This is a genomic window from Mycobacterium sp. IEC1808 (assembly GCF_002101935.1).
GTDB lineage: Bacteria > Actinomycetota > Actinomycetes > Mycobacteriales > Mycobacteriaceae > Mycobacterium.
Genome location: NZ_LQPV01000022.1, coordinates 56,851 through 170,735 on the forward strand (window position 1 = coordinate 56,851; position 113,885 = coordinate 170,735).

The 113,885-nt window shown below is 68.5% G+C and carries 103 protein-coding genes and 7 pseudogenes (1 of these 110 running past the window's edge); 51 read left to right on the forward strand and 59 right to left on the reverse strand.

The window, feature by feature from the left end; genetic code table 11:
* Positions 1-129 carry the 5' end (the start) of a DUF5666 domain-containing protein gene (locus tag AWB92_RS14185; RefSeq protein ID WP_241523454.1) on the reverse strand. It extends 504 nt beyond the left edge of the window, so 129 of the gene's 633 nt are visible here — the first part of the coding sequence; it begins with the start codon at positions 127-129; the stop codon falls past the left edge of the window.
* Between AWB92_RS14185 and AWB92_RS30530 the strand changes: the two genes are divergently transcribed.
* Positions 113-289, forward strand: a complete 177-nt coding sequence (locus AWB92_RS30530; protein ID WP_241523455.1) for a hypothetical protein — start codon at positions 113-115, stop codon at positions 287-289. The genes AWB92_RS14185 and AWB92_RS30530 overlap by 17 nt on opposite strands.
* Positions 290-341: 52 nt before the next feature.
* On the opposite strand, the gene AWB92_RS14190 is transcribed toward AWB92_RS30530, so the two are convergent.
* Complete coding sequence (locus AWB92_RS14190; protein ID WP_085186505.1) at positions 342-2,171, reverse strand: acyl-CoA dehydrogenase; 1,830 nt, start codon at positions 2,169-2,171, stop codon at positions 342-344.
* A 77-nt stretch (positions 2,172-2,248) separates the two neighbouring features.
* On the reverse strand, positions 2,249-3,328 hold the full coding sequence (locus tag AWB92_RS31060) for a PE family protein (RefSeq protein WP_085186507.1): 1,080 nt from the start codon (positions 3,326-3,328) through the stop codon (positions 2,249-2,251).
* 176 nt (positions 3,329-3,504) lie between these two features.
* Between AWB92_RS31060 and trxA (AWB92_RS14200) the strand changes: the two genes are divergently transcribed.
* On the forward strand, positions 3,505-3,894 hold the full coding sequence (trxA, locus tag AWB92_RS14200; RefSeq protein ID WP_346962953.1) for a thioredoxin: 390 nt from the start codon (positions 3,505-3,507) through the stop codon (positions 3,892-3,894).
* Here the strand turns inward: trxA (AWB92_RS14200) and AWB92_RS14205 are convergent.
* On the reverse strand, positions 3,891-5,333 hold the full coding sequence (locus AWB92_RS14205) for a condensation domain-containing protein (protein ID WP_085186511.1): 1,443 nt from the start codon (positions 5,331-5,333) through the stop codon (positions 3,891-3,893). The genes trxA (AWB92_RS14200) and AWB92_RS14205 overlap by 4 nt on opposite strands.
* 340 nt (positions 5,334-5,673) lie before the next feature.
* On the opposite strand from AWB92_RS14205, the gene AWB92_RS14210 reads away from it, so the two are divergent.
* The 4 genes and pseudogenes from AWB92_RS14210 to AWB92_RS14225 all read left to right on the forward strand — a co-directional run bounded on the left by AWB92_RS14210 (position 5,674) and on the right by AWB92_RS14225 (position 9,169).
* On the forward strand, positions 5,674-6,387 hold the full coding sequence (locus tag AWB92_RS14210; RefSeq protein WP_085186513.1) for a GAP family protein: 714 nt from the start codon (positions 5,674-5,676) through the stop codon (positions 6,385-6,387).
* A 24-nt stretch (positions 6,388-6,411) separates the two neighbouring features.
* The gene (locus AWB92_RS14215; protein ID WP_085186515.1) at positions 6,412-7,221 is read left to right on the forward strand and encodes an enoyl-CoA hydratase; all 810 of its coding nucleotides are present in this window, start codon (positions 6,412-6,414) and stop codon (positions 7,219-7,221) included.
* A gap of 21 nt (positions 7,222-7,242) precedes the next feature.
* A pseudogene (locus AWB92_RS14220) lies at positions 7,243-8,870 on the forward strand (ABC-F family ATP-binding cassette domain-containing protein).
* Positions 8,871-8,962: 92 nt separating this feature from the next.
* A complete protein-coding gene (locus AWB92_RS14225; RefSeq protein ID WP_085186517.1) occupies positions 8,963-9,169 on the forward strand; it encodes a helix-turn-helix domain-containing protein in 207 nt (68 codons plus the stop codon).
* A 38-nt stretch (positions 9,170-9,207) separates the two neighbouring features.
* On the opposite strand, the gene AWB92_RS14230 is transcribed toward AWB92_RS14225, so the two are convergent.
* Together AWB92_RS14230 and acnA (AWB92_RS14235) are read right to left on the reverse strand one after the other, a co-directional pair.
* A complete protein-coding gene (locus AWB92_RS14230) occupies positions 9,208-9,789 on the reverse strand; it encodes a TetR/AcrR family transcriptional regulator (RefSeq protein WP_068108368.1) in 582 nt (193 codons plus the stop codon).
* Positions 9,790-9,801: 12 nt separating this feature from the next.
* Positions 9,802-12,612 (reverse strand): aconitate hydratase AcnA, encoded by a 2,811-nt coding sequence (gene acnA, locus AWB92_RS14235; RefSeq protein ID WP_085186519.1) that lies wholly within the window; start codon positions 12,610-12,612, stop codon positions 9,802-9,804.
* A gap of 153 nt (positions 12,613-12,765) precedes the next feature.
* On the opposite strand from acnA (AWB92_RS14235), the gene AWB92_RS14240 reads away from it, so the two are divergent.
* The 9 genes and pseudogenes from AWB92_RS14240 to AWB92_RS14280 all read left to right on the forward strand — a co-directional run.
* Positions 12,766-13,305 carry a DUF6676 family protein gene (locus tag AWB92_RS14240; protein WP_085186521.1) on the forward strand — a complete coding sequence of 180 codons (540 nt, stop codon included), beginning with the start codon at positions 12,766-12,768 and terminating at the stop codon, positions 13,303-13,305.
* A 250-nt stretch (positions 13,306-13,555) separates the two neighbouring features.
* Positions 13,556-14,989 carry an NlpC/P60 family peptidoglycan endopeptidase RipA gene (gene ripA / locus AWB92_RS14245; RefSeq protein WP_085186523.1) on the forward strand — a complete coding sequence of 478 codons (1,434 nt, stop codon included), beginning with the start codon at positions 13,556-13,558 and terminating at the stop codon, positions 14,987-14,989.
* Between the two features lie 24 nt (positions 14,990-15,013).
* Positions 15,014-15,748: an NlpC/P60 family peptidoglycan endopeptidase RipB gene (ripB, locus tag AWB92_RS14250; RefSeq protein WP_085186525.1), complete on the forward strand. Its 735-nt coding sequence runs from the start codon at positions 15,014-15,016 to the stop codon at positions 15,746-15,748.
* Positions 15,749-15,869: 121 nt separating this feature from the next.
* A complete protein-coding gene (locus AWB92_RS14255) occupies positions 15,870-17,000 on the forward strand; it encodes a MoxR family ATPase (protein ID WP_067160734.1) in 1,131 nt (376 codons plus the stop codon).
* Positions 16,997-17,947, forward strand: a complete 951-nt coding sequence (locus tag AWB92_RS14260; protein ID WP_068127098.1) for a DUF58 domain-containing protein — start codon at positions 16,997-16,999, stop codon at positions 17,945-17,947. The genes AWB92_RS14255 and AWB92_RS14260 overlap by 4 nt, the downstream gene beginning before the upstream one ends.
* Positions 17,944-18,951 (forward strand): VWA domain-containing protein, encoded by a 1,008-nt coding sequence (locus AWB92_RS14265; RefSeq protein WP_085186527.1) that lies wholly within the window; start codon positions 17,944-17,946, stop codon positions 18,949-18,951. The genes AWB92_RS14260 and AWB92_RS14265 overlap by 4 nt, the downstream gene beginning before the upstream one ends.
* A 121-nt stretch (positions 18,952-19,072) precedes the next feature.
* The gene (gene fabG1 / locus AWB92_RS14270; RefSeq protein WP_085186529.1) at positions 19,073-19,837 is read left to right on the forward strand and encodes a 3-oxoacyl-ACP reductase FabG1; all 765 of its coding nucleotides are present in this window, start codon (positions 19,073-19,075) and stop codon (positions 19,835-19,837) included.
* Positions 19,838-19,871: 34 nt separating this feature from the next.
* Positions 19,872-20,681, forward strand: coding sequence for an NADH-dependent enoyl-ACP reductase InhA (gene inhA / locus AWB92_RS14275; RefSeq protein WP_068103250.1), 810 nt, complete (start codon positions 19,872-19,874; stop codon positions 20,679-20,681).
* Between the two features lie 6 nt (positions 20,682-20,687).
* Positions 20,688-21,717 (forward strand): annotated as a pseudogene (locus tag AWB92_RS14280) (ferrochelatase); the annotation flags it as partial.
* On the opposite strand, the gene AWB92_RS14285 reads toward AWB92_RS14280, so the two are convergent.
* Positions 21,689-22,609: a hypothetical protein gene (locus AWB92_RS14285; protein ID WP_085186533.1), complete on the reverse strand. Its 921-nt coding sequence runs from the start codon at positions 22,607-22,609 to the stop codon at positions 21,689-21,691. The pseudogene AWB92_RS14280 and the gene AWB92_RS14285 sit on opposite strands and share 29 nt — an antisense overlap.
* Positions 22,610-22,666: 57 nt before the next feature.
* Here AWB92_RS14285 and AWB92_RS14290 point away from each other — a divergent pair, with 57 nt between their 5' ends.
* From AWB92_RS14290 to AWB92_RS14315, 6 genes are all read left to right on the forward strand, one after another.
* Complete coding sequence (locus AWB92_RS14290) at positions 22,667-23,101, forward strand: NfeD family protein (protein ID WP_085186535.1); 435 nt, start codon at positions 22,667-22,669, stop codon at positions 23,099-23,101.
* A gap of 28 nt (positions 23,102-23,129) precedes the next feature.
* A complete protein-coding gene (locus AWB92_RS14295; RefSeq protein WP_085186538.1) occupies positions 23,130-24,272 on the forward strand; it encodes an SPFH domain-containing protein in 1,143 nt (380 codons plus the stop codon).
* Positions 24,273-24,282: 10 nt separating this feature from the next.
* On the forward strand, positions 24,283-24,639 hold the full coding sequence (locus tag AWB92_RS14300; protein ID WP_068103239.1) for a DoxX family protein: 357 nt from the start codon (positions 24,283-24,285) through the stop codon (positions 24,637-24,639).
* Positions 24,640-24,734: 95 nt separating this feature from the next.
* Positions 24,735-26,096, forward strand: coding sequence for an MFS transporter (locus AWB92_RS14305; protein ID WP_085186540.1), 1,362 nt, complete (start codon positions 24,735-24,737; stop codon positions 26,094-26,096).
* Between the two features lie 101 nt (positions 26,097-26,197).
* Positions 26,198-26,905, forward strand: a complete 708-nt coding sequence (locus tag AWB92_RS14310; RefSeq protein ID WP_085186542.1) for a response regulator transcription factor — start codon at positions 26,198-26,200, stop codon at positions 26,903-26,905.
* Positions 26,905-28,386, forward strand: a complete 1,482-nt coding sequence (locus tag AWB92_RS14315) for a HAMP domain-containing sensor histidine kinase (protein WP_085186544.1) — start codon at positions 26,905-26,907, stop codon at positions 28,384-28,386. The genes AWB92_RS14310 and AWB92_RS14315 overlap by 1 nt, the downstream gene beginning before the upstream one ends.
* Before the next feature lie 262 nt (positions 28,387-28,648).
* On the opposite strand, the gene AWB92_RS14320 is transcribed toward AWB92_RS14315, so the two are convergent.
* From AWB92_RS14320 to AWB92_RS14345, 6 genes are all read right to left on the reverse strand, one after another.
* A complete protein-coding gene (locus AWB92_RS14320) occupies positions 28,649-30,130 on the reverse strand; it encodes a HAMP domain-containing sensor histidine kinase (RefSeq protein WP_085186544.1) in 1,482 nt (493 codons plus the stop codon).
* Positions 30,130-30,837: a response regulator transcription factor gene (locus AWB92_RS14325; protein ID WP_085186542.1), complete on the reverse strand. Its 708-nt coding sequence runs from the start codon at positions 30,835-30,837 to the stop codon at positions 30,130-30,132. Before AWB92_RS14325 ends, AWB92_RS14320 begins: the two co-directional genes overlap by 1 nt.
* A gap of 101 nt (positions 30,838-30,938) precedes the next feature.
* The gene (locus AWB92_RS14330; RefSeq protein ID WP_085186540.1) at positions 30,939-32,300 is read right to left on the reverse strand and encodes an MFS transporter; all 1,362 of its coding nucleotides are present in this window, start codon (positions 32,298-32,300) and stop codon (positions 30,939-30,941) included.
* A gap of 95 nt (positions 32,301-32,395) precedes the next feature.
* A complete protein-coding gene (locus tag AWB92_RS14335; protein ID WP_068103239.1) occupies positions 32,396-32,752 on the reverse strand; it encodes a DoxX family protein in 357 nt (118 codons plus the stop codon).
* 10 nt (positions 32,753-32,762) lie between these two features.
* Positions 32,763-33,905, reverse strand: a complete 1,143-nt coding sequence (locus AWB92_RS14340; RefSeq protein ID WP_085186538.1) for an SPFH domain-containing protein — start codon at positions 33,903-33,905, stop codon at positions 32,763-32,765.
* Positions 33,906-33,933: 28 nt separating this feature from the next.
* Entirely contained in the window at positions 33,934-34,368 is a 435-nt protein-coding gene (locus tag AWB92_RS14345; RefSeq protein ID WP_085186535.1) for an NfeD family protein, read from the reverse strand.
* 57 nt (positions 34,369-34,425) lie between these two features.
* On the opposite strand from AWB92_RS14345, the gene AWB92_RS14350 reads away from it, so the two are divergent.
* Positions 34,426-35,346: a hypothetical protein gene (locus AWB92_RS14350; protein ID WP_085186533.1), complete on the forward strand. Its 921-nt coding sequence runs from the start codon at positions 34,426-34,428 to the stop codon at positions 35,344-35,346.
* Here AWB92_RS14350 and AWB92_RS14355 read toward each other — a convergent pair.
* From AWB92_RS14355 to AWB92_RS14395, 9 genes and pseudogenes are all read right to left on the reverse strand, one after another.
* Positions 35,318-36,347 (reverse strand): annotated as a pseudogene (locus AWB92_RS14355) (ferrochelatase); the annotation flags it as partial. The gene AWB92_RS14350 and the pseudogene AWB92_RS14355 overlap by 29 nt on opposite strands.
* 6 nt (positions 36,348-36,353) lie before the next feature.
* Complete coding sequence (gene inhA / locus AWB92_RS14360) at positions 36,354-37,163, reverse strand: NADH-dependent enoyl-ACP reductase InhA (protein ID WP_068103250.1); 810 nt, start codon at positions 37,161-37,163, stop codon at positions 36,354-36,356.
* A gap of 34 nt (positions 37,164-37,197) precedes the next feature.
* Entirely contained in the window at positions 37,198-37,962 is a 765-nt protein-coding gene (gene fabG1, locus AWB92_RS14365) for a 3-oxoacyl-ACP reductase FabG1 (protein ID WP_085186529.1), read from the reverse strand.
* Between the two features lie 121 nt (positions 37,963-38,083).
* Positions 38,084-39,091: a VWA domain-containing protein gene (locus AWB92_RS14370; RefSeq protein ID WP_085186527.1), complete on the reverse strand. Its 1,008-nt coding sequence runs from the start codon at positions 39,089-39,091 to the stop codon at positions 38,084-38,086.
* Positions 39,088-40,038: a DUF58 domain-containing protein gene (locus AWB92_RS14375; protein WP_068127098.1), complete on the reverse strand. Its 951-nt coding sequence runs from the start codon at positions 40,036-40,038 to the stop codon at positions 39,088-39,090. The genes AWB92_RS14370 and AWB92_RS14375 overlap by 4 nt, the downstream gene beginning before the upstream one ends.
* Positions 40,035-41,165 carry a MoxR family ATPase gene (locus AWB92_RS14380; protein ID WP_067160734.1) on the reverse strand — a complete coding sequence of 377 codons (1,131 nt, stop codon included), beginning with the start codon at positions 41,163-41,165 and terminating at the stop codon, positions 40,035-40,037. Before AWB92_RS14380 ends, AWB92_RS14375 begins: the two co-directional genes overlap by 4 nt.
* Before the next feature lie 121 nt (positions 41,166-41,286).
* A complete protein-coding gene (ripB, locus tag AWB92_RS14385) occupies positions 41,287-42,021 on the reverse strand; it encodes an NlpC/P60 family peptidoglycan endopeptidase RipB (RefSeq protein ID WP_085186525.1) in 735 nt (244 codons plus the stop codon).
* Positions 42,022-42,045: 24 nt separating this feature from the next.
* Positions 42,046-43,479, reverse strand: a complete 1,434-nt coding sequence (gene ripA, locus AWB92_RS14390) for an NlpC/P60 family peptidoglycan endopeptidase RipA (protein ID WP_085186523.1) — start codon at positions 43,477-43,479, stop codon at positions 42,046-42,048.
* A gap of 250 nt (positions 43,480-43,729) precedes the next feature.
* Positions 43,730-44,269 (reverse strand): DUF6676 family protein, encoded by a 540-nt coding sequence (locus tag AWB92_RS14395; RefSeq protein WP_085186521.1) that lies wholly within the window; start codon positions 44,267-44,269, stop codon positions 43,730-43,732.
* A 153-nt stretch (positions 44,270-44,422) separates the two neighbouring features.
* Between AWB92_RS14395 and acnA (AWB92_RS14400) the strand changes: the two genes are divergently transcribed.
* Both acnA (AWB92_RS14400) and AWB92_RS14405 read left to right on the forward strand, forming a co-directional pair.
* A complete protein-coding gene (gene acnA, locus AWB92_RS14400) occupies positions 44,423-47,233 on the forward strand; it encodes an aconitate hydratase AcnA (RefSeq protein WP_085186519.1) in 2,811 nt (936 codons plus the stop codon).
* A gap of 12 nt (positions 47,234-47,245) precedes the next feature.
* Entirely contained in the window at positions 47,246-47,827 is a 582-nt protein-coding gene (locus tag AWB92_RS14405; RefSeq protein WP_068108368.1) for a TetR/AcrR family transcriptional regulator, read from the forward strand.
* 38 nt (positions 47,828-47,865) lie between these two features.
* Here AWB92_RS14405 and AWB92_RS14410 read toward each other — a convergent pair whose 3' ends face one another.
* The 4 genes from AWB92_RS14410 to AWB92_RS14425 all read right to left on the reverse strand — a co-directional run bounded on the left by AWB92_RS14410 (position 47,866) and on the right by AWB92_RS14425 (position 51,362).
* Positions 47,866-48,072, reverse strand: a complete 207-nt coding sequence (locus tag AWB92_RS14410; protein ID WP_085186517.1) for a helix-turn-helix domain-containing protein — start codon at positions 48,070-48,072, stop codon at positions 47,866-47,868.
* Positions 48,073-48,164: 92 nt separating this feature from the next.
* Positions 48,165-49,793 carry an ABC-F family ATP-binding cassette domain-containing protein gene (locus tag AWB92_RS14415; protein ID WP_068180502.1) on the reverse strand — a complete coding sequence of 543 codons (1,629 nt, stop codon included), beginning with the start codon at positions 49,791-49,793 and terminating at the stop codon, positions 48,165-48,167.
* 21 nt (positions 49,794-49,814) lie between these two features.
* Positions 49,815-50,624: an enoyl-CoA hydratase gene (locus tag AWB92_RS14420; RefSeq protein ID WP_085186515.1), complete on the reverse strand. Its 810-nt coding sequence runs from the start codon at positions 50,622-50,624 to the stop codon at positions 49,815-49,817.
* Between the two features lie 24 nt (positions 50,625-50,648).
* The gene (locus tag AWB92_RS14425) at positions 50,649-51,362 is read right to left on the reverse strand and encodes a GAP family protein (RefSeq protein ID WP_085186513.1); all 714 of its coding nucleotides are present in this window, start codon (positions 51,360-51,362) and stop codon (positions 50,649-50,651) included.
* A gap of 340 nt (positions 51,363-51,702) precedes the next feature.
* On the opposite strand from AWB92_RS14425, the gene AWB92_RS14430 reads away from it, so the two are divergent.
* The gene (locus AWB92_RS14430; protein WP_085186511.1) at positions 51,703-53,145 is read left to right on the forward strand and encodes a condensation domain-containing protein; all 1,443 of its coding nucleotides are present in this window, start codon (positions 51,703-51,705) and stop codon (positions 53,143-53,145) included.
* Here the strand turns inward: AWB92_RS14430 and trxA (AWB92_RS14435) are convergent.
* Positions 53,142-53,531, reverse strand: a complete 390-nt coding sequence (gene trxA, locus AWB92_RS14435; protein ID WP_346962953.1) for a thioredoxin — start codon at positions 53,529-53,531, stop codon at positions 53,142-53,144. The genes AWB92_RS14430 and trxA (AWB92_RS14435) overlap by 4 nt on opposite strands.
* Before the next feature lie 176 nt (positions 53,532-53,707).
* Here trxA (AWB92_RS14435) and AWB92_RS31065 point away from each other — a divergent pair, with 176 nt between their 5' ends.
* Positions 53,708-54,787: a PE family protein gene (locus AWB92_RS31065; protein ID WP_085186507.1), complete on the forward strand. Its 1,080-nt coding sequence runs from the start codon at positions 53,708-53,710 to the stop codon at positions 54,785-54,787.
* 77 nt (positions 54,788-54,864) lie between these two features.
* Positions 54,865-56,694, forward strand: a complete 1,830-nt coding sequence (locus tag AWB92_RS14445; RefSeq protein ID WP_085186505.1) for an acyl-CoA dehydrogenase — start codon at positions 54,865-54,867, stop codon at positions 56,692-56,694.
* A 52-nt stretch (positions 56,695-56,746) separates the two neighbouring features.
* Here the strand turns inward: AWB92_RS14445 and AWB92_RS30545 are convergent, their stop codons facing one another.
* Positions 56,747-56,923, reverse strand: a complete 177-nt coding sequence (locus AWB92_RS30545) for a hypothetical protein (protein ID WP_241523455.1) — start codon at positions 56,921-56,923, stop codon at positions 56,747-56,749.
* Between AWB92_RS30545 and AWB92_RS14450 the strand changes: the two genes are divergently transcribed.
* The gene (locus tag AWB92_RS14450) at positions 56,907-57,539 is read left to right on the forward strand and encodes a DUF5666 domain-containing protein (protein WP_241523454.1); all 633 of its coding nucleotides are present in this window, start codon (positions 56,907-56,909) and stop codon (positions 57,537-57,539) included. The genes AWB92_RS30545 and AWB92_RS14450 overlap by 17 nt on opposite strands.
* Positions 57,540-57,617: 78 nt before the next feature.
* A complete protein-coding gene (locus AWB92_RS14455) occupies positions 57,618-58,364 on the forward strand; it encodes a DUF5666 domain-containing protein (protein WP_085186503.1) in 747 nt (248 codons plus the stop codon).
* Here AWB92_RS14455 and AWB92_RS14460 read toward each other — a convergent pair.
* Entirely contained in the window at positions 58,361-59,515 is a 1,155-nt protein-coding gene (locus AWB92_RS14460; protein WP_085186501.1) for an alpha/beta fold hydrolase, read from the reverse strand. The genes AWB92_RS14455 and AWB92_RS14460 overlap by 4 nt on opposite strands.
* A gap of 87 nt (positions 59,516-59,602) precedes the next feature.
* Between AWB92_RS14460 and AWB92_RS14465 the strand changes: the two genes are divergently transcribed.
* Positions 59,603-60,178 (forward strand): TetR/AcrR family transcriptional regulator, encoded by a 576-nt coding sequence (locus AWB92_RS14465; protein ID WP_085186499.1) that lies wholly within the window; start codon positions 59,603-59,605, stop codon positions 60,176-60,178.
* Here the strand turns inward: AWB92_RS14465 and AWB92_RS14470 are convergent.
* The 7 genes and pseudogenes from AWB92_RS14470 to AWB92_RS14500 all read right to left on the reverse strand — a co-directional run bounded on the left by AWB92_RS14470 (position 60,168) and on the right by AWB92_RS14500 (position 66,382).
* Positions 60,168-60,515 (reverse strand): metal-sulfur cluster assembly factor, encoded by a 348-nt coding sequence (locus AWB92_RS14470; protein WP_066929521.1) that lies wholly within the window; start codon positions 60,513-60,515, stop codon positions 60,168-60,170. The genes AWB92_RS14465 and AWB92_RS14470 overlap by 11 nt on opposite strands.
* Positions 60,496-60,979 (reverse strand): annotated as a pseudogene (gene sufU, locus AWB92_RS14475) (Fe-S cluster assembly sulfur transfer protein SufU); the annotation flags it as partial. The gene AWB92_RS14470 and the pseudogene sufU, both read right to left, overlap by 20 nt.
* Positions 60,976-62,211: a cysteine desulfurase gene (locus tag AWB92_RS14480; RefSeq protein ID WP_085186495.1), complete on the reverse strand. Its 1,236-nt coding sequence runs from the start codon at positions 62,209-62,211 to the stop codon at positions 60,976-60,978. The gene AWB92_RS14480 and the pseudogene sufU, both read right to left, overlap by 4 nt.
* 1 nt (position 62,212) lies before the next feature.
* Positions 62,213-62,995, reverse strand: coding sequence for a Fe-S cluster assembly ATPase SufC (gene sufC, locus AWB92_RS14485; protein WP_085186493.1), 783 nt, complete (start codon positions 62,993-62,995; stop codon positions 62,213-62,215).
* Positions 62,992-64,149: a Fe-S cluster assembly protein SufD gene (sufD, locus tag AWB92_RS14490; RefSeq protein WP_085186482.1), complete on the reverse strand. Its 1,158-nt coding sequence runs from the start codon at positions 64,147-64,149 to the stop codon at positions 62,992-62,994. The genes sufC and sufD overlap by 4 nt, the downstream gene beginning before the upstream one ends.
* On the reverse strand, positions 64,146-65,594 hold the full coding sequence (sufB, locus tag AWB92_RS14495; RefSeq protein WP_085186479.1) for a Fe-S cluster assembly protein SufB: 1,449 nt from the start codon (positions 65,592-65,594) through the stop codon (positions 64,146-64,148). The genes sufD and sufB overlap by 4 nt, the downstream gene beginning before the upstream one ends.
* Positions 65,591-66,382 (reverse strand): metalloregulator ArsR/SmtB family transcription factor, encoded by a 792-nt coding sequence (locus AWB92_RS14500; protein ID WP_085186477.1) that lies wholly within the window; start codon positions 66,380-66,382, stop codon positions 65,591-65,593. The genes sufB and AWB92_RS14500 overlap by 4 nt, the downstream gene beginning before the upstream one ends.
* A 56-nt stretch (positions 66,383-66,438) precedes the next feature.
* Here AWB92_RS14500 and mptB point away from each other — a divergent pair, with 56 nt between their 5' ends.
* The 4 genes from mptB to AWB92_RS14520 all read left to right on the forward strand — a co-directional run bounded on the left by mptB (position 66,439) and on the right by AWB92_RS14520 (position 70,961).
* On the forward strand, positions 66,439-68,139 hold the full coding sequence (mptB, locus tag AWB92_RS14505) for a polyprenol phosphomannose-dependent alpha 1,6 mannosyltransferase MptB (RefSeq protein WP_085186475.1): 1,701 nt from the start codon (positions 66,439-66,441) through the stop codon (positions 68,137-68,139).
* Positions 68,136-69,089: an ABC transporter ATP-binding protein gene (locus AWB92_RS14510; RefSeq protein WP_142282095.1), complete on the forward strand. Its 954-nt coding sequence runs from the start codon at positions 68,136-68,138 to the stop codon at positions 69,087-69,089. Before mptB ends, AWB92_RS14510 begins: the two co-directional genes overlap by 4 nt.
* 77 nt (positions 69,090-69,166) lie before the next feature.
* On the forward strand, positions 69,167-69,877 hold the full coding sequence (locus AWB92_RS14515) for an ABC transporter permease (RefSeq protein WP_231981933.1): 711 nt from the start codon (positions 69,167-69,169) through the stop codon (positions 69,875-69,877).
* Positions 69,878-70,031: 154 nt separating this feature from the next.
* On the forward strand, positions 70,032-70,961 hold the full coding sequence (locus tag AWB92_RS14520) for a heme A synthase (RefSeq protein ID WP_241523457.1): 930 nt from the start codon (positions 70,032-70,034) through the stop codon (positions 70,959-70,961).
* On the opposite strand, the gene AWB92_RS14525 is transcribed toward AWB92_RS14520, so the two are convergent.
* Positions 70,920-71,552 (reverse strand): hypothetical protein, encoded by a 633-nt coding sequence (locus AWB92_RS14525; protein WP_085186471.1) that lies wholly within the window; start codon positions 71,550-71,552, stop codon positions 70,920-70,922. The two genes, AWB92_RS14520 and AWB92_RS14525, sit on opposite strands and share 42 nt — an antisense overlap.
* Before the next feature lie 19 nt (positions 71,553-71,571).
* On the opposite strand from AWB92_RS14525, the gene AWB92_RS14530 reads away from it, so the two are divergent.
* Both AWB92_RS14530 and AWB92_RS14535 read left to right on the forward strand, forming a co-directional pair.
* Positions 71,572-72,546, forward strand: coding sequence for a quinone oxidoreductase (locus AWB92_RS14530; RefSeq protein WP_085186469.1), 975 nt, complete (start codon positions 71,572-71,574; stop codon positions 72,544-72,546).
* A 302-nt stretch (positions 72,547-72,848) separates the two neighbouring features.
* Positions 72,849-73,854, forward strand: a pseudogene (locus AWB92_RS14535) (IS30 family transposase).
* Positions 73,855-73,868: 14 nt separating this feature from the next.
* Here the strand turns inward: AWB92_RS14535 and AWB92_RS14540 are convergent.
* On the reverse strand, positions 73,869-74,210 hold the full coding sequence (locus AWB92_RS14540; protein ID WP_241523456.1) for a DUF3024 domain-containing protein: 342 nt from the start codon (positions 74,208-74,210) through the stop codon (positions 73,869-73,871).
* Between the two features lie 87 nt (positions 74,211-74,297).
* Positions 74,298-75,227 carry a heme o synthase gene (locus tag AWB92_RS14545; protein WP_068100659.1) on the reverse strand — a complete coding sequence of 310 codons (930 nt, stop codon included), beginning with the start codon at positions 75,225-75,227 and terminating at the stop codon, positions 74,298-74,300.
* A gap of 253 nt (positions 75,228-75,480) precedes the next feature.
* Here AWB92_RS14545 and tkt point away from each other — a divergent pair, with 253 nt between their 5' ends.
* The 7 genes from tkt to AWB92_RS14580 all read left to right on the forward strand — a co-directional run bounded on the left by tkt (position 75,481) and on the right by AWB92_RS14580 (position 83,772).
* The gene (tkt, locus tag AWB92_RS14550) at positions 75,481-77,571 is read left to right on the forward strand and encodes a transketolase (RefSeq protein ID WP_085186467.1); all 2,091 of its coding nucleotides are present in this window, start codon (positions 75,481-75,483) and stop codon (positions 77,569-77,571) included.
* A 15-nt stretch (positions 77,572-77,586) separates the two neighbouring features.
* Positions 77,587-78,708, forward strand: a complete 1,122-nt coding sequence (gene tal / locus AWB92_RS14555) for a transaldolase (RefSeq protein WP_085186465.1) — start codon at positions 77,587-77,589, stop codon at positions 78,706-78,708.
* Positions 78,705-80,267, forward strand: a complete 1,563-nt coding sequence (gene zwf, locus AWB92_RS14560; protein WP_085186463.1) for a glucose-6-phosphate dehydrogenase — start codon at positions 78,705-78,707, stop codon at positions 80,265-80,267. The genes tal and zwf overlap by 4 nt, the downstream gene beginning before the upstream one ends.
* Before the next feature lie 58 nt (positions 80,268-80,325).
* Positions 80,326-81,237, forward strand: coding sequence for a glucose-6-phosphate dehydrogenase assembly protein OpcA (opcA, locus tag AWB92_RS14565; protein WP_085186461.1), 912 nt, complete (start codon positions 80,326-80,328; stop codon positions 81,235-81,237).
* Entirely contained in the window at positions 81,234-81,977 is a 744-nt protein-coding gene (gene pgl / locus AWB92_RS14570; protein WP_085186459.1) for a 6-phosphogluconolactonase, read from the forward strand. Before opcA ends, pgl begins: the two co-directional genes overlap by 4 nt.
* A 73-nt stretch (positions 81,978-82,050) precedes the next feature.
* Entirely contained in the window at positions 82,051-82,449 is a 399-nt protein-coding gene (locus tag AWB92_RS14575) for an ATPase (protein WP_085186457.1), read from the forward strand.
* 21 nt (positions 82,450-82,470) lie between these two features.
* Positions 82,471-83,772, forward strand: a complete 1,302-nt coding sequence (locus AWB92_RS14580) for a cytochrome P450 (protein WP_241523452.1) — start codon at positions 82,471-82,473, stop codon at positions 83,770-83,772.
* An 87-nt stretch (positions 83,773-83,859) separates the two neighbouring features.
* On the opposite strand, the gene AWB92_RS14585 is transcribed toward AWB92_RS14580, so the two are convergent.
* The 6 genes from AWB92_RS14585 to gap all read right to left on the reverse strand — a co-directional run bounded on the left by AWB92_RS14585 (position 83,860) and on the right by gap (position 90,930).
* The gene (locus tag AWB92_RS14585) at positions 83,860-84,648 is read right to left on the reverse strand and encodes a DUF1206 domain-containing protein (RefSeq protein ID WP_085186453.1); all 789 of its coding nucleotides are present in this window, start codon (positions 84,646-84,648) and stop codon (positions 83,860-83,862) included.
* A gap of 16 nt (positions 84,649-84,664) precedes the next feature.
* On the reverse strand, positions 84,665-87,472 hold the full coding sequence (ppc, locus tag AWB92_RS14590) for a phosphoenolpyruvate carboxylase (RefSeq protein WP_085186451.1): 2,808 nt from the start codon (positions 87,470-87,472) through the stop codon (positions 84,665-84,667).
* Between the two features lie 153 nt (positions 87,473-87,625).
* On the reverse strand, positions 87,626-87,859 hold the full coding sequence (secG, locus tag AWB92_RS30180; RefSeq protein ID WP_066929551.1) for a preprotein translocase subunit SecG: 234 nt from the start codon (positions 87,857-87,859) through the stop codon (positions 87,626-87,628).
* A gap of 30 nt (positions 87,860-87,889) precedes the next feature.
* Positions 87,890-88,675 (reverse strand): triose-phosphate isomerase, encoded by a 786-nt coding sequence (gene tpiA, locus AWB92_RS14600; protein WP_085186449.1) that lies wholly within the window; start codon positions 88,673-88,675, stop codon positions 87,890-87,892.
* Positions 88,672-89,907: a phosphoglycerate kinase gene (locus AWB92_RS14605; RefSeq protein WP_085186447.1), complete on the reverse strand. Its 1,236-nt coding sequence runs from the start codon at positions 89,905-89,907 to the stop codon at positions 88,672-88,674. Before AWB92_RS14605 ends, tpiA begins: the two co-directional genes overlap by 4 nt.
* A gap of 3 nt (positions 89,908-89,910) precedes the next feature.
* Positions 89,911-90,930 carry a type I glyceraldehyde-3-phosphate dehydrogenase gene (gap, locus tag AWB92_RS14610; protein ID WP_085186445.1) on the reverse strand — a complete coding sequence of 340 codons (1,020 nt, stop codon included), beginning with the start codon at positions 90,928-90,930 and terminating at the stop codon, positions 89,911-89,913.
* Positions 90,931-91,198: 268 nt separating this feature from the next.
* Here gap and AWB92_RS14615 point away from each other — a divergent pair, with 268 nt between their 5' ends.
* A complete protein-coding gene (locus AWB92_RS14615; RefSeq protein WP_085186443.1) occupies positions 91,199-91,945 on the forward strand; it encodes a beta-xylosidase in 747 nt (248 codons plus the stop codon).
* 67 nt (positions 91,946-92,012) lie between these two features.
* On the opposite strand, the gene AWB92_RS14620 is transcribed toward AWB92_RS14615, so the two are convergent.
* From AWB92_RS14620 to AWB92_RS14630, 3 genes are all read right to left on the reverse strand, one after another.
* Positions 92,013-92,873 (reverse strand): L,D-transpeptidase, encoded by an 861-nt coding sequence (locus tag AWB92_RS14620; RefSeq protein WP_085186441.1) that lies wholly within the window; start codon positions 92,871-92,873, stop codon positions 92,013-92,015.
* A 102-nt stretch (positions 92,874-92,975) separates the two neighbouring features.
* On the reverse strand, positions 92,976-94,703 hold the full coding sequence (locus AWB92_RS14625; RefSeq protein WP_085186439.1) for a DUF3556 domain-containing protein: 1,728 nt from the start codon (positions 94,701-94,703) through the stop codon (positions 92,976-92,978).
* A gap of 143 nt (positions 94,704-94,846) precedes the next feature.
* Positions 94,847-95,266: a hypothetical protein gene (locus AWB92_RS14630; protein WP_085186437.1), complete on the reverse strand. Its 420-nt coding sequence runs from the start codon at positions 95,264-95,266 to the stop codon at positions 94,847-94,849.
* Positions 95,267-95,525: 259 nt separating this feature from the next.
* Here AWB92_RS14630 and AWB92_RS14635 point away from each other — a divergent pair, with 259 nt between their 5' ends.
* Genes AWB92_RS14635 through AWB92_RS14645 form a run of 3 tightly spaced genes read left to right on the forward strand, consistent with a single transcriptional unit; the run spans position 95,526 to position 99,157 of the window.
* On the forward strand, positions 95,526-96,266 hold the full coding sequence (locus AWB92_RS14635; protein WP_142282097.1) for a 1-acyl-sn-glycerol-3-phosphate acyltransferase: 741 nt from the start codon (positions 95,526-95,528) through the stop codon (positions 96,264-96,266).
* Between the two features lie 3 nt (positions 96,267-96,269).
* Positions 96,270-97,889, forward strand: a complete 1,620-nt coding sequence (gene fadD12 / locus AWB92_RS14640; protein WP_085186434.1) for an acyl-CoA ligase FadD12 — start codon at positions 96,270-96,272, stop codon at positions 97,887-97,889.
* On the forward strand, positions 97,889-99,157 hold the full coding sequence (locus tag AWB92_RS14645) for an alpha/beta hydrolase (RefSeq protein WP_085186432.1): 1,269 nt from the start codon (positions 97,889-97,891) through the stop codon (positions 99,155-99,157). The genes fadD12 and AWB92_RS14645 overlap by 1 nt, the downstream gene beginning before the upstream one ends.
* A 28-nt stretch (positions 99,158-99,185) precedes the next feature.
* Here the strand turns inward: AWB92_RS14645 and AWB92_RS14650 are convergent, their stop codons facing one another.
* The 5 genes from AWB92_RS14650 to uvrC are packed head-to-tail and all read right to left on the reverse strand — an operon-like array spanning position 99,186 to position 105,436.
* Positions 99,186-100,574 carry a wax ester/triacylglycerol synthase family O-acyltransferase gene (locus AWB92_RS14650; RefSeq protein ID WP_085186551.1) on the reverse strand — a complete coding sequence of 463 codons (1,389 nt, stop codon included), beginning with the start codon at positions 100,572-100,574 and terminating at the stop codon, positions 99,186-99,188.
* A gap of 50 nt (positions 100,575-100,624) precedes the next feature.
* Positions 100,625-101,602, reverse strand: coding sequence for a DNA-binding protein WhiA (gene whiA, locus AWB92_RS14655; RefSeq protein ID WP_068100736.1), 978 nt, complete (start codon positions 101,600-101,602; stop codon positions 100,625-100,627).
* A complete protein-coding gene (locus AWB92_RS14660) occupies positions 101,599-102,624 on the reverse strand; it encodes a YvcK family protein (protein WP_068126439.1) in 1,026 nt (341 codons plus the stop codon). The genes whiA and AWB92_RS14660 overlap by 4 nt, the downstream gene beginning before the upstream one ends.
* Complete coding sequence (gene rapZ, locus AWB92_RS14665; RefSeq protein ID WP_068188613.1) at positions 102,621-103,496, reverse strand: RNase adapter RapZ; 876 nt, start codon at positions 103,494-103,496, stop codon at positions 102,621-102,623. Before rapZ ends, AWB92_RS14660 begins: the two co-directional genes overlap by 4 nt.
* Positions 103,493-105,436 (reverse strand): excinuclease ABC subunit UvrC, encoded by a 1,944-nt coding sequence (gene uvrC, locus AWB92_RS14670; protein ID WP_085186430.1) that lies wholly within the window; start codon positions 105,434-105,436, stop codon positions 103,493-103,495. Before uvrC ends, rapZ begins: the two co-directional genes overlap by 4 nt.
* A gap of 1,172 nt (positions 105,437-106,608) precedes the next feature.
* On the opposite strand from uvrC, the pseudogene AWB92_RS30550 reads away from it, so the two are divergent.
* Positions 106,609-106,762: pseudogene (locus AWB92_RS30550) on the forward strand (enoyl-CoA hydratase); the annotation flags it as partial.
* 73 nt (positions 106,763-106,835) lie between these two features.
* Here AWB92_RS30550 and AWB92_RS14680 read toward each other — a convergent pair.
* From AWB92_RS14680 to AWB92_RS14695, 4 genes are read right to left on the reverse strand one after another with little or no spacing between them, the layout of a single operon-like run.
* Positions 106,836-107,468, reverse strand: coding sequence for a hypothetical protein (locus tag AWB92_RS14680; protein WP_085186549.1), 633 nt, complete (start codon positions 107,466-107,468; stop codon positions 106,836-106,838).
* A gap of 54 nt (positions 107,469-107,522) precedes the next feature.
* Positions 107,523-107,933: a PH domain-containing protein gene (locus tag AWB92_RS14685; RefSeq protein WP_085186429.1), complete on the reverse strand. Its 411-nt coding sequence runs from the start codon at positions 107,931-107,933 to the stop codon at positions 107,523-107,525.
* A 50-nt stretch (positions 107,934-107,983) separates the two neighbouring features.
* The gene (gene ribH, locus AWB92_RS14690; protein ID WP_068126446.1) at positions 107,984-108,466 is read right to left on the reverse strand and encodes a 6,7-dimethyl-8-ribityllumazine synthase; all 483 of its coding nucleotides are present in this window, start codon (positions 108,464-108,466) and stop codon (positions 107,984-107,986) included.
* Entirely contained in the window at positions 108,463-109,740 is a 1,278-nt protein-coding gene (locus AWB92_RS14695; RefSeq protein WP_068100611.1) for a bifunctional 3,4-dihydroxy-2-butanone-4-phosphate synthase/GTP cyclohydrolase II, read from the reverse strand. The genes ribH and AWB92_RS14695 overlap by 4 nt, the downstream gene beginning before the upstream one ends.
* Positions 109,741-109,932: 192 nt before the next feature.
* Here AWB92_RS14695 and AWB92_RS14700 point away from each other — a divergent pair, with 192 nt between their 5' ends.
* A complete protein-coding gene (locus AWB92_RS14700; protein WP_085186428.1) occupies positions 109,933-110,304 on the forward strand; it encodes a hypothetical protein in 372 nt (123 codons plus the stop codon).
* Positions 110,305-110,364: 60 nt separating this feature from the next.
* Here AWB92_RS14700 and AWB92_RS14705 read toward each other — a convergent pair whose 3' ends face one another.
* Positions 110,365-110,970 (reverse strand): riboflavin synthase, encoded by a 606-nt coding sequence (locus tag AWB92_RS14705; protein ID WP_085186427.1) that lies wholly within the window; start codon positions 110,968-110,970, stop codon positions 110,365-110,367.
* Between the two features lie 84 nt (positions 110,971-111,054).
* On the opposite strand from AWB92_RS14705, the gene AWB92_RS14710 reads away from it, so the two are divergent.
* A complete protein-coding gene (locus AWB92_RS14710) occupies positions 111,055-111,762 on the forward strand; it encodes an LppX_LprAFG lipoprotein (RefSeq protein ID WP_068100604.1) in 708 nt (235 codons plus the stop codon).
* A complete protein-coding gene (locus AWB92_RS14715; RefSeq protein ID WP_085186426.1) occupies positions 111,759-113,327 on the forward strand; it encodes an MFS transporter in 1,569 nt (522 codons plus the stop codon). Before AWB92_RS14710 ends, AWB92_RS14715 begins: the two co-directional genes overlap by 4 nt.
* Here the strand turns inward: AWB92_RS14715 and AWB92_RS14720 are convergent.
* A pseudogene (locus tag AWB92_RS14720) lies at positions 113,324-113,803 on the reverse strand (IS481 family transposase); the annotation flags it as partial. The gene AWB92_RS14715 and the pseudogene AWB92_RS14720 sit on opposite strands and share 4 nt — an antisense overlap.
* Between the last annotated feature and the right edge of the window lie 82 nt (positions 113,804-113,885).

Sequence of the window (113,885 nt, forward strand, 5' to 3'; positions counted from 1 at the left end):
GAAGTTGATGGCGGCGTTGCTGTTGTCTTCTTTCGTGACCTGGATCGAGTTGCCCGCGACCGACGCGATCAGCCCGCTCACCTTGGCCTCGCCCTGGGGCGGTGCCTGCGAGGTGGCGGTCGAGGTCACCGTCGACGTGGAGGTGGATGTCGACGTCGGAGCCGATTGGTTCGACGAACCGCAGGCGGCGACGGACAGCGCGGCGGCCCCCGTGACGGCGAGGATGGCGAAGCGGGTGAGTCGAGGAGCGGGACAGCTTGCTGATATCAACGTTTTCCCCCATTCGTGAGTTGGACCACGAAAAGGTGTACCCGCTCGAGCTGTGCCGGAACTGTGAAGCGTCAGAACGCGTCTTCGGAGACCCGCATGATGTCGTCGTCGATCGATTCGAGGACCCTGCGCTGCGCGGTCAGCCTGGGCAGCATGTTCTTGGCGAAGAACTTCGCCGTCGCGATCTTGCCCTGATAGAAGCTCTTGTCGCTCGCGGAGGGCGCGTCGGCCAGCGCGGCGTGAGCGATGCCGGCCTGCACCAGCAACCGCCAGCCGATGAGCAGGTCGCCGACCGCGAGCAGGTAACGCACCGATCCCAGCCCCACCTTGTAAATCTCGGTCGGGTGCTGCGTGGCCGACATCAGGTAGCCGGTCAGCGCGCCCGTCATCGCGGTGACCTCGTCCAGCGCGGTCTGCAGCAACTCGGCCATCGGTTTCAGGTCGCCGTCGCAGACGTCGATGGTGTTGCTGATCTGCGCCACCACGAACTGCAAGGCCGCGCCGTGGTCGCGAACGATCTTGCGGAAGAAGAAGTCGAGCGCCTGGATCGCGGTGGTGCCCTCGTAGAGCGAATCGATCTTGGAGTCGCGGATGTACTGCTCGAGCGGGTAGTCGACCAGGAAGCCCGAGCCCCCCAGCGTCTGCAGTGATTCGGTCAGAACCTCATAGGCCCGCTCCGAGCTCACCCCCTTGACGATCGGCAGCAGCAGGTCGTCGATGCGGTGCGCCATGTCGGCGTCGGCACCCGAAACCCGTTGCGCCACATCGGGATCCTGATGCGCGGCGGCATACAGGTAAAGCGCCCGCAGCCCCTCGGCGTACGCCTTCTGGGTCATCAGGCTGCGACGCACGTCGGGGTGGTGGATGATCGTGACACGCGGCGCGGTCTTGTCGGTCATCTGGGTGAGGTCGGCTCCTTGCACGCGCTCCTTGGCAAACGCCAGCGCGTTCAGGTAGCCCGTGGACAGGGTGCCCGCGGCCTTCACCCCGATCGTCATGCGGGCCTGCTCGATCACGGTGAACATCTGTGCGATCCCATTGTGCACGTCGCCGACCAGGTAGCCGACGGCGGGCACGTCGCCGTCGCCGAAGGTCAACTCGCACGTCGGCGAGGACTTGATGCCCATCTTGTGTTCCAGCCCGGTGACGAAAACGCCGTTGCGGGAACCGAGTTCGAACGTTTCGGGGTCGAACAGATACTTCGGCACATAGAACAGGCTCAATCCCTTGGTGCCCGGGCCGGCGCCCTCCGGCCGGGCCAGCACGAGGTGGAAGATGTTCTCGGCCGTCTCGCCCACGTCGCCGCCGGAAATGAACCGCTTGACGCCCTCGATGTGCCAGGTGCCGTCGGGTTGTTGGATGGCCTTGGCGCGGCCCGCCCCGACGTCGGATCCGGCGTCGGGCTCGGTGAGCACCATGGTGGCCTGCCAACCGCGCTCCACACCCATTGCCGCCCAACGCTTTTGCTCTTCGTTGCCCTCGACGAAAAGCGCCTGGGCCATGAAGTAGCCCAGGCAGAAGAAGTTCGCCGAGGGGTTAGCGCAGATAATCATCTCGTTGACCGCCCACACCAGCGGCGCCGGCGCCGACATGCCGCCGATCTCCTCGTCCAGGTTCAGCCGCCACCATTCGGCGTCCTTGATCGCCTGGACCGTCTTGGCCAGCTCGTCCGGCACGCTGATCGAGTGTGTGGCCGGGTCGAACACCGGCGGGTTGCGGTCGGCGGCCGCGAACGACTCCGCAACCGGACCCTCCGCCAGGCGAGCGGCCTCGGCCAGGATCGTTCGGACGGTGTCTTCGTCGAGGTCGCTGTAGCTCCCGGTGCCGAGCACAGTGCCCAGTTCGAGAACCTCGAATAAGTTGAACTCGAGATCGCGGACGTTAGCGATGTAGTGTCCCAACGCGATTCCCTCCCGCCCGATAGGTCAGCGCCAAGTCTGTCGGACGCGGGAAAACGTACGCAACCGTAAGTAGGCCGCTAACCGGGCGCGCCGTTCATGCCGAACAGGAGCCCGCGCTGGCCGCCGGTGCCATTCGGAGTGCCGCCGTTGCCACCGTTGCCGATCAAAATGGCGTTGCCGCCGTTGCCGCCATTGAGAATGGCATTGCCGCCGGCCCCGCCGTTGCCGATCAGCCCGGCCTGGCCACCGGGTCCGCCGATGCCGCCCATCGGGGCGGCTCCGCCTGCACCGCCGTTGCCGACGAAAACCCCACCAGGGCCGCCGGCACCCGCCTGGCCGGCATTGAATTCGACCCCTCCGGTGCCGCCGTTCCCGAATAGGAAGGCCCTGCCGCCGTTGCCGGCGCCGCCGAGGGAGCTGCCGCCCCCATCGCCGCCGTTTCCGTACAGAAGTCCGCCGTTGCCGCCAGCCCCGCCGGCCCCCATGCCGTTGGGGCTGGTGCCGCCTGTGCCGCCTGCTCCGAATAACAAAGCGGAACCTCCGAGGCCGCCTGAGCCACCGCCGCCCCCGCTGTTGCCCCCGGCGCCACCGCCGCCGAAAAACAGCCCGCCGGTGCCGCCGGCGCCGCCGTTCGCTCCCAGCCCGCCCACACCGCCGGCTCCGCCGAAACCGAACAGGCCCGCATCTCCACCCCGGCCACCGCCCTGGCCGACGTTGCCATCCGCGCCACGCCCGCCGTTGCCGAACAGGATTCCGCCGGCCTCGCCGTTCGCGCCGGGCGTCGCGCCGTTGTTCCCGTTGCCGATCAGGGGGCGGCCGAGTAGCAGCCGGGTCGGCTCGTTGATGAGGTCGAACAGCGGCTTGAGGGGGTTGGTGCCGGCGGCTTCGGTGGCGGCGTACGCTGCCGCGCCGCCGAGCAGGTTTTGCACGAATTGGTCGTGAAACGCCGCGATCTCGGCGCTGAGCGCCTGATAGCTCTGGCCGTGCGCGTCGAACACCGCGGCGATCGCGGCGGACACCTCATCGGCCGCGGCGGCGGGCACCGAGGTCGTCTGGGCCGCCACTGCGGAATTGACCTCGTTAATTGCCGAACCAATCCGGGCGAGATTCCCGGCTGCCCCTGACACCAACTCCGTATCCGCGACCAGAAATGACATCCCGCACCTCCCGGTGATGCGTCAGCGACTGCAGAATCCTATCGCGTATTCAGCAGCTGTGGAGTACGAAGTTATTTGCTGTCGTCGGGTGGATTTGATGGCTCAGGCAGACGACTCGCGTCGCATTTCGGGCCCGCGGCTTGGATTGCTGCCCAGGTGAGAGCAAACGCGGGAACATCACGTCAGTTACCAACGTTAAGCGCACTGTGACTACACGCGATCTCACTGCTGAGCAGTTCAACGAGACCATCGAGGGCAACGACATCGTGCTGGTCGACTTCTGGGCCTCCTGGTGCGGCCCATGCCGCCAGTTCGCCCCGACGTTCCAGGCGTCCTCGGAGAAGCATCCCGACATCGTCTACGCCAAGGTGGACACCGAGGCCGAGCAACAGCTCGCGGCGGCCGCCCAGATCCGGTCCATCCCGACGCTGATGGCCTTCAAGAAGGGCAAGCTGCTGTTCAACCAGGCCGGCGCACTACCGGCATCGGCCCTCGAGGACCTGGTCCAGCAAATCAAGGCCTTCGACATCGAGGCGGCCGAGGCCGCCCAGTCCGAGCAGGCCTAAACCAGTTGCCGCTGCAGCGCGGCGACGTCCCACAGCGGCGCCCCGCCGCGGCCTTCGGCGACGCGGAGGTAAATCGACTTCAGCGTCTCGAGGTAACGCGTAACCGACTCGCGGGCGACCGGGTTGTCGGGGAAAAACACCATGGCATGCGTTTCCTTTTCATACCGATTGACGCGCAAGTCGAATCGAGCCGGGACCCCGCCGTCGTGATGGATCTTGATGTTCGAACCGCCCCATTCCGACTTCACGATGGTGGACAGGGGAGGGCTGCTGGCATCGAGGTGGAACAGCAACGGAACGCGCCCCTGCGGCATCCGCAGCCACGGCGCAAGTTCCAGCACGCGAGAGAACGGCACGTTCGCCAGGGCCTTGCCCGAATCGAACGACTGCTGCGCGGCGCGCACGGCGGCACCGAACGATGACGAGCCGACGGGGATGGTGATCGGGACGAAGCCGGTGAACCAACCGATCGTCAGGAACTCGTCCCGAGAGCTCCGGGTATCGCACGCGACAAGACCGTAATACGTTTCAGCGCCGGTCAATTCGTATTGCGCGAGGGCCGCGGAGGCGAACACGCCGCCGCTGAAACGGCCGCCCGCTGCTATGCACGCGTCTTCGAAATCGGCCGTCTGCTGTTCGTCCATCAGCCGGACGAACATCAGGTCGCAGGCCCCCGACCCGTCACCCAGCGACACCGGGCATTCCGGCAGGGTGCCGTCATTCTGTTCGAAGAAGTCCACCCAGGCCTGCACCTGCGGGGAATCCAGCGTCAGGGCCGAGGTGTATTCGTGTTGCTGGACACAGTATTTCTCGTAGCTGCCCGCGGCCGGAAGCGCCGGCGGCGCGCCGCCGGCCAGCAGCGAGGTATACATCAGATACAGCTCCATGCGGATCGCGCCGAGAAACTGCGCGTCGATGTAGAGATGGTCGATGCTGAAGCAGAAAGTGAAGTGATCCGCGCGCTGGATTACCGCAAAGCGGAAGCAATCCCATTCCAGCGGGCTCGGGGTGGCCACGATGTGCTCGCGAAATTCCTCCGGCGTCATGTCGTCGTGCTTGACCGGAACGCATTGGATATCGGCCGGATTGCGAACCGTGTGGCGCAAAATCCGGTCACCGTCGGCAAACTCGAACCAGCTGTGATACGTGTCATGCCGGCGAAGATGCGTGTTGATGACGTAGGTCAGGACCCGGATGTCGCAGCGGCCGGCCATGTCCCAGCTGCCGATGCACAGCCTCGACATGTCGACCCCGCGGGCGGCATGGTCAACGAAATTGCGCAGGTGGCGGGCTTGTTGGTGGCTGGCCGGGACGGCGCTGATCGGGGCTTGCCGGACCTTGTTGAGCGAGGCCGGCGAAGGATGCCAGCACACGACCGCCCCCGGGTCTGGCAACCAGTCATGGATTGCCCCGAACGCCTCTTCGCCTGGGATGAACACATTCCCTCCCTAGTCTGCTTCATCGCCTGGACACAGCGGATTCATAGCTCTACCATTGCTTTGCCGAACGGCGTTCCTACCTCCACTGGCCGGATCCGGTTGCGGGACAGCACATTTGAGCGCCAGTGCCCCGCTTTTGTCGCCCGCGCAAGACATCTCAACGGGCCGTAGCTGACACGCGCCCAATGGTGGCTAAAGATAGCAGACCAAACCAAGCGCCGTGGGGCGTTTCGACGACATTTAACGTACGGTCGCGTACCGAAACCCGACCCGCGGGCCCGCGGCGCAATCGCGCCGAAGTACGAACGCGACCCTGCCCGTTCCCGGTAGAGTCGCGCCCATGTGGGGCACGGTGCTGGCATTGGCACTGGTCGCGGGGGTAGACCCGGGACGACTCGGCGTCGCCCTCTTGCTATGTTCGCGGCGACGGCCCGTGCTCCATCTTGTTGCACTCTGGCTGGGCGGGCTGGCGGTCGGCGTGGCCCTGGCCCTGGGCGCGCTCGTCGGGTTGCACGACGTCGTGCTCGGGGTGATGGATCGGGTGGAGGTCGCCACGTCGAGTTCCACAGCGGGGCGGATTCAGGTCGCGATGGGCGTGCTCGCGCTGGTGATCGCCGCGTCGATCGCGATCGGTGGTTCGGTGCGCCGCCCGGTGGCGGTGCCCGCCGGCGCCCCGCTTCACCAGGCCGAACCCACGGCGTTCTCGCGGATCTCGGCGCGCGCCCTGCAGGCGCTGCAGGCCGGCCCGCCCTGGATCACCTTCCTCGTCGGGGTGGGGTTGACGACCGACTTCCGCTACCTGGCCGCGCTCACCGTCATCCTGGCCTCCGGGGCCGCCCTGGGCACCCAAATTAGCGCCGCCGCGGCGTACACGCTGGTGGGCCTGGCGTTTGCTGAAATCCCGCTGGTCTGCCATTTGGCGGCGCCGGCCCGGACCGGTGCGACGATGTCGCGCGTGCACGACTGGGTGCAGGCCCGTAGGCGGGCGGTCCTCGGGATCGTGGTGGCGGTCCTGGGCGTTTTCCTGATGACGACCGGCCTGGGCCACGTCTGACCCAGCACGCGTTACCTTTCACGGGTGAGCCTGGTACTGGTAGAGCAACCGCGGCCCGGAGTCGCGCTGATAACCCTCAATCGGCCCGAACGGATGAACTCCATGGCCTTCGACGTCATGGTGCCGCTGAAAGAGGCCCTCGAGAAGGTCACCTACGACAATTCCGTGCGCGTCGTGGTGCTGACCGGAGCGGGCCGAGGGTTCTCCGCGGGCGCCGATCACAAGTCCGCGGGCACCGTGCCGCACGTCGCCGGGCTGACCCGCCCGACGTACGCGCTGCGGTCGATGGAGCTGCTCGACGACGTGATCCTGGGGCTGCGGCGGTTGCACCAACCGGTGATCGCCGCGGTCAACGGCCCCGCCATCGGCGGCGGCCTGTGCCTGGCCCTGGCCGCCGACATCCGGGTCGCCTCGACCAGCGCCTACTTCCGGGCTGCGGGCATCAACAACGGCCTGACCGCCAGCGAACTGGGGCTGTCCTACCTGCTGCCCAGGGCCATCGGGTCGTCGCGCGCGTTCGAGATCATGCTGACCGGCCGCGACATCAGCGCCGAGGAGGCCGAGCGCATCGGGCTGGTGTCCTGCCAGGTGCCCGACGCCCAGCTGCTGGACACCTGCTACGCGATCGCCGCGCGGATCGCAGCGTTCTCGCGCCCGGGAATCGAGTTGACCAAGCGCACGCTGTGGAGTGGACTCGACGCCGGTAGCCTGGAGGGGCACATGCAAGCCGAAGGCCTAGGACAGCTCTTCGTCCGCCTGCTCACCGCCAACTTCGAGGAAGCGGTTGCCGCGCGCGCGGAGAAGCGGCCGCCGGTTTTCACCGACGACAAATAGCCAGCACACGAGGGAGCGGATGTGATCACGGCCACGGACCTCGAGGTCCGCGCTGGAGCGCGCATCTTGCTCTCACCCGACGGCCCGGACCTGCGCGTGCAGCCCGGCGACCGCATCGGGCTGGTGGGTCGCAACGGGGCGGGCAAGACGACGACTCTGCGCATCCTGGCGGGCGAGAGCCAGCCCTACGCCGGATCGGTGGCCCAGATCGGCGAAATCGGTTATCTCCCACAGGATCCCAAAGAGGGTGATCTCGACGTCCTGGCCCGCGACCGGGTGCTGTCGGCGCGCGGATTGGACGTGCTGCTCACCGACTTGGAGAAGCAGCAGGCGCTGATGGCCGAGGTCGCCGACGACGACGCGCGGGACCGCGCGATCCGTCGCTACGGGCAGCTGGAGGAGCGCTTCGTGGCGTTGGGCGGCTACGGCGCCGAGAGCGAAGCCGGCCGCATCTGCGCGAGTCTCGGCCTGCCGGAACGGGTGCTGACGCAGAAGTTGCGCACGCTGTCCGGCGGGCAGCGCCGCCGCGTGGAGCTGGCGCGCATCCAGTTCGCCGCATCCGATAGCGGCGCCGGGTCGTCCACCACCCTGCTGCTGGACGAGCCGACCAACCACCTCGACGCGGATTCGCTTGGCTGGCTGCGCGATTTCCTGCGGGCGCACACCGGCGGGCTCGTGCTCATTAGCCACAACGTCGAGCTGCTCGCCGACGTCGTCAACCGGGTGTGGTTCTTGGACGCGGTGCGCGGCGAGGTCGACGTCTACAACATGGGCTGGCAGAAGTACCTCGACGCCCGGGCGACGGACGAGCAGCGCCGCCGCCGCGAACGAGCCAACGCCGAGCGCAAGGCGGCCGCGCTGCGCACCCAGGCCGCCAAGCTGGGCGCCAAGGCCACCAAAGCCGTTGCGGCGCAGAACATGCTGCGCCGCGCCGACCGGATGATGGCGGCGCTCGACGAGGAACGGGTCGCCGACAAGGTGGCCCGCATCAAGTTCCCCACCCCGGCCCCGTGCGGACGCACGCCACTGGTCGCCAAGGGGCTTTCCAAGTCGTACGGGTCGCTCGAGGTGTTCAGCGGTGTCGACCTGGCCATCGACCGCGGCTCGCGTGTGGTCGTGCTGGCCTCAACGGGGCGGGCAAGACCACGCTGCTGCGCCTGCTGGCCGGCGTCGAGACCCCCGACAGCGGGGCGCTCGAGCCCGGACACGGTTTGCGGATCGGATATTTCGCGCAGGAGCACGACACGCTCGACAACGACGCGACGGTCTGGGAGAACATCCGGCACGCCGCGCCCGAGTCTGGTGAGCAGGAGCTGCGGGGCCTGCTCGGCGCGTTCATGTTCAGCGGTCCGCAGCTCGACCAACCGGCGGGGACGCTCTCCGGCGGCGAGAAGACCCGGCTCGCGCTGGCCGGCCTGGTGGCCTCCACGGCCAACGTGCTGCTGCTCGACGAACCCACCAACAACCTCGATCCGGCGTCGCGCGAACAGGTGCTCGACGCGCTGCGCAGCTACCTCGGCGCGGTGGTACTGGTGACCCACGACCCGGGCGCGGCCGAGGCCCTCGACCCGCAACGCGTCGTGCTCTTGCCCGACGGCACCGAGGACTACTGGTCCGACGACTACCGGGATCTCATCGAACTGGCCTGATTTCGCCAAATCGGCCCGCGGCCGGCGACGGCTTCTTACTCTATGTGCTTGGGGATCGAGCCCACAGCATGGAGGGGACGTTGAAGAGCGCAGTGCGCAAGCCGAAGAAGACGCGCGAGCAGATGTTGCACGAACTGCGCAACGCCTACGAGGGCGGCGCCAGCATCCGCAACCTGGCGGCCACCACCGGCAGGTCGTACGGATCGGTTCACAGCATGCTGCTCGAGTCCGGCACCACGCTGCGCGGCCGCGGCGGCCCCAACCACACTTCGGCCCGGCGCCAGTCCGCGCGGGCGTAGCGTCACTGCGAAAGTACGTCCCCTCATTCGCAGTGGCGTTACGCTTGCGCCCCAGACTCCTTGCGCCGCACCGACTTTTCCACCAGATCGAGGACCGCGGACAGCCGGCGCGGATCCTCACCGGATGCCAGCCGGGCCACCAAGCCGTCGAGCACCAGTTCTAGGTAACACTGCAGGACGTCGCCGGGAACGTCGTCGCGCACCCGGTGCGCCTCCTTTTGCCGACGCAGCCGATCGGTGGTCGCCGCCGCCAGTTCCGCGGAGCGATCCGCCCAGCCCTGGCTGAAAACCGGATCGTTGCGCAGCTTGCGCGCGATCTCCAGCCGGGTCGCTAGCCAGTCGAATTGGTCGGGCGCGGCGAGCATGTCGCGCATCACCTGGATCAGCCCCTCCCGGGACGCCACGTCGGCCATCCGCTCGGCGTCCTCGTGCGCCAGCGCGAAGAACAACGCGTCCTTGTCGCGGAAGTGGTGGAAGATCGCGCCGCGCGACATCCCGATCGCCTTCTCCAGCCGGCGCACCGTGGCCTTGTCGTAGCCGTATTCGGCGAAGCAATGGCGGGCACCGTCGAGGATCTGGCGGCGGCGAGCCGCCAGATGGTCCTCGCTGACTTTTGGCACAGGCGGCGACGGCTATGACTTCAGCATGTTGCGCAGCACATACTGCAGGATGCCGCCGTTGCGGTAGTAGTCGGCCTCGCCGGGGGTGTCGATTCGCACCACCGCGTCGAACTCGATCGGGTCACTACCGTCCTTGGTGGCCTTGACCTTCACCGTCTTCGGGGTCTTGCCGTCGTTGAGCGCCTCGATGCCGGTGATGTCGAAGACCTCGGTCCCGTCCAGCCCCAAGTCGCCGGCGGCCTTGCCCTCCGGGAACTGCAGCGGGATGACGCCCATGCCGATCAGGTTGGACCGGTGGATGCGCTCGAACGACTCGGCGATCACCGCCCGCACCCCCAGCAGCAGCGTGCCCTTGGCCGCCCAGTCGCGTGACGAGCCCGACCCGTATTCCTTGCCGCCCAGCACGACCAGCGGAATGTTCTGTGCCGCATAGTTTTGCGCCGCGTCGTAGATGAACGCCTGCGGGCCGCCGTCCTGGGTGAAGTCGCGCGTGTAGCCGCCGGCGACATCGTCGAGCAACTGGTTGCGCAGCCGGATGTTGGCGAAGGTGCCGCGAATCATCACCTCGTGGTTGCCGCGCCGCGAGCCGAAGGAGTTGTAGTCCTTGCGGTCCACGCCGTGCTCGTCGAGGTACTGCGCGGCGGGCGTGCCCGGCTTGATGCTGCCGGCGGGGGAGATGTGGTCGGTGGTCACCGAATCGCCCAGCAGCGCCAGCACCCGGGCCCCGGAGATGTCCTTGACCGGCTCCGGGTCGGCCGACATGCCCTCGAAGTACGGGGGCTTGCGCACGTACGTCGAATCCGGGTCCCACTCAAAGGTGTTGCCGCTGGGGGTCGGCAGGTTGCGCCAGCGCTCGTCACCCTTGAACACGTCGGCGTAGTTCTTGGTGAACATCTCCTGGCTGATCGCCGAGGCGATGGTGTCGGAGACGTCCTTCTGCGACGGCCAAATGTCCTTTAAGTAGACCTCTTTGCCTTCCTTATCAGTACCGAGCGGCTGCTGATCGAAGTCGAAGTCCATGGTCCCGGCCAGCGCGTACGCGACCACCAGCGGCGGCGACGCCAGGTAGTTCATCTTCACGTCGGGGTTGATCCGGCCCTCGAAGTTCCGGTTGCCGCTCAGCACCGCCGCCACCGAAAGGTCGTTGTCGTTGATGGCCTTTGAGATCTCGTCGGGTAGCGGGCCGGAGTTGCCGATGCACGTCGTGCAGCCGTAGCCGACGAGATAGAAGCCGAGCTTCTCCAGGTACGGCCACAGGCCGGCCTTGTCGTAGTAGTCGTGGACCACCTGGGAGCCGGGCGCCATGGTGGTCTTCACCCACGGCTTGGACGCAAGCCCCGTCTCGACGGCATTGCGCGCCAGCAGCGCCGCGCCCAGCATCACCTCCGGGTTGGAGGTGTTGGTGCACGACGTGATCGCGGCGATCACCACGGCACCGTGGTCGAGCACGAACTCGCCGCGCTCGTCAGAGCGCACCGTCACAGGGTTGCTCACCCGGCCCTTCGCGTGCTTCGCGGCCGACTCCACCTTCGGGGCGTCGTCGGCGTGCCCGTTCTCCAGCGCACCCGGGTCGCTCGCGGGGAAGGACTCGTCGACCGCCTCGTCCAGCTTCGAGTAGTCCTTCTTGTCGGGGTCGTCGCCGACGTAGCTCGTAATCTGCTCGCGGAACGTCGCTTTCGCCTCCGACAACGCGATCCGGTCCTGCGGGCGCTTGGGGCCGGCGATCGACGGCACCACGTCGGACAGGTTGAGTTCGAGGTATTCGGAGAAGGCCGGCTCGTGCTTGGGGTCGTGCCACATGCCCTGCTCCTTGGCGTACGCCTCGACCAGTGCCAGCTGCTCGTCGGTGCGCCCGGTGAAGCGCAGGTAGGAGATGGTCTCCTCGTCGATCGGGAAAATGGCTGCGGTGGAACCGAATTCGGGGCTCATGTTGCCCAGGGTGGCGCGGTTGGCCAGCGGCACCTCGGCCACGCCCTCGCCGTAGAACTCGACGAACTTGCCGACCACGCCGTGCTTGCGCAGCATCTCGGTCACCGTCAGCACGACGTCGGTGGCCGTGACGCCGGCCTGGATCTCACCGGTCAGCTTGAAGCCGACGACCCGGGGGATGAGCATCGACACCGGCTGGCCAAGCATCGCGGCCTCGGCCTCGATGCCGCCCACGCCCCAGCCGAGCACGCCAAGGCCGTTGACCATCGTGGTGTGCGAGTCGGTGCCCACGCAGGTGTCGGGATACGCCACCCCGTCGCGGTCCATCACGACGCTCGCCAGGTACTCGATGTTGACCTGGTGCACGATGCCGGTGCCCGGCGGCACCACCTTGAAGTCGTCGAAAGCGCCTTGCCCCCAACGCAAGAACTGGTAGCGCTCGCCGTTGCGCTGATACTCGATCTCGACGTTGCGCTCGAACGCGTCGGCGGTGCCGAACAGGTCGGCGATCACCGAGTGGTCGATCACCAGGTCGGCGGGGGCCAGGGGGTTGACCTTGGCCGGGCTGCCGCCGAGGTCGCCGATGGCCTCGCGCATGGTGGCCAGGTCGACGATGCACGGCACGCCGGTGAAGTCCTGCATCACCACGCGGGCCGGCGTGTACTGGATCTCAATGCTGGGCTCCGCCTTGGGATCCCAGTTCGCGATGGCCTCGATGTGGTCCTTGGTGATGTTGCTGCCGTCCTCGTTGCGCAGCAGGTTCTCGGCCAGCACCTTGAGGCTGTAGGGGAGTTTCTCGGTATTGGGGACGGCGTCCAGGCGGTAGATCTGGTAACTCTTGTCGCCGACCTTGAGGGTGTCGCGGGCTCCGAACGAGTTCACAGAATCAGTCACTTCAACTCCCAAGGATTAAGTTCTTCCGCCGACGGGCCATGTCGGCGGTGCGGTACCACTTTAACAGTACGCTTGTCCTGTATTACGGCGGGTGCCCCTAGTCCCAGTCTTGTCGCGCGCGGCGCGGGTTGAAAGCCCCATTACAGTGTCGGCATGACCGGGCACCCGATCCTGCCGCTCTACATTCCGGTGGACGTCGACATGACCGCGATCAAGGCGCAGGTCGCCGCCACTGGCGTCAGCGCCCCGCCGGCCGCGATGCCTGGCCTGCTCGACATCGTCAACCAGGCGCACGCCGATGGCATCAACCTCAAGATCGTGCTGCTCGACCACAACCCGCCGAACGACACCCCGCTGCGCGACATCTCCACCGTCGTCGGCGCCGACTATCACGACGCCACCGTGCTGACCTTGAGCCCGAGCTACGTCGGCACCTACAGCACGCAATTTCCGCGCGTGACGCTCGAGGCCGGCGAGGACAACGCCAAGACGGGCAACCCGGTCGTCTCGGCGCAGCATTTCCTGCACGAGTTGAATACGCCCGAGTTCCCCTGGACGGGCTTGACCATCTTCCTGCTGATCGCGGTGTTCGCGGCGGCCGTGGGCACCCGATTCCTGCAGTTGCGCGCCAAGCACGCAGCAACGCCGGCCGAGGCGCCGGGCACGACGGCGGAACCGCCCGAGGGCGCCTAGTAACGGCGTCTGACACGCGCATCCGGCGCGGGTCAACTGATGGGGCGGTCGGCCCGGACTCTGCGCGGCAAACACCGCAGGTCACCGTTCGGTCACATTAAACGCACGTCAAGAGTGCAGTTTGTGACTAGCGTTTCCACCGCGTCATATGTGACGTACGGTGCAAATGGTGCTCGTGTTGTTTGTGGCGTCTTCAGAAAGGCCGTGCCTGGCGCCGCCCGTCCGCGTTGAGCCGTAGGAGACCTGTCGAATGAGACGTACGCGCTGGGGACCCTCTGCGCGACCGGCCATCAGGTTGCTCCGGCCGGTCGTTCCGTCGGTGCTGAGCGTGGCCATGCTGATGTCCACCCCGGGCCTGGCCGACGCCGACCCCGCCGCGGACAGCATGGCCGCGTTGATCGCGAACGTCGCCAAGGCCAACCAGCGCCTGGAAGACCTGACGGCCGAAATCCAGACCGAGCAGGAAAGCGTCAACAAGGCACTGGTCGACGTCGAGACCGCGCGGGACAACGCGACCGCCGCCGAGCACGACGTCGAGGCCAGCCAGCAGGCCGTCAAGGACGCCAACGCGGCGATCGCCGCGGCCCAGCACCGGTTCAACACCTTCGCGGCGGCCACCTACATGAACGGGCCGTCGGGCAGCTACCTGACCGCGACCAGCCCGGAAGACATGATCGCGACCCAAAGCGCCGCCGAGACCCTGACCGCGAGCTCCCAGGCGGTGATGGACAAGCTGCAGCGGGCCCGGACCGAGCAGGTGAACAAGGAGTCGGCGGCGCGGCTGGCCAAGCAGAAGGCCGACAAGGCCGCCGCCGACGCCAAGGCCAGCCAGGACGCCGCGGTGGCCGCGCTCACCGATTCCAAGCGCAAGTTCAACGACCAGCGTGAACTGGCCACCCGCCTGGCCGACGAGCGGGACCAGGCCCAGGCGAAACTCGTAGCGGCCCAGCGTGAATGGGCGGCCGAGCACGGCTCGCCCGGCGTCGCCGTCTCCGGGGACCGGTGGGATCCGGGTTCCCCGGCCGGCGCCCCGCATTCCGGGGGCCGGCGGTGGGATGGCCTGTGGGACCCGACGCTGCCCATGGTGCCCAGCGCCAACGTTCCCGGTGACCCGATCGCCGTCATCAACCAGGTGCTGGGCATCTCGGCCACGTCGACGCAGGTCACTGCCGGCATGGGCCGAAGCTTCTTGCAGCAGCTGGGCATCCTCAAGCCCGACGACACCGGCATCACCAACGCCGCACCCGGCGGCACCGCCGGCCGCATCCCCCGGGTGTACGGGCGGCAGGCCACCGAATACGTGATCCGGCGCGGCATGTCGCAGATCGGCGTGCCCTATTCGTGGGGCGGCGGCAACGCGGCCGGGCCCAGCAAGGGCATCGACTCCGGCGCCGGGATCACCGGCTTCGACTGTTCGGGCCTGGTCCTGTACTCGTTCGCCGGCGTGGGCATCAAGCTGCCGCACTACTCGGGTTCGCAGTACAACCTGGGCCGCAAGATCCCGTCGGCGCAGATGCGCCGTGGGGACGTCATCTTCTACGGACCCGGCGGCAGCCAGCACGTGACGATCTACCTCGGCGACGGCCAGATGCTCGAGGCTCCCGACATCGGATTGAAGGTTCGCGTCGCGCCCGTGCGCACCAGCGGGATGACGCCGTACGTGGTCCGCTACATCGAATGGTGACGATCAACTACTGAACGAGGAGCTATGCGCCGCAATAGGTTTCGCCTGACCAACTTCGCCTGGATCACCGCTGTGGTGGCCGGGCTGATGTTGTCTGTGGCCAGCCCCGCTCCAGTGGTTAGGGCCGACCCCGGCCAGTGGGATCCCACCCTGCCGGCCACCATCAGCGCCGGCGCGCCGGGCGATCCGCTCGCCGTCGCCAACGCCTCGCTGCAGGCCACCGCCCAAGCGACCCAGACCACGCTGGACCTGGGCAAGCAATTCCTCGGCGGGCTGGGGATCAACCTCGGCGGTGACCCGGCGCCGACGGCGGCGACCCCCACCAACCCCGGCGGCAAGATTCCGCGGGTCTACGGCAGGCAGGCCATCGAATATGTGATCAAGCGGATGGGATCGCAGATGGGGGTCCCGTATTCGTGGGGCGGCGGCTCGCTGGACGGGCCCAGCAAGGGCGTCGGCGACGGGGCCAACATCAACGGTTTCGACTGTTCGGGGCTGATGCGCTACGGCTTCGCCGGTGTCGGCGTGCTGATCCCACGGTTCTCCGGTGACCAGTACAACGCCGGTCGCCACATTCCGCCCGACCAGGCGAGGCGCGGCGACCTCATCTTCTACGGCCCGAACGGCGGCCAGCACGTCACCATGTACCTGGGCAACGGGCAGATGCTCGAGGCGTCCAGCCTCGCCGGCAAGGTCACCGTGAGCCCGGTGCGCAAGCCCGGCATGACGCCGTTCCTGACTAGGATCATCGAGTACTGATCGCGGGGCCGGCGAGGCATCAGCCGGGCGAGCGTCGACGGAAACCGGCTGGCCTGGAATAGTTGGTCGAGGGCACGTCGCTGCCCGGCAGTCGTGTCCAGTTGAGCGTGGAGGGTTCTTGATGACATCAGCAGGTGGGCCGCCCCCGGGCGCCAGCAATTACCCGGGCCAGGGTGGTCCGTCCGGCCCTCCGGCGCACGAGGCGCCTCCAGGCGGCGGTAATGGGCTGGCCGCCGAGGTCCACACGCTGGAGCGGGCCATCTTCGAGGTCAAGCGGATCATCGTCGGGCAGGACCAGCTTGTGGAGCGGATGCTGGTCGGCCTGTTGTCCAAGGGGCACGTGTTGCTCGAGGGTGTGCCCGGCGTGGCCAAGACGCTGGCCGTGGAGACCTTCGCGCGCGTGGTCGGCGGGACGTTCGCGCGCATCCAGTTCACGCCCGACCTGGTGCCCACCGACATCATCGGTACCCGCATCTACCGGCAGGGCAAGGAGGAGTTCGACACCGAGCTCGGCCCGGTGGTGGTCAACTTCCTGCTCGCCGACGAGATCAACCGCGCGCCGGCGAAGGTGCAGTCGGCGCTGCTGGAGGTCATGCAGGAACGCCACGTGTCGATCGGCGGCAAGACCTTCCCGCTGCCCAACCCGTTCCTGGTGATGGCCACCCAGAACCCGATCGAGCACGAGGGCGTCTACCCGCTGCCCGAGGCCCAGCGCGACCGCTTCCTGTTCAAGATCAACGTCGGCTACCCGTCGCCGGAGGAGGAGCGGGAGATCATCTACCGGATGGGCGTCAAGCCGCCGGTGCCCAAGCAGATCCTGAACACCGGCGACCTGCTGCGGCTGCAGGACATCGCGTCCAACGTCTTCGTCCACCACGCGCTGGTCGACTACGTGGTGCGCGTCGTCACCGCCACCCGCAACCCCGAGCAGCTCGGCATGAACGACGTCAAGACCTGGGTCTCGTTCGGTGCGTCACCGCGCGCCTCGCTGGGCATCATCGCCGGCGCCCGCTCGTTGGCGCTGGTCCGCGGTCGCGACTACGTGATCCCGCAGGACGTCGTGGAGGTCATCCCCGACGTGCTGCGGCACCGGTTGATACTGACCTATGACGCGCTCGCCGACGAGATCTCGCCGGAGATCGTCATCAACCGGATCCTGCAGACGGTGGCCCTGCCGCAGGTGAATGCCGTTCCGCAGCAAGGTCATTCGGTTCCCCCGGTGATGCAGACCGTGGCGGCCAGCGGTCGGTGACCGAACCCCACAAGGCGGTGCGTCATCCGCCATCGTTCGAGCGCGGGCAGATTGACGACCCGAAACTGTCGGCGGCGTTGCGCCAGCTCGAGCTCACGGTCAAGCGCAAGCTCGACGGGGTCCTGCACGGCGACCACCTCGGCCTGATCCCGGGGCCAGGCACCGAGCCGGGGGAGTCGCGCGAGTACCAGCCCGGCGACGACGTCCGGCGGATGGACTGGGCCGTCACCGCGCGCACCATGCACCCGCACGTCCGGCAGATGATCGCCGACCGCGAGCTGGAGACGTGGATGGTGGTCGACATGTCGGCCAGCCTGGACTTCGGCACCACGGTGTGCGAGAAGCGCGACCTGGCGGTGGCCGCCGCGGCGGCGATCACGTTCCTCAACAGTGGCGGCGGCAACCGGCTCGGCGCGATCATCGCCACCGGCGCGACCATCACCCGGGTCCCGGCCCGATCGGGGCGCCAGCACGAGCAGACGCTGCTGCGCACCATCGCCACCACGCCCAGGGCGCCGGTCGGCGTGCGCGGCGATCTGGCGACCGCGATCGACGCGTTGCGCCGGCCCGAGCGGCGCCGCGGCATGGCCGTCATCATCAGCGACTTCCTGGGCCCCATCAACTGGATGCGCCCGCTGCGGGCGATCGCGGCCCGCCACGAGGTGCTGGCGATCGAGGTGCTCGACCCGCGCGACGTCGAGCTGCCCGACATCGGCGACGTGGTGTTACAGGACGCGGAAACCGGGGTCACCCGGGAATTCACCATCGACGCCCAGCTGCGTGACGACTTCGCCAAGGCGGCCGCGGCTCACCGCGCCGAGGTGTCCCGCACCATCCGCAGCTGCGGGGCCCCGGTGCTGACGCTGCGCACCGACCGGGACTGGATCGCCGACATCGTCCGCTTCGTCGAGTCCCGCCGTCGCGGGGCACTGGCGGGCCGGCAGTGACACTGCCCCTGCTGGGCCCGATGACGCTGTCGGGCTTCGCACACGCTTGGTTTTTCCTTTTCCTGTTCGCCGCCGTCGGGTTGGCCGCGCTGTACATCGTGCTCCAACTCGCGCGGCAGCGGCGGATGCTGCGATTTGCGAACATGGAGCTGCTGGAAAGCGTTGCACCCCAACGTCCTTCGCGTTGGCGGCACGTGCCGGCGATCCTGCTGGTGTTGGCGCTGGTGCTGTTCACGATCGCGATGGCGGGGCCGACGAACGACGTCCGGATCCCGCGCAACCGCGCGGTGGTGATGCTGGTGATCGACGTGTCGCAGTCGATGCGCGCCACCGACGTCCCGCCCAATCGCATGGCAGCCGCGCAGGAGGCCGCGAAGGCGTTCGCCGACGAGCTGACCCCCGGCATCAACCTCGGCCTGATCGAGTACGCCGGCACCGCGACCGTGCTGGTGTCGCCGACAACCAACCGGGAGGCGACGAAGAACGCGCTGGACAAGCTCCAGTTCGCCGACCGCACCGCCACCGGGGAGGGCATCTTCACCGCGTTGCAGGCCATCGCCACCGTCGGCGCGGTGATCGGTGGCGGCGACACCCCGCCGCCGGCGCGCATCGTGCTGTTCTCCGACGGCAAGGAGACGATGCCGACCAACCCGGACAATCCCAAGGGCGCCTTCACCGCCGCGCGCACCGCCAAGGACCAGGGCGTGCCGATCTCGACGATCTCGTTCGGCACGCCCTACGGCTTCGTCGAGATCAACGACCAGCGCCAGCCCGTTCCCGTCGACGACTCCACCATGAAGAAGGTCGCCGAGCTCTCCGGTGGGAATTGGTACAACGCCGCCAGCCTGGCCGAGCTGAAAGCCGTCTACGCGTCGCTGCAGCAGCAGATCGGCTACGAGACGATCAAGGGCGACGCCAGCACGGGCTGGCTGCGGCTGGGCGCGCTGGTACTGGCCGTCGCGGGGCTGGCCGCGCTGCTGATCAACCGGCGCCTGCCGACGTGATTCTGCCGCCGAGCGTCACGCCAGCGTGGCGGTGGGCGTCGAGCGTCGCGCCAGTGTGACGCTCGCGGCACGACAGGGGGCAGATTTCGGGGCACGCGCCGTGAGGCGATAGGTTGACGGGGTGACTGACACAGCCACGGAGAACACCGAAAGTGCCGCCGACTACGGCAGACCCGCATTCGTATCTCGCTCGGTCCTGGTGACGGGGGGAAACCGGGGGATCGGTCTGGCGATCGCCCAGCGGCTGGCCGCCGACGGGCACAAGGTGGCCGTCACGCACCGCGGATCCGGGGCACCCGAGGGGCTGTTCGGGGTCATGTGTGACGTCACCGACAAGGACGCCGTCGACCGCGCGTTCAAAGAGGTCGAGGAGCACCAGGGCCCGGTCGAGGTGCTGGTGTCCAACGCCGGCATCTCCAAAGACGCCTTCCTGATCCGGATGACCGAGGAGCGGTTCGAAGAGGTCATCAACGCCAACCTCACCGGGGCGTTCCGGGTGGCCCAGCGGGCGTCGCGCAGCATGCAGAAGAAGCGGTTCGGCCGCATCATCTTCATCGGGTCGGTGTCCGGCATGTGGGGCATCGGTAACCAGTCCAACTACGCGGCCGCCAAGGCCGGCCTGATCGGCATGGCACGCTCGATCTCGCGTGAGCTGTCCAAGGCCGGGGTGACGGCCAACGTGGTCGCCCCCGGCTACATCGACACCGAGATGACCCGCTCACTGGACGAGCGCATCCAGGCGGGCGCACTGGAATTCATCCCGGCCAAGCGGGTCGGCACCGCCGCCGAGGTCGCCGGGGCGGTCAGCTTCCTGGCTTCCGAGGATGCGAGCTACATCGCCGGCGCGGTCATTCCGGTCGACGGCGGCATGGGCATGGGCCACTGAGTCACGAAGCACGAAAAAGACGAGAAGGACGGATATGGCAGGACTGCTCGAAGGCAAACGGATTCTGGTCACCGGAATCATCACCGACTCGTCGATCGCTTTCCACATCGCGCGGGTGGCCCAGGAGCAGGGGGCCGAACTGGTGCTGACCGGATTCGACCGGCTGCGGCTGATCCAGCGCATCGCCGACCGGTTGCCGGCCAAGGCCCCGCTGATCGAACTCGACGTGCAGGACGAGAAGCACCTCGCCACCCTGGCCGACCGGGTCACCGAGGTGATCGGCGAGGGCAACAAGCTTGACGGCGTGGTGCATTCGATCGGCTTCATGCCGCAGAGCGGGATGGGTATCAATCCCTTCTTCGACGCCCCCTACGAGGACGTCGCCAAGGGCATCCACATCTCCGCGTATTCGTATGCCTCGCTGGCCAAGGCGCTGCTGCCGATCATGAACCCCGGCGGCGGGATCGTCGGCATGGACTTTGACCCGTCGCGCGCGATGCCGGCCTACAACTGGATGACCGTCGCCAAGAGCGCGCTGGAGTCGGTGAACCGGTTCGTGGCTCGAGAGGCCGGCAAGTACGGTGTGCGCTCGAATCTCGTTGCCGCGGGGCCGATTCGGACGCTCGCGATGAGCGCGATCGTCGGCGGCGCGCTCGGCGAGGAGGCGGGCGCCCAGATTCACCTGCTCGAGGAGGGCTGGGATCAGCGCGCCCCGCTCGGTTGGAACATGAAGGACGCGACGCCGGTCGCCAAGACGGTGTGCGCACTGCTGTCCGACTGGCTACCGGCCACCACCGGCACCGTCATCTACGCCGACGGCGGCGCCAGCACTCAGTTGCTTTAGCGCGTAATGGATTTCGACGCCGTCCTGCTCTTGTCCTTCGGCGGGCCGGAGGGCCCCGAGCAGGTGCGGCCGTTCCTGGAGAACGTCACCCGGGGCCGCAACGTGCCGCCCGAGCGCCTCGACGAAGTCGCCGAGCACTACCTGCATTTCGGCGGAGTTTCGCCGATCAACCGCATCAACCGCGCCCTGATCGCCGAGCTGCGCGCGGAACTGGATCTGCCGGTGTATTTCGGCAACCGCAATTGGGAACCCTACGTCGAGGACACCGTCGCGACGATGCGGGACAACGGTGTTCGTCGTGCCGCGGTGTTCACCACGTCGGCGTGGAGCGGATATTCCAGCTGCACCCAGTATGTCGAAGACATCGCCCGGGCACGCCGGGTGGCCGGCCCGGGCTCGCCCGAATTGGTAAAGCTGCGGCCGTATTTCGACCATCCGCTTTTCGTCGAGATGTTCGCCGGGGCCGTCACCGCCGCCGCCGAAACCGTGCCGGAGGGCGCCCGGCTGGTCTTCACCGCGCACTCGGTCCCGGTGGCCGCCGATCAGCGCTTCGGTCCCCAGCTCTACAGCCGCCAAGTCGCCTATGCCGCAAGGCTGGTCGCGGCGGCCGCCGGCTACACCGACTACGACCTGGCCTGGCAGTCGCGCTCGGGCCCGCCGCAGGTGCCGTGGTTGGAGCCGAGCGTCGAGGACCACCTCGCGACGCTAACGGGCATCGAGGCCGTCGTCGTCTGCCCGATCGGCTTCGTTGCCGACCACATCGAGGTGGTGTGGGATCTGGACTACGAGTTGCGGTTACAGGCCGAGGCCGCAGGGTTGGCCTTCGCCCGCGCCGCAACTCCCAACGCCGACAGGCGATTCGCCCGGCTCGCCGCCGACCTGATCGACGAGCTCCGCCGCGGCCGGGCGCCGACCCGGGTCGCCGGAAGGGATCCGGTGCCTGGCTGCCTCGCCAGCGTCAACGGCGCGCTGTGCCGCCCCCCGCATTGCGTGGCGCGCCAACAGGATTAGTCGGCCCAGGCCGAGTGCAGGATCGCGTCGACCGCGGCCATCCGCGCCGAACGCACCACGGTGGTCAGCGGGCGCAGCGCGTCGGTGGCGATCTGCGCCTGTGACGACGACTGCGTGATGCCCGCGGCGATGCGGTCCGCGGGGGAATCGGACCGGCTCAGCCCGGCGCTGACGGCGATGATGGCGTCGACGTGCGCGGCGTTCTCCAGCACCCGCAGCGCTCGCGACGGCGCATGGTCGGGAATGCGGTGCTGCCGTGCCGATTCCAGGAGCTGCTCGACGAGCCCGCGCGGATCGTCGACGTCGGCGGCGGCGCCCAAGCCGATGGCGCCGAGGGCATCCGCGGCCGAGCGTACGGCGGACCGCAGCGCGTATTCCGCGTCCCCGAGCTCGTAGTGATGCAGCGGCGGCGCGCCGGGCAGCGAGTACACCGTCCATGACAGCGCACACAATTCGGGTAGGTCCGCGCCGTCGTTGGCGCCGTCCAGATCGCCGTAGCTGAACTCGGGGACCAGCCCGACGGCGGTGGTCGGATCGTCGGGGTTGGCGATGATCACGGCCTCGCCAGCGGCCAGCGCGTCGCTCTCGAACTGCGTCCCCGCGGCCAGCCCACGAACGTCGCCGGGCACCGGCAGCACCACGCTGATGGTCCCGCGCAAACGAGCCGGCAACCCTGCGGACGCCGGCACGGACGGCCGGCCGACCGCCGCGCGCAGCGTCTGCAGCAGCGTGACCGTCCCGGCGTCGTGCACATCGGGCCAAGGCAGTCCCGTGTGGCCCGCGGCGACGGCATCATACGCCGTGACCGATTGCTTTGGCGCCCAAAGGGATAACGCGTCCAACACATCGTCGGGCGCGGCCTTGCCCGCGAGCCAGGCGTTGGCCCACAGGGACAGCGAGACACTGGGACACCACATGATCTCGGAGTGTAGTTGTTTGGTCCGGCAAAGGCGGATTACGCGTATTCTGACCGCATGCCCGCCGCGGTGATTTGGCTCATATTCGCGCTGGTGCTGGCCGGTGCGGAGGCGCTGACGGGCGACATGTCCTTGTTGATGCTTTCCGGGGGCGCGCTGGCCGCCGCGGGCAGCACATGGCTGGTGGGCTGGCCGATCTGGGCCGAGGCGGCGGTGTTCGTGGTCGTCTCGGTGCTGCTGCTGGTCTTGGTGCGGCCGGCGCTGCGGCGCCGGCTCACACCCGCGAAGGGGCTGCCGACCGGCATCAAGGCGCTGGAGGGCAAGAGCGCGCTGGTGCTGGACCGCGTCGCCCGCGACGAGGGCCAGGTGAAGCTCGACGGCCAGGTATGGACGGCCCGGCCACTCAACGACAACGATGTCTACGAACCCGGCGAACGGGTGACGGTCATGCAGATCAACGGCGCCACCGCGGTGGTGTTCAAGGACCTGTAATACCTCTGGAGAAATAGGAGGAAGCACGATGGCTGGGATCGCTCTCTTGCTGGTGGCCCTTGCGATCATCGTCTTTGGGATCATCGTGGTGGCGAAGTCCGTCGCGCTGATCCCGCAGGCCGAGGCCGCGGTGATCGAGCGTCTGGGCCGTTACAGCCGCACGGTCAGCGGGCAGCTGACGTTGCTGGTGCCGTTCATCGACCGCGTGCGCGCCCGGGTGGACCTGCGCGAGCGGGTGGTGTCGTTCCCGCCGCAGCCGGTGATCACCGAGGACAACCTGACCCTCAACATCGACACCGTGGTCTACTTCCAGGTCACCGTCCCGCAGGCGGCGGTCTACGAGATCAGCAACTACATCGTCGGCGTCGAGCAGCTCACCACGACCACGCTGCGCAACGTGGTCGGCGGGATGACGCTCGAGCAGACGCTGACCTCCCGCGACATGATCAACGGCCAGCTGCGCGGTGTGCTCGACGAGGCCACCGGCCGCTGGGGCCTGCGGGTCGCCCGGGTGGAGCTGCGCAGCATCGACCCACCGCCGTCCATCCAGGCCTCGATGGAAAAGCAGATGAAGGCAGACCGGGAAAAGCGGGCCATGATCCTGACCGCCGAAGGGAACCGGCAGGCCGCGATCACCCAGGCCGAGGGAGCCAAGCAGGCGCAGATCCTGGCCGCCGAGGGCGCCAAGCAGGCCGCGATCCTGGCCGCCGAGGCCGACCGGCAGTCCCGCATGCTGCGCGCCCAGGGTGAGCGCGCAGCGGCCTACCTGCGGGCTCAGGGGCAGGCCAAGGCCATCGAGAAGACGTTCGCCGCGATCAAGGCCGGCAGGCCCACCCCGGAGATGCTCGCCTACCAGTACCTGCAGACGCTGCCGGAGATGGCGCGCGGTGACGCCAACAAGGTGTGGGTGGTGCCCAGCGACTTCAGCTCGGCGTTGCAGGGCTTCACCAAACTGCTGGGTGCCCCCGGCGAGGACGGCGTGTTCCGGTTCCAGCCATCCCCGGTGGACGACGTGCCCAGGCACGCCGCCGAGTCCGACGACGCCGACATCGCCGACTGGTTCTCCACCGAGACCGACCCCGCGATCGCCCAGGCGGTGGCCAAGGCCGAGGCGAGCGCCCGCGCGCCGGTGGACGGCGAGCCCGGCGCGCCGCCGCAGCTGACCCAATAGGCTCGCGTGCATGAGTGCGCTGACTTCACCTAAAACCTATGCGGCGCTTGCCGTGTTCCACGCCGTCGACGCGGTGGCGTGCGGAGTCCAGGTGGCCCCGATCAAGAAAGTTCTGGACGACGTCGGGGTGCCGGACGAGATTCGACCCGTGCTGCCGGTCGTCAAGGCGGCCGCGGCGGTCGGTCTGCTCTCGGTCACCCGGTTCCCCGGCCTGGCGAGGCTGACGACGGCGATGCTGACGCTGTATTTCACCCTGGCCGTTGGGGCGCACATCCGGGCGCGGGACAAGATCGTCAACGCCCTACCCGCCGCGACGTTTTTGGCCACCTTCGCGGCGATGACGATCAAGGGCCCGGAGCGGGATTAGTCCCCGCTTCAATCTTGGCGAACGACTGCGCTTTTCGGCCGAGCCCGGACGGGGATCGCTTAGTTGCGCGGCGTTTCGGGTAACTGACCTACCCAATGAGTCGAAATGCTGAGGTCCGGGCCGCCGATCGACGAGCGGCGCAGCGGTCTATCCAGGGCACCGCCATCGGCAACTTCATGGAGGCGTACGACTTCACCCTGTTCAGCCTCGTCGCCACGCTCCTTGCGCAGACGTTCTATCCCGGGAGCAATTCCGACGCGGGCAACCTGATCGCCACATTCGGCACGATGACGGCGGGATTCGTCGTCCGGCCCCTCGGTGGGTTCATCTTCGGCCCGCTCGGCGACCGGATCGGGCGCAAGCCCGTGCTGGTGATGACGATATCGCTTATGGCGGTCTGCGGCGCCCTGACCGGTGCGCTGCCCGGCTACCACGCCATCGGGATCTGGGCGCCCATCCTGCTCACCGTCATTCGCATCGGTCAGGGACTTTCCTCCGGCGGCGAGTACGCGGGCGCCATGACGTTCATCGCCGAACACGCCCCCGACCACAAACGCGGGATGATGGCCGGATTCCTCCCGGTGGGCACGCTCGGCGGGTTCGTCGTGGGCGCCGTGCTGGTGACGGGGCTGCAGACGGCGCTGCCGAGCGCCGAGATGCTGAGCTGGGGCTGGCGCATCCCGTTTCTACTGGCCGCGCCGCTCGGCCTGGTCGCCATCTATCTGCGTTCGCGGATCGAGGAGTCCCCCGGCTACGAGAAGGTGCACAAGGTTGCGGTGCCGATCTCCGTCCGCACCCAGTTCGTGCTGACCGTCGTGCGGCAGTGGAAAGGGTTGCTGATCTGCCTCGGGGTGGAGCTCGCGGTCACCGACACCAGCTACATGGTCAGCGGGTACGTGCCGACCTATCTCAAGAAGACCGCGGGCGTGGGGGACACCGCGGCCCTGGTGATGGTCCTGGTGGTGCTGGCCGTCCTGACGGTCGGGGTGCTCCTCGTCGCGATGCTGTCCGACCGCATCGGGGTCAAACCGCTGATGTGGACGGGCTGCGGGCTGCTGGTCGGGGTCTCGCTGCCGGCGTTCGCGTTGATGCGGTTCGGCGGGGCGTATCCGACGAAGTTCGCCGGCGTAGCGCTCGTCGCCCTGCCCATGCTCTTCCTGAGTAGCCTCGAGCCGGCGATCCTGCCCGCCCTGTTTCCCACCCACGTGCGCTACGGCGCAGTGTCGATCGGGTTCAACATCGCGGTTTCGGCCTTCGGCGGCACCACGCCGCTGATCGCCGAGACGCTGGTGGCCGGAACCGGCAATCCGATGATGCCCGCGTACATGCTGATGTTCGCCGGGCTCATCGGCGCCGTCACGTTGATCTTCGCCCCGGAGGTGGCGGGCAAGCCGCTGCTGGGTTCCGGTGTCGTCGACCTCAGCGCGGCAGCGGCCGCACGGGCGGAGCCGGCATGACGCTTGGCGCGGTGCCCGACGGCGCGGCCGGGAACTTGAAGCGAACCTGAAGATAGCGGGCTGGACAGGCAGGTCCAGCAAAGTGGCGCTAACAATGAGGCATGGTGAGTTTCCCGCGCGCGGGCAAGCGCCCGGCGGCCGGCACACCGCGGGTGCTGGTGGTCGAGGATTCCGAGACGATCCGGGAGATGGTCAGCGAGGCGCTGACCGACGCCGGATACCACGCCGACGCCTGCCCCGACGGCGACGGTCTGGAGGCCGCGCTCGACGGCCTGCGGCCGGACTTGGTGGTGCTCGACGTGATGCTGCCGGGCCGCGACGGATTCGAGCTCATCCAGGTGATCCGCGATTGGGGCGACGCCGGCATCGTGCTGATCACCGCGCGTGACGGCCTCGACGACCGGCTGCGCGGCCTCGACGGCGGGGCCGACGACTACGTCGTCAAGCCGTTCGAGCTGGCCGAACTCGTGTCGCGGGTCGGCGCGGTGTTGCGCCGGCGGGGACGGCTGCCCCGGGCGCTCCAGGTCGGTGACCTGATGCTCGACGTCGACGCGGGGGTCGCCGTTCGCGCGGGACATCCGCTGGACCTGACCGCCACCGAGCTGCGGTTGCTGCGATTCCTGGTCGAACAGCGCAGCCGAATCGTGAGCGCCCCGCAGATCCTGAACGCGGTGTGGGGCTACGACGCCTACGACCCCAACCTGGTGCAGGTGCACATCAGCGGGCTGCGCCGCAAGCTCGAGGCACACGGGCCGCGAATCGTGCACACGGTCCGCGGCATCGGCTACCGCATGCAGGCCCACCGATGATGACGGCACCAGCCGATCCGGCGACCCCGACGCCGTCGCTGCAGCGCCGGGTCGTCGTCGTCGCTATTGGCGAGCTCGCCGTCGTGTTGCTGATCCTGGGCATGATCATCGACGTCACCGTGCGCGCCCAGGCCCGTCGAAACCTCAACGACCGGCTTCTCGCGGCCACCTCCCGCGCGGACGCCCTGGCGATCGCGCGCACGCCGCCGCAGCAGATCGCCGCCCAACTGGGCGGCGGCACCGTGCGCGCGCTCGTGGTCACCGCGGACGGCACGGCCTACGGCGACCCCGCGATCAGCCCGCAGACCACCACCGGCGCGTTCGTTCCCCCGCTTGGGCCACCGCCACCGCCACCGCCCGGCTACCCACCGCCCGGTTACCCGCCGTTCGGGCCGCCGCCGGGCGCGCCGCCCCCGCCGCCGGACGCGACCGCCACCGAGCTGGTGCATCCGTTGCCCGACGGCGGTCGCGTGATCCTGGTGGCGGACACGACGCAGACCACGCAGGTGACCCGGGAGCTCCGCCAGTTGATGATCGGCGCGGGTGTGGCGACGCTGCTGGTGGCGGCGCTGCTGCTGATCGCCGTCAGCCGGGTCGCGCTGCGGCCACTGGACCGGCTCACCACGCTGGCCACCAACATCGCGACGGGTGATCGCGGCCGACGATTGCGCCCGAAGCGCGCCGATACCGAATTAGGCCGTGCCGCAGCAGCTTTCGACGGAATGCTGGAGGCGCTGGAAGCCTCCGAGCGGCGGGCCCAGCGCTCGGCCGAGGATGCCCGGCGCGCCGAGGCGGCCACCCGGCGATTTCTCGTCGACGCCGCGCACGAGCTGCGCACGCCGATCGCCGGCATCCAGGCGGCCGCCGAACAACTCGTCAGCAACGCCGGCCAGCAGCGCGACGACGCGGCCCGTGCTCAGTACCGCCGTGCCAGCCTGCTGTTGTCCGACGCCCGCCGCGCCGGGCGCCTGGTGGCCGACATGCTCGACCTGAGCCGCATCGACGCGGGACTGCCGCTGGATCTGCAAGACGTCGACCTCGCCGCCGTCGTCGACGCCGAAGCCGACCGGGCGGCCCTGCTGGCGCCGGGCGTCACGGTCATCCGGACCGGTCCGGACGAACTGCGGATGAAAGCGGACCCGAACCGGCTGGCGCAGATCCTGTCCAACCTGCTCGACAACGCCCGGCGCTACACCCCCGAGGCCGGCGCCATCCACATCGACCTGCGCTCCCGCGACCACGCGGCCGAGGTGACCGTCACCGACACCGGCCCCGGTATTCCCGACGAAGAACGCGACCGCATCTTCGAGCGGCTGGTGCGCCTGGATGCCGGGCGCGCCCGAGACCACGGCGGTGCCGGGCTGGGCCTGCCGATCGCCAGGGCGCTGGCGCGCGCCCATGGCGGGGAGCTGACGTGCCTGCCGCGCGAGGGCGGAGCTCAATTCCGGCTCAGCCTGCCGCTCGACGCGGGCGTGAATTGAGGGAGCGGTGGTCGCCCCAACCGGATTGTTGGGGCGACCACCGCTCGTCAGTGCGCTGGACGGCCGGCGTCAGAATCCCGGCGGCGGTGGAGGTGGTCCGCCAGGGTGCTGCCCAAATAGTCCGCCCGGTGCACCGGGCGGACTATTTGGGCAGCACCCTGGCGGACCACCTCCACCGCCGCCGGGATTCTGACGCCGGCCGTCCAGCGCACTGACGAGCGGTGGTCGCCCCAACAATCCGGTTGGGGCGACCACCGCTCCCTCAATTCACGCCCGCGTCGAGCGGCAGGCTGAGCCGGAATTGAGCTCCGCCCTCGCGCGGCAGGCACGTCAGCTCCCCGCCATGGGCGCGCGCCAGCGCCCTGGCGATCGGCAGGCCCAGCCCGGCACCGCCGTGGTCTCGGGCGCGCCCGGCATCCAGGCGCACCAGCCGCTCGAAGATGCGGTCGCGTTCTTCGTCGGGAATACCGGGGCCGGTGTCGGTGACGGTCACCTCGGCCGCGTGGTCGCGGGAGCGCAGGTCGATGTGGATGGCGCCGGCCTCGGGGGTGTAGCGCCGGGCGTTGTCGAGCAGGTTGGACAGGATCTGCGCCAGCCGGTTCGGGTCCGCTTTCATCCGCAGTTCGTCCGGACCGGTCCGGATGACCGTGACGCCCGGCGCCAGCAGGGCCGCCCGGTCGGCTTCGGCGTCGACGACGGCGGCGAGGTCGACGTCTTGCAGATCCAGCGGCAGTCCCGCGTCGATGCGGCTCAGGTCGAGCATGTCGGCCACCAGGCGCCCGGCGCGGCGGGCGTCGGACAACAGCAGGCTGGCACGGCGGTACTGAGCACGGGCCGCGTCGTCGCGCTGCTGGCCGGCGTTGCTGACGAGTTGTTCGGCGGCCGCCTGGATGCCGGCGATCGGCGTGCGCAGCTCGTGCGCGGCGTCGACGAGAAATCGCCGGGTGGCCGCCTCGGCGCGCCGGGCATCCTCGGCCGAGCGCTGGGCCCGCCGCTCGGAGGCTTCCAGCGCCTCCAGCATTCCGTCGAAAGCTGCTGCGGCACGGCCTAATTCGGTATCGGCGCGCTTCGGGCGCAATCGTCGGCCGCGATCACCCGTCGCGATGTTGGTGGCCAGCGTGGTGAGCCGGTCCAGTGGCCGCAGCGCGACCCGGCTGACGGCGATCAGCAGCAGCGCCGCCACCAGCAGCGTCGCCACACCCGCGCCGATCATCAACTGGCGGAGCTCCCGGGTCACCTGCGTGGTCTGCGTCGTGTCCGCCACCAGGATCACGCGACCGCCGTCGGGCAACGGATGCACCAGCTCGGTGGCGGTCGCGTCCGGCGGCGGGGGCGGCGCGCCCGGCGGCGGCCCGAACGGCGGGTAACCGGGCGGTGGGTAGCCGGGCGGTGGCGGTGGCGGTGGCCCAAGCGGGGGAACGAACGCGCCGGTGGTGGTCTGCGGGCTGATCGCGGGGTCGCCGTAGGCCGTGCCGTCCGCGGTGACCACGAGCGCGCGCACGGTGCCGCCGCCCAGTTGGGCGGCGATCTGCTGCGGCGGCGTGCGCGCGATCGCCAGGGCGTCCGCGCGGGAGGTGGCCGCGAGAAGCCGGTCGTTGAGGTTTCGACGGGCCTGGGCGCGCACGGTGACGTCGATGATCATGCCCAGGATCAGCAACACGACGGCGAGCTCGCCAATAGCGACGACGACGACCCGGCGCTGCAGCGACGGCGTCGGGGTCGCCGGATCGGCTGGTGCCGTCATCATCGGTGGGCCTGCATGCGGTAGCCGATGCCGCGGACCGTGTGCACGATTCGCGGCCCGTGTGCCTCGAGCTTGCGGCGCAGCCCGCTGATGTGCACCTGCACCAGGTTGGGGTCGTAGGCGTCGTAGCCCCACACCGCGTTCAGGATCTGCGGGGCGCTCACGATTCGGCTGCGCTGTTCGACCAGGAATCGCAGCAACCGCAGCTCGGTGGCGGTCAGGTCCAGCGGATGTCCCGCGCGAACGGCGACCCCCGCGTCGACGTCGAGCATCAGGTCACCGACCTGGAGCGCCCGGGGCAGCCGTCCCCGCCGGCGCAACACCGCGCCGACCCGCGACACGAGTTCGGCCAGCTCGAACGGCTTGACGACGTAGTCGTCGGCCCCGCCGTCGAGGCCGCGCAGCCGGTCGTCGAGGCCGTCACGCGCGGTGATCAGCACGATGCCGGCGTCGCCCCAATCGCGGATCACCTGGATGAGCTCGAATCCGTCGCGGCCCGGCAGCATCACGTCGAGCACCACCAAGTCCGGCCGCAGGCCGTCGAGCGCGGCCTCCAGACCGTCGCCGTCGGGGCAGGCGTCGGCGTGGTATCCGGCGTCGGTCAGCGCCTCGCTGACCATCTCCCGGATCGTCTCGGAATCCTCGACCACCAGCACCCGCGGTGTGCCGGCCGCCGGGCGCTTGCCCGCGCGCGGGAAACTCACCATGCCTCATTGTTAGCGCCACTTTGCTGGACCTGCCTGTCCAGCCCGCTATCTTCAGGTTCGCTTCAAGTTCCCGGCCGCGCCGTCGGGCACCGCGCCAAGCGTCATGCCGGCTCCGCCCGTGCGGCCGCTGCCGCGCTGAGGTCGACGACACCGGAACCCAGCAGCGGCTTGCCCGCCACCTCCGGGGCGAAGATCAACGTGACGGCGCCGATGAGCCCGGCGAACATCAGCATGTACGCGGGCATCATCGGATTGCCGGTTCCGGCCACCAGCGTCTCGGCGATCAGCGGCGTGGTGCCGCCGAAGGCCGAAACCGCGATGTTGAACCCGATCGACACTGCGCCGTAGCGCACGTGGGTGGGAAACAGGGCGGGCAGGATCGCCGGCTCGAGGCTACTCAGGAAGAGCATGGGCAGGGCGACGAGCGCTACGCCGGCGAACTTCGTCGGATACGCCCCGCCGAACCGCATCAACGCGAACGCCGGCAGCGAGACCCCGACCAGCAGCCCGCAGCCCGTCCACATCAGCGGTTTGACCCCGATGCGGTCGGACAGCATCGCGACGAGGAGCACCCCGACCGTCAGGACGGCCAGCACCACCAGGACCATCACCAGGGCCGCGGTGTCCCCCACGCCCGCGGTCTTCTTGAGATAGGTCGGCACGTACCCGCTGACCATGTAGCTGGTGTCGGTGACCGCGAGCTCCACCCCGAGGCAGATCAGCAACCCTTTCCACTGCCGCACGACGGTCAGCACGAACTGGGTGCGGACGGAGATCGGCACCGCAACCTTGTGCACCTTCTCGTAGCCGGGGGACTCCTCGATCCGCGAACGCAGATAGATGGCGACCAGGCCGAGCGGCGCGGCCAGTAGAAACGGGATGCGCCAGCCCCAGCTCAGCATCTCGGCGCTCGGCAGCGCCGTCTGCAGCCCCGTCACCAGCACGGCGCCCACGACGAACCCGCCGAGCGTGCCCACCGGGAGGAATCCGGCCATCATCCCGCGTTTGTGGTCGGGGGCGTGTTCGGCGATGAACGTCATGGCGCCCGCGTACTCGCCGCCGGAGGAAAGTCCCTGACCGATGCGAATGACGGTGAGCAGGATGGGCGCCCAGATCCCGATGGCGTGGTAGCCGGGCAGCGCACCGGTCAGGGCGCCGCAGACCGCCATAAGCGATATCGTCATCACCAGCACGGGCTTGCGCCCGATCCGGTCGCCGAGCGGGCCGAAGATGAACCCACCGAGGGGCCGGACGACGAATCCCGCCGTCATCGTGCCGAATGTGGCGATCAGGTTGCCCGCGTCGGAATTGCTCCCGGGATAGAACGTCTGCGCAAGGAGCGTGGCGACGAGGCTGAACAGGGTGAAGTCGTACGCCTCCATGAAGTTGCCGATGGCGGTGCCCTGGATAGACCGCTGCGCCGCTCGTCGATCGGCGGCCCGGACCTCAGCATTTCGACTCATTGGGTAGGTCAGTTACCCGAAACGCCGCGCAACTAAGCGATCCCCGTCCGGGCTCGGCCGAAAAGCGCAGTCGTTCGCCAAGATTGAAGCGGGGACTAATCCCGCTCCGGGCCCTTGATCGTCATCGCCGCGAAGGTGGCCAAAAACGTCGCGGCGGGTAGGGCGTTGACGATCTTGTCCCGCGCCCGGATGTGCGCCCCAACGGCCAGGGTGAAATACAGCGTCAGCATCGCCGTCGTCAGCCTCGCCAGGCCGGGGAACCGGGTGACCGAGAGCAGACCGACCGCCGCGGCCGCCTTGACGACCGGCAGCACGGGTCGAATCTCGTCCGGCACCCCGACGTCGTCCAGAACTTTCTTGATCGGGGCCACCTGGACTCCGCACGCCACCGCGTCGACGGCGTGGAACACGGCAAGCGCCGCATAGGTTTTAGGTGAAGTCAGCGCACTCATGCACGCGAGCCTATTGGGTCAGCTGCGGCGGCGCGCCGGGCTCGCCGTCCACCGGCGCGCGGGCGCTCGCCTCGGCCTTGGCCACCGCCTGGGCGATCGCGGGGTCGGTCTCGGTGGAGAACCAGTCGGCGATGTCGGCGTCGTCGGACTCGGCGGCGTGCCTGGGCACGTCGTCCACCGGGGATGGCTGGAACCGGAACACGCCGTCCTCGCCGGGGGCACCCAGCAGTTTGGTGAAGCCCTGCAACGCCGAGCTGAAGTCGCTGGGCACCACCCACACCTTGTTGGCGTCACCGCGCGCCATCTCCGGCAGCGTCTGCAGGTACTGGTAGGCGAGCATCTCCGGGGTGGGCCTGCCGGCCTTGATCGCGGCGAACGTCTTCTCGATGGCCTTGGCCTGCCCCTGAGCCCGCAGGTAGGCCGCTGCGCGCTCACCCTGGGCGCGCAGCATGCGGGACTGCCGGTCGGCCTCGGCGGCCAGGATCGCGGCCTGCTTGGCGCCCTCGGCGGCCAGGATCTGCGCCTGCTTGGCTCCCTCGGCCTGGGTGATCGCGGCCTGCCGGTTCCCTTCGGCGGTCAGGATCATGGCCCGCTTTTCCCGGTCTGCCTTCATCTGCTTTTCCATCGAGGCCTGGATGGACGGCGGTGGGTCGATGCTGCGCAGCTCCACCCGGGCGACCCGCAGGCCCCAGCGGCCGGTGGCCTCGTCGAGCACACCGCGCAGCTGGCCGTTGATCATGTCGCGGGAGGTCAGCGTCTGCTCGAGCGTCATCCCGCCGACCACGTTGCGCAGCGTGGTCGTGGTGAGCTGCTCGACGCCGACGATGTAGTTGCTGATCTCGTAGACCGCCGCCTGCGGGACGGTGACCTGGAAGTAGACCACGGTGTCGATGTTGAGGGTCAGGTTGTCCTCGGTGATCACCGGCTGCGGCGGGAACGACACCACCCGCTCGCGCAGGTCCACCCGGGCGCGCACGCGGTCGATGAACGGCACCAGCAACGTCAGCTGCCCGCTGACCGTGCGGCTGTAACGGCCCAGACGCTCGATCACCGCGGCCTCGGCCTGCGGGATCAGCGCGACGGACTTCGCCACCACGATGATCCCAAAGACGATGATCGCAAGGGCCACCAGCAAGAGAGCGATCCCAGCCATCGTGCTTCCTCCTATTTCTCCAGAGGTATTACAGGTCCTTGAACACCACCGCGGTGGCGCCGTTGATCTGCATGACCGTCACCCGTTCGCCGGGTTCGTAGACATCGTTGTCGTTGAGTGGCCGGGCCGTCCATACCTGGCCGTCGAGCTTCACCTGGCCCTCGTCGCGGGCGACGCGGTCCAGCACCAGCGCGCTCTTGCCCTCCAGCGCCTTGATGCCGGTCGGCAGCCCCTTCGCGGGTGTGAGCCGGCGCCGCAGCGCCGGCCGCACCAAGACCAGCAGCAGCACCGAGACGACCACGAACACCGCCGCCTCGGCCCAGATCGGCCAGCCCACCAGCCATGTGCTGCCCGCGGCGGCCAGCGCGCCCCCGGAAAGCATCAACAAGGACATGTCGCCCGTCAGCGCCTCCGCACCGGCCAGCACCAGCGCGAATATGAGCCAAATCACCGCGGCGGGCATGCGGTCAGAATACGCGTAATCCGCCTTTGCCGGACCAAACAACTACACTCCGAGATCATGTGGTGTCCCAGTGTCTCGCTGTCCCTGTGGGCCAACGCCTGGCTCGCGGGCAAGGCCGCGCCCGACGATGTGTTGGACGCGTTATCCCTTTGGGCGCCAAAGCAATCGGTCACGGCGTATGATGCCGTCGCCGCGGGCCACACGGGACTGCCTTGGCCCGATGTGCACGACGCCGGGACGGTCACGCTGCTGCAGACGCTGCGCGCGGCGGTCGGCCGGCCGTCCGTGCCGGCGTCCGCAGGGTTGCCGGCTCGTTTGCGCGGGACCATCAGCGTGGTGCTGCCGGTGCCCGGCGACGTTCGTGGGCTGGCCGCGGGGACGCAGTTCGAGAGCGACGCGCTGGCCGCTGGCGAGGCCGTGATCATCGCCAACCCCGACGATCCGACCACCGCCGTCGGGCTGGTCCCCGAGTTCAGCTACGGCGATCTGGACGGCGCCAACGACGGCGCGGACCTACCCGAATTGTGTGCGCTGTCATGGACGGTGTACTCGCTGCCCGGCGCGCCGCCGCTGCATCACTACGAGCTCGGGGACGCGGAATACGCGCTGCGGTCCGCCGTACGCTCGGCCGCGGATGCCCTCGGCGCCATCGGCTTGGGCGCCGCCGCCGACGTCGACGATCCGCGCGGGCTCGTCGAGCAGCTCCTGGAATCGGCACGGCAGCACCGCATTCCCGACCATGCGCCGTCGCGAGCGCTGCGGGTGCTGGAGAACGCCGCGCACGTCGACGCCATCATCGCCGTCAGCGCCGGGCTGAGCCGGTCCGATTCCCCCGCGGACCGCATCGCCGCGGGCATCACGCAGTCGTCGTCACAGGCGCAGATCGCCACCGACGCGCTGCGCCCGCTGACCACCGTGGTGCGTTCGGCGCGGATGGCCGCGGTCGACGCGATCCTGCACTCGGCCTGGGCCGACTAATCCTGTTGGCGCGCCACGCAATGCGGGGGGCGGCACAGCGCGCCGTTGACGCTGGCGAGGCAGCCAGGCACCGGATCCCTTCCGGCGACCCGGGTCGGCGCCCGGCCGCGGCGGAGCTCGTCGATCAGGTCGGCGGCGAGCCGGGCGAATCGCCTGTCGGCGTTGGGAGTTGCGGCGCGGGCGAAGGCCAACCCTGCGGCCTCGGCCTGTAACCGCAACTCGTAGTCCAGATCCCACACCACCTCGATGTGGTCGGCAACGAAGCCGATCGGGCAGACGACGACGGCCTCGATGCCCGTTAGCGTCGCGAGGTGGTCCTCGACGCTCGGCTCCAACCACGGCACCTGCGGCGGGCCCGAGCGCGACTGCCAGGCCAGGTCGTAGTCGGTGTAGCCGGCGGCCGCCGCGACCAGCCTTGCGGCATAGGCGACTTGGCGGCTGTAGAGCTGGGGACCGAAGCGCTGATCGGCGGCCACCGGGACCGAGTGCGCGGTGAAGACCAGCCGGGCGCCCTCCGGCACGGTTTCGGCGGCGGCGGTGACGGCCCCGGCGAACATCTCGACGAAAAGCGGATGGTCGAAATACGGCCGCAGCTTTACCAATTCGGGCGAGCCCGGGCCGGCCACCCGGCGTGCCCGGGCGATGTCTTCGACATACTGGGTGCAGCTGGAATATCCGCTCCACGCCGACGTGGTGAACACCGCGGCACGACGAACACCGTTGTCCCGCATCGTCGCGACGGTGTCCTCGACGTAGGGTTCCCAATTGCGGTTGCCGAAATACACCGGCAGATCCAGTTCCGCGCGCAGCTCGGCGATCAGGGCGCGGTTGATGCGGTTGATCGGCGAAACTCCGCCGAAATGCAGGTAGTGCTCGGCGACTTCGTCGAGGCGCTCGGGCGGCACGTTGCGGCCCCGGGTGACGTTCTCCAGGAACGGCCGCACCTGCTCGGGGCCCTCCGGCCCGCCGAAGGACAAGAGCAGGACGGCGTCGAAATCCATTACGCGCTAAAGCAACTGAGTGCTGGCGCCGCCGTCGGCGTAGATGACGGTGCCGGTGGTGGCCGGTAGCCAGTCGGACAGCAGTGCGCACACCGTCTTGGCGACCGGCGTCGCGTCCTTCATGTTCCAACCGAGCGGGGCGCGCTGATCCCAGCCCTCCTCGAGCAGGTGAATCTGGGCGCCCGCCTCCTCGCCGAGCGCGCCGCCGACGATCGCGCTCATCGCGAGCGTCCGAATCGGCCCCGCGGCAACGAGATTCGAGCGCACACCGTACTTGCCGGCCTCTCGAGCCACGAACCGGTTCACCGACTCCAGCGCGCTCTTGGCGACGGTCATCCAGTTGTAGGCCGGCATCGCGCGCGACGGGTCAAAGTCCATGCCGACGATCCCGCCGCCGGGGTTCATGATCGGCAGCAGCGCCTTGGCCAGCGAGGCATACGAATACGCGGAGATGTGGATGCCCTTGGCGACGTCCTCGTAGGGGGCGTCGAAGAAGGGATTGATACCCATCCCGCTCTGCGGCATGAAGCCGATCGAATGCACCACGCCGTCAAGCTTGTTGCCCTCGCCGATCACCTCGGTGACCCGGTCGGCCAGGGTGGCGAGGTGCTTCTCGTCCTGCACGTCGAGTTCGATCAGCGGGGCCTTGGCCGGCAACCGGTCGGCGATGCGCTGGATCAGCCGCAGCCGGTCGAATCCGGTCAGCACCAGTTCGGCCCCCTGCTCCTGGGCCACCCGCGCGATGTGGAAAGCGATCGACGAGTCGGTGATGATTCCGGTGACCAGAATCCGTTTGCCTTCGAGCAGTCCTGCCATATCCGTCCTTCTCGTCTTTTTCGTGCTTCGTGACTCAGTGGCCCATGCCCATGCCGCCGTCGACCGGAATGACCGCGCCGGCGATGTAGCTCGCATCCTCGGAAGCCAGGAAGCTGACCGCCCCGGCGACCTCGGCGGCGGTGCCGACCCGCTTGGCCGGGATGAATTCCAGTGCGCCCGCCTGGATGCGCTCGTCCAGTGAGCGGGTCATCTCGGTGTCGATGTAGCCGGGGGCGACCACGTTGGCCGTCACCCCGGCCTTGGACAGCTCACGCGAGATCGAGCGTGCCATGCCGATCAGGCCGGCCTTGGCGGCCGCGTAGTTGGACTGGTTACCGATGCCCCACATGCCGGACACCGACCCGATGAAGATGATGCGGCCGAACCGCTTCTTCTGCATGCTGCGCGACGCCCGCTGGGCCACCCGGAACGCCCCGGTGAGGTTGGCGTTGATGACCTCTTCGAACCGCTCCTCGGTCATCCGGATCAGGAAGGCGTCTTTGGAGATGCCGGCGTTGGACACCAGCACCTCGACCGGGCCCTGGTGCTCCTCGACCTCTTTGAACGCGCGGTCGACGGCGTCCTTGTCGGTGACGTCACACATGACCCCGAACAGCCCCTCGGGTGCCCCGGATCCGCGGTGCGTGACGGCCACCTTGTGCCCGTCGGCGGCCAGCCGCTGGGCGATCGCCAGACCGATCCCCCGGTTTCCCCCCGTCACCAGGACCGAGCGAGATACGAATGCGGGTCTGCCGTAGTCGGCGGCACTTTCGGTGTTCTCCGTGGCTGTGTCAGTCACCCCGTCAACCTATCGCCTCACGGCGCGTGCCCCGAAATCTGCCCCCTGTCGTGCCGCGAGCGTCACACTGGCGCGACGCTCGACGCCCACCGCCACGCTGGCGTGACGCTCGGCGGCAGAATCACGTCGGCAGGCGCCGGTTGATCAGCAGCGCGGCCAGCCCCGCGACGGCCAGTACCAGCGCGCCCAGCCGCAGCCAGCCCGTGCTGGCGTCGCCCTTGATCGTCTCGTAGCCGATCTGCTGCTGCAGCGACGCGTAGACGGCTTTCAGCTCGGCCAGGCTGGCGGCGTTGTACCAATTCCCACCGGAGAGCTCGGCGACCTTCTTCATGGTGGAGTCGTCGACGGGAACGGGCTGGCGCTGGTCGTTGATCTCGACGAAGCCGTAGGGCGTGCCGAACGAGATCGTCGAGATCGGCACGCCCTGGTCCTTGGCGGTGCGCGCGGCGGTGAAGGCGCCCTTGGGATTGTCCGGGTTGGTCGGCATCGTCTCCTTGCCGTCGGAGAACAGCACGATGCGCGCCGGCGGCGGGGTGTCGCCGCCACCGATCACCGCGCCGACGGTGGCGATGGCCTGCAACGCGGTGAAGATGCCCTCCCCGGTGGCGGTGCGGTCGGCGAACTGGAGCTTGTCCAGCGCGTTCTTCGTCGCCTCCCGGTTGGTTGTCGGCGACACCAGCACGGTCGCGGTGCCGGCGTACTCGATCAGGCCGAGGTTGATGCCGGGGGTCAGCTCGTCGGCGAACGCCTTCGCGGCCTCCTGCGCGGCTGCCATGCGATTGGGCGGGACGTCGGTGGCGCGCATCGACTGCGACACGTCGATCACCAGCATCACCACCGCGCGGTTGCGCGGGATCCGGACGTCGTTCGTCGGCCCCGCCATCGCGATCGTGAACAGCACCAGCGCCAACACCAGCAGGATCGCCGGCACGTGCCGCCAACGCGAAGGACGTTGGGGTGCAACGCTTTCCAGCAGCTCCATGTTCGCAAATCGCAGCATCCGCCGCTGCCGCGCGAGTTGGAGCACGATGTACAGCGCGGCCAACCCGACGGCGGCGAACAGGAAAAGGAAAAACCAAGCGTGTGCGAAGCCCGACAGCGTCATCGGGCCCAGCAGGGGCAGTGTCACTGCCGGCCCGCCAGTGCCCCGCGACGGCGGGACTCGACGAAGCGGACGATGTCGGCGATCCAGTCCCGGTCGGTGCGCAGCGTCAGCACCGGGGCCCCGCAGCTGCGGATGGTGCGGGACACCTCGGCGCGGTGAGCCGCGGCCGCCTTGGCGAAGTCGTCACGCAGCTGGGCGTCGATGGTGAATTCCCGGGTGACCCCGGTTTCCGCGTCCTGTAACACCACGTCGCCGATGTCGGGCAGCTCGACGTCGCGCGGGTCGAGCACCTCGATCGCCAGCACCTCGTGGCGGGCCGCGATCGCCCGCAGCGGGCGCATCCAGTTGATGGGGCCCAGGAAGTCGCTGATGATGACGGCCATGCCGCGGCGCCGCTCGGGCCGGCGCAACGCGTCGATCGCGGTCGCCAGATCGCCGCGCACGCCGACCGGCGCCCTGGGCGTGGTGGCGATGGTGCGCAGCAGCGTCTGCTCGTGCTGGCGCCCCGATCGGGCCGGGACCCGGGTGATGGTCGCGCCGGTGGCGATGATCGCGCCGAGCCGGTTGCCGCCGCCACTGTTGAGGAACGTGATCGCCGCCGCGGCGGCCACCGCCAGGTCGCGCTTCTCGCACACCGTGGTGCCGAAGTCCAGGCTGGCCGACATGTCGACCACCATCCACGTCTCCAGCTCGCGGTCGGCGATCATCTGCCGGACGTGCGGGTGCATGGTGCGCGCGGTGACGGCCCAGTCCATCCGCCGGACGTCGTCGCCGGGCTGGTACTCGCGCGACTCCCCCGGCTCGGTGCCTGGCCCCGGGATCAGGCCGAGGTGGTCGCCGTGCAGGACCCCGTCGAGCTTGCGCTTGACCGTGAGCTCGAGCTGGCGCAACGCCGCCGACAGTTTCGGGTCGTCAATCTGCCCGCGCTCGAACGATGGCGGATGACGCACCGCCTTGTGGGGTTCGGTCACCGACCGCTGGCCGCCACGGTCTGCATCACCGGGGGAACCGAATGACCTTGCTGCGGAACGGCATTCACCTGCGGCAGGGCCACCGTCTGCAGGATCCGGTTGATGACGATCTCCGGCGAGATCTCGTCGGCGAGCGCGTCATAGGTCAGTATCAACCGGTGCCGCAGCACGTCGGGGATGACCTCCACGACGTCCTGCGGGATCACGTAGTCGCGACCGCGGACCAGCGCCAACGAGCGGGCGCCGGCGATGATGCCCAGCGAGGCGCGCGGTGACGCACCGAACGAGACCCAGGTCTTGACGTCGTTCATGCCGAGCTGCTCGGGGTTGCGGGTGGCGGTGACGACGCGCACCACGTAGTCGACCAGCGCGTGGTGGACGAAGACGTTGGACGCGATGTCCTGCAGCCGCAGCAGGTCGCCGGTGTTCAGGATCTGCTTGGGCACCGGCGGCTTGACGCCCATCCGGTAGATGATCTCCCGCTCCTCCTCCGGCGACGGGTAGCCGACGTTGATCTTGAACAGGAAGCGGTCGCGCTGGGCCTCGGGCAGCGGGTAGACGCCCTCGTGCTCGATCGGGTTCTGGGTGGCCATCACCAGGAACGGGTTGGGCAGCGGGAAGGTCTTGCCGCCGATCGACACGTGGCGTTCCTGCATGACCTCCAGCAGCGCCGACTGCACCTTCGCCGGCGCGCGGTTGATCTCGTCGGCGAGCAGGAAGTTGACCACCACCGGGCCGAGCTCGGTGTCGAACTCCTCCTTGCCCTGCCGGTAGATGCGGGTACCGATGATGTCGGTGGGCACCAGGTCGGGCGTGAACTGGATGCGCGCGAACGTCCCGCCGACCACGCGCGCGAAGGTCTCCACGGCCAGCGTCTTGGCCACGCCGGGCACACCCTCGAGCAACACGTGCCCCTTGGACAACAGGCCGACCAGCATCCGCTCCACAAGCTGGTCCTGCCCGACGATGATCCGCTTGACCTCGAAGATGGCCCGCTCCAGCGTGTGGACCTCGGCGGCCAGCCCATTACCGCCGCCTGGAGGCGCCTCGTGCGCCGGAGGGCCGGACGGACCACCCTGGCCCGGGTAATTGCTGGCGCCCGGGGGCGGCCCACCTGCTGATGTCATCAAGAACCCTCCACGCTCAACTGGACACGACTGCCGGGCAGCGACGTGCCCTCGACCAACTATTCCAGGCCAGCCGGTTTCCGTCGACGCTCGCCCGGCTGATGCCTCGCCGGCCCCGCGATCAGTACTCGATGATCCTAGTCAGGAACGGCGTCATGCCGGGCTTGCGCACCGGGCTCACGGTGACCTTGCCGGCGAGGCTGGACGCCTCGAGCATCTGCCCGTTGCCCAGGTACATGGTGACGTGCTGGCCGCCGTTCGGGCCGTAGAAGATGAGGTCGCCGCGCCTCGCCTGGTCGGGCGGAATGTGGCGACCGGCGTTGTACTGGTCACCGGAGAACCGTGGGATCAGCACGCCGACACCGGCGAAGCCGTAGCGCATCAGCCCCGAACAGTCGAAACCGTTGATGTTGGCCCCGTCGCCGACGCCCTTGCTGGGCCCGTCCAGCGAGCCGCCGCCCCACGAATACGGGACCCCCATCTGCGATCCCATCCGCTTGATCACATATTCGATGGCCTGCCTGCCGTAGACCCGCGGAATCTTGCCGCCGGGGTTGGTGGGGGTCGCCGCCGTCGGCGCCGGGTCACCGCCGAGGTTGATCCCCAGCCCGCCGAGGAATTGCTTGCCCAGGTCCAGCGTGGTCTGGGTCGCTTGGGCGGTGGCCTGCAGCGAGGCGTTGGCGACGGCGAGCGGATCGCCCGGCGCGCCGGCGCTGATGGTGGCCGGCAGGGTGGGATCCCACTGGCCGGGGTCGGCCCTAACCACTGGAGCGGGGCTGGCCACAGACAACATCAGCCCGGCCACCACAGCGGTGATCCAGGCGAAGTTGGTCAGGCGAAACCTATTGCGGCGCATAGCTCCTCGTTCAGTAGTTGATCGTCACCATTCGATGTAGCGGACCACGTACGGCGTCATCCCGCTGGTGCGCACGGGCGCGACGCGAACCTTCAATCCGATGTCGGGAGCCTCGAGCATCTGGCCGTCGCCGAGGTAGATCGTCACGTGCTGGCTGCCGCCGGGTCCGTAGAAGATGACGTCCCCACGGCGCATCTGCGCCGACGGGATCTTGCGGCCCAGGTTGTACTGCGAACCCGAGTAGTGCGGCAGCTTGATGCCCACGCCGGCGAACGAGTACAGGACCAGGCCCGAACAGTCGAAGCCGGTGATCCCGGCGCCGGAGTCGATGCCCTTGCTGGGCCCGGCCGCGTTGCCGCCGCCCCACGAATAGGGCACGCCGATCTGCGACATGCCGCGCCGGATCACGTATTCGGTGGCCTGCCGCCCGTACACCCGGGGGATGCGGCCGGCGGTGCCGCCGGGTGCGGCGTTGGTGATGCCGGTGTCGTCGGGCTTGAGGATGCCCAGCTGCTGCAAGAAGCTTCGGCCCATGCCGGCAGTGACCTGCGTCGACGTGGCCGAGATGCCCAGCACCTGGTTGATGACGGCGATCGGGTCACCGGGAACGTTGGCGCTGGGCACCATGGGCAGCGTCGGGTCCCACAGGCCATCCCACCGCCGGCCCCCGGAATGCGGGGCGCCGGCCGGGGAACCCGGATCCCACCGGTCCCCGGAGACGGCGACGCCGGGCGAGCCGTGCTCGGCCGCCCATTCACGCTGGGCCGCTACGAGTTTCGCCTGGGCCTGGTCCCGCTCGTCGGCCAGGCGGGTGGCCAGTTCACGCTGGTCGTTGAACTTGCGCTTGGAATCGGTGAGCGCGGCCACCGCGGCGTCCTGGCTGGCCTTGGCGTCGGCGGCGGCCTTGTCGGCCTTCTGCTTGGCCAGCCGCGCCGCCGACTCCTTGTTCACCTGCTCGGTCCGGGCCCGCTGCAGCTTGTCCATCACCGCCTGGGAGCTCGCGGTCAGGGTCTCGGCGGCGCTTTGGGTCGCGATCATGTCTTCCGGGCTGGTCGCGGTCAGGTAGCTGCCCGACGGCCCGTTCATGTAGGTGGCCGCCGCGAAGGTGTTGAACCGGTGCTGGGCCGCGGCGATCGCCGCGTTGGCGTCCTTGACGGCCTGCTGGCTGGCCTCGACGTCGTGCTCGGCGGCGGTCGCGTTGTCCCGCGCGGTCTCGACGTCGACCAGTGCCTTGTTGACGCTTTCCTGCTCGGTCTGGATTTCGGCCGTCAGGTCTTCCAGGCGCTGGTTGGCCTTGGCGACGTTCGCGATCAACGCGGCCATGCTGTCCGCGGCGGGGTCGGCGTCGGCCAGGCCCGGGGTGGACATCAGCATGGCCACGCTCAGCACCGACGGAACGACCGGCCGGAGCAACCTGATGGCCGGTCGCGCAGAGGGTCCCCAGCGCGTACGTCTCATTCGACAGGTCTCCTACGGCTCAACGCGGACGGGCGGCGCCAGGCACGGCCTTTCTGAAGACGCCACAAACAACACGAGCACCATTTGCACCGTACGTCACATATGACGCGGTGGAAACGCTAGTCACAAACTGCACTCTTGACGTGCGTTTAATGTGACCGAACGGTGACCTGCGGTGTTTGCCGCGCAGAGTCCGGGCCGACCGCCCCATCAGTTGACCCGCGCCGGATGCGCGTGTCAGACGCCGTTACTAGGCGCCCTCGGGCGGTTCCGCCGTCGTGCCCGGCGCCTCGGCCGGCGTTGCTGCGTGCTTGGCGCGCAACTGCAGGAATCGGGTGCCCACGGCCGCCGCGAACACCGCGATCAGCAGGAAGATGGTCAAGCCCGTCCAGGGGAACTCGGGCGTATTCAACTCGTGCAGGAAATGCTGCGCCGAGACGACCGGGTTGCCCGTCTTGGCGTTGTCCTCGCCGGCCTCGAGCGTCACGCGCGGAAATTGCGTGCTGTAGGTGCCGACGTAGCTCGGGCTCAAGGTCAGCACGGTGGCGTCGTGATAGTCGGCGCCGACGACGGTGGAGATGTCGCGCAGCGGGGTGTCGTTCGGCGGGTTGTGGTCGAGCAGCACGATCTTGAGGTTGATGCCATCGGCGTGCGCCTGGTTGACGATGTCGAGCAGGCCAGGCATCGCGGCCGGCGGGGCGCTGACGCCAGTGGCGGCGACCTGCGCCTTGATCGCGGTCATGTCGACGTCCACCGGAATGTAGAGCGGCAGGATCGGGTGCCCGGTCATGCCGACACTGTAATGGGGCTTTCAACCCGCGCCGCGCGCGACAAGACTGGGACTAGGGGCACCCGCCGTAATACAGGACAAGCGTACTGTTAAAGTGGTACCGCACCGCCGACATGGCCCGTCGGCGGAAGAACTTAATCCTTGGGAGTTGAAGTGACTGATTCTGTGAACTCGTTCGGAGCCCGCGACACCCTCAAGGTCGGCGACAAGAGTTACCAGATCTACCGCCTGGACGCCGTCCCCAATACCGAGAAACTCCCCTACAGCCTCAAGGTGCTGGCCGAGAACCTGCTGCGCAACGAGGACGGCAGCAACATCACCAAGGACCACATCGAGGCCATCGCGAACTGGGATCCCAAGGCGGAGCCCAGCATTGAGATCCAGTACACGCCGGCCCGCGTGGTGATGCAGGACTTCACCGGCGTGCCGTGCATCGTCGACCTGGCCACCATGCGCGAGGCCATCGGCGACCTCGGCGGCAGCCCGGCCAAGGTCAACCCCCTGGCCCCCGCCGACCTGGTGATCGACCACTCGGTGATCGCCGACCTGTTCGGCACCGCCGACGCGTTCGAGCGCAACGTCGAGATCGAGTATCAGCGCAACGGCGAGCGCTACCAGTTCTTGCGTTGGGGGCAAGGCGCTTTCGACGACTTCAAGGTGGTGCCGCCGGGCACCGGCATCGTGCACCAGGTCAACATCGAGTACCTGGCGAGCGTCGTGATGGACCGCGACGGGGTGGCGTATCCCGACACCTGCGTGGGCACCGACTCGCACACCACGATGGTCAACGGCCTTGGCGTGCTCGGCTGGGGCGTGGGCGGCATCGAGGCCGAGGCCGCGATGCTTGGCCAGCCGGTGTCGATGCTCATCCCCCGGGTCGTCGGCTTCAAGCTGACCGGTGAGATCCAGGCCGGCGTCACGGCCACCGACGTCGTGCTGACGGTGACCGAGATGCTGCGCAAGCACGGCGTGGTCGGCAAGTTCGTCGAGTTCTACGGCGAGGGCGTGGCCGAGGTGCCGCTGGCCAACCGCGCCACCCTGGGCAACATGAGCCCCGAATTCGGTTCCACCGCAGCCATTTTCCCGATCGACGAGGAGACCATCTCCTACCTGCGCTTCACCGGGCGCACCGACGAGCAGCTGGCACTGGTCGAGGCGTACGCCAAGGAGCAGGGCATGTGGCACGACCCCAAGCACGAGCCGGCCTTCTCCGAATACCTCGAACTCAACCTGTCCGACGTGGTGCCGTCGATCGCCGGCCCCAAGCGCCCGCAGGACCGGATCGCGTTGTCGGAGGCGAAAGCGACGTTCCGCGAGCAGATTACGAGCTACGTCGGCGACGACCCCGACAAGAAGGACTACTCGAAGCTGGACGAGGCGGTCGACGAGTCCTTCCCCGCGAGCGACCCGGGTGCGCTGGAGAACGGGCACGCCGACGACGCCCCGAAGGTGGAGTCGGCCGCGAAGCACGCGAAGGGCCGGGTGAGCAACCCTGTGACGGTGCGCTCTGACGAGCGCGGCGAGTTCGTGCTCGACCACGGTGCCGTGGTGATCGCCGCGATCACGTCGTGCACCAACACCTCCAACCCGGAGGTGATGCTGGGCGCGGCGCTGCTGGCGCGCAATGCCGTCGAGACGGGGCTTGCGTCCAAGCCGTGGGTGAAGACCACCATGGCGCCCGGCTCCCAGGTGGTCCACGACTACTACGACAAGGCCGGCCTGTGGCCGTACCTGGAGAAGCTCGGCTTCTATCTCGTCGGCTACGGCTGCACGACGTGCATCGGCAACTCCGGCCCGCTACCCGACGAGATCTCAAAGGCCATCAACGACAACGACCTTTCGGTGGCGGCGGTGCTGAGCGGCAACCGGAACTTCGAGGGCCGGATCAACCCCGACGTGAAGATGAACTACCTGGCGTCGCCGCCGCTGGTGGTCGCGTACGCGCTGGCCGGGACCATGGACTTCGACTTCGATCAGCAGCCGCTCGGTACTGATAAGGAAGGCAAAGAGGTCTACTTAAAGGACATTTGGCCGTCGCAGAAGGACGTCTCCGACACCATCGCCTCGGCGATCAGCCAGGAGATGTTCACCAAGAACTACGCCGACGTGTTCAAGGGTGACGAGCGCTGGCGCAACCTGCCGACCCCCAGCGGCAACACCTTTGAGTGGGACCCGGATTCGACGTACGTGCGCAAGCCCCCGTACTTCGAGGGCATGTCGGCCGACCCGGAGCCGGTCAAGGACATCTCCGGGGCCCGGGTGCTGGCGCTGCTGGGCGATTCGGTGACCACCGACCACATCTCCCCCGCCGGCAGCATCAAGCCGGGCACGCCCGCCGCGCAGTACCTCGACGAGCACGGCGTGGACCGCAAGGACTACAACTCCTTCGGCTCGCGGCGCGGCAACCACGAGGTGATGATTCGCGGCACCTTCGCCAACATCCGGCTGCGCAACCAGTTGCTCGACGATGTCGCCGGCGGCTACACGCGCGACTTCACCCAGGACGGCGGCCCGCAGGCGTTCATCTACGACGCGGCGCAAAACTATGCGGCACAGAACATTCCGCTGGTCGTGCTGGGCGGCAAGGAATACGGGTCGGGCTCGTCACGCGACTGGGCGGCCAAGGGCACGCTGCTGCTGGGGGTGCGGGCGGTGATCGCCGAGTCGTTCGAGCGCATCCACCGGTCCAACCTGATCGGCATGGGCGTCATCCCGCTGCAGTTCCCGGAGGGCAAGGCCGCCGGCGACTTGGGGCTGGACGGGACCGAGGTCTTCGACATCACCGGCATCGAGGCGCTCAACGACGGCAAGACCCCGAAGACGGTGAAGGTCAAGGCCACCAAGGACGGTAGTGACCCGATCGAGTTCGACGCGGTGGTGCGAATCGACACCCCCGGCGAGGCCGACTACTACCGCAACGGCGGCATCCTGCAGTATGTGCTGCGCAACATGCTGAAGTCATAGCCGTCGCCGCCTGTGCCAAAAGTCAGCGAGGACCATCTGGCGGCTCGCCGCCGCCAGATCCTCGACGGTGCCCGCCATTGCTTCGCCGAATACGGCTACGACAAGGCCACGGTGCGCCGGCTGGAGAAGGCGATCGGGATGTCGCGCGGCGCGATCTTCCACCACTTCCGCGACAAGGACGCGTTGTTCTTCGCGCTGGCGCACGAGGACGCCGAGCGGATGGCCGACGTGGCGTCCCGGGAGGGGCTGATCCAGGTGATGCGCGACATGCTCGCCGCGCCCGACCAATTCGACTGGCTAGCGACCCGGCTGGAGATCGCGCGCAAGCTGCGCAACGATCCGGTTTTCAGCCAGGGCTGGGCGGATCGCTCCGCGGAACTGGCGGCGGCGACCACCGATCGGCTGCGTCGGCAAAAGGAGGCGCACCGGGTGCGCGACGACGTTCCCGGCGACGTCCTGCAGTGTTACCTAGAACTGGTGCTCGACGGCTTGGTGGCCCGGCTGGCATCCGGTGAGGATCCGCGCCGGCTGTCCGCGGTCCTCGATCTGGTGGAAAAGTCGGTGCGGCGCAAGGAGTCTGGGGCGCAAGCGTAACGCCACTGCGAATGAGGGGACGTACTTTCGCAGTGACGCTACGCCCGCGCGGACTGGCGCCGGGCCGAAGTGTGGTTGGGGCCGCCGCGGCCGCGCAGCGTGGTGCCGGACTCGAGCAGCATGCTGTGAACCGATCCGTACGACCTGCCGGTGGTGGCCGCCAGGTTGCGGATGCTGGCGCCGCCCTCGTAGGCGTTGCGCAGTTCGTGCAACATCTGCTCGCGCGTCTTCTTCGGCTTGCGCACTGCGCTCTTCAACGTCCCCTCCATGCTGTGGGCTCGATCCCCAAGCACATAGAGTAAGAAGCCGTCGCCGGCCGCGGGCCGATTTGGCGAAATCAGGCCAGTTCGATGAGATCCCGGTAGTCGTCGGACCAGTAGTCCTCGGTGCCGTCGGGCAAGAGCACGACGCGTTGCGGGTCGAGGGCCTCGGCCGCGCCCGGGTCGTGGGTCACCAGTACCACCGCGCCGAGGTAGCTGCGCAGCGCGTCGAGCACCTGTTCGCGCGACGCCGGATCGAGGTTGTTGGTGGGTTCGTCGAGCAGCAGCACGTTGGCCGTGGAGGCCACCAGGCCGGCCAGCGCGAGCCGGGTCTTCTCGCCGCCGGAGAGCGTCCCCGCCGGTTGGTCGAGCTGCGGACCGCTGAACATGAACGCGCCGAGCAGGCCCCGCAGCTCCTGCTCACCAGACTCGGGCGCGGCGTGCCGGATGTTCTCCCAGACCGTCGCGTCGTTGTCGAGCGTGTCGTGCTCCTGCGCGAAATATCCGATCCGCAAACCGTGTCCGGGCTCGAGCGCCCCGCTGTCGGGGGTCTCGACGCCGGCCAGCAGGCGCAGCAGCGTGGTCTTGCCCGCCCCGTTGAGGCCCAGCACGACCACACGCGAGCCGCGGTCGATGGCCAGGTCGACACCGCTGAACACCTCGAGCGACCCGTACGACTTGGAAAGCCCCTTGGCGACCAGTGGCGTGCGTCCGCACGGGGCCGGGGTGGGGAACTTGATGCGGGCCACCTTGTCGGCGACCCGTTCCTCGTCGAGCGCCGCCATCATCCGGTCGGCGCGGCGCAGCATGTTCTGCGCCGCAACGGCTTTGGTGGCCTTGGCGCCCAGCTTGGCGGCCTGGGTGCGCAGCGCGGCCGCCTTGCGCTCGGCGTTGGCTCGTTCGCGGCGGCGGCGCTGCTCGTCCGTCGCCCGGGCGTCGAGGTACTTCTGCCAGCCCATGTTGTAGACGTCGACCTCGCCGCGCACCGCGTCCAAGAACCACACCCGGTTGACGACGTCGGCGAGCAGCTCGACGTTGTGGCTAATGAGCACGAGCCCGCCGGTGTGCGCCCGCAGGAAATCGCGCAGCCAGCCAAGCGAATCCGCGTCGAGGTGGTTGGTCGGCTCGTCCAGCAGCAGGGTGGTGGACGACCCGGCGCCGCTATCGGATGCGGCGAACAGGATGCGCGCCAGCTCCACGCGGCGGCGCTGCCCGCCGGACAGCGTGCGCAACTTCTGCGTCAGCACCCGTTCCGGCAGGCCGAGACTCGCGCAGATGCGGCCGGCTTCGCTCTCGGCGCCGTAGCCGCCCAACGCCACGAAGCGCTCCTCCAGCTGCCCGTAGCGACGGATCGCGCGGTCCCGCGCGTCGTCGTCGGCGACCTCGGCCATCAGCGCCTGCTGCTTCTCCAAGTCGGTGAGCAGCACGTCCAATCCGCGCGCCGACAGCACCCGGTCGCGGGCCAGGACGTCGAGATCACCCTCTTTGGGATCCTGTGGGAGATAACCGATTTCGCCGATCTGGGCCACCGATCCGGCGTAGGGCTGGCTCTCGCCCGCCAGGATGCGCAGAGTCGTCGTCTTGCCCGCCCCGTTGCGACCCACCAGCCCGATGCGGTCGCCGGGCTGCACGCGCAGGTCCGGGCCGTCGGGTGAGAGCAAGATGCGCGCTCCAGCGCGGACCTCGAGGTCCGTGGCCGTGATCACATCCGCTCCCTCGTGTGCTGGCTATTTGTCGTCGGTGAAAACCGGCGGCCGCTTCTCCGCGCGCGCGGCAACCGCTTCCTCGAAGTTGGCGGTGAGCAGGCGGACGAAGAGCTGTCCTAGGCCTTCGGCTTGCATGTGCCCCTCCAGGCTACCGGCGTCGAGTCCACTCCACAGCGTGCGCTTGGTCAACTCGATTCCCGGGCGCGAGAACGCTGCGATCCGCGCGGCGATCGCGTAGCAGGTGTCCAGCAGCTGGGCGTCGGGCACCTGGCAGGACACCAGCCCGATGCGCTCGGCCTCCTCGGCGCTGATGTCGCGGCCGGTCAGCATGATCTCGAACGCGCGCGACGACCCGATGGCCCTGGGCAGCAGGTAGGACAGCCCCAGTTCGCTGGCGGTCAGGCCGTTGTTGATGCCCGCAGCCCGGAAGTAGGCGCTGGTCGAGGCGACCCGGATGTCGGCGGCCAGGGCCAGGCACAGGCCGCCGCCGATGGCGGGGCCGTTGACCGCGGCGATCACCGGTTGGTGCAACCGCCGCAGCCCCAGGATCACGTCGTCGAGCAGCTCCATCGACCGCAGCGCGTACGTCGGGCGGGTCAGCCCGGCGACGTGCGGCACGGTGCCCGCGGACTTGTGATCGGCGCCCGCGGAGAACCCTCGGCCCGCTCCGGTCAGCACCACGACGCGCACGGAATTGTCGTAGGTGACCTTCTCGAGGGCCTCTTTCAGCGGCACCATGACGTCGAAGGCCATGGAGTTCATCCGTTCGGGCCGATTGAGGGTTATCAGCGCGACTCCGGGCCGCGGTTGCTCTACCAGTACCAGGCTCACCCGTGAAAGGTAACGCGTGCTGGGTCAGACGTGGCCCAGGCCGGTCGTCATCAGGAAAACGCCCAGGACCGCCACCACGATCCCGAGGACCGCCCGCCTACGGGCCTGCACCCAGTCGTGCACGCGCGACATCGTCGCACCGGTCCGGGCCGGCGCCGCCAAATGGCAGACCAGCGGGATTTCAGCAAACGCCAGGCCCACCAGCGTGTACGCCGCGGCGGCGCTAATTTGGGTGCCCAGGGCGGCCCCGGAGGCCAGGATGACGGTGAGCGCGGCCAGGTAGCGGAAGTCGGTCGTCAACCCCACCCCGACGAGGAAGGTGATCCAGGGCGGGCCGGCCTGCAGCGCCTGCAGGGCGCGCGCCGAGATCCGCGAGAACGCCGTGGGTTCGGCCTGGTGAAGCGGGGCGCCGGCGGGCACCGCCACCGGGCGGCGCACCGAACCACCGATCGCGATCGACGCGGCGATCACCAGCGCGAGCACGCCCATCGCGACCTGAATCCGCCCCGCTGTGGAACTCGACGTGGCGACCTCCACCCGATCCATCACCCCGAGCACGACGTCGTGCAACCCGACGAGCGCGCCCAGGGCCAGGGCCACGCCGACCGCCAGCCCGCCCAGCCAGAGTGCAACAAGATGGAGCACGGGCCGTCGCCGCGAACATAGCAAGAGGGCGACGCCGAGTCGTCCCGGGTCTACCCCCGCGACCAGTGCCAATGCCAGCACCGTGCCCCACATGGGCGCGACTCTACCGGGAACGGGCAGGGTCGCGTTCGTACTTCGGCGCGATTGCGCCGCGGGCCCGCGGGTCGGGTTTCGGTACGCGACCGTACGTTAAATGTCGTCGAAACGCCCCACGGCGCTTGGTTTGGTCTGCTATCTTTAGCCACCATTGGGCGCGTGTCAGCTACGGCCCGTTGAGATGTCTTGCGCGGGCGACAAAAGCGGGGCACTGGCGCTCAAATGTGCTGTCCCGCAACCGGATCCGGCCAGTGGAGGTAGGAACGCCGTTCGGCAAAGCAATGGTAGAGCTATGAATCCGCTGTGTCCAGGCGATGAAGCAGACTAGGGAGGGAATGTGTTCATCCCAGGCGAAGAGGCGTTCGGGGCAATCCATGACTGGTTGCCAGACCCGGGGGCGGTCGTGTGCTGGCATCCTTCGCCGGCCTCGCTCAACAAGGTCCGGCAAGCCCCGATCAGCGCCGTCCCGGCCAGCCACCAACAAGCCCGCCACCTGCGCAATTTCGTTGACCATGCCGCCCGCGGGGTCGACATGTCGAGGCTGTGCATCGGCAGCTGGGACATGGCCGGCCGCTGCGACATCCGGGTCCTGACCTACGTCATCAACACGCATCTTCGCCGGCATGACACGTATCACAGCTGGTTCGAGTTTGCCGACGGTGACCGGATTTTGCGCCACACGGTTCGCAATCCGGCCGATATCCAATGCGTTCCGGTCAAGCACGACGACATGACGCCGGAGGAATTTCGCGAGCACATCGTGGCCACCCCGAGCCCGCTGGAATGGGATTGCTTCCGCTTTGCGGTAATCCAGCGCGCGGATCACTTCACTTTCTGCTTCAGCATCGACCATCTCTACATCGACGCGCAGTTTCTCGGCGCGATCCGCATGGAGCTGTATCTGATGTATACCTCGCTGCTGGCCGGCGGCGCGCCGCCGGCGCTTCCGGCCGCGGGCAGCTACGAGAAATACTGTGTCCAGCAACACGAATACACCTCGGCCCTGACGCTGGATTCCCCGCAGGTGCAGGCCTGGGTGGACTTCTTCGAACAGAATGACGGCACCCTGCCGGAATGCCCGGTGTCGCTGGGTGACGGGTCGGGGGCCTGCGACCTGATGTTCGTCCGGCTGATGGACGAACAGCAGACGGCCGATTTCGAAGACGCGTGCATAGCAGCGGGCGGCCGTTTCAGCGGCGGCGTGTTCGCCTCCGCGGCCCTCGCGCAATACGAATTGACCGGCGCTGAAACGTATTACGGTCTTGTCGCGTGCGATACCCGGAGCTCTCGGGACGAGTTCCTGACGATCGGTTGGTTCACCGGCTTCGTCCCGATCACCATCCCCGTCGGCTCGTCATCGTTCGGTGCCGCCGTGCGCGCCGCGCAGCAGTCGTTCGATTCGGGCAAGGCCCTGGCGAACGTGCCGTTCTCTCGCGTGCTGGAACTTGCGCCGTGGCTGCGGATGCCGCAGGGGCGCGTTCCGTTGCTGTTCCACCTCGATGCCAGCAGCCCTCCCCTGTCCACCATCGTGAAGTCGGAATGGGGCGGTTCGAACATCAAGATCCATCACGACGGCGGGGTCCCGGCTCGATTCGACTTGCGCGTCAATCGGTATGAAAAGGAAACGCATGCCATGGTGTTTTTCCCCGACAACCCGGTCGCCCGCGAGTCGGTTACGCGTTACCTCGAGACGCTGAAGTCGATTTACCTCCGCGTCGCCGAAGGCCGCGGCGGGGCGCCGCTGTGGGACGTCGCCGCGCTGCAGCGGCAACTGGTTTAGGCCTGCTCGGACTGGGCGGCCTCGGCCGCCTCGATGTCGAAGGCCTTGATTTGCTGGACCAGGTCCTCGAGGGCCGATGCCGGTAGTGCGCCGGCCTGGTTGAACAGCAGCTTGCCCTTCTTGAAGGCCATCAGCGTCGGGATGGACCGGATCTGGGCGGCCGCCGCGAGCTGTTGCTCGGCCTCGGTGTCCACCTTGGCGTAGACGATGTCGGGATGCTTCTCCGAGGACGCCTGGAACGTCGGGGCGAACTGGCGGCATGGGCCGCACCAGGAGGCCCAGAAGTCGACCAGCACGATGTCGTTGCCCTCGATGGTCTCGTTGAACTGCTCAGCAGTGAGATCGCGTGTAGTCACAGTGCGCTTAACGTTGGTAACTGACGTGATGTTCCCGCGTTTGCTCTCACCTGGGCAGCAATCCAAGCCGCGGGCCCGAAATGCGACGCGAGTCGTCTGCCTGAGCCATCAAATCCACCCGACGACAGCAAATAACTTCGTACTCCACAGCTGCTGAATACGCGATAGGATTCTGCAGTCGCTGACGCATCACCGGGAGGTGCGGGATGTCATTTCTGGTCGCGGATACGGAGTTGGTGTCAGGGGCAGCCGGGAATCTCGCCCGGATTGGTTCGGCAATTAACGAGGTCAATTCCGCAGTGGCGGCCCAGACGACCTCGGTGCCCGCCGCCGCGGCCGATGAGGTGTCCGCCGCGATCGCCGCGGTGTTCGACGCGCACGGCCAGAGCTATCAGGCGCTCAGCGCCGAGATCGCGGCGTTTCACGACCAATTCGTGCAAAACCTGCTCGGCGGCGCGGCAGCGTACGCCGCCACCGAAGCCGCCGGCACCAACCCCCTCAAGCCGCTGTTCGACCTCATCAACGAGCCGACCCGGCTGCTACTCGGCCGCCCCCTGATCGGCAACGGGAACAACGGCGCGACGCCCGGCGCGAACGGCGAGGCCGGCGGAATCCTGTTCGGCAACGGCGGGCGTGGCGCGGATGGCAACGTCGGCCAGGGCGGTGGCCGGGGTGGAGATGCGGGCCTGTTCGGTTTCGGCGGAGCCGGCGGTGTGGGCGGGCTGGGAGCGAACGGCGGCGCCGGCGGCACCGGCGGGCTGTTTTTCGGCGGCGGTGGCGCCGGGGGCAACAGCGGGGGCGGCGGTGGCTCAGGCGGCCTCGGAGGTTCCGCTTTGTTATTCGGAGCAGGCGGCACAGGCGGCACCAGCCCCAACGGCATGGGGGCCGGCGGGGCTGGCGGCAACGGCGGACTTCTGTACGGAAACGGCGGCGATGGGGGCGGCAGCTCCCTCGGCGGCGCCGGCAACGGCGGCAGGGCCTTCCTATTCGGGAACGGCGGCACCGGAGGGGTCGAATTCAATGCCGGCCAGGCGGGTGCCGGCGGCCCTGGTGGGGTTTTCGTCGGCAACGGCGGTGCAGGCGGAGCCGCCCCGATGGGCGGCATCGGCGGACCCGGTGGCCAGGCCGGGCTGATCGGCAACGGCGGGGCCGGCGGCAATGCCATTCTCAATGGCGGCAACGGCGGCAACGCCATTTTGATCGGCAACGGTGGCAACGGCGGCACTCCGAATGGCACCGGCGGCCAGCGCGGGCTCCTGTTCGGCATGAACGGCGCGCCCGGTTAGCGGCCTACTTACGGTTGCGTACGTTTTCCCGCGTCCGACAGACTTGGCGCTGACCTATCGGGCGGGAGGGAATCGCGTTGGGACACTACATCGCTAACGTCCGCGATCTCGAGTTCAACTTATTCGAGGTTCTCGAACTGGGCACTGTGCTCGGCACCGGGAGCTACAGCGACCTCGACGAAGACACCGTCCGAACGATCCTGGCCGAGGCCGCTCGCCTGGCGGAGGGTCCGGTTGCGGAGTCGTTCGCGGCCGCCGACCGCAACCCGCCGGTGTTCGACCCGGCCACACACTCGATCAGCGTGCCGGACGAGCTGGCCAAGACGGTCCAGGCGATCAAGGACGCCGAATGGTGGCGGCTGAACCTGGACGAGGAGATCGGCGGCATGTCGGCGCCGGCGCCGCTGGTGTGGGCGGTCAACGAGATGATTATCTGCGCTAACCCCTCGGCGAACTTCTTCTGCCTGGGCTACTTCATGGCCCAGGCGCTTTTCGTCGAGGGCAACGAAGAGCAAAAGCGTTGGGCGGCAATGGGTGTGGAGCGCGGTTGGCAGGCCACCATGGTGCTCACCGAGCCCGACGCCGGATCCGACGTCGGGGCGGGCCGCGCCAAGGCCATCCAACAACCCGACGGCACCTGGCACATCGAGGGCGTCAAGCGGTTCATTTCCGGCGGCGACGTGGGCGAGACGGCCGAGAACATCTTCCACCTCGTGCTGGCCCGGCCGGAGGGCGCCGGCCCGGGCACCAAGGGATTGAGCCTGTTCTATGTGCCGAAGTATCTGTTCGACCCCGAAACGTTCGAACTCGGTTCCCGCAACGGCGTTTTCGTCACCGGGCTGGAACACAAGATGGGCATCAAGTCCTCGCCGACGTGCGAGTTGACCTTCGGCGACGGCGACGTGCCCGCCGTCGGCTACCTGGTCGGCGACGTGCACAATGGGATCGCACAGATGTTCACCGTGATCGAGCAGGCCCGCATGACGATCGGGGTGAAGGCCGCGGGCACCCTGTCCACGGGCTACCTGAACGCGCTGGCGTTTGCCAAGGAGCGCGTGCAAGGAGCCGACCTCACCCAGATGACCGACAAGACCGCGCCGCGTGTCACGATCATCCACCACCCCGACGTGCGTCGCAGCCTGATGACCCAGAAGGCGTACGCCGAGGGGCTGCGGGCGCTTTACCTGTATGCCGCCGCGCATCAGGATCCCGATGTGGCGCAACGGGTTTCGGGTGCCGACGCCGACATGGCGCACCGCATCGACGACCTGCTGCTGCCGATCGTCAAGGGGGTGAGCTCGGAGCGGGCCTATGAGGTTCTGACCGAATCACTGCAGACGCTGGGGGGCTCGGGCTTCCTGGTCGACTACCCGCTCGAGCAGTACATCCGCGACTCCAAGATCGATTCGCTCTACGAGGGCACCACCGCGATCCAGGCGCTCGACTTCTTCTTCCGCAAGATCGTTCGCGACCACGGCGCGGCCTTGCAGTTCGTGGTGGCGCAGATCAGCAACACCATCGACGTCTGCGACGGCGACCTGAAACCGATGGCCGAGTTGCTGCAGACCGCGCTGGACGAGGTCACCGCGATGACGGGCGCGCTGACCGGCTACCTGATGTCGGCCACGCAGCACCCGACCGAGATTTACAAGGTGGGGCTGGGATCGGTGCGTTACCTGCTCGCGGTCGGCGACCTGCTCATCGGCTGGCGGTTGCTGGTGCAGGCCGGCATCGCTCACGCCGCGCTGGCCGACGCGCCCTCCGCGAGCGACAAGAGCTTCTATCAGGGCAAGATCGCGACGGCGAAGTTCTTCGCCAAGAACATGCTGCCCAGGCTGACCGCGCAGCGCAGGGTCCTCGAATCGATCGACGACGACATCATGCGGGTCTCCGAAGACGCGTTCTGACGCTTCACAGTTCCGGCACAGCTCGAGCGGGTACACCTTTTCGTGGTCCAACTCACGAATGGGGGAAAACGTTGATATCAGCAAGCTGTCCCGCTCCTCGACTCACCCGCTTCGCCATCCTCGCCGTCACGGGGGCCGCCGCGCTGTCCGTCGCCGCCTGCGGTTCGTCGAACCAATCGGCTCCGACGTCGACATCCACCTCCACGTCGACGGTGACCTCGACCGCCACCTCGCAGGCACCGCCCCAGGGCGAGGCCAAGGTGAGCGGGCTGATCGCGTCGGTCGCGGGCAACTCGATCCAGGTCACGAAAGAAGACAACAGCAACGCCGCCATCAACTTCACGTCCACGACCAAGATCACCGAGGTCGCTCCGGCCACGCTGAGCGACGTCACCCAGGGCAGCTGCGTCACTGTGCGGCCCACCAAGGAGATCCAGAGCGGGCAGCCGGCCACCGCGGCGTCGGTCCGCGTCAGCCCCTCCGTCAACGGCACCTGCCCGCCGGCCAAAGGGTCCGGTCAGGGTTCGACCACCACGCCGCCCTCCGGCTCACCGTCGCCGGCGCCCGCCAAGCCAAAGCCGTTGCTGGGCTCGGTCGCGTCGGTGACCGGTAACACCATCACCGTCGCGGGCACCGACGCCAGCGGTAACAGCACGCAGACGCCCGTGACCGTCGACGATCAGACCAAGTACTCCAAGCTGGCGACCGCCACACCCGACGCGATCGCGCAGGGCAAGTGCATCAACGCGCGCGGCAGCCTGGACAACGGCGGCACGCTCCAGGCGACCAGCATCAACGTGCGGGCGGCCGTTGACGGGAAGTGCCCGGGCAAGCCGCGCGGGTGATCCCGGTTACGGGAGAGTGAATATTCGGGTGCGAGCGGGTACCCCGCTCCCACCCGCCTCACGATCGGAGCCGCGTCGATGTCTGCCAGCACGGTTAAGCCTCGGCTGGCCCAGATCGCGCTCGTCGCGGTCGTGGCTTTCATCGCGTTGAGTGTCGCCATGTGCCACTCGGGTGGCACTGCAAGCAACACCGGCACCACCGGGAAACCGACCGTGACGGCGACCCCGCGCAGCCCGGCCGCCGCCCCGGTGCCGCCGCCGGCCCCCGCTCCGCCGCCTCCCGCCAAGGACTACGTCGAGGGCCTAGTCCAGTCGGTGTCCGGCGGCACGATCCAGCTCAGGACGCGGACCGGGTCTGCCACCGTGGACTTCACGCCGCAGACCCGGGTCGTCGAGACCTCGCCGGCCCAGCTCGCCGACGTCACCCCCGGCAGCTGCGTCAACGTGCGCGCCACCCCGCAGAGCGCGCCCACCCCCGGCGCGGTCACCGCCCAATCGGTGACGGTCACCCCGGCCGTCGACGGCAAGTGCCCGCCGCCCGCCGGGTTTTATGGCACGGTCAGCTCGGTTTCCGGCAACACGATCGCGGTCAGCGGTATCGGCCCCCAACCGACGCCCACGAACGTGACCGTCGCGGACACGACGTCCTATCAGAAGCAGACGGCTTCGGACGCCCAGGCGATCACGAACGGAAAGTGCATGGGGGCGCAGGGAACTCAGGACGCCGGCGTACTGCACGCGATGACCATCAGCCTCGAGACATGCCCGCCGATGGGGCATCCGCACCACCACCTGCACCTGCCCCACCTCCCCTTCCACCTTTAGCCGACGAGCGTCTCGTCGAGCCAGTCGAACAACCGCTGATGGAACAGGGTCATCGCGCCCTCGTGGCAGTGTTCTTCGGCGCCCTCGGCGGCGGTGAACTTCAGCAGCGTCTTCGGGCAGCGCAGCGCGTCGTAGAGCTTCTGCGGCTGCCCCTGGAAGAACTGGTCTTGCTCGGCCTCGCAGACCAGAGTGGGGCAGGTGATCTGGTCAACGACCGTCGTGAGGTCGTACTTGGCAAACGCGTCGGCCAACTCCCGGATGTCCGCCACGCCGAGCGTCCACAGGCCGTTGAGCAGCGCCCAGCGTAGGGACGTCGGCACCTGGTCGGGGTGGGCGATCGCCGCGTCGATCACCGCGGCGGGCGGCAGCGCCGAGGCGAAGTCGAAGACCCCGTCGTAGGCGACGCACGCGGCGATCCTCTTGTCGAACGCCGCCGCCCGCGGGGCGAGGTAGCCGCCCATGCTCATCCCAAGCAGCGCGATCCGGTCGACGTCGACCCCGGGCAGCGTGACGGCGAAGTCGAGCGCCGGGGTGACCACGGCCTCCCAGTCGTGCCGGAACGGCAATTGGTGGACCCGCAGCGCCGCCCCCTGGCCGGGGCCCTCGAAGATCAGGCAGTTCCAGCCGTGCCTGCGGGCCGCCTCCCCCGCGGCGAAGAACATCTCTTCGACCGTCGAGTCGAAGCCGCCGTGCGCGACCAGCGTCGGCCCGGGCTCGTCGCCGCTGACATTGAGGTAGTAGCCGCTCAGCTCGATGCCCTCGTAGGGGATGCCGACGCGCCGCCAATGCTCGCGGACCTCGGGTGCGGCCCGGAACGCCTCGATCGCGCGCGCCGAGGTGTCCGCCACCCGCGGGTCGTTGACCGGGTCGTCGCGCAGGTAGAACTCAGCAGTCCGGTAGTAGTTCGCGGCCCGCAGGTAGGCGCTGCCGGCGCTGGCGGAGTGACCCTTGGCGGCACAATCGTCGGCGATGCCGGCGATCCGGTCCGCCAGCGCCCTCCATTCCCGGTGCCAGGACTCCCGGTCGCCGGGCGTGATCCGCGCCGCGGTGGCCATCACCTCACCGATGTCCGCCCCGCCGTAGACGGTGTATCCGACGGCCCGCAACGTCTCGAACGAGAACGACTCGTCGGTGTCGAACATGAATCGCATGGCCAATCCCCTTATCGCAAGTTGACTTGCAATAGCTTCGCACCGCCGGGCGCATAACGCAAGAGAAGTTGCGATAGACTCGCGGGCATGGCATCGGCTGTGTCGCACCGGCGCGGGGAACACGTGCGGCAACTCGTGCTGGACGCCGCGTTCGACGAACTCGTCGAGAACGGCGTCGAGGCCGCGACGGTGGCGGGCGTGGCGCGCCGCTGCGGCGTCCACGAGACCACGATCTACCGCCGCTGGACCACCCGGGAAAACCTCTTGGTCGACGCCATGCTGAGGCGCGGCGCCCATTCGATCCCCGACCCCGACACCGGATCCACCCGCGACGATCTGCTGGCCGTCGCCCGCTCCCTCGCGGCGTACCTCAACTCCGCGGCCGGGAAGGCGGCGCTCTACGCGGGAACCCTGCGCGCCGATGCCGAATACGACAGGGCGCGCCTCGCCTTCTGGGAGGGCCGTATCGAGGCGCTCACGCCCGTCGTGCGGCGCGGCGTCGCGCGCGGGGATCTGCGTGCCGAAGCCGACCCGCGGCTAGTGCTGGGGATGTTGCTGACGCCGCTGCAGGGCCGGGTCCTCTTCTCCGACGAGCCGATCCCCGACGACATGCCCGAATGCCTCGTCGACATCTTGCTCGGCGGGGCGGCGACTAGACGGTGAAGCCGAGGGCGCGCAGCTGCTCGCGACCGTCCTCGGTGATCTTGTCGGGTCCCCACGGCGGGTTCCACACCCAGTTGATCCGCAGGTCGTCGACCAGACCGCTGCCGACCAGCGCGCTGCGCGACTGGTCCTCGATGACGTCGGTCAGCGGACAGGCCGCCGACGTCAACGTCATGTCGATCAGGGCGACGGTTCCCTCGTCGCCCTCTTCCACGTTGAGGCCGTAAACCAGGCCGAGATCGACGACGTTGATGCCCAATTCGGGATCGACGACGTCGCGCATCGCCTCCTCGACGTCGGCGAGGAACTCGTCGTTCGGTGCGGTGGTTTCGCTCATTTTTGGTCCTCCTCGAAGCCTGCGCTGGCCTGAGCCAGGGCGTCCTTGAAAGCCATCCAGCCGAGCAGCGCGCACTTCACCCGCGCCGGGTATTTGGCGACGCCGGCGAACGCGACCCCGTCGCCCAACACGTCCTCGTCACCGTCGATCGTGCCTCGCGAGGACACCATCTCGCTGAACGCGGTGGTGGTCTTGAGCGCCTCCCCGACGCTGCGGCCGATCACCTGCTGTGTCAACACCGACGTCGACGCCTGGCTGATCGAACAGCCCTGCCCGTCGTACGAGACGTCGGTGATGGTTTCGCCGTCGTCGGACAGCGCGACCCGCAGGGTGACCTCGTCACCGCAGACCGGGTTGACGTGGTACACCTGCGCGCCGAACGGCTCCCGCAGCCCCCGGTGCTGCGGGTGCTTGTAGTGATCGAGGATCACGTCCTGATAGATCTGTTCGAGGCGCAACGTCAGTCTCTCCCAAAGAAATCCAGCGCGCGTCGCACGCCGGCCACCAGGCGATCCACCTCGTCGCGGGTGTTGTAGACCGCGAACGACGCCCGCGCGGTGGCCGCCACGCCGAACCGGCGGTGCAGCGGCAACGCGCAGTGGTGGCCCACCCGCACCGCGACGCCGTCGTCGTCGAGCACCTGGCCGACGTCGTGGGCGTGCACGCCGTCGACGACGAACGCCACCGGCGAGCCCCGGTTCTCCGCCGACGTCGGTCCGACGATGCGCAGGCCGTCGATGCCGGACAGGCCCTCGAGGGCCGCGGCCACCAGCTCGCGTTCGTGGGCTTCCACGGCGTCCATGCCGATGTCGCCGAGATAGCGTGCGGCGGCGGCCAATCCGACCACCTGAGAGGTCATCGGGGTGCCGGCCTCGAAGCGCTGCGGCGGCGCCGCGTAGGTGCTGGCCGCCATGGCGACCGTCTCGATCATCGACCCGCCGGTGAGGAACGGCGGCGCGGCCGCCAACAACTCGCCGCGCCCGTACAGCACCCCGATCCCGGTGGGGCCCAACATCTTGTGGCCGGAGAAACCCGCGAAGTCGACGTCGAGCGCATGAAAATCGACCGGCCGGTGCGGCACCGACTGGCAGGCGTCCAGCACGGTCAGCGCGCCCACGGCCTTGGCGCGGCCGACCAGCTCGCCCACCGGCGCCAGCGCGCCGGTGACGTTGGAATGGTGGCTGAACGCAACGACTTTGACTCGCTCGTCGAGTCGCAGCGAGTCGAGATCGATGCGCCCGTCATCCGTGACGCCGTACCAGCGCAACGTCGCCCCGGTGCGCCGGGCCAGCTCCTGCCACGGGACCAGGTTGGCGTGGTGCTCGAGCTCGGTGGTGACGATGACGTCCCCGGGCCCGACGGCACGCTCGAAACGGTTGTCCCCCAGCACGTATGACACCAGGTTGAGCGCCTCGGTCGCGTTCTTGGTGAACACCAGCTCGTCGGCGTCGGCGCCCACGAAGGCCGCGATGTCGGACCGCCCCTGCTCGTAGGCGTCCGTGGCCTCCTCCATCAGCTGGTGCGCCCCGCGATGCACCGCGCCATTGGAGGTCAGCAGAAATTCCCGCTCGGCGTCGAGCACCTGCAGCGGACGCTGCGAGGTCGCGCCGGAATCCAAGTACGCCAACTGGTTTCCCCCGCGCATGATGCGCTTGAGGATCGGGAAGTCGGCACGGATGGCCGTGACGTCCAACATCTCAGGCCCCGGCGGCCGCCGCTTGGGAGAAGCGCACATACCCGTTCTGCTCGAGCTCGTCGGCCAGCTCCGGACCGCCGGACTCGGCGATGCGGCCGCCCACGAACACGTGCACGTACTCCGGGTGGATGTAGCGCAGGATGCGGGTGTAGTGCGTGATCAACAGGATTCCGCCGTGCTCGGTTTCGGCGTAGCGGTTCACGCCGTCGCTGACCACCCGCAGCGCGTCGACGTCCAGCCCCGAGTCGGTTTCATCGAGGATCGCGATCTTGGGCTTGAGCAGCTCCAGCTGCAGGATCTCGTGGCGCTTCTTCTCGCCGCCGGAGAAACCTTCGTTGACGCTGCGCTCGGCGAAGACCGGGTCGATCTCGAGGGACGTCATCGCCCCCTTGACCTCTTTGACCCAGTGGCGCAGCTTCGGGGCCTCGCCGCGGATGGCCGTCGCGGCCGAGCGCAGGAAGTTCGACACCGACACGCCGGGCACCTCGACGGGGTACTGCATCGCAAGGAATATCCCGGCACGCGCGCGCTCGTCGACGCTCATCGCCAGCACGTCCTCGCCGTCCAGCGTGATCGACCCGGAGGTGACGCGGTACTTGGGGTGACCGGCGATCGCGTAGGACAGCGTCGACTTACCGGACCCGTTGGGGCCCATCAGCGCATGCGTCTCACCGGATTTCACCGTCAGGTCCACGCCCTTGAGGATGGGGATCTCGCGCTCGCCCTCGGCGGCGTTGGGGTCATCGACGCTGACGTGCAGGTCTTTGATTTCCAGGGTCGTCATGATGTGGTTGTTTTCTCCGTAATGGCCAGTTCGTGTTCGATGGCTGCGGTCAGGCGTTCGCGTACCTCGGGCACCGCGATCTTCGAAATGATCTGCCCGAAGAACCCGCGGACCACCAGGCGGCGGGCCTGATCCTCCGGGATGCCGCGCGAACGCAGGTAGAACAGTTGCTCGTCGTCGAAACGCCCGGTGGCGCTGGCGTGTCCGGCGCCGGCGATCTCGCCGGTCTCGATTTCGAGATTGGGCACCGAGTCGGCGCGCGCGCCGTCGGTGAGCACCAGGTTGCGATTCACCTCGAAGGTGTCGGTGCCGGTGGCTTCGGCACGGATCAGCACGTCGCCCACCCAAACCGTGTGCGCGTCGGGCAGCGCGGAATCCGGATCCCCTTGCAGCGCACCCTTGTACAGCACATTCGACTTGCAGTCGGGCCGCGCGTGGTCCACCAGCAGCCGCGACTCGAGGTGCTGGCCGTCGTCGGCGAAGTACAGGCCCAGCAACTCAGCGTCCCCCCCGGGACCGGAAAACCGCACGTTGGCCGACATCCGCACCACCTCACCGCCCAGCGTGACGGTGACGTGCCGCAGCACCGAGTCCTTGCCCAGCCTGGCGTGATGCGCGCTCAGGTGCACCATGTCGTCGGCCCAGTCGGCGATCCACACGACCGTCAGCCGGGCGGCGTCGTCGACGACGAATTCGACGTTGTCGGCATAGGTTCCGCTGCCGCGCTGGTCGATGACGACCACCGCCTCGCCGAGCTCTTCCACGCGGATCTGCAGGTGCCCGTAGGCCACGGCGCCTTCACCGGGGCCGGTGACGGTGATGTTGATCGGCTCGGCGATCCTGGTGTCCCGGCCGACGGTGACGACGGTCGCGGAATTGAAGGACGAAAACGCTTGGGCGGCAACGCGATCGGCGGGGGCACCGCCCTGCCCGAGCCGCTCGTCGCCGCGGCGGACGATCTCGACCTGCACGCCGGGCCGCTGGTCGACGGCGACCTCGGCGCGGCCGGTGGCCTTTGCAGAACCGTCGTGCAGGCCGCGCAGCCGCCGCAGCGGGGTGAACCGCCAGAGCTCGTCGCGGCCGTGCGGAACCTCGAAGGCGTCAACGTCGAAGGACGCGAAAAGCTCGCCTTTATTCAGAGCAGTAGCGGTCATCCGACCGCGCCCTCCATCTGCAGCTCGATCAGGCGGTTGAGCTCCAGCGCGTACTCCATCGGCAGCTCTTTGGCGATCGGCTCCACGAAGCCGCGCACCACCATCGCCATCGCCTCGTCCTCGGTCAGCCCGCGGCTCATCAGGTAGAACAGCTGGTTTTCGCTGACCTTCGACACCGTGGCCTCGTGGCCCATGGTGACGTCGTCCTCGCGGATGTCGACATAGGGGTAGGTGTCGCTGCGACTGATCGTATCGACCAGCAGCGCATCGCATTTCACGCTCGAGCGCGATCCGTGCGCGCCCTTGTTCACCTGCACCAGGCCGCGGTAAGAGGTACGGCCGCCGCCACGGGCGACCGACTTGGACACGATGTTGCTCGAGGTGTTGGGCGCCAGGTGCAGCATCTTGGCGCCGGTGTCCTGGTGCTGGTCCTCGCCGGCGAACGCCACCGACAGCACCTCGCCTTTGGCGTGCTCGCCGGTCATCCAGACCGCCGGGTACTTCATCGTCACCTTGGAGCCGATGTTGCCGTCGACCCACTCCATGGTGGCGCCGGCCTCGGCGCGGGCTCGCTTGGTGACCAGGTTGTAGACGTTGCCCGACCAGTTCTGGATTGTCGTGTAACGGCAACGGCCACCGGGCTTTACGATGATCTCCACCACCGCGGAGTGCAGCGAATCCGACTTGTAGATCGGAGCGGTACAGCCCTCGATGTAGTGGACGTAGGCATTCTCGTCGACGATGATCAGTGTGCGTTCGAACTGGCCCATGTTCTCGGTGTTGATCCGGAAGTAGGCCTGCAGCGGGATGTCGACGTGCACGCCCGGCGGCACGTAGATGAACGAGCCCCCGCTCCACACCGCGGTGTTCAGCGCGGAGAACTTGTTGTCCCCCGCCGGGATCACCGTGCCGAAGTACTCCTTGAAGACCTCGGGATGCTCGCGCAGGCCCGTGTCGGTGTCGAGGAAGATAACCCCTTGCGCCTCAAGGTCTTCCCGAATCTGGTGGTACACCACCTCGGACTCATATTGGGCCGCGACGCCCGCCACCAGCCGCTGCTTCTCCGCCTCCGGGATGCCCAGCCGGTCATAGGTGTTGCGGATGTCCTCGGGGAGGTCATCCCAGGTTGCGGCCTGCTTCTCGGTAGAACGCACGAAGTACTTGATGTTGTCGAAGTCGATGCCCTCGAGGTTGGAGCCCCAGTTCGGCATGGGCTTGCGCTCGAAGATGCGCAGCGCCTTGAGCCGGGTCTGCAGCATCCACTCCGGCTCGTTCTTCTTCGCCGAGATGTCGCGCACCACCGCCTCGGACAGTCCGCGCTGCGCGCTGGCGCCCGCGACGTCGGAGTCCGCCCAGCCGTAGCCATACCGCCCCAGCGAGGCGATCGCCTCCTCCTGGGTCAGCGGCGCTACCGCTGTCTTGCTGGCCTCGGGCGTGAGGGTCATAAGGACGCTCCTTCGGTGTTCGTGGTGTCGCGACGTGGGCTGGCCGCCGGAACCGTGAGTGGTACATGGGTGGTGCAGGCGCAGTTTCCGTTGACGATGGTCGCCAACCGCTGCACGTGGGTTCCGAGCACCTCGGCCATGGCCTGCTGCTCGGCTTCACACAACTCGGGGAATTCCTCGGCGACGTGGGACACCGGGCAGTGGTGCTGGCAGATCTGCACACCGTGGATCGGCCCGCCCACCCGCGTCGTGGTCGCGACGTAACCGGCCTTGGTCAGCGCGCCGGCGACCCGCTCGGCCGCCGCCTCGACCTCGGCGTCGTCGCCGCTGTCGGCCGCCTCGACCCCGGCCAGGATCGCGTCGATGCGCCGCCGGGCGAAGGTGCGGACGGCGTCCTCGCCGCCGATCTCCCGCAACTGGCGCATGGCCGCCGCGGCCAGGTCGTCGTAGGCGTGGTCGAGCTTGGCCCGGCCGGCCCCGGTCAGGCGGAAGCGCTTGGCGGGGCGCCCGCGGCCCACCTGCTGCCACGGCTCGGCGGCCACCGACTCGGCGTCACCCGCCTCGATCAGCGCGTCGAGGTGACGACGCACGCCGGCGGGCGTCAGCCCGAGCCGATCCCCGATCTCGACGGCCGTGATCGATCCGGATTCCAGCAGCAGGCGCACGATGGCGCGGCGGGTGTGACCGTCCGGCACCGCGGCGCCGACAGGAGCCACGGGCGCCTTATCGAGGCTGGTTCGGATTTTCACAACACCAGTGTGACGCAATTCCGGGGATCGGTCCACCAAGGGTCCCCTGTCTGCGCGTTGCGCTGGTCACAAGGGCGTGCCGTTACGCTGCTCTGATGGCAGCCCGCCACCACACGCTGAGCTCGTCGATCGCCAGCCTGCACGGCGACGAGCAAGCGGTGGGTTCGCCGCTGAACGATACCGAGCTCACCGCGCTGCAGCGCACCCGCCTGTTCGGCGCTACCGGCACCGTCCTGATGGCGATCGGCGCGCTGGGCGCCGGGGCGCGGCCCGTCGTGCAGGACCCGACGTTCGGGGTCCGGCTGCTCAACCTGCCGTCGCGCATCCAGACGGTGTCGCTGACGATGACGACGACGGGCGCGGTGATGATGGCGCTGGCCTGGCTGATGCTGGGGCGGTTTGCGCTGGGCAACCGGAAAATGTCGCGCGGGGACCTGGATCGCACCCTGCTGCTGTGGACGCTGCCGCTGCTGATCGCGCCGCCGATGTACAGCAAGGACGTCTACTCGTACCTGGCCCAGAGCCAGATCTCGCTGGAGGGGCTCGACCCCTACAAGGTGGGCCCGGCGTCGGGGCTGGGCCTCGGCCACGTGTTCACGCTGTCGGTGCCGACGCTGTGGCGCGAGACGCCCGCACCGTACGGCCCGTTGTTCCTGTGGATCGGGCGCGGCATCTCGGCGCTGACCGGGGAGAACATCGTCGCCGCCGTGCTGTGCCACCGGATCGTGGTGCTGATCGGGGTCGGCCTCATCGTGTGGGCCACCCCGCGGCTGGCCCGGCGCTGCGGCGTCGCCGAGGTGAGCGCGCTGTGGCTGGGGGCCGCCAATCCGCTGCTGATCATGCACCTGGTCGCAGGCGTCCACAACGAGGCGCTGATGCTCGGGCTGATGCTGGCCGGCGCCGAGTTCGCGCTGCGCGGCATCGACTCTCCGCGACTGCTGCCCACGTCGTGGCGGCCGGGCCCGAGCTGGGAGCCGTTGGGGATGCTGCTCGCGGGCGCGATCCTGATCACCCTGTCCTCGCAGGTGAAGCTGCCGTCGCTGCTGGCGCTCGGGTTCGTCACGATGGCGCTGGCCTACCGCTGCGGCGGCAACCTGCGCGCCCTGCTGCTGGCGGGCGGTGGGATGGCGGCGCTGGCACTGGCGGTGATGGCCCTGGTCGGCTGGGCCAGCGGGCTGGGATTCGGTTGGATCTACACGCTGGGCACCGCCAACGTGGTGCGCAGCTGGATGTCGCCGCCGACGCTGCTGGCCCTGGGCACCGGGCAGGTGGGGATCCTGCTGGGCCTGGGCGATCACACCACCGCGGTGCTGGGGCTGACCCGTGGCATCGGCGTGCTGATCATCATGGTGTTGGTGGCCTGGTTGCTGGTGGCCGTCTTCCGCGGCCGGCTGCACCCGATCGGCGGCCTGGGCGTCGCGCTGGGCATCTGCGTGTTGCTGTTCCCGGTGGTGCAGCCCTGGTATCTGCTGTGGGCCATCATCCCGCTGGCCGCGTGGGCGACCCGCCCGGGCTTCCGGGTGGCGGTGATCGTCATCACCCTCGTCGTCGGCATCTTCGGCCCGACGGCCAACGGTGACCGTTTCGCCCTCTTTCAGATCGTGGACGCCACGCTGGCCAGCAGCCTGATCGTGGCCGTGCTCATCGCGTTTACCTACACCCGTCTGCCGTGGCGCCAACTGCGGCCGACGGGCCCGGAAACCAACGGCCAGACGGCCGTCACGCTGCCCGCCGAGCCCCCCAGGACCGCCCCACGCTCCGAGGCGGCGCCCGACGCCTACGCTGATTCCACGTGAGCCCGCTCCCCGAAACGCCCGACACTGTCGTGCGGCTGCGAGGGGTCACCAAGCAATACGGGTCCGGCGCGGCCGCCGTCGAGGCCGTCTCCAACCTCGATCTGGAGGTGCACGCCGCCGAGGTGCTGGCCCTGCTCGGGCCCAACGGCGCCGGTAAGACCACGACGGTCGAGATGTGCGAGGGCTTCGCGCGTCCCGACGCCGGCACGATCCGGGTGCTCGGCCTGGACCCCGTCGCCGACAACGCGCGCCTGCGCGCGCGGATCGGGGTGATGCTGCAGGGCGGCGGCGGCTACCCCGCGGCGCGGGCGGGCGAAATGCTCAACCTGGTAGCCGCCTATTCCGCCGACCCGCTGGACCCGGCGTGGCTGATGGACACCCTCGGCCTGACCGACGCCGCCCGCACCACCTACCGGCGGCTCTCCGGCGGGCAGCAGCAACGGCTGGCCCTCGCCTGTGCACTGGTCGGCCGGCCCGAGCTGGTGTTCCTCGACGAGCCCACCGCCGGCATGGACGCCCACGCACGGTTGCTGGTCTGGGAGCTCATCGACGCGCTGCGCCGCGATGGCGTGACCGTGCTGCTGACCACGCACCAGCTCAAGGAGGCCGAGGAACTCGCCGATCGGCTGGTGATCATCGACCACGGGGTGACGGTGGCATCGGGCACCCCGACCGAACTGATGCGGGCGGGCGCCAAGGACCAGCTGCGGTTCACCGCGCCGCCGCGCCTCGACCTGTCCCTGCTGGCGTCCGCGCTGCCGGAGGACTACAAGGCCACCGAGGTGACGCCGGGCGAGTACCTGGTCGAGGGCCCGGTCGACCCGCAGGTGCTGGCGACCGTCACGGCGTGGTGCGCGCAGATCGACGTGCTGGCCACCGACATGCGAGTCGAGCAACGCAGCCTCGAGGACGTCTTCCTCGACCTCACCGGCAGGAACCTACGGCCGTGACTCATTCAGGGACCCAGTCGAACACCTTTCCCGCGGGGACCTTCAAACCCGACCCGCGCCCCAGCCCCGTGCCGCGGATGCTCGCGGCGCAGTTCGGCCTGGAGCTCAAGCTGCTGCTGCGCAACGGCGAGCAATTGCTGCTGACCATGTTCATCCCGATCACGCTGTTGGTGGGGCTGACCCTGCTGCCCTTCGGCGACTTCGGCCGCAACCGCGCGGCCACGTTCGTCCCGGTGATCATGGCCCTCGCGGTGATCTCGACCGCCTTCACCGGGCAGGCGATCGCCGTCGCGTTCGACCGCCGCTACGGCGCGCTGAAGCGGCTCGGTGCCACCCCGCTGCCGGTCTGGGGCATCATCGCCGGAAAGTCGCTGGCGGTCGTCACGGTGGTGTTCTTGCAGGCAATCCTGTTGGGCGCCATCGGTTTCGCGCTCGGCTGGCGACCCGCACCCGCGGCGTTGCTGTTGGGCGCGGCCGTCATCGCGCTGGGCACCGCGGGCTTCGCGGCCCTCGGGCTGTTGCTCGGCGGGACGCTGCGCGCCGAGATCGTGCTGGCGGTAGCCAACCTGATGTGGTTCGTCTTCGCCGGCCTGGGCGCGCTGACCCTGGAAACAAGGATGATCCCGCCGGTGGTGAAATGGCTTTCCCGGCTCACCCCGTCGGGCGCGCTCACCGAGGCCCTCTCCCAGGCGATGACGCTGTCGGTGGACTGGTTCGGGGTCGTCGTGCTGGCGGTATGGGGGGCGCTGGCCGCGCTGGCCGCCCGGCGCTGGTTCCGCTTTACCTGACGGCATCGCCCTGAGGTCGCCGAGATTGCGGCTTTGGTCGCGGATCGCGCCCTTTCACAGCCATGGGGGCAATTTCGGCGCAACGGGCCCGTACTACAGGCCGTAGTTTTTCTTGGCTTACCATCGGGCGGTGCTACGACCAACGCTGCGGCGGTTGGTGGACCTGCTCCCCGACCCCAGCCTGCGCGCCCAGCGGATCGTCGCCGCGCTCGTCATCCTCACCCAGGGCGGCATCGCGGTCACCGGCGCGATCGTGCGCGTCACCGCCTCGGGGCTGGGCTGCCCCACCTGGCCGCAGTGCTTTCCCGGCAGCTTCACCCCGGTCGCGGTGGCCGAGGTGCCACGGATCCACCAGGCCGTCGAGTTCGGCAACCGGATGATCACCTTCGCCGTGGTGATCACCGCTGCGTTGGCCGTGCTGGCCGTGACCCGCGCGCGCCGGCGCACCGAGGTCCTGGTCTACGCGTGGCTGATGCCGGTGTCGACGGTGGTGCAGGCGGTGATCGGCGGCATCACCGTGCGCACCGGGTTGCTGTGGTGGACCGTCGCCGTGCACCTGCTGACGTCGATGACGATGGTGTGGCTGTCGGTGCTGCTCTACGTCAAGGTGGGCGAGCCAGACGATGGCGTGGTCCACTACGCGGTGGCGCGGCCGCTGCGCGCGCTGACCGCGCTGAGCGCGGTGAACTTGGCGGCGGTGCTGGTCGCCGGCACGCTGGTGACCGCCGCCGGCCCGCACGCCGGCGACCGCAGCCCCAGCCGCACCGTGCCCCGACTGAAGGTCGAGATCACAACGCTGGTGCACGCGCATTCGTCGCTGCTGGTTTCCTACCTGGCGTTGCTGGTCGGGCTCGGCTTCGGGCTGCTGGCGGTGGGCGCCGGCCGGGCCATCCGGCTGCGGCTGGGCGTGCTGGTCGCCCTGGTGTGCGCCCAGGCCGCGGTCGGCACCGCCCAGTACTACACCGGGGTGCCCGCCGCCCTGGTCGCGGTGCACGTGGCCGGCGCGGCTGCCTGCACGGCGGCGACGGCGGCGCTATGGGCCTCAATGCGACAACGGACCGAGGCCCAGCCGCTCGCAGGCTGACTCCACGGCGAGAGCGAACTCGCGCTGGGCCCGCCCGCGGGAGTCGGCGTCAAGCTGCGACCAGCCCAGCGACGGCGCCACCAGGTCGAGCCCCACCAGCCGGTCCCCTGCCAGGTCGGCGCGCGCGTAAAGCAGCTCGCGCGAGCCGATTCCGGCGCGTTGCGCGGCCGACGCGATGGCGGCGTATCCGAGGTCCCACGACTCGAACTCCGGCTCGCCCGGCCACGCGTGCGACCGCTGCCCGCCGATGAATACCAACGCCGACCGAGCCGTCCCGCCCGTCAGCACCGGTACCCCGTCGTCCTCGAGGTCGCGCAGGTACCGCTCGCCGAGGTTCCACGCGACCGCGTCGGGCGGGTTGAGCAGGTGGCGCACCCGGCGGATCCAGGCCAGGAACTCGTCGCGTGGGTCGGGGGCGCGGCGCAGGATCACCAGGTCGGCGCCGACGGTCCGCGGGTCGTCCCAGGGCAACCAGCGCGCGTGCAGCCCGCGGGTTCGCAGCGCGGGCACCAGCCCCGCATCGTCGGAGTGTCGGGGATCACCCGCCAGCACAATGCGCGGATGGAAGACGTCCGGGCGGGCCAGCTTCATGCCCGGGCATGATATCCACATGCACGCAATCGAAATCAGCGAAACCGGTGGTCCCGAAGTCCTGCGCTATGTCGACGTCCCCGAGCCCACGCCCGGCCCCGGCGAACTCTTGATCAAGGCCGAGGCGATCGGCGTCAACTACATCGACACCTATTTCCGCTCCGGGCAGTACCCGCGCGAGGTGCCGTTCATCCTCGGCCAGGAGACCGCCGGCACCGTCGTCGCCACGGGCGACGGGGTCGACGATTTCAGCGAGGGTGACCGGGTGGGCACCGCCGCGGCGACGGGCGCCTACGCCGAATTCGCCACCGCCCCAGCGGCTTTGACAGCGAAGGTGCCCGACGGCGTGACGTCCGAGGTGGCCGCCTCGGTGATGCTCAAGGGCCTGACCGCGCACTACCTGCTGAAGTCGGTGTATCCGGTCAAAAGCGGTGACACCGTGCTGGTGCACGCGGGCGCCGGCGGGGTCGGGCTGATCCTGACGCAGTGGGCCACGTTGCTCGGGGCGCGGGTCATCACCACCGTCTCGACGCCGGAGAAGGAGCGGATGTCCAAGGAGGCCGGCGCCGCCGAGGTGCTCTCCTACCCCGACGACCCAGGCGAATTCGCCCAGAAGATCCGCGAATTGACGGGCGGCGGAGGGGTGGCCGCGGTGTACGACGGCGTCGGCGCGACGACCTTCGACGCCAGCCTGGCCAGCCTGGCCGTCCGGGGCACCCTCGCGCTGTTCGGCGCCGCCAGTGGGCCCGTTCCGCCGTTCGACCCGCAGCGCCTCAACGCCGCGGGGTCGGTGTTCTTGACCCGGCCGTCGCTGGCGCACTTCATCCGCACCGGCGACGAATTCCATTGGCGCGCAGGCGAACTGTTTGACGCGATCGCCGGCGGCGGCATCACCATCGAGGTCGGCGGCCGCTACCCGCTCGCCGAAGCGGCGCGCGCGCACCAGGACCTGCAGGGCCGCAAGACGACGGGCTCGATCGTGCTGCTGCCGTAGGGCTTTCATCCCGCGAGCAGTCGTAAAAGCCCCATTTCGGCGCGGTGAATTCCAGTAAACGTCGCAACACCGAGGTTATTCGGGAGGTTGCGGTGGGAGCAGAGCGGAAGATCCGGCCACGTGGACGCCCAAGTGGCGGAATGCTGGTGGAGGAGCGGGAGTGGTTCGGCTGGCTGATTGCGCAGGGGCTAGGTCCCTGCGAGGCGTGCCGCATTGTGGGAATCGACCGCAGGACGGGGACACGCTGGCGCTATGGGCGCACGGTGCGCAATAGTGCCGGCGAGGCGGTGCACTATCCACCGGTGAGTCTCACAGCACCCAAACCGCGGCATCCTCGATATCTCTCGGTTGAGGAGAGGACGACGATCGCCGACTTGCACCGTGCGGGTGTCGGTGTATGCGCCATCGCCGACGAGCTAGGCCGGGCGGCCTCGACGGTCTCACGGGAGCTGGACCGCAACGCCGATGATCAGGGCCGCTACCTGCCTGCTACGGCGGAGCGGCTTGCGGTCGAGCGGCAATCCCGGCCGTCGCGCCCGCCGTGTAACGCGTGACGAGCAGCTCCATGATGTGGTTGCCGAGTTGTTGGGCAAGCGGTGGAGTCCCGAGCAGGTTGCCCATGAGCTGCCGGCGCGCTTCCCCGATCAACCCGAGCGCCATCTGTGTACCGAGTCGATCTATCAGGCGATCTACGATCCCCGCACCGATTTGACTCGTCCGGCCAAACGGCGGCGTCGGCGGCGTCGCCGCCGAGTCCAGGGGCTAGAACGCCGTGGTCGGCTTACCGGTATGACGATGATCGCTGATCGGCCCGCTGAGGTCGAAGACCGGATACAGGTCGGCCATTGGGAGGGCGATTGCATCGTGGGGCCCGGAAATCGTTCGGCGATAGGCACTTTGGTGGAACGCGTCACTCGCTTCGTGGTCCTGATCCATGTGTCTACTGGGCGGCCGACCGCGCAGGCCATGTGTGACGGCATCGTCGATGCCCTGGGCGCTTTTGCCCCCCATCTGCGTCGGACACTGACCTGGGATCAGGGTAAAGAGCTTGCGCTGCATCAACAGATCACCGCCCGCACCGGCACACGGGTGTTCTTCTGTGACGCGCACTCACCCTGGCAGCGTGGCTCCAACGAGAACACCAACGGCTTGCTGCGCGATTATTTTCCCAAAGGTGTTGATCTGGACCGCATCTCACCCGAGGAACTGCAGCGAGTTGCTGACGAACTCAATGACCGGCCCCGTAAAATTCTGGGCTGGGCTCGGCCCGCTGACCTGATCACCGGTGCCGCGCTAAAGACGGCATAACACCGCCAGGTCCGTCAGCCCCAAAAGATCGCTGTGGGGTCCCGATCCACTTCAGCGAGCAACTCCTCAATACGGGCCGTGGGTGACACCAGATCGTAGGTGTGAAAACGCAAGTTGCGGTCGCGCCAATACAGTGACCACACACCGCGGGTCTTCGCATAGCGCAGCCGAGCGATCGGGAAGCGGGTCCACTCCGAGTCCGCATCCGCATGCCACGGCGGCCGACACTCGACGATCGTCAGATGACGCTCCGCGACGTCCACCTCGATGCGGACCTCGTCACGCAAATGTTCGGGCACCTTGTCGTGACACCATCGCTGCACTCGCGCCACATCCGTCTCCGGCAGACCTGTCACTGCACTAGTGAGCAACTCGTCCCGTGGCGACGTTCACTGGAATCCGCCCGTCGAAAAGGGGGCTTTTACGTCTGCTCGGCAATACGGCTACAGCAGCGTCGGCAGCGCGATCACCGAGTCGACCGCCAGCGCGCAGAACACCACCGCCAGGTAGTTGTTCGACTGCAGGAACAGCCGCAGCGGCTTGACCGGCTCGCCGGCGCGCACGCCGGCGTACAGCTGATGCGCCATCGCCAGGAACCACACCCCGGCCAACAGGGCGACCGCCGCGTAGAGCCAGCCGGTGGCCAGCGCCAGCGCCAGCGTCGCGAGCACGGTCAGCCAGGTGTAGATCAGGATCTGCTTGGTGACCTGACGCTCGGTCGCCACCGCCGGCAGCATCGGGACGCCGGCCGCCTTGTAGTCGTCCTTGTACCGCATCGCCAAGGCCCAGGTGTGCGGCGGCGTCCAGAAGAAGATGATCGCGAACATCACCAACGCCGGCCAGGAGATGGTGCCGGTGACCGCGGACCAGCCGATCATCACCGGCATGCAGCCCGCCGCCCCGCCCCACACGACGTTTTGCGAGGTGCGGCGCTTGAGCAACAGTGTGTAGACGAACACGTAGAACGCGATGGTGGCCACGGCCAGCAGCCCGGACAGCAGGTTGGTCGTCCACCAGAGCCAGAAGAACGAGCCAACGCTGAGCACCAGCCCCAGGACCAGGGCGTTTCGCGTCGGCACCGCGGCGCGCGCCAACGGCCTGCGCGCGGTGCGCTTCATCACCTTGTCGATGTCGGCGTCGGCCACGCAGTTGAGCGTGTTGGCGCCGCCGGCGGCCAGCATCCCGCCGATGAGCGTGTTGAGGATCAGCAGCGGGTTCACGGTGCCGCGGTGGGCGAGCAGCATCGCCGGGATCGCGGTGACGAGCAGCAACTCGATGACCCGCGGCTTGGTGAGCGCCAGGTACGCCAGGACCGTGCCTTGTACCCGGCCCGGTGCCTCTCGACTCGGCGCGACGCGCCCGCGAACGCTCACGCAATAACTCCTCGGGGTCGCAGCAGCGCGCAGCATCTACTACGCACGATGGTAGACCGCGTGCCGGCGGCCGCCTGCCCGGAGGGTCCGAAAGGGATTCTTCCGAGAATTCCGAACAGATTGCAAAGCCCAGGCGACCGGGGCGTATTTTCACAGCGGCCGGCGTTGGGTACTAGAGAACTCTGCACTGCAGGAGCCGGCACTCCCGCATTAGGGTAGGCAATATCAGCTTGATGACCCAAGGACTGAGGCTGTGACGACACTCGAAGAGATCTCCACGCTGACCCAACCGCACCTCCCCGACGACTGGACCGAGATCGATTCGGCCGCGGTCGACACGATCCGGGTGCTGGCCGCCGACGCGGTCCAAAAAGTCGGCAACGGCCACCCCGGAACGGCGATGAGCCTGGCCCCGCTGGCCTACACCCTGTTTCAGCGCACGATGCGCCACGACCCCAGCGACACCTACTGGCTGGGTCGTGACCGGTTCGTGCTGTCGGCCGGGCACAGCAGCCTCACGCTGTACCTGCAGCTGTACCTCGGCGGGTTCGGCCTGGAGCTGTCGGACATCGAGTCGTTGCGCACGTGGGGATCCAAGACGCCCGGACACCCGGAGTTCCGGCACACCAAGGGCGTTGAGATCACCACCGGCCCGCTCGGTCAGGGCCTGGCGTCCTCGGTCGGGATGGCGATGGCGTCGCGCTACGAGCGCGGCCTGTTCGACCCGGACGCCGAGCCGGGCACCAGCCCGTTCGACCATTTCATCTTCGTGATCGCCTCCGACGGGGACATCGAGGAGGGCGTGACGTCCGAGGCGTCGTCGCTGGCGGCCGTGCAGCAGCTAGGCAACCTGATCGTGTTCTACGACCACAACCAGATCTCCATCGAGGACGACACCAACATCGCGCTGTGCGAGGACACCGCCGCGCGCTACGAGGCCTACGGCTGGCACGTGCAGCGGGTGGAGGGCGGCGAGAACGTCGTCGGCATCGAGGAGGCCATCGCCAACGCCAAGGCCGTCACCGATCGGCCGTCGTTCATCGAGCTGCGCACCATCATCGGCTACCCCGCGCCCAAGCTGATGAACACCGGCAAGGCGCACGGCGCCGCCCTCGGCGACGAAGAGGTCGCAGCCGTCAAGAAGATCCTGGGCTTCGACCCGGATAAGAACTTCGAGGTGCGCGACGAGGTGCTCGCCCACACCCGCAAGTTGGTGGACCGGGGCAAGGAAGCACACGAAAAGTGGCAACCCGAATTCGACGCCTGGGCGCAGCGCGAACCCGAACGCAAAGCGCTGCTGGACCGGCTGACCGCCGAGAAGCTGCCCGACGGCTGGGACGCCGACATCCCGACCTGGACCCCGGAGGACAAGCCGCTGGCCACCCGCGCGGCGTCCGGGAAGGTGCTCAACGCGGTGGGGCCGAAACTGCCCGAGCTTTGGGGCGGTTCGGCCGACCTGGCGGGTAGCAACAACACCACCATGGACAACGTCAAATCGTTTGGGCCCCCGTCGATTTCGACGAAGGACTACACCGCCGACTGGTACGGTCGCACGCTGCACTTCGGCGTTCGCGAACACGCGATGGGCGCCATCCTGTCCGGCATCGTGCTGCACGGCCCCACCCGCGCCTACGGCGGCACGTTCCTGCAGTTCTCCGACTACATGCGCCCGGCCGTGCGCCTGGCGTCGCTGATGAACATCGACACCATCTACGTGTGGACGCACGATTCGATCGGGCTGGGCGAGGACGGCCCGACGCACCAGCCGATCGAGCACCTGGCCGCGCTGCGCGCCATCCCCCACCTGTCGGTGGTGCGCCCGGCCGACGCCAACGAGACCGCGTACGCCTGGCGGACGATCCTGGCCCGCGGCAACGGCAGCGGCCCGGTCGGGCTGATCCTGACCCGCCAGGGCGTGCCGGTCCTGGAGGGCACCAACTTCGAGGGAGTCGGGCGCGGCGGCTACATCCTCGGCGATGACGGCGGCGACGAGCCGGACGTCGTGCTGATCGCCACGGGCTCCGAGGTTCAGCTCGCCGTCGAGGCGCGAAACCTGCTGGCGGACAGGGACATCGTGGCACGGGTGGTGTCCATGCCGTGCGTCGAGTGGTTCGAGTCGCAGCCCGAGGAATACCGCGACAGCGTGCTGCCCCCGTCGGTGTCGGCACGGGTGGCCGTCGAGGCGGGGGTCGCGCAGTCCTGGCACAAGCTCGTCGGCGACACCGGTCGCATCGTGTCGATCGAGCACTACGGCGAATCCGCCGATTACAAGACTTTGTTCCGTGAGTTCGGCTTTACCGCCGAAGCCGTCGCGGCGGCCGCGGAGCAGGTAGTCGATAACTGAGAAAGGGTGATTCACATGGCCGGTCAGAACCCCAACCTCGCGGCGTTGAGCGCAGCCGGGGTGTCCGTTTGGCTGGATGACTTGTCGCGCGAGCGGCTGCAGTCGGGCAACCTGCAGGAGCTGATCGACACGAAAAGCGTTGTCGGCGTGACCACCAACCCCTCGATCTTCCAGAAGGCGCTCGCCGACAGCGACACCTACGACGAGCAGATCTCCGAGTTGGCCGAGCGCGGTGCCGACGTGGACGCCACCATTCGCACGGTCACCACCGACGACGTCCGCAACGCGTGCGACGTGCTGCGGCCGCAGTGGGAGGCCTCCGACGGTGTCGACGGCCGGGTGTCCATCGAGGTCGACCCGCGACTGGCCGCCGAGACCGACAAGACCACCGCGCAGGCCGTCGAGCTGTGGAAGATCGTCGACCGGCCCAACTTGTTCATCAAGATCCCGGCGACCAAGGCCGGCATTCCGGCCATCACTTCCGTTCTGGCGGAGGGGATTTCGGTCAACGTCACGCTGATCTTCTCCGTCGAGCGGCACCGCCAGGTGATGGACGCCTACCTGGCCGGGCTGGAGAAGGCCCGCGAGGCCGGGCACGACCTGTCCAAGATCCATTCGGTGGCATCGTTCTTCGTCTCCCGCGTGGACACCGAGGTCGACAAGCGGCTGGAAAAGATCGGCTCCGAGGACGCGCTCGCGCTGCGCGGCAAGGCCGGCGTCGCCAACGCCCGGCTGGCGTACGCCGCCTACGAAGAGGTCTTCAAGGGCGGCGATCGCTACGAGTCGCTCAAGGCCGACGGGGCCCGCGTGCAGCGCCCGCTGTGGGCGTCGACGGGCGTCAAGAACCCTGACTACTCCGACACCCTCTACGTCACCGAGCTGGTCGCGCCGAACACGGTTAACACCATGCCGGAGAAGACGATCGACGCCGTCGCCGATCACGGTGAGATCAAGGGCGACACCGTCAGCGGCACCGCATCAGCCGCTCAGGAGGTGTTCGACAAGCTGGCCGCGGTCGGCGTCGACCTGACCGACGTCTTCGTGGTGCTGGAAAATGAGGGCGTGGAAAAGTTCGTGGAGTCCTGGACCGAGCTGTTGGAAGAGACGCAGAAGCAACTCGATTCCCTCGGCAAATGAGCCCGGCGGGCTCGAAGGCGGGCTCCCGCGACGCCACGCAGTGGCGAAACCCGTTGCGGGACAAGCAGGACAAGCGACTGCCCCGGATCGCCGGCCCGTGCGGCATGGTGATCTTCGGCGTCACCGGTGACCTGGCCCGCAAGAAGGTGATGCCGGCCATCTACGACCTGGCCAACCGCGGGTTGCTGCCGCCCACCTTCTCGTTGGTGGGTTTCGCCCGCCGGGATTGGCAGACGCAGGATTTCCGCAAGGTGGTCTACCAGGCCGTCAAGGAGCACTGCCGCACGCCGTTCCGGGAGGAGAACTGGGAGCGGCTGGCCGAGGGATTCCGTTTCGTGCCAGGCGCTTTCGATGACGACGAGGCCTTCGCCCGGCTCGCCGAGACGCTGGAGAAGCTCGACGCCGAGCGCGGCACCGGGGGCAACCACGCCTTCTACCTGGCCATCCCACCGAATGCCTTCCCGGTGGTGTGCGAGCAGCTGCACAAGTCCGGCCTGGCCCGCCCGCAGGGCGACCGGTGGAGCCGGGTCGTCATCGAAAAGCCGTTCGGCCACGATCTGGAAAGCGCCCGCGAGCTGAACAAAACCGTCAACGCCGTCTTCCCGGAGGAGGCGGTGTTCCGCATTGACCACTATCTGGGCAAGGAGACGGTCCGCAACATCCTGGCGCTGCGGTTCGCTAACCAGTTGTTCGACCCGATCTGGAACGCCCACTACGTCGATCACGTGCAGATCACCATGGCCGAGGACATCGGCCTGGGTGGCCGGGCCGGCTACTACGACGGCATCGGCGCCGCCCGCGACGTCATCCAGAACCACCTCATGCAGCTGCTGGCGCTGACCGCGATGGAGGAGCCGGTGAGCTTCAATCCGGCTGCGCTGCAAACCGAGAAGATCAAGGTGCTCTCGGCGACGCAGCTCGCCGAACCGCTCGACGAGACCACCAGCCGCGGCCAGTACACCGGCGGCTGGCAGGGCGGCGAGAAGGTCGTCGGGCTGCTCGACGAGGAGGGGTTCTCCAAGGACTCCACCACCGAGACGTTCGCCGCGATCACGCTCGAGGTCGACACCCGCCGTTGGGCCGGCGTGCCGTTCTACCTGCGAACCGGTAAACGCCTGGGCCGCAGGGTGACCGAGATCGCCCTGGTCTTCAAGCGCGCACCGCACCTGCCGTTCGACGCCACCATGACCGACGAGCTCGGCGCCAACGCGATGGTCATCCGGGTGCAGCCCGACGAGGGCACCACCCTGCGGTTCGGCTCCAAGGTGCCGGGCACCGCCATGGAGGTCCGCGACGTCAACATGGACTTCTCCTACGGATCGGCGTTCGCCGAGGAATCACCGGAGGCCTACGAGCAGCTCATCCTCGACGTGCTGCTCGGCGAGCCATCCCTGTTCCCGGTCAACGAGGAAGTCGAATTGGCCTGGGAGATCCTCGATCCCGTCCTCGAGAACTGGGCTTCGCACGGCAAGCCCGACCCCTACGAGGCCGGCACCTGGGGCCCGGAATCGGCGTTCGAGATGCTGCGCCGCACGGGCAGGGAATGGCGGCGGCCGTGATCCGCGCCGGCGACGATAGGGCGCGTAGCGACCAAACGGACGAGGCGGAGCGGCGCCAATGATTGTCGACCTGCCCGACACGACCACCACCGCGGTCAACAAGAAACTGAGCGAGCTGCGCGAAAAGGCCGGCGCCGTCACGATGGGGCGGGTGCTGACGCTGCTCGTCGCGCCCGACAGCGAGGAAGTGCTCGAGGAATCGCTCAAGGCGGCCAACGACGCCAGCCACGAGCATCCGAGCCGCATCATCGTCACGATGCGGGGCGACCCGTACGCCGACGCACCGCGCCTGGACGCCCAGCTCCGCTCCGGCGGCGACACCGGCGCCAGCGAAGTGGTGATTCTCAACCTGTCCGGGCCGCTGTCGGGCCACGCTGCCAGCGTGGTCGTCCCGTTCCTGCTGCCCGACATCCCGGTCGTGGCGTGGTGGCCCGACATCGCCCCGGAGAAGCCGGCGCAGGACCCGTTGGGCAAGTTGGCAATTCGGCGCATCACCGACGCAACCAACGGCGTCGACCCGTTGTCGGCGATCAAGAGCCGCCTGCCCGGGTACAGCGCCGGCGACACCGACCTGTGCTGGGCGCGCATCACCTACTGGCGGGCGCTGCTGACCTCCGCCGTGGACCAGCCGCCGCACGAACCGATCGAGTCGGCGGTGGTTTCCGGCCTCAAGACCGAGCCCGCGCTCGACATCCTGGCGGGCTGGCTGGCCAGCCGCATCGACGGTCCGGTGCGCCGGGCGGTCGGTGAGCTCAAAGTCGAGCTGACCCGCCCGAGCGAGACCATCACACTCAGCCGGCCCCAGGAGGGCAGGACCGCCACCCTGAGCCGCACGGCGCGCCCGGACGCCCTGGTTCCGTTGGCGCGCAGGGAAACCGGTGAATGCCTGGCCGAGGACCTGCGCCGGCTGGACGCCGACGAGGTCTACCGAACAGCGCTGGAGGGGATCAAGAAGGTGCAGTACGTATGAGCCCGACCGTCGAAGTTTTCAAGGACGGCGACGCCCTCGTCGAGGCCGCGGGCGAACGGCTGGTCAAGACCATCCAGGACGCCGCGGCGGCGCGGGGCCGGGCGCTGATCGTGCTGACCGGCGGCGGCAACGGCATCGGCCTGCTGCGCTACCTCGCCACCCGTCGCGACCAGGTCGACTGGTCCAAGGTGCACCTGTTCTGGGGCGACGAGCGCTACGTGCCCGAGGACGACGACGAGCGCAACGACAAGCAGGCGCGGGAGGCCCTGCTCGATCACGTCGACATCCCGTCGAGCCAGGTGCACACGATGCCGGCCAGCGACGGCGAATTCGGCGCGGATCTCGCGGCCGCGGCGCTGGCCTACGAGCAGCTGCTGGCCGCCAACGCCAAAGCCGGCCAGCCGGTGCCGAACTTCGACGTCCACCTGCTGGGAATGGGCCCGGAGGGCCACATCAACTCCCTCTTCCCGGACACCCCGGCCGTGCACGAGACCAGCCGCATGGTGGTCGGCGTCGAGGACTCCCCCAAACCGCCGCCGCAGCGAATCACGTTGACGCTGCCCGCCATCCGGCGCTCCCGCGAGGTGTGGCTGATGGTGTCCGGGGCGGGCAAGGCCGAGGCGGCGGCCGCCGCAATCGGTGGCGCCCCGCCGGCGTCGGTGCCGGCCGCCGGGGCCGTCGGCCTCGAGACCACGCTCTGGCTGCTCGACCAGGAGGCCGCGTCCAAGCTTCCCGGCTGACGGCCTCGTCAGGGCGTCACGCTGGCGTGACGCTCGGTGACGGTAGCCACGCTGGCGTGACGCTCGGCGCATAATGACCGTCATGGCTGACAGAACCGCGCGCGGGGGGCCCGAGCGGAACCGGATCAAAACCCTCACCCAGGCGGCGCTGAACGCCGACAAGACCGTCGAACAGGTCGAGGACGTGCTCGACGGCCTGAGCACCACGATGAGGGAGTTGAACAGCTCGCTCACCAACCTCAACGCCACGGTCGAACGGATGGAGGCCGGGCTGGATCACCTCGACGGCACCCTCGCGAGCCTCGACGACCTGGCCAAGCGGCTGATCGTGCTGGTCGAGCCGGTGGAGGCCATCGTCGCGCGGATCGACGACATGGTGAAGGTGGGCGAGACGATGCTGTCCCCGCTGTCGGTCACGGAGCATGCGGTGCGCGGCGTGCTGGACCGGCTGCGCAACCGGACCGTGCACTAGCAGGTGCCCGGCGCCGGCCCGGTGCCCACTCCGCCGTACGCGGAGGGAACGGGGCTGCCCTGGGACGTGTCCGTCGTCGACGCCGTCGCAACCATCGGCGGGGCCCGGGCACGACACGGCGACACGTTCGCCGTGCACAGCGGACCGGACCGCTACCTGTTCACGTTCTCCCCCGTCGGCGTCGAGTCGTTCTACGCGCTCACCGAGGACACGGCCAGCAAGGGGGTCGCCGATTACCTGATGCTGCGGCGCAAACTTCCCGACGACATCTTCATCGGGCGTAAGACCTTGCCCAGCAACCTGTTTCGGCGCGACGACGTGGCATCCTACCTCGCCAACCTGGAGCGGGCGCTCGAGCGGACCGCCGCCGAGCTGGGACCGGCCGGCCGGGTCGACGTCTTCGATCTCGCGCGCCGGCTGGGCCACCGCATGGGGCTGGCCTCGTGGGCGGGACCCGGGTCGGCCGACGGCCGGGCCTTCGAGCGCCTGGTGGGCGCCCTTGACACGCTCGACGGCTCCGAGGCGTTCGTGCACCCCGACCGGATGGCGGCGGTGGCGGCGACGGACAAACGCGCCGAGCGGGACGCGCTGGACGAGGTCGCCGGCATCGTCGCCGCCGCGGTGCGCACGTACGACGCCGGCGACGACGCGCTCAGGGGCGACCACGGCCTGTTCGGCAGGATCGTGGCCGAGTGGGCCGCCGAGGCGCCGGAGGCCCGGCTGCGCGGCATCGCGCTCGACGTCGCGCTCATCCACATCGCGTCCATGTCGAACCTGGCGGCCGCGCTCGGCTGGGCGATGGTGGACCTGCTCGAGCACCCGGCCGAGCTGGCGCGGGTCCGCTCCGGCGACACCGACTTTGCCCAGCGGTGCGCGCTGGAATCGACGCGCCTGGCGCAGCGCTCGATCATGACCCGCGCCGTGCTGTCCCCGGTCCGCTTCGACACCGGCGACGTCACCTACGAGGTGCCGCCGGGCTGGACGATCGCCACGCTGCTGCCCCTGCTCAACACGTCGGCGGCGCCGGGGCTCGGCGAGTGGGATCCCGATCGATGGAACCGCCACCGCCTGGTCGACCAGGACGCCCTGCCGTCGCCGATGCTGGTGACCGCGTTCGGGCACGGGCGGCATTCGTGTCCGGCCCAGCCGTTTTCGCTGGCCGCGATGACCGCGGCCACCACGCGCCTGCTCCGCGAGTACGAGATGACGCCGCGCTGGAGCACGCACCCCTCACCCGTCCCGGCCCAGATCGGGGGCGTCGCGCGCGCCGACGGGCCGTGTCCGGTCGACTACTTCTCCAGGTCGATCTCGTCGAAAACCTGAAGCGCGTGCTGAAATGGCTCGGGTGCACAGCGGCACCACCGAGCATGCCGTGCGCGGCGTCCTGGACCGGCTGCGCAATCGCTAGCCCTACATTTTGGTCGATCGGGCCATCACGAAGCTGTACAGGCCGTATGTGATGATCCCCGCCCCGGCCGCGACCAACAGCGCCGGCCCGTACGGCTGGGCCCCTAGGGTTTTGAGCGCCCCGTCGAGTCCGGTGGCCTTCTTCGGCTCCGAGCGGCACGCGGCGACAATTACCAGCCCACCCGTGGCGGCGATGATCACGCCCTTTCCGATGTAGCCCGCCATTCCGAGCCGTCGCACCAGAGCGCCCGACTTGCCTCTGAGGTCGCCGACGAAGTTGCGGCTGGCGCCCTTGTACACGTGATAGCCGCCGATGACGACAATGATCGCGCCGCACGCGATCAGCGCGACCGTGCCGACGGTGGTCTGCATCAGGCGAGCGCTGATGGTCGAATTCTGTTGGTCGGCAGGGCGTCCGGAGCCTCGGGCGAACCCGAAGGCCGAGTAGGCGAACGCCAAGTAGACCGCCGCCAGGCCAAAAGCCTTCGCCCGATCCCACCCGCTCGACGACATGTCCTTCTTCCGGTCGTACGACCGGCCGAGCGCCGTCTCGACGAGCCGCCACAGGCCCATCGCCAGCAGGGCGGCCGCGGCGACCCAGAGCACGACGGGGCCGCCCGGTTTGCCCGCCAACGCCGCCAGCGCGCCGGTCTGATCGGCGGTACCACCGTCGCCGAAAGCGACACGGAAGGCGAGGTAGCCGACGATCAGGTGCAGCAGCCCGTTCACCACATACCCGGCGCGGGCGATCCGTTCGAACACGCCGTTCTGGGCCGCTTGCGCCGGTTCCATGGCACGGGGATGCCCGTCAGCCGCTGTTACGTAACGCGCTCGCCAGTCCGTTCATCGTCAGCAGGATGCCGCGCTGCACCAATTCGTCGTCGTCGCCGGAGCGGTAGCGGCGGAGCAGCTCGACCTGCAGGTGGTTGAGCGGCTCCAGATACGGGAAGCGGTTGAACACCGAACGGGCCAGCGCCGGGTTGTCGGCGAGCAGGTCGTCCTGACCGGTTATGAGCTTGTGCATGGCGATGGTGCGCCGGTGCTCGTCGGCGATCTTGTCGAACACCCTGTGCCGCAACGATTCGTCGGCCACCAGCTCGGCGTAGTGGGCCGCCAGGCCCAGGTCGCTCTTGGACAGCACCTGCGCCATGTTGGACAGCACGCTGCGGAAGAATGGCCACCGCTCGTACAGCTCGTGCAGGATCGCCACCCGCTCGGTTTCGCTCTCGGGGCCCGCCGCGATCCACTGCTCGAAGGCCGCGCCGGTGCCGTACCAGCCGGGGAGCATCACCCGCGACTGGCTCCAGGCCAGCACCCACGGGATGGCGCGCAGGTCGGAGATGGATTCGGTGGGCTTGCGCGAGGTCGGCCGGCTGCCGATGTTCAGCGACCCGATCTCGCTGACGGGCGTGGACGCCTTGAAGTACTCGACGAATCCCGGTGTCTCGTGCACCAATTCGGCGTAGGCGCGGTGCGCCAGCGCGGCCACCTCGTCGAGCACCGCGTAGGCCGGTTCCGCGGCGTCGCCGAGGCCCTCCACGTCGAGCAGCGTCGACTCCACGGTGGCCGCCACCAAGCTCTCCAGGTTGCGCCGGGCCAGTTGCGGTTCGGCGTATTTGGCGGCGATCACCTCGCCCTGCTCGGTGAGGCGCAGCGAGCCGTTCACCGCGCCGGGCGGCTGCGCCAGGATCGCCTGGTAGCTGGGGCCGCCACCGCGGCCGACGGTGCCGCCGCGACCGTGGAAGAGCCGCAACCGGATTCCGGTCTTGCGGGCCACCTCGACGAGGGCGAGCTCGGCGCGGTAGACGGCCCAGTTCGCGGCCAGGTATCCGCCGTCCTTGTTGGAGTCGGAGTAGCCCAGCATCACCTCCTGGCATCCGCCGCGGGCGTCCACCAACGCCCGGTAGATGGGCAGGTCCAGCATCGCCTGCAGGATCGACGCGCCATTGTGCAGATCGTCGATCGTCTCGAACAGCGGCGAAATGCCCAAGGGGCAATAGGGTTCCGGGCCGGACGCGTCCAGTAGCCCGGCCTCCTTCAACAGGATCGCGGCCTCCAGGACGTCGGACACCGACTGGCACATCGAGATGATGTAATTGGGCACCGCCGCCGGTCCGTAGAGTTCGACGGCGCGGGCGGCGGCCGCGACGACACCCAGCTCGCGGCGGGCCAGGTCGGACAGTTGCGCGCGGTCGCCGACCAGCGGCCGGCGGGTGGCCAGCTCCCCCGCCAGCAACGCGACCCGCTCGTCTTCGGCCAGCGAGGCGTAGTCCGGATGCACCCCGGCCCAGGCCAGCAGCTCGGCGACCACCTCCTCGTGCACGTCGGAGTTCTGCCGCATGTCCAGACCGGATAGATGAAAACCGAAGACATGCACGCTTTCTCGCAGCCGGGCCAGCCGATCGTCGGCCAGCAGCTCGGCGCCGTGCGTGCGCAGCGACGCGTCGATGATGTCCAGGTCGGCCCGCAGTTCCGCCGGAGCGGAGTACGGCCGCAGGCCCAGGTCGAGCTCGTGCTGCGGGCGGCGGTCCAGGATCTCGGTGCCCGTCGCGGTGAGGCGGGCCCGGACCACCCGCAGCGCGCGCCGGTACGGTTCGTCGGCGCGGGCGCTCTCGTTGCCGCCCTCGGCCAGGGCGGTCAACTCGGGGGTGACCGTGATCAGCCGCGCCGACATCGACAGCTCCTGTTCGAGCTCGGTCAGCTCGGCCAGGTAGTGCGCCAGCGCGGTGAACGCGGCGCTGCCGGTGGCCTGCCGCACGACGTCGGCGGTGACGTTCGGGTTGCCGTCGCGGTCGCCGCCGATCCAGGATCCGGGCTGCAGGATGGGTGACGAAAGCAGGTCGGCATCGGGCCAGCGCGCGCGCAGCGCCTCCCGGATCTCGGCGTTGACCTGCGGGATCACCTTGAACAGCGCGGCCGGGTAATACCGCAGGCCCACGTCGATCTCGTCGGTGATCTGCAGCCGGGACAGCCGGATCAGCGCGGTCTGCCACAGCGTAAGGACCTGGCGGCGCAACTCGAGCTCGATGTTGCGACCGTCGTCGGTCTCGGTGTGCCCGGCGGCGCGCAGCCGCATCAATTCGGTGATGCGGTGCTGGGTGACGAACACGGTGCGCCGGCGGGTCTCGGTGGGATGGGCGGTGATCACCGGGGACACCAGGGCGCCCCGCAGCGCGTCGGCTACCGTCGCCGAATCGAGCTCTGCCCGATCGAGTTTCGCGTACGTCGCGGCCAGGCTGCTGTCCTGCGGTGGCTCGCCGGCGGCGACGTGGACGTCGCGTCGGCGTTCCCGGTGGATGTCTTCGGCGACGTTGGCCAGCAGCGCGAAGTGGCTGAACGCCCGGATGATCGGGATGGCCTGGTGGATGTCGATGCCGTCGAACATCCGCGCCATGTCGGCCCGGTCGATCTCGGAGCGCCGCACCCGGAAGGACTCCACCCGCGCGCGTTCCACGAGCTCGAACACCTCGTCGCCGTTCTGCTCGCGCACGGTGTCGCCGAGGATGGTGCCCAGCAGCCTGATGTCGGCGCGCATCGGCTCGGTTGCCTCGCGGCCGACCCGGGTGCGTTGGACGGCGCCGATCGGTTCCAGCGCGATGTCGGAAGCCTCAGCCATGCGTCCCAGTATCGAGGCGGATCGCCCGGCCCGCCCGTCGAGCGGTCAGCGGTGTAGGCGTCAATCGCGGCCGAGTGTGCAATTCACGACGCACTATCGGCGTGTCGCGTCGTAAATTTCACGCTCGGCGGGACGACGGTGCGGATGGAGCGGTCAGCGGTACTTGATCAGCAGGGCCATGCCGATGATGCACACCAGCCAGATGCCGACGATGAACACCGTCAGCCGGTCGAGGTTCTTCTCCACGACCGTCGATCCGGACAGGCTCGACTGCACGCCGCCGCCGAACAGCGTCGACAGGCCGCCACCCTTGGCGCGGTGCAGCAGCACCAGCAGCACCACCAGGATGCTCGTGACCACCAGGGTGATCTGCAGGGCCAATTGCATGCCAGAAAGCCTACCGGTGCCCCGGCGACGTCACGGCAGGGGCCCGCCGGCGGCGATCGCCGCGAGGGTCGCGAACTGCTCGCCGTCCAGCGACGCGCCGCCGACCAGCCCACCGTCGACGTCGTCCTGTGCGACGAGTTCGCCGACGTTCTTCGCGTTCATCGAGCCGCCATAGAGCACCCGCACGGTTTCGGCGACCTTTGCCGAGGCGAGGGACGCCAACTCTTTGCGGATCGCCGCACAAACCTCCTGGGCGTCGGCGGAGCTGGCCACCCGGCCGGTGCCGATCGCCCAGACCGGCTCGTAGGCGATCACCACGTTGGCGATCTGCTCGGCCGACAGCCCGGCCAGCGAGCCGCGCAGCTGGTTTTCGCAGTAACTGACGTGCTCACCCGCCTCCCGGGTCTCCAGGTGCTCGCCGATACACACGATCGGGGTGAGCTCGTGCTTGAGCGCGGCGGCGGCCTTGGCGGCCACCAGCGCGTCGTCCTCGTGGTGGTAGGTGCGCCGCTCGGAGTGGCCGACGACGACGAACTGGCAGCCCAGCTTGGCCAGGAAGGCGCCGCTGATATCGCCGGTGTAGGCGCCCGAGTCGTGCGGGGACAGGTCCTGGGCGCCGTAGGTCAGCCGCAGCTTGTCGCCGTCGACCAGGGTCTGCACGCTGCGCAGGTCGGTGAACGGCGGGAGCACAGTTACGTCGACCTTGTCGTAGTACTTGTCCGGCAGCGCGAACGCGATCTTTTGCACCAGCGCGATCGCCTCGAAGTGATTGAGGTTCATCTTCCAGTTGCCGGCGATCAGTGGCTTGCGGCTCACGAGTCTCCTTGGCTTGGCTGGGGGCTGGCAAGCACCTCGATGCCCGGCAGCGTCTTGCCCTCCAGGTATTCCAGCGACGCTCCCCCGCCGGTCGAGATGTGCGAGAAGTCACCCTCCGGGATGCCGAGCGCGCGCACCGCGGCCGCCGAGTCGCCGCCGCCCACCACGCTGAAGGCGCCCTTGCCGGTCGCCGCGGCGATGGCCTCGGCCACGCCCTTGGTTCCGGCGGCGAATGCCGGGAATTCGAACACCCCCATCGGGCCGTTCCAGAAGATGGTCTCGGCGTTGGACAGCAGCGTGGTGAACCGCCGGACCGACTCCGGCCCGATGTCCAGGCCCATCTTGTCCGACGGAATGCGGTCCGCCGCAACGGTTTCCGCCGGTGAATCGGCGGCGAACTTCTCGGCCACCACGATGTCCACCGGAAGGTGCAGCACGTCGGCGTAGGTCTCACCCAGCCGGCGACAGGTGTCGACCATATCGGGCTCGAGTAGCGACGTGCCGACCGAAAGGCCATGCGCGGCAAGGAAGGTGAAGCACATGCCCCCACCGATCACGATGCTGTCGGCCTTCGTCGCCAGCGACTCGATCACGCCGAGCTTGTCGGACACCTTCGACCCGCCTAGCACCACCGCGTAGGGCCGCTTGGTCGAGCTGGTCAGCTGCTCGAGGACCCGGATCTCCTCGGCCACCAGCGTGCCCGCGTAGTGCGGCAGCAGGGTCGCGACGTCATAGACGGAGGCCTGCTTGCGGTGCACCACGCCGAAGCCGTCGGAGACGAAAGCGCCCTCCGGCCCGACCAATTCGACCAGCTGCCGGCCCAGCGCCAGGCGCTCGCCGTCGTCCTTGCTGGTTTCGCGCGGGTCGAAGCGAATGTTCTCCAGCAGCAGGATATCGCCGTCGGTGAGGCCCTCGGCGCGGGCCAGCGCGTCGGTCCCGACGACATCGCCGGCCAGCTGCACGTGCCGCCCGAGCTGGTCACCGAGCGCGGCGGCGACCGGCGCCAGCGACAGCTTCGGGTCGGCGCCGTTCTTGGGACGACCCAGATGCGCGGTGACGATGACCTTGGCGCCGGCCTCGAGCAGCGCCTGCAGCGTCGGCACCGACGCGGTGATGCGGCCGGCGTCGGTGATGGTCCCGTCATCCAGGGGGACGTTCAGGTCGGAGCGCACCAGCACGCCGCGGCCCGAAACCCCCTCGGCCAGAAGGTCTTCGAGAGTGGGGATGCTCACGGTTTACAGCGACTTGCCGACCAGTGCGACGAGGTCGATGAGGCGGTTGGAGTAGCCCCATTCGTTGTCGTACCAGGACACCACCTTGGCCTGGTTGTCGATGACCTTGGTCAGCCCGGAGTCAAAGATCGAGCTGTGCGGGTCGGTGACGATGTCGGACGACACGATCGGGGCGCCGTAGTACTTCAGGATGCCCTTGAGGCGGCCCTCCGCGGCGGCCTTGAACGCGGCGTTGATGTCCTCGGCGCTGGCGGCCTTGGCCAGCTCCACGGTCAGGTCGGTCACCGAGCCGGTCGGGATCGGCACCCGCAGCGCATACCCGTCCAGCTTGCCCTTCAGCTCGGGCATCACCAGCCCGATCGCCTTGGCCGCCCCGGTCGAGGTCGGCACGATGTTCAGCGCCGCCGCCCGCGCCCGACGCAGGTCCTTGTGCGGGCCGTCCTGCAGGTTCTGATCCTGGGTGTAGGCGTGGATGGTCGTCATCAAGCCCTTGACGATGCCGAACTCGTCCTGCAAGACCTTGGTCACCGGCGCCAGGCAGTTCGTCGTGCACGAGGCGTTGGAGATGATGTTCTGGCTGCCGTCGTACTTGTCGTCGTTCACGCCCAATACGATGGTGATGTCGGGATCGGTGGCCGGCGCGGAGATGATCACCTTCTTGGCCCCGGCGTCCAGATGGCCCTTGGCCTTGGCCGCGTTGGTGAACAGCCCGGTGGATTCCACCACCACGTCGACGCCCAGATCGCTCCACGGCATCGCCGCGGGACCCTCGCGCACCTCGAGCGCCTTGATCCGCCGGGTGCCCACCACGATGGTGTCCTCGCCCTCCAGGCTCACGTCATCGGGCAACCGACCCAAAATCGAGTCGAATTTGAGTAAATGCGCCAATGTGGCGTTATCGGTGATGTCATTGACGGCCACCACCTCGACATCGGCCGTCCCCTGCTCCTGCTGGGCCAGCAACGCCCGGTAGAAATTGCGTCCGATTCGGCCGAAGCCGTTGATACCCACTCGGACCGTCACTTGATCTCTCCCTGTCTTCTGATGTCTTCGGCGAGTCCGCTGATTACGCGCTCGCCGTCAGCCTAGATCAGTGACGCGCACCACCGCTTGCCGGTCACGGCGAACAGCCGCGGTAACCGGAGCATGTCTGGTTCGTATCGGTTCGATAAGCCCCGGAATCGTCGCGTGTGCAATAGCACCGGGGGGTCATACATTCGACACGGCTGCGGGACAGCTATGCGGTTCTGCTGCCGCATTTGATAGCGAACGCTAAAAGGAGTCGACGTTGATGACGGGCTTTGATCGGTTCAACATCACAGTTGGTGCCATCGCTGGGCTGTGTGGGGCCGCCATAGCGTTGAGCCCCGATGCGGCAGCCACCCCGCTGAAGACGGGCGGCTACGCGTGCATCCAGGGTCAGTCCGGCGAGGTCGGCGCTCCGGCAGCCGGCGGGCCGGTGGGCGCCGCCGGACCACTGGCCGCGGGCGCGCCGCTGGCTGGCGCACCCGAAGCGGGCGGCACACCGGTGGCCGGGCCGGGAGGCGGCGCGCCGGCACCCGGCGGGCCGGCACCGGCCGCCACCGTATGCACCTCCAGCGCCCCGCTCACCGACATGTCCGGCGTACCGGTCGTGGCGCCCGGGCCGGTTCCGGTGGTCCCGGCCGGCGCCCCGCTGATCGCTCTCGGGCCGCCGGTGCCGGCTGGTGCGCCGGTCCCGGTCGGTGCGCCGGTCCCGGTCGGTGCCCCCGTGCCCGTCGGCGCCCCGGTGCCGGTGGGCGCTCCGGTCCCCGTGGGTGCCCCGATCCCGGTGGGTGCACCGATCCCGGTGGGTGCGCCGGTCCCGGTGGGTGCCCCGATCCCGGTGGTGCCCGTCGGCGCTCCGCTGATTGCGCTCGCCGGTGGTCCGCTGGATGTCGCGGCGCCGGCCGCTCCGATCATCGACATGTCCGGGACCGGCAAGGGCGCGCCGACCGGTCCGGCGCCCGCCGGCGGCCCCGCGCCCGGCCAGCCGACCGCGCCCGGGCCCGCGCGCTGACCCGGATCCCCTTCCCAGTTACGAAAGAACCCGCCGGGCCGAGCCCGGCGGGTTTCTTTGTCATCTGTCAGCTGGGTGGGGCCTCCCACAGCAGCGGCGGCTGCGGCCGTGCCGGTGGCTGGCGCCGTGGCGTGTCCTCCACGATCACCGGGTCGCCGACGTGGACGGTGTTGTAGTACCACTCGGCGTCCTCGGGGCTCAGGCTGATGCAGCCGTGGCTGACATTCTCCAGGCCCATCGCGTTGACGGCCCACGGGGCCGAATGGACGAAGAGGCCGTGGCCGGTGATGCGCACGGCGTAGTCCACCGGGATCCGATATCCGTCGGGGTCGTCGACGGGAATGCCGACGCTGCTCGAGTCCATGACCACCGTGCGGTCCTTGGACAGGACGGTGTAGGAGCCGACCGGAGTCGGGTACTCGGGCCTGCCCATCGAGGCCGGCAGCACGCCTGCCTCACCCCAGTGGGGACGGTGGTGCGGCGCCGGCAGCGGCCCCGACTCGACGCCGTCAACGGTCACCGTGAAGGTGTGGTCGGCGATGTTGGCGGTCCCGACGACGGCGGGGCCGGTGGCGAATTCCGTGGGCCGTCCGCCCACCGAGAGCGCGACCGTGCTGTGCGCCGGCCAGTAGTGGTCGGGAACCCACTGCACGACCTCGTTGTCGAGCCATTCGAACTTCCCGGTCATCGGAGGGGCCGATGTGACCCGGACGGCGCGCTCGGCCGCGCGCCGGTTGGTTACGGGAGTGCTGAACGTCACCACCACGGCGTGCGCCACCCCGACCACCTCGCCGCGCGCGGGTGACACCGACGCGACGGCGGATCCATCCGACCGGGTGGCCGCGGCCAAGCGGATGTCGGTCGGCCCGGTGGCCACACTCGCAGCGACAGCGCTCACCGCAAGAACACACCGAACGACCGCTCGCATGGCTCCAGTCCCTGTTTAACTGACATGGTTGTAATAGCCATGGTACGGGCGTCGCGAACAGCGGAAGTGCAAGGGCGCGTTAGCGATTCGGTCAAGCCTGAGTCACGTTTCGGCTACGGCGCGCGTCGTGACGTGGACCGGGAACTCGTCGCCGGGCTCGGGCCACGGCTGGCGGCTCAGCATGTCCGCGACGTCGACGTAACCAGCCTCGATCACCCCGGCCTTGGCGTCGAGGATGCGGTACCACTGCTTTTGGATGTGGATCGGTTGGCCCTCGAGCACGATGACGCGGACGTCGCCCTCCTCGAACTGGCAGCGCCGTTGCACCGCCTCGAGCAGCTGCTCGTTGTGCAGGTGGCCCTCGCCGAAGTTCCAGCCGACCAACGGCCCGGCGACGACTTCGCCCTCGCGGATGCTGTATTCGGCCTCGTTGGCCTCTCCCCCCAAGGCGCGGGGCAACAGGCCGTTGAGCGCCCGGCCGTGCGTGTGCATCGCCCGGAACGCCGCCACCTTGTCCGACATCACCTCGGCGGTCCCGGCGCCGTACAGCTTGGCCAGCTGATTCACCACGAGCGCAGAGCTTTTCACGATGTCGGCTTCGATCTTGCCTTCGGCGCCGGCGCGGAAGCACCAGATGCTTGTGGCCCAGTTGCCCGCGTAGTAGCGCATCGCGGGCAGAAACGAAATCTTTTCGGGGAACATGTTTCCCGCGATCACCACGGCCACGGCGGCGAGGATGAGGGCGAGCAGTAAGGGTGACCGAAGGTCGGTGGCGCGGATCGCGCCGTAATGCCCGAACAGATAGAACAGCGAGAAGATGAAGAACACGTTCCACTCCAACGGGACCCCCATCGGGAGGTTGGAAATGATGTTGAGGTGGAAGATCACCATGAACGCGATCAGGAACCATCGCCATGGCGCATCGCCGGCGACGAACACCAGAACGGTCGGGACGACGAATTCCGCGGTGGTGCCACCGACGTGGGCCATCACCTTCGGTAACCAGGAGGGTCGCAGGTCGTTGACGTGATCGAGGTACAGCGCGTGCTTGAACGGGCTGAACAGCTTGGGCCGCAGCAGCGCGTTGTTGCTCGTCATCACCGACACGACGTACGGAAAGTGGTGGTTGAGCTTGGAGGTCGCCGCCCCCCACCACAGGCACAGCATGATGAGCTTGTAGGCCGCGATCTGGTCGGTGAACGGGAAGAAGAACACGAACAGTTTCAGCCAATAGTGTTCGCCGCGGGCCGCGAGGAAGATGGTCTTGTCGCGCAGACCCAGCACGGCCAGCGCCACGATCGTGGGCAGCACCCGGACGGGGTCGATCAGCGGGCCGGGCGCCAGCAGCGCCCACACCCCGCCGGCCAGCACGACCGCATAGAGGGCGACGTCGACGACGGTGCGGGCATCCCCGCGGGTGAACGGCACCTTGCCCGGCCACGCGGGCAACCGAATCGTGTTGGGCCGCAACCAATATAAGAATCCCCCGACCGGCGGCATGAACCGCCCGGTCAGCGGGCCGGACCCGCAGCCGAGGCCCAGCACCTCGAACAGCAGCGTGAAGACGATGAACTTCTGGTACACGATCGGCTGCGTCCACCACTCGCCGATGCGGCCCAACCCGCCCAGGCCGGGGGTCAGCGTGATGATCGCCGCCGGGATCGCGACGTACAAGGCGATCTTGAACAGGTACAGCAGATAGACCGCATACGGGGTCCCGAAACCATGTTCGGCCCAGTGCCGGGTCACGATCTGCAGTCGCGCTGCCCGTGGCCGTGCCAACCATGTGTCGGGGTCGACGTCCGGAAGTTCCGGTGACATGAATCCCATGGGCGGCCTCATTCCTGTCGCAGATGAAACCAGTTGTGCGAATACAATCTATCCGTAGCCTGTGAGGCAACGGTATGGGTCAGGCGAAAATCGCTGACGCGCAGCGTGATTGAGCCTTGAATGAGGCGGGGCGGCGCCGGCCCCTAACGGGTGGCGGCTCGATTCGGGGGCGGAAATCGACGCTGCAGCTTCTCGATCAGCCCGTCAAGGGTTTGGCGTTCCTGCTCCTCGAGGCGCGCCATGCGGCGAACGCTGGCGGCGCCTTCGGCATCGCCGGTGGCATCAGCGGTCGCGATCGCCTTCTGGTACTCCGCGAGCCGGTGCTCTATGTGGCGACGGTTCTGCACGAGCACCCGGCGGAAGTAGTCGGCCTGGCGGCGGTCGGCCGTCGCGGCCGCCGCGGTCGGGGACTCCGGCCTGGCCACCGGTTGGCGGACGTTGACCGGGCCGGGGCGTACCGCACTGCTGCGGGGCCGGCGCCCGCGCCGGTCGCGAACGCCGTTCGACACGTGCCCAGCGATCGAGCGAGTACCGCGCTCATCGGACAATCCGGCGACGTCCATTTTCGCCTCTTTTCGCTGGGCAGGGTCATTGGCCACGTAACAATAGCCCCCTCATCGGACCGGCGCCATAGGCATTGGCACTGGATACCTCCGTTGCAGGTTGGCTCAAACCGTCCTAGGGGTATTCGGTCGCTACCATCATGGGACTCGACGCGGCAGTGCCGCCGCGCCGGCAGCTCAAGGGAGAAATGTGACCGACACCGACAGCGAAGACATCGAGGACATCGACAAGTTCGATCCCGGTCTGACCCAGCGCGTGATGGGCGTGATGCGCCCCTTCCTGAAGACGTACTTCCGGTCCGAGGTGCGCGGCTTGGATTCATTCCCGCCCGGCGGGGCGCTGGTGGTCGGCAACCACTCCGGCGGCATGTTCCCCATGGACGTCCCGATTTTCAGCGTCCACTTCTACAAGAAGTTCGGCTACGACCGGCCGGTGTACACGCTGAGCCACGACATCCTCATGACCGGCCCCACCGGGCAATTCTTCCGGCGCACCGGCTACATCCGCGCCAACAGGGAGAACGCGGCCAAGGCCCTGCGGTCCGGCGGCGTCGTGGTCGTCTTCCCCGGCGGTGACTACGACGCCTACCGACCCACGCTCTCGGAGAACGTCATCGACTTCAACGGCCGCAAGGGATACGTCAGCACGGCGATCGAGGCCGGCGTGCCCATCGTTCCGGCGGTGTCCATCGGCGGCCAGGAAACCCAGCTCTACCTCTCCCGCGGCACGTGGCTGGCCGAGCGGCTCGGCGTGAAACGCCTGCTGCGCAGCGCCATCCTGCCGCTGTCGTTCGGCTTCCCGTTCGGGTTCAGCGCCGTGATCCCGCCCAATGTGCCGCTGCCCACCAAGATCGTGACGCAGGTACTCGAACCGATCGACATCGCCGCGCAGTTCGGCGACGACCCGGACGTCGACGAGGTCGACGAGCACGTGCGGTCGGTGATGCAGCAGGCCCTGCGCGACCTCGCCGCCAAGCGCCGTTTCCCGATCCTGGGCTGAGCCATGGCATCTCGAGTAGACGAGGCCCTCGGCATTTTTGGGACGTTACGGCGCGCCGGGATGATCGCGCCGATGCGCCCCGACCGCTACCTCAAGATCGCCGCGGCGATGCGCCGCGAGGGCATGGGCATGACCGTGGGCTTCGCCAGCGCGGCGCAGCGCTGCCCGGACCGTCCCGGCCTGATCGACGAGCTCGGCACGCTGACCTGGCGGCAGCTCGACGAGCGGATCAACGCGCTGGCGGCCGCCCTGCAGGGATTGCCCGAGGGGCCTCCCAAGGTGGTCGGGATCATGTGCCGCAACCACCGCGGTTTCGTCGAGGCCGTGGTGGCCGTCAGCCGGATCGGCTCCGACGTGGTGCTGCTCAACACGTCGTTCGCCGGGCCGGCGCTGGCCGAGGTGGTCGGCCGCGAGGGCGTCGACGCCGTCATCTACGACGAGGAGTTCACCGAGACGGTGGACCGGGCGCTTGCCGAGAAGCCCGACGCCACCCGCATCGTCGCGTGGACCAGCGGGCAGCACGAATTGACGGTGGAGAAACTCATCACCGACCACGCCGGACAGCAGCCTCGGCGCGGCAGCCGCAAGGGCCGGATGATCCTGCTCACCTCGGGCACCACCGGAACGCCCAAGGGCGCCAACCAAACCGGCGGCAACGCGGGGATCGGCACGCTCAAGGCCATCCTGGACCGCACGCCGTGGCGGGCCGAGGAAAACATCGTGATCGTGGCCCCGATGTTCCACGCCTGGGGCTTCTCGCAATTGATCTTCGCCGCGTCGATGGCCTGCACGATCATCACCCGGCGCAAGTTCGATCCGGAGGCCACCCTCGACCTCATCGACCGGCACCAGGCGACCGGCCTGGCCGTCGTGCCGGTGATGTTCGACCGGATCATGGAACTGCCGCCCGAGGTGCGAAACCGCTACAGCTGCAAGTCATTACGGTTCGCCGCGGCCTCCGGTTCGCGGATGCGACCCGATGTGGTCACCGCGTTCATGGACCAGTTCGGCGACGTGATCTACAACAACTACAACGCCACCGAGGCCGGCATGATCGCCACCGCCACCCCGGCCGACCTGCGGGCGGCGCCGGACACCGCGGGCAAGCCGGCGGGCGGAACCGAAATCCGAATCCTGGACAAGGAATTCAACGAGTTGCCCACCGGCGAGGTCGGCACCATCTACGTCCGCAACGACACCCAGTTCGAGGGCTACACCTCCGGCACCACGAAAGACTTCCACGCCGGGTTCATGTCGTCGGGCGACGTCGGATACCTCGACGACGCCGGGCGCCTGTTCGTCGTCGGGCGCGACGACGAGATGATCGTCTCCGGCGGCGAGAACGTCTACCCGATCGAGGTGGAGAAGACCCTGGCGGCGCACCCCGACGTCGCCGAGGCGGCGGTCATCGGCGTGGACGACGAGCAGTACGGGCAGCGGCTGGCGGCCTTCGTGGTGCTGGCTCCGGGCGCGTCCGCCACGGTCGACACGCTCAAGCAACACGTGCGCGACAACCTGGCCAACTACAAGGTGCCCCGCGAGATCGCCATCCTCGACGAGCTGCCCCGCGGCAGCACCGGCAAAATCCTGCGCAACGAGCTGCTGTCCCGGGTCGGCGGCTGATGCGGCTCGCCCGGACGCTGCGAAAGCCTCGCCCGTTGGCGCGCGCCGCGGTCGAACTTGCCAACGCCGCCAACGGATTACGGCCGCTGGCCCGCAAGGGTTACAGCACCGTCCTGGTGTTCTGGTTCGGCTGGCCGACGTCGGAGGTGCCCGGGGTGTACTTCACCGCCTCGCTGGTGGACGCGCTGCGCCGCGGGCGCCGCGGCGACTTCGCTGGGCGCCGCGGCAAGGCCGCGCTGGCGCTGACGGCCGCGTCCTGGGCCATCCTGGGTGTGATCAAGTATCGCGGCGTCACCACGCCGGGCCCGGTGCTGGAGGCGGGCCTGCGCGAACAACTGGGGCACGACTACGCCGAGGCGCTGGAGGCGCTGCCGCACACGAAGCCCACCCGCAGCGGGCGGCGCAGCCTGCCGCTGGGCAACACGGTGGCCCGCCGGCGCTACGTCGAGAAGACGAACGTGGTGTCCTACGGCCCGCACGGCCGCGCCAACCTGGCCGACATCTGGCGCCGCCGCGACCTGCCGCGCGACGCCAAGGCTCCCGTCCTGCTGCAGGTTCCCGGCGGCGCGTGGGTGATCGGAATGCGCCGCCCGCAGGCCTACCCGCTGATGAGCCACCTGGCCGCCCGCGGCTGGGTGTGCGTGTCGATCGGCTATCGGGTGTCACCCGTGCACACCTGGCCCGACCACATCGTCGACGTCAAACGGGCGCTGGCCTGGGTCAAGGAGAACATCGCGCGGTTCGGCGGGGACCCGGACTTCGTCGCGATCACCGGCGGCTCCGCCGGTGGGCACCTGTCCGCGCTGGCGGCGCTGACGCCCAACGACCCGCAATTCCAGCCGGGCTTCGAGGAAGCCGACACCTCGGTGACCGCCGCGGTTCCGGTGTACGGGCGCTACGACTGGTTTTCCACCGAGGGCGAGGGCCGCCCGGAGTTCGTCGCGCTGCTCGAAAAGTACGTCGTCAAAAGGAAATTCGCGACACATCGGCACATCTACACCGACGCCTCGCCGATCTGCAAGCTGCGCGACGACGCGCCGCCGTTTTTCATCCTGCACGGCCACGACGACTCCCTGATCCCGGTCGGCGAGGCGCAGGAGTTCGCCGAGGAGTTGCGTTCGGTGTCGAAGTCCCCCGTCGCCTACGCCGAATTGCCGCACGCCCAACACGCTTTCGACATCTTCAGCTCCCCGCGGGCGCACAAGTCGGCGGAGGCCGTCGCGCAATTCCTGTCCTGGGTGTACGCGAAGCATCCGCCCCGACGGTAACTAGCGTCGCGCCGGCCGGTCTAGGCGATCACTCCCGCGCCGCGGCCTTCTCCAGCTCGGTCAGCGCGGGCTCGATGGCGCGGGCCATCTCGTGGATGTCATTGGCGACTTCGGGGGTGGTGACAAAGCCGAAGTCCAAGTAGTTCTCGTAGGAGAAGCAAGTGATGTTCAGGGCGATGTCCATGACGGGCGGGCCGAGCGGCACCAGCGACTCCAATTTGGCGCCCGCCATGTACAGCGGCATCGGCGGACCCGGGACATTGGATACGACGAGGTTGACGGGGGCCAGGTTGCGCGAGAGTCCGGTAGCGGTGTAGGCGCGGGCGGCCAGCTGCAGCAATCCCGGGGGCGTGGTCTCGGTAAGACCCATGATCTGGTGTGCCGACAGCGCCTTGGCCATCCCTTTGGCGCTCTGGGTGCTTTCGTGGATGGCCATCAGCCGATCGGCGGGGTCTTCGATGTTGGTGGCCAGCGACGCGGTCATCGAGCTGATCTTGTTGCCGATGTCGCTCTTGCTTTCGTCGGTGCGCGTCGAGACTGGGATCTGCGCGATGAGCGGTTTGGCGGGCAATTCGTCGTGCTTCAGCAAGTACGTTCGGGCGGCCCCGGCCACGAGCGCCAGCACCACGTCGTTGAGCTTGACGCCGAAGGCGTCCTTGACGGCCTTGGCCCGGTCCAGCTCGACGCGGCAGCCGGTGATCCGCCGGTGCGGCGACACCGGTGCGTTGAAGCGCGTCTTGGGCGCTTCGAAGTAGCGCGGCGGCTTGCTGCTGACGCCCAGCGCGGCGACCTGCTGACGCAGCGTCTGCTCCACCAGCCGGGCGATGCGGAAGGGCGTCTTGACGCCGACGTTGATAAGCGCGCCGATCGCGCGCCGCTCCAGCCCCGGAAGCTGGAATCCCACCAGCGACCCGACCGTCTCCGTTTGCGGCGGACGGGGTTCCGGTGTGACGTCGAGCAGGATTTCGCCGAGCCCGGCGCCCGAGACTCCGTCGACAATCGCGTGGTGCATCTTGGTCAGCGTCGCCACCCGGTTGCCCTTGACGTTCTCGATGACCCAGAGCTCCCACAACGGTCGGGAACGGTCCAGCTTGTAGGACATCAGCCGACCCACCAGCTCGTCGACCTCGCGCCTGCCGCCCGGGGCCGGAACGGCGATGCGACGGATGTGGAAGTCGACATCGAGCTCTTCGTCCTCGACGAACCACGGCCGGTCCAGCCCGAGGGGCGCGCCGGTGACTCGCCACCGCAGCTGCGGCAGCTCGGGCAGCCGCTCGATGATCAGCTCGCGGACGCGTTCAAAGCTGTATTCGGGGGCATCGGTGAGATCGCAGATCGCCAGCGCACCCACATGCATGTGCCAGCCCGCGGTCTCCGCAGACCAAAACGCCGCATCGACACTCGAAAGCCGCTTCATGCGATGACCGTAGCCCTCCCCGACCGTCACGCCCAGCAATTTGCTGCTAGTTAAGCATCCTCCAGCAAATCGGGCGTCACCGCCGACTCGGTGTCGGGGATGCCTTCGACCTTCGCCTTGCGGTCGGCCATCGATAGCAGGCGCCGAATACGGCCGGCCACAGCGTCTTTCGTCATCGGCGGGTCGGCCAGGCGGCCCAGCTCCTCCAGCGACGCCTGCCGGTGCTCGACGCGCAGCCGGCCCGCCGACGCCAGATGGTCCGGGACGCTGTCGCCGAGGATCTCCAGCGCGCGCTCCACCCGGGCGGCCGCCGCGACCGCCGCCCGCGCGGACCGGCGCAGGTTGGCGTCGTCGAAGTTGGCCAGGCGGTTGGCCGTCGCGCGGACCTCGCGGCGCATCCGCCGTTCTTCCCAGACCAGCCGGGTGTCCTGGGCCCCCATCCGGGTCAGCAGGGCGCCGATCGCCTCGCCGTCGCGCACCACCACCCGGTCCGCGCCGCGCACCTCGCGCGCCTTCGCACTGACCCCGAGCCGGCGCGCGGCACCGACCAGCGCCAGCGCGGCCTCCGGGCCGGGGCAGCTGACCTCGAGGGCCGACGAGCGTCCCGGCTCGGTCAGCGACCCGTGCGCCAAAAAAGCCCCCCGCCACGCGGCCTCGGCGTCGGCGACGCTGCCGCCGACCACCTGGGCCGGCAACCCGCGGACCGGACGCCCCCGCATGTCGAGCAGACCCGTCTGGCGCGCCAGCGCCTCGCCGTCGTTGGCCACCCGCAGCACGTACCGGGTGCTCTTGCGAATCCCACTGGCGGACAACACATGCACGACGGCGTTGTACCCGTAGAGCTCGAAGATGTCCTTGCGCAGCCGGCGCGCGACGTTACCCAGGTCCACCTCGGCCTCGACGACCACCCGGCCGCCGACGATGTGCAGCCCCCCGGCGAACCTCAGCAGGGACGTGACCTCAGCGCGCCGCGCGCTGACCGATTTCACCACCAGGCGGCTCAGCTCGTCCTTGACTTCGGTCGTCATCGCCACGCGTCGTCACCCCTCGTCTCAACTTCGACCGGCAGCTGCGTGGTGGTCCGATCCAAAGGGGCTCCTCGACCTTTGTGACCCGCTCGGACCCCGTCCAGCGCCGCGGCGAGCTTGCCCGGGTCATGTAAAGGTGTACCAGGTCGGGCCACGTCAGCGAAGTGGACCTCGGCTTCCAGCAGCGTCGCGGTGCGGCGCAGTTGCTCGCGTTCGCGTTCGCTGGGCACCCGTTCGGCGTCGATGATGATGTCGTGCACGGTGAACCCGGGTGCGTGCTGGACCAGCACGTGCAAGTGGCGCTCCACCGAGAAGCCGGCCGTCTCCCCCGGCTCGGCCACCAGGTTGAGCACCAGCGCGCGCCGGGCGGTGGTGGCCCGCAGCGCCGTCGCCAGCCCCGGGACCAGCACGTGCGGGATCACGCTGGTGAACCACGACCCGGGACCCAGCACCACCAGGTCCGCGGCCATGATCGCGTCGACGGCCTGCCGGGTCGCCGGCGGATCGGGCGGCAGCAGCCGCACCCGCCGCACCTTGCCGGGCGTGGTCGCGATCGCCACCTGGCCGCGGATCAGCCGGAATATCCGGGGATCGGCCTCCAGGCCGGACACGTCGGCCTCGATCTGCAGCGCGATCGGGCACATCGGCAACACCCGGCCCTTGACGCCGAGGATGCGGCCCAGTTCGTCCAGGGCGGCGACGGGGTCGGCCAGCACCTCGGACAGGCCGGCCAGCAGCAGGTTGCCGATCGGGTGCCCGGCCAGGGCGCCGGTGCCGCCGAATCGGTGCTGCAGGATGGTCGCCCACAGCCGGCCATACGGGCTGTCAGATGCCAACGCCGCCAACGCCATTCGCAGGTCGCCGGGCGGGATCACGTCCAGTTCGCTGCGCAGCCGGCCGGACGAGCCGCCGTCGTCGGCGACCGTGACCACGGCGGTGACGTAGGGCGTCAGCCGGCGCGCGGCGGACAGCGTCGCGTACAGGCCGTGCCCGCCCCCCAGCGCAACGATGCCTTCATTCATTCGCGACCCAGATCCCGATGTAGCACCCGCACCGTCAGCTGCGGGTTACCCCCCAGCCGCTGCATCAATGCCTCGGCGATCGCGACGCTGCGATGCTTGCCGCCGGTGCAGCCGATGGCGACCGTCATGTAGCGCTTGCCCTCCCGGCGGTAGCCGTCGACAACCAGGTTTAGCAATCGATGGTAAGCGTCGAGGAACTCTCCCGCGCCCGGCTGGTCCAATACGTAGTCGCGCACCGCGGGGTGCTGGCCGGTGAGGGGGCGCAGATCGTCCACCCAGTGCGGGTTGGGCAGGAACCGGACGTCCATCACCATGTCGGCGTCCATCGGTAGGCCGTACTTGAAGCCGAACGATTCGACGGTGACGGCCGTGGACGCGCCGGTGTCGCCGCCGAACGCGCGCTCGATGCTCTCCCGCAGGCCCCGCACCGACAGCGTCGACGTGTCGATGATCAGGTCGGCGGTGGCGCGGACCGGGGCCAGCATCCTGCGCTCGGCGGCGATGCCCTCGGCCAGCGTCTGGTCGCCCTGCAGCGGGTGGCTACGCCGGTTCTGCTCGTAGCGGCGCACCAGCATGTCATCGGACGCCTCCATGAACACCACGCGCGGGCTGATGTTGCGGGTGGCCAACTCGTTGCGCACCTCGTCGAGGTCGCCCGTGAAGCCGCGCGACCGCACGTCCATCACCACCGCCAGCTGGGTGATGCGCGAACCGGCCGCCAACCCGAAATCCACCATGCGCGTAATAAGCTGGGGCGGCAGGTTGTCGGCGACATACCAGCCGAGGTCCTCGAGCACTTTGGCCGCGGTGCCCCGCCCGGCCCCCGACAATCCCGTCACCAGCACGACGTCGATGCCGGCCTGACTGGTCACTGCGCGCCCTCGGGCTGTTCGGGTCTCAGCGCCTCGAGGACGGCCGTGGCCGTGGCCACGCCGATGCCCGGAACGGCGGTGATCTGGTCGACGGTGGCCTCCTTGAGGCGGGCTATCGATCCGAAATGCGTTACCAGCGCCTTGCGGCGATGCTCTCCCAATCCTGGCACCGAGTCGAGCGCTGACGCGGTCATTCGCTTGGATCGCTTGCTGCGATGGTAGGTGATGGCGAACCGGTGCGCCTCGTCACGCACACGCTGCAACAGGTAGAGGCCCTCGCTGTTGCGGGGCATGATGATCGGGTCCGGCTCCGAGGGCACCCAGATCTCTTCTAGCCGCTTGGCCAGGCCGATCACCGCGACGTCGGTGATGCCGAGCTCGTCGAGCACGGCGCTGGCCGCGTTGACCTGTGGCGCGCCGCCGTCCACGACGTACAGGTTGGGCGGATAGGCGAAACGCCGCGATTTGCCTTCGGCGGAAAGCATATTGGGGTCCTGCTGTTCGGCGAGGTGCCGCGCAAAACGGCGGCGGGTCACCTCGGCGATCGATGCGACGTCGTCGGAGCGCCCCTGCCCTGCCGCCTCCCGGATCCCGAAGTGGCGGTAGTCGGACTTGCGCGGCAGGCCGTCCTCGAACACCACCAGCGAGCCCACCACGTCGGTGCCCTGCACGTGGCTGATGTCGACGCATTCGATGCGCAGCGGCGCGTCGGCCAAGCCGAGCGCGTCCTGAATGTTCTGCAGCGCGGCGGATCTCGCGTTGAAGTCGCCGGCGCGCTTCAGCTTGTGTTGCTGCAGCGCCTCTTTCGCGTTGCGCTGCACGGTCTCGGCCAACGCGCGCTTGTCGCCGCGCCGCGGCACCCTCAAGGTAACGCGCGAACCGCGCAGGCCGGACAGCCACGCGGTCAGCTCCTCGGAGTTGGACGGCAGGCACGGCACCAGCACCTCGCGGGGCACCGGGTTGGCGGCCTCGTCGGCGGAGCCGCCCAGCTCGGCCTGTTCGCCGTAGAACTGCGTCAGGAACTGCTCGACCAGCCGCTCCTCGCCGGATTCGCCTGGGTCGCCGGACTTTTCGACGATCCAGCCGCGCTGGCCTCGGACCCGCCCGCCGCGCACGTGGAACACCTGCACCGCCGCTTCCAGCTCGTCGTCGGCGAAGGCGACCACGTCGGCGTCAGTGCCGTCGCCGAGCACCACGGCCTGCTTTTCCATGGCCCGCTTCAAGGCGCCCAGGTCGTCCCGCAGCCGCGCGGCCCGTTCGAAGTCGAGTTGCTCGGCCGCGGCGTTCATCTCGTGTTCCAGGTCGCGGGCGAAGCGGTCGGTCTTGCCGGACAGAAAGTCGCAGAAGTCCTCGACGATCTGGCGGTGCTGCTCGGCGCTGACCCTGCCGATGCACGGCGCCGAGCACTTGTCGATGTAGCCGAGCAGGCACGGCCGGTCGATCTGCTTGTGCCGCTTGAATACTCCGGCCGAGCAGGTGCGCGCCGGGAACACCCGGGTGAGCAGGTCCAGCGTCTCCCGGATCGCCCACGCGTGTGAGTAGGGGCCGAAGTAGCGGACACCCTTGCGCCGCGGGCCGCGGTACACCATCAGCCGCGGGAACTCCTCGTTGAGGGTGACCGCCAGCACCGGGTAGGACTTGTCGTCGCGGTAGCGGACGTTGAAGCGTGGATCGAATTCCTTGATCCAGTTGTATTCGAGCTGCAGCGCCTCGACTTCGGTGTTGACCACGGTCCACTCGACCTTGGCCGCGGTGGTCACCATCTGTCGGGTTCGCGGGTGCAGGGCGGCGATGTCCTGGAAGTAGGACGTCAGCCTGCTGCGCAGGCTCTTGGCCTTGCCGACGTAGATGACCCGCCCGTGCGTGTCCCGGAAGCGGTAGACGCCGGGCTCGACCGGGATGGACCCGGGCGCGGGGCGATACGTTGCGGGATCTGGCACGTACCCAGGCTAGTAGGCCGGTAGGACGGCGGTGCCTCGTCGGCGTCGGGTGTCGACGGTCCGGTTTGTGCCACGGAGACTTGCGCGTCGCCTATCGCGTAACACTTCACCGAAGTCCAGCGATGTTGCCCGTAGCTGTGGGGATGGAGGCATGGCATGGGCGGGCGACGCATCGAGGTGCACGGAGTTCAACCGCGCCCATGTTGGGAACATAAGCGAGGCGCCCAATGAATAAAATTTGGCTCGTTCCGATAATGGTGTCGGGTGTGATTTTTATTTTCCCGGCCCCGAGGGCCCATGCCGGCCTGTGTGATTATCCCGCTGTCCTGACCGGGGCCAACGTTTTCTTTGCCCAGGGTGCTTATTGTGATTGGCCTACCGAAATCAATGGATCACATTTGCACTGTGAGGCAGGGGGCCTGGCTGTCGACGCCGGCGCGGCTATTGCCGGCGGTTCCACGCTCGGCCTTGGCGGTCCGGGTGCCGGCGGTGTCAGTTGCACATGGCGGTGTCCCGACAACAGCATGGCACCGGCGCCAAATCCCCCTGGCGCGTGGAAGTGGTACATGGTTCCCGTCCCGAATGCGTGCAAAGATCACATGGAACCGGCTGGATTTGCCAGCGCACCCGTTCTTCCGGGTGAGGGCATGCCAGTTCCGGCCCCACCTCCCGCAGCGGTAGGAGAACCGCCGGGAGGACCGGTATTGCCGCCGCAAACACCGCAAACAGACCTTCCCTAATCCCGACAAAACGGCGGTGGGTAATCCCGGTCGGGTGGCGCGGGGCCCAAAGTAGGTGGGCTGCTCCGCTTTTCGGGTTATGAGAGCTTCGTATCTTCCAAGAATGCCCGTGCGGTCGAGCAGCTGTGGGTCCCAGCGGCCTCAGAGGGTTCAACGTGTAGGCGGCTGCCGCATTCGCAACGTCAAACACACCAGTCCCGGCTTCGGAGGATGTGGCTCTGTGCCCGCCACAGAGCGACAACCGGCTCCGGGGGCCGCGAGAATTGTCGCTCAGGGGTGGGCAAATTGTCGGCCGGCCCCAAGAGATACCGGTGTGAGATCCGCTATTGGCGCAGCGGGCACGTTGCAGCGAATTTGCCGGTTAGACCCGGGTGGTGCGGATAACGTCGAGGTCGTGGGCACGACGACCGAAACCAAGGGCCGCAAATGCGCTTGCGCTCGGACCGCCTGTCGGCGCTCTACCAATGGGGTCGAAGCGAGGCCGAGGCCATGGATTTCGAGTTCGACAAACCTGTCGCGTTCGGCATCCGAATTGCAGTCAGGCGCGAAGCGGTTCGGTGCGGGCCGACACGGCTCCAGGACGTGATACTCCGCGGCCGGAAGCGAGCAAGTATTCGAACGTGTATTCGCATGCCACGACCATTCGCCAAGTTTTCGGCTCAGGCGGTCCGTCGGTCGATCTGCGCCCGGCGTTTCGATGCCCAGTCCTTCATTGGAAACCCGGGCTTGCTGTCACAGGCCGACAGCATCAGAGCCACCCGCGGTAACACCGCCAGCCCGTAGTCACACGTCCACTTCGGGTGGGTCATCGTCCAGACCAGGACGCCGTCGTCGGTGGTGCCGAAGAAACTGAGCCGCATCGGCGGATACACCCCGGTGGGCGACGCACCGACGGCGTCGCCGTGGCATTTGGCTATGGCGGCGAAGCCCTTTGACACCACGTCGTGGGCCTTCATGGCCTTGTCGTAGACGTCGACCGATTCGGCGTAAAGCGCCGGGCCGTCGAAACGGTAGGCGGACTCGGCGTGCTCCGCCGAGCCGGGAGGCAGCAGCGGGGAACCCTTGAACAGCAAGGCCGCCGAGCATTCCGGTGGTCGGGCGCTGGTGAAGTAGTTGTCGCCCACCGGGGTCGCCGTCGCCGAGCCGAACGGGGTGGAATCCCCGTCAGCCAACAGCAGCTCGCGCGCCGAGATGGACAGGTGGGCATTCGCGGGGACGCCGGGTTGCCCGGCAGCCCGCACCGCTCGACCCGCCACCGAGGTTGCGCAACCGCCCACCATCACCGCGGCCATGACCAGCGCGGATGCCGCCCACAGATGACGCGCCACCCGGTGATGGTACAGCGCTTAGCCGAGGTCCGGCCGATATCGCGCGACCAGCGACCGCACCGTGTCCATCGCTTCCACGGCGCGCTCCTTGTCGACGGCCTGGATCGCCATCAGGGGAACGTACTCGTCGTCGGGCAGGTCGACGCGCGCCCACCGCCGGCCGGGCGGAAACGACACGCCGGCCACGTCGGCCCAGGGAATCAGCTTGTATCCGAGCAGGTTTCGCACCGCCAGCCCCGCCGGTCCCACCCGCAGCCGCGGGCGCGCGAACAACAGCACGCCCCCGGCGATCACCAGGCCCAGGAGGCCGACCGCCACCTGATCAGAGGTGTGGAAGATCACCCCGCTGGACTTGATCTTCAGCAGCAGCCCCACCACGATGTGCGCCGCGGCGATTAGAAACGCGGCGATGTAAACGAATACCGGCATGCGGTGGGGACGCAGCTCGAGATCCCATACCTCGCTGCTCGACGGCGAACTCACGACCGAGCGCGCAGGTCACGCAACGTCAGCGCGGTGGCGAGGGCCGCCCCGGTGGCCTGGGCCCCCTTGTCCTCGGCCGATTCCGGAAGGCCAGCGCGGTCCAGCGCCTGCTCCTCGGTGTCGGTGGTCAGCACCCCATTGGCCACCGGCGTCGACGCGTCCAGCGATACCCGCGTCAGCCCCTGCGTCACCGCGTCGCACACGTAGTCGAAATGCGGTGTCTGACCGCGGATTACGACGCCCAGGGCGACGACGGCGTCGTGGTTGCGGGCCAGTTCCTGTGCGATCACAGGGATCTCGATCGCCCCGATCACCCGGACCACCGTCGGGTCGTCGATGCCCGACTCGGATGCCACCTTGCGGGCACCCGCCAGCAGCGCGTCACAGATTTCCGCGTGCCAGGTGCTCGCCACGATGGCCAGCCGCAGGCCCGAGGCGTCGAGCGGCGGCACGTCCGGAATACCGGCACCACCACTCACAAAGCACCCCCGAATTCGCCTGGCAGATGCACGGATTCGTGAAAGTCGTCCAGCCCGACCAGGTCGTGGCCCATCTTGTCGCGCTTGGTCATCAGGTAGCGGATGTTCTCGGCGTTGGCCCGCACCGGAAGCGGCACCCGCTCGATGATGTGCAGGCCGTACCCGTCCAACCCGACCCGCTTGGCCGGGTTGTTGGTCAGCAGCCGCATGGAGCGCACGCCGAGATCGACGAGGATCTGCGCGCCGATCCCGTAATCCCTTGCGTCGGCAGGTAAACCGAGCTTGAGGTTGGCGTCGACGGTGTCGTCGCCGGCGTCCTGCAGCTGGTATGCCTGCAGCTTGTGCATCAGGCCGATGCCGCGCCCCTCGTGGCCGCGCATGTACAGCACCACGCCGCGCCCCTCGCGCGCGACCATCGCCATCGCGGCGTCCAGTTGGGGCCCGCAATCGCAGCGGCGAGAACCGAACACGTCGCCGGTCAGGCATTCGGAGTGGACGCGGACCAACACGTCGTCGCCGTCGGCGTTGGGCCCGGCGATCTCGCCACGAACCAGCGCGACGTGCTCGACGTCCTCATAGATGCTGGAGTAGCCGATGGCGCGAAACTCCCCGTGCCGGGTCGGTATCCGCGCCTCGGCGATGCGCTCGATGTGCTTCTCGTGTTTGCGCCGCCACTCGATCAGGTCGGCGATGGTGATCAGCGCGAGGTCGTGCTCGTCGGCGAAGACCCGCAACTCGTCGGTTTGCGCCATCGAGCCCTCGTCCTTCTGGCTGACGATTTCGCAGATCGCGCCCGCGGGTTGCAGCCCTGCCATCCGGGCCAGATCGACGGCGGCCTCGGTGTGGCCCGGCCGGCGCAACACGCCACCGTCCTTGGCGCGCAACGGAACCACGTGTCCGGGACGGGTGAAATCGTCGGCAACGCTGGCCGGATCGGCCAACAGCCGCATCGTCGTGGCCCGGTCGGAGGCCGAGATCCCGGTTCCCACACCGTTTCTCGCATCGACGGTGACGGTGTAGGCGGTCCCGTGCTTGTCCTGGTTCACCGCGTACATCGGCAGCAGCCCAAGCCGGTCGCAGATCGAGCCGTCCAGCGGTACGCACAGGTATCCCGAGGTGTAGCGGACCATGAAGGCCACCATCTCCGGCGTCGCCTTCTCGGCCGCGAAGATCAGGTCGCCCTCGTTCTCGCGCTCCTCGTCGTCGATGACGACGACGGCCTTACCGGCCGCAATGTCGGCAACCGCCCTCTCGACGGAGTCCAACCTCGTCATCTTGCTGCCTTGCTCTCGTAGTTGCATTCAGTATGAACCACCGCGCCGCCGCCGTTATTGCCACGGGTTTTCTGGCCGAACCGGTCACGCGGCATAAGCCCGGCGTAAGCCCAAGCTATGAGCCACGTGTGAGGTGCCGCGCGAGACGGCGGAAGGTGTTTTGGGCTCTCCATTAAGGGAAATGCGAGAGGCATGAACACAAACACGCAAACCAAGACATGGGTCCGCCTGTGCACCGGTGCGTTGGCGGCCGGCGGGATGGCCGCGGCCGCGCTCGGGCTGACTTCCGGCACCGCCCAGGCGGCGCCTCCCCCGGCGCCCGCATATCACCACCACTGGTGCCCTGGCGACCAGTGGGATAACGGGTGGGGCCCCTACCAGAACTGGAACAACTGCCGCGATTGGGACGACAACTACGGCGGTCCGGCCGGCTACGGCGCACCTCCGCCGTGGGCGCGGCCGATGCCCCCGCCGCCGCCGTGGGCGCCGTGGGCCCAGGTCGTGTGGAATGCCCAGTTCAATGACTGGGGCTACTGGGACGGCCCGAACTGGCGCGGCCTGTAACCAGGCACAGCCGACCTGATCCGAGAGCAGGCCGCTGCAGCGGCATCACCCCGGCCGCTGCTAGCGGCCTGCTTTCATCAGCCGCTCCACATATTTGGCGATGACGTCGACCTCGAGGTTCACCTGGGTTCCGACGGGGGCAGCACCGAGGGTGGTCAGTTCGCGCGTCGTCGGGATCAGCGATACCTCGAACCAGTCCCGGGGCTCCGAGCCGAGTCCGGACACCGTGAGGGAGATCCCGTCGACAGTGATCGACCCCTTCTCGACCACGTAGCGGGCCACCGCTGCGGGCACCTCGATCCGCACGACCTCCCAGTTCTCCGAGGGCGTGCGGGCGACGATCCGGCCGGTGCCGTCGACGTGCCCCTGCACGATGTGTCCGCCGAGCCGGCTGTTGACGGCCGCGGCGCGCTCGAGATTGACCCGGCTGCCCACCTGCAACTCGCCCAGGTTGGACCGGTTCAGGGTCTCGCCCATCACGTCGGCGGTGAATCGGCCGTCCGGCAGCAGCTCGGCGACCGTCAGGCACACGCCGTTGACGGCGATCGAATCGCCATGCCCGGCGTCGCCGGTCACCATCGGCCCGCGGATGGTCAGCCGCGCGGCGTCGTCGAGGACGTCGCGGCCGGTCACCTCCCCGAGCTCCTCGACAATTCCGGTGAACATTGCACCAGGTTAACGGGCCGATGGGCGGCCGAGCGGGCCCCGCGTTTCCCGAGCCGGTCATGGGCACCCTCTACGATGCAGGGTATGCCGACTCGCCACCGTCTATTGGCCGTCCTCGCTTCCCTGACTCTCGCCACCGCTCTGGTCGCCGGTTGCTCCTCGGGCTCGAAGGTGAGCGGCGGGCCGCTCCCCGACGGCACGACCCTGGTCAAGCAATCCGCCGCAACGACCAAGAACGTTAAGAGCGCCCACCTCGTGATCAAGGTGAACGGAAAGATTCCGGGGTTGCCCATCAAGGTGCTGACGGGTGACCTCACCAACGCGCCGGCCACCGCCGCGTCCGGAAACGCCACGCTCACCGTCGGGGGGTCTGACATTCAAGCCGACTTCGTCGTCGTCGACGGCGACTTGTACGCGACGCTCACACCGAACAAATGGAGCGATTTCGGGAAGGCGTCCGACATCTACGACGTCTCGGTGATCCTGAACCCGGACACCGGGCTGGCCAACGCGCTGAACAACTTCACCGACGCCAAGGCCGAGGGGCGCGACAACATCAACGGGCAGGACGCCGTCAAGATCAGCGGGAAGTTCTCCGCGGACGCGGTGAACAAGCTCGTTCCGCAGTTCACCGCGTCGGGGCAGGTGCCGGGCACGGTGTGGATCCAGGAGAACGGCGACCACCAGCTGGTTCAGGCCAGCCTGGAAAAGAGCTCGGGCAATTCGCTGCAGATGAACATGTCCAACTGGGGCGCGCCGGTCAACGTCACCAAGCCGCCGGTGATCTCATGAGCGTTCGGGCCGGACGCCGCGTCGCGATCAGCGCGGGCAGCCTTGCGGTGCTGCTCGGGGCCCTCGACACCTACGTCGTGGTCACCATCATGCGCGACATCATGTCCGACGTCGGGATCCCGGTGAACCAGCTGCAGCGGATCACCTGGATCGTGACGATGTACCTGCTGGGCTACATCGCGGCCATGCCGCTTTTAGGCCGGGCGTCCGACCGGTTCGGCCGCAAGCTGCTGCTGCAGGCGGCTCTGGGCCTGTTCATCGTGGGGTCGGTGGTCACCGCGCTGGCCGGTCAGTTCGGCGACTTCCACATGCTGATCGCCGGCCGGACGATCCAGGGCGTGGCCAGTGGCGCGTTGTTGCCCGTCACCCTGGCGCTGGGCGCCGACCTCTGGTCGCAACGCAACCGCGCCGGCGTGCTGGGCGGCATCGGCGCCGCGCAGGAGCTCGGCAGCGTGCTGGGCCCGCTGTACGGCATCTTCATCGTCTGGTTGTTTCACGACTGGCGATACGTGTTCTGGATCAACGTCCCGCTGACGCTGATCGCGATGGTGATGATCCAGTTCAGCCTGCCCTCGCGCGATCGCACCGAGGCGCCGGAACGGATCGATCTGGTCGGCGGGCTGCTGTTGGCCGTCGCGCTGGGGCTCGCGGTGATCGGCCTGTACAACCCCAACCCCGACGGTAAGCAGGTGCTGCCGAGCTACGGGTTGCCGTTGGTGATCGGCGCGATCGTCGCCGCGGTGGCCTTCGTGGTGTGGGAGCGGTTCTCCCGCACCCGGTTGATCGACCCGGCCGGGGTGCACTTCCGCCCCTTCCTCGCGGCGCTGGGCGCCTCGTTGACCGCGGGCGCGGCGCTGATGGTGACGCTGGTCGACGTCGAGCTGTTCGGGCAGGGCGTGCTGCAGATGAATCAGAACCAGGCGGCCGGGCTGCTGCTGTGGTTCTTGATCGCCCTGCCGATCGGCGCGGTGCTCGGCGGCTGGATCGCCACCCGCGTCGGCGACCGGATCATGATCTTCGTCGGTCTGCTCATCGCCGCCTACGGGTACTGGCTGATTCACTACTGGCGCGAAGACATATTGGGGCACAAGGTCAACGTCTTCGGGTTGTTCACCGTGCCGACGATCCACGCCGACCTGTTGGTGGCCGGCCTTGGACTGGGCCTGGTGATCGGGCCGCTGTCGTCGGCGGCCCTGCGGGTGGTCCCGGCCGCGCAACACGGCATCGCCTCGGCGGCGGTGGTGGTGGCCCGCATGACGGGCATGCTGATCGGTGTGGCCGCGCTGACGGCGTGGGGTTTCTACCGGTTCAACCAGATCGTCGCCGGCCTGACGGCGGCGATCCCGCCGGACGCCACCCTGCTGGAGCGCGTGCTCGCCCAGGGCACCATGTACATCAAGGCCTTCGCGGCGATGTACGGCGACATTTTCCTGGTCACGGTCGGCATCTGTGTGGTGGGCGCGCTGCTGGGCCTGTTGGTCAGCGGGCGCCAGGAGCACGCCGAGGAGCCGGAAGTCGCCGAGGAGCCGGCCGAAGTCAACCCGGCGCCCGCCCCTAGGGGCTAGCTGTACTGACCTGAGAGGTTAGGTACGCGGCTGGCGGGTGGTTGGCCGCCGAGTGCGGTGTGGCCGCGGTGGTGATTGTAGGTGTGGAGCCAGATGGCGAATTCCGCGCATCGTTCAGCGTCACTGCGGTAGAGCCGGGCGTAGGCCCATTCGTCGGCCAGGGTGCGGTGGAATCTCTCCACTTTGCCGTTCGTCTGGGGGCGATACGGTCGGGTGCGGCGGTGCTCGATCCCGCCAAGAGCGTCGCGGAACACATAGGATCGATAGCAGGATCCGTTGTCGGTCAATATTTTTCGAACGCAGATGCCGCACTGTGCGAACCAGGCGTTGGCGCGTAGCCAAAACGCTGCTGCGGTCTCTTTGCGCTCATCGGTCAGCAGCTCGCTATAGGCCAGCCGCGAGTGCGCATCGATAGCGGTGTGCAGGAAGTGATAGCCGCGCACGGGCCGGTAGTGCTTGTCGAGGACGCCGGTGCTGCGATGGGGCTGTCAAGATAACTGTGTAAGATGTTGCGGCCGTTCATCTTTGGGTCATAGTGGGAGTCGGTCGGGGAATTGG

What these genes read in the sequence shown, in the direction of transcription:
- AWB92_RS14710 (WP_068100604.1), top strand. Translation starts at nt 111,055, where the DNA reads ATGCCGACTCGCCACCGTCTATTGGCCGTCCTCGCTTCCCTGACTCTC.
- opcA (WP_085186461.1), top strand. Translation starts at nt 80,326, where the DNA reads ATGATTGTCGACCTGCCCGACACGACCACCACCGCGGTCAACAAGAAA.
- AWB92_RS14515 (WP_231981933.1), top strand. Translation starts at nt 69,167, where the DNA reads ATGCTCGCGGCGCAGTTCGGCCTGGAGCTCAAGCTGCTGCTGCGCAAC.
- zwf (WP_085186463.1), top strand. Translation starts at nt 78,705, where the DNA reads ATGAGCCCGGCGGGCTCGAAGGCGGGCTCCCGCGACGCCACGCAGTGG.
- ripA (WP_085186523.1), top strand. Translation starts at nt 13,556, where the DNA reads ATGAGACGTACGCGCTGGGGACCCTCTGCGCGACCGGCCATCAGGTTG.
- AWB92_RS14290 (WP_085186535.1), top strand. Translation starts at nt 22,667, where the DNA reads ATGCCCGCCGCGGTGATTTGGCTCATATTCGCGCTGGTGCTGGCCGGT.
- sufD (WP_085186482.1), bottom strand. Translation starts at nt 64,149, where the DNA reads ATGACCGCTACTGCTCTGAATAAAGGCGAGCTTTTCGCGTCCTTCGAC.
- AWB92_RS14715 (WP_085186426.1), top strand. Translation starts at nt 111,759, where the DNA reads ATGAGCGTTCGGGCCGGACGCCGCGTCGCGATCAGCGCGGGCAGCCTT.
- ripA (WP_085186523.1), bottom strand. Translation starts at nt 43,479, where the DNA reads ATGAGACGTACGCGCTGGGGACCCTCTGCGCGACCGGCCATCAGGTTG.
- secG (WP_066929551.1), bottom strand. Translation starts at nt 87,859, where the DNA reads ATGCAATTGGCCCTGCAGATCACCCTGGTGGTCACGAGCATCCTGGTG.
- AWB92_RS14630 (WP_085186437.1), bottom strand. Translation starts at nt 95,266, where the DNA reads ATGGACGTCGCCGGATTGTCCGATGAGCGCGGTACTCGCTCGATCGCT.
- AWB92_RS14395 (WP_085186521.1), bottom strand. Translation starts at nt 44,269, where the DNA reads ATGACCGGGCACCCGATCCTGCCGCTCTACATTCCGGTGGACGTCGAC.
- ripB (WP_085186525.1), bottom strand. Translation starts at nt 42,021, where the DNA reads ATGCGCCGCAATAGGTTTCGCCTGACCAACTTCGCCTGGATCACCGCT.
- AWB92_RS14380 (WP_067160734.1), bottom strand. Translation starts at nt 41,165, where the DNA reads ATGACATCAGCAGGTGGGCCGCCCCCGGGCGCCAGCAATTACCCGGGC.
- AWB92_RS14530 (WP_085186469.1), top strand. Translation starts at nt 71,572, where the DNA reads ATGCACGCAATCGAAATCAGCGAAACCGGTGGTCCCGAAGTCCTGCGC.
- mptB (WP_085186475.1), top strand. Translation starts at nt 66,439, where the DNA reads ATGGCAGCCCGCCACCACACGCTGAGCTCGTCGATCGCCAGCCTGCAC.
- ppc (WP_085186451.1), bottom strand. Translation starts at nt 87,472, where the DNA reads ATGGCTGAGGCTTCCGACATCGCGCTGGAACCGATCGGCGCCGTCCAA.
- AWB92_RS31060 (WP_085186507.1), bottom strand. Translation starts at nt 3,328, where the DNA reads ATGTCATTTCTGGTCGCGGATACGGAGTTGGTGTCAGGGGCAGCCGGG.
- AWB92_RS14685 (WP_085186429.1), bottom strand. Translation starts at nt 107,933, where the DNA reads ATGCCGGTATTCGTTTACATCGCCGCGTTTCTAATCGCCGCGGCGCAC.
- AWB92_RS14285 (WP_085186533.1), bottom strand. Translation starts at nt 22,609, where the DNA reads ATGTGGTGTCCCAGTGTCTCGCTGTCCCTGTGGGCCAACGCCTGGCTC.
- AWB92_RS14465 (WP_085186499.1), top strand. Translation starts at nt 59,603, where the DNA reads ATGGCATCGGCTGTGTCGCACCGGCGCGGGGAACACGTGCGGCAACTC.
- AWB92_RS14345 (WP_085186535.1), bottom strand. Translation starts at nt 34,368, where the DNA reads ATGCCCGCCGCGGTGATTTGGCTCATATTCGCGCTGGTGCTGGCCGGT.
- sufB (WP_085186479.1), bottom strand. Translation starts at nt 65,594, where the DNA reads ATGACCCTCACGCCCGAGGCCAGCAAGACAGCGGTAGCGCCGCTGACC.
- AWB92_RS14455 (WP_085186503.1), top strand. Translation starts at nt 57,618, where the DNA reads ATGTCTGCCAGCACGGTTAAGCCTCGGCTGGCCCAGATCGCGCTCGTC.
- AWB92_RS14695 (WP_068100611.1), bottom strand. Translation starts at nt 109,740, where the DNA reads ATGACGAGGTTGGACTCCGTCGAGAGGGCGGTTGCCGACATTGCGGCC.
- tal (WP_085186465.1), top strand. Translation starts at nt 77,587, where the DNA reads ATGGCCGGTCAGAACCCCAACCTCGCGGCGTTGAGCGCAGCCGGGGTG.
- pgl (WP_085186459.1), top strand. Translation starts at nt 81,234, where the DNA reads ATGAGCCCGACCGTCGAAGTTTTCAAGGACGGCGACGCCCTCGTCGAG.
- AWB92_RS14305 (WP_085186540.1), top strand. Translation starts at nt 24,735, where the DNA reads ATGAGTCGAAATGCTGAGGTCCGGGCCGCCGATCGACGAGCGGCGCAG.
- AWB92_RS14480 (WP_085186495.1), bottom strand. Translation starts at nt 62,211, where the DNA reads ATGTTGGACGTCACGGCCATCCGTGCCGACTTCCCGATCCTCAAGCGC.
- whiA (WP_068100736.1), bottom strand. Translation starts at nt 101,602, where the DNA reads ATGACGACCGAAGTCAAGGACGAGCTGAGCCGCCTGGTGGTGAAATCG.
- AWB92_RS14295 (WP_085186538.1), top strand. Translation starts at nt 23,130, where the DNA reads ATGGCTGGGATCGCTCTCTTGCTGGTGGCCCTTGCGATCATCGTCTTT.
- AWB92_RS14525 (WP_085186471.1), bottom strand. Translation starts at nt 71,552, where the DNA reads ATGAAGCTGGCCCGCCCGGACGTCTTCCATCCGCGCATTGTGCTGGCG.
- AWB92_RS14240 (WP_085186521.1), top strand. Translation starts at nt 12,766, where the DNA reads ATGACCGGGCACCCGATCCTGCCGCTCTACATTCCGGTGGACGTCGAC.
- AWB92_RS14350 (WP_085186533.1), top strand. Translation starts at nt 34,426, where the DNA reads ATGTGGTGTCCCAGTGTCTCGCTGTCCCTGTGGGCCAACGCCTGGCTC.
- AWB92_RS14645 (WP_085186432.1), top strand. Translation starts at nt 97,889, where the DNA reads ATGCGGCTCGCCCGGACGCTGCGAAAGCCTCGCCCGTTGGCGCGCGCC.
- AWB92_RS14615 (WP_085186443.1), top strand. Translation starts at nt 91,199, where the DNA reads ATGACGGGCTTTGATCGGTTCAACATCACAGTTGGTGCCATCGCTGGG.
- inhA (WP_068103250.1), bottom strand. Translation starts at nt 37,163, where the DNA reads ATGGCAGGACTGCTCGAAGGCAAACGGATTCTGGTCACCGGAATCATC.
- AWB92_RS14310 (WP_085186542.1), top strand. Translation starts at nt 26,198, where the DNA reads ATGGTGAGTTTCCCGCGCGCGGGCAAGCGCCCGGCGGCCGGCACACCG.
- AWB92_RS14255 (WP_067160734.1), top strand. Translation starts at nt 15,870, where the DNA reads ATGACATCAGCAGGTGGGCCGCCCCCGGGCGCCAGCAATTACCCGGGC.
- AWB92_RS14680 (WP_085186549.1), bottom strand. Translation starts at nt 107,468, where the DNA reads ATGGCCGCGGTGATGGTGGGCGGTTGCGCAACCTCGGTGGCGGGTCGA.
- AWB92_RS14635 (WP_142282097.1), top strand. Translation starts at nt 95,526, where the DNA reads ATGGGCGTGATGCGCCCCTTCCTGAAGACGTACTTCCGGTCCGAGGTG.
- AWB92_RS14620 (WP_085186441.1), bottom strand. Translation starts at nt 92,873, where the DNA reads ATGCGAGCGGTCGTTCGGTGTGTTCTTGCGGTGAGCGCTGTCGCTGCG.
- AWB92_RS14425 (WP_085186513.1), bottom strand. Translation starts at nt 51,362, where the DNA reads ATGTGGGGCACGGTGCTGGCATTGGCACTGGTCGCGGGGGTAGACCCG.
- AWB92_RS14325 (WP_085186542.1), bottom strand. Translation starts at nt 30,837, where the DNA reads ATGGTGAGTTTCCCGCGCGCGGGCAAGCGCCCGGCGGCCGGCACACCG.
- AWB92_RS14300 (WP_068103239.1), top strand. Translation starts at nt 24,283, where the DNA reads ATGAGTGCGCTGACTTCACCTAAAACCTATGCGGCGCTTGCCGTGTTC.
- AWB92_RS14575 (WP_085186457.1), top strand. Translation starts at nt 82,051, where the DNA reads ATGACCGTCATGGCTGACAGAACCGCGCGCGGGGGGCCCGAGCGGAAC.
- inhA (WP_068103250.1), top strand. Translation starts at nt 19,872, where the DNA reads ATGGCAGGACTGCTCGAAGGCAAACGGATTCTGGTCACCGGAATCATC.
- AWB92_RS14705 (WP_085186427.1), bottom strand. Translation starts at nt 110,970, where the DNA reads ATGTTCACCGGAATTGTCGAGGAGCTCGGGGAGGTGACCGGCCGCGAC.
- AWB92_RS14625 (WP_085186439.1), bottom strand. Translation starts at nt 94,703, where the DNA reads ATGGGATTCATGTCACCGGAACTTCCGGACGTCGACCCCGACACATGG.
- AWB92_RS14700 (WP_085186428.1), top strand. Translation starts at nt 109,933, where the DNA reads ATGAACACAAACACGCAAACCAAGACATGGGTCCGCCTGTGCACCGGT.
- AWB92_RS14470 (WP_066929521.1), bottom strand. Translation starts at nt 60,515, where the DNA reads ATGAGCGAAACCACCGCACCGAACGACGAGTTCCTCGCCGACGTCGAG.
- AWB92_RS14320 (WP_085186544.1), bottom strand. Translation starts at nt 30,130, where the DNA reads ATGACGGCACCAGCCGATCCGGCGACCCCGACGCCGTCGCTGCAGCGC.
- AWB92_RS14650 (WP_085186551.1), bottom strand. Translation starts at nt 100,574, where the DNA reads ATGAAGCGGCTTTCGAGTGTCGATGCGGCGTTTTGGTCTGCGGAGACC.
- AWB92_RS14460 (WP_085186501.1), bottom strand. Translation starts at nt 59,515, where the DNA reads ATGCGATTCATGTTCGACACCGACGAGTCGTTCTCGTTCGAGACGTTG.
- AWB92_RS14340 (WP_085186538.1), bottom strand. Translation starts at nt 33,905, where the DNA reads ATGGCTGGGATCGCTCTCTTGCTGGTGGCCCTTGCGATCATCGTCTTT.
- AWB92_RS14315 (WP_085186544.1), top strand. Translation starts at nt 26,905, where the DNA reads ATGACGGCACCAGCCGATCCGGCGACCCCGACGCCGTCGCTGCAGCGC.
- AWB92_RS31065 (WP_085186507.1), top strand. Translation starts at nt 53,708, where the DNA reads ATGTCATTTCTGGTCGCGGATACGGAGTTGGTGTCAGGGGCAGCCGGG.
- AWB92_RS14660 (WP_068126439.1), bottom strand. Translation starts at nt 102,624, where the DNA reads ATGAATGAAGGCATCGTTGCGCTGGGGGGCGGGCACGGCCTGTACGCG.
- AWB92_RS14330 (WP_085186540.1), bottom strand. Translation starts at nt 32,300, where the DNA reads ATGAGTCGAAATGCTGAGGTCCGGGCCGCCGATCGACGAGCGGCGCAG.
- sufC (WP_085186493.1), bottom strand. Translation starts at nt 62,995, where the DNA reads ATGACGACCCTGGAAATCAAAGACCTGCACGTCAGCGTCGATGACCCC.
- AWB92_RS14210 (WP_085186513.1), top strand. Translation starts at nt 5,674, where the DNA reads ATGTGGGGCACGGTGCTGGCATTGGCACTGGTCGCGGGGGTAGACCCG.
- fadD12 (WP_085186434.1), top strand. Translation starts at nt 96,270, where the DNA reads ATGGCATCTCGAGTAGACGAGGCCCTCGGCATTTTTGGGACGTTACGG.
- ripB (WP_085186525.1), top strand. Translation starts at nt 15,014, where the DNA reads ATGCGCCGCAATAGGTTTCGCCTGACCAACTTCGCCTGGATCACCGCT.
- AWB92_RS14585 (WP_085186453.1), bottom strand. Translation starts at nt 84,648, where the DNA reads ATGGAACCGGCGCAAGCGGCCCAGAACGGCGTGTTCGAACGGATCGCC.
- AWB92_RS14335 (WP_068103239.1), bottom strand. Translation starts at nt 32,752, where the DNA reads ATGAGTGCGCTGACTTCACCTAAAACCTATGCGGCGCTTGCCGTGTTC.